The organism is Nonomuraea sp. LPB2021202275-12-8 (assembly GCF_037044575.1).
Taxonomy (GTDB): Bacteria; Actinomycetota; Actinomycetes; order Streptosporangiales; family Streptosporangiaceae; genus Nonomuraea.
Genome location: NZ_JBAHWD010000005.1, coordinates 167171 through 281796 on the forward strand (window position 1 = coordinate 167171; position 114626 = coordinate 281796).

The window sequence follows — 114626 nt, forward strand, 5'->3', positions numbered from 1 at the left end:
GCCGGCGCTGCTGGACCTGCTGCTCCTCTACATCCTGCGCACCTGGTTCGAGGAACGGCCGGGCGAGGCCGACGGCTGGGCGGCGGCGCTGAAGGATCCCGCCGTCGCCGCCGCCCTGCGCGCCATCCACGAGGACCCGGCCAGGCAGTGGAGCGTGGAGTCGCTGGGCAGGCAGGGCGGCCTGTCACGCGCGGCGTTCGCCAGGCGGTTCGCGACGATGGTCGGCCGCCCGCCGCTCGCCTACCTCACCTGGTGGCGGCTCACCACGGCGGCCCGGCTGCTGCGTGACTCCGACGCGCCGCTCAGCGCCATCGCCAAGCAGGTCGGCTACGGCTCCGAACACGCGCTGGCGCACGCCTTCAAGCGGGAGTACGGTCTCGCGCCCGGCGCCTACCGCCGCGACTAGAAGGTCAGCACGCGCCGCGCGGCGGCTGCGGCGCCGTCGGTGCGCACGGTGGCGGCGACGGATCGGGCACGGGCCGCCACGTCCGGCCGGAGGGCGTGGGCGAGAGCCGTGGCCAGCGAGCCCGTGGCCGGTGCGGCGGGCGGGTGCGCGGTTCCGATGCCGAGGTCGTGGACTCGGCCCGCCCAGTAGTGCTGGTCGAAGATCTGCGGCAGGACCACCTGGGGCGCGCCGGCCCGCGCGGCCGCGGTCGTGGTGCCGGCGCCGCCGTGGGTGGACGACGGCGGCGACCCGCTCGAAGAGCGCCTGCTGGTTGACCTCGCCGATGGAGACGCAGCCGGGTGCGTCGTCCGGCAGCGACAGGTCCGTCCATCCGCGGGACACGATCGCGCGGCGCCCGAGCGCGCGGGCCGCCTCGATCATCGCCTTGCCGAGGTCGCCTGGAGCGCGGATGCTGCCGAAGCCGAAATAGACGGGTGGTTCGCCCGCGTCCAGGAACGTCTCCACCTCGGCCGGCAACGGACGCCGATCCGGCAGGATCCACGCGCCCGTCTGCGCGACGTCCCGGTCAGCGGGGTCGGGCCAGGGCGCCAGCGCCGCGTCCGCGGCCAGCCAGGGCAGGTCGGTGAAGACGTGGCCGCGCACGTCCTCGACGGGGGCCAGGCCCGCCGACGCCCGATGGGCGTTGAGGGCGGCGCGCCAGGTGTCGTTCCAGTGCCGCGCGCCCTCTGCCCAGAGGGTCCGGTTGTCTGCCGCCCCGTGCGCCCGTCCCCGCGGTGACATCGGTGGTGGGGCGTGGCGGGCAGACGGCAGCGTGACCGGGCAGTAGCTCGCGTGGACGTACCCGATCCCCATCTCCTCGGCCATCGAGCGGGCGGCGATCAGCAGGTAACCGCCCGCCACGAGGACGTCGCAGCCCCTGGCGGCCGCCGGCAGCGTGGCGAACTGGGTGGCGACCGTGGCCTGCGCCAGCTGGTGCAGCTGCTCGGGTGTGGGCGGGGTCCGCGTGACTGACGCGGTCCTGCGCAGCTCGGGCCCTATGGGCGTGAAGGGGATCGCCAAGGAGTCGATCCAGGCGCGGAAGTCGGGTGGCGCGCACAGATGGACCTCCTGACCGAGAGCCCTCAACTCCAACGCCAGCGCCACCAGCGGCTGGACGTCGCCACGGGATCCGATGGTGGACAGCAGCACGCGCATCCGAACTCCCCCTGCGACAGGCTCGGCCACGGTCGGTCGACCGCGCCTCCGCCGGCACCTGGCCGGTCCGGCTCACGGCCCCAGATTCTGGGCCACGACCGGGGCCTTGCCGCAAGTCCCCCACCCGGCTATACGTTGAAGTGGGAACGAGGCCGCCGGCCCGGAGGCGGCTCGGGAGCGGCCACGTCACGGGCGCGGGCCGGCTCCGAAGGCGTCGACGCCGGTGAGCTCGGCCGAGAGCTCCCACAGGCGCGCGGCCTGCTCGGGATCCGTCGCATGCGCCTGCACACCGCCCGGCTCACCCTCCACCACGGCGGGCTCGGCGACGTCGCAGTCCTCCAGGTAGACGCCGCCCATGCCGTCGAGCCGCGGAGAGGTCGCCGCCCACACCTGCGTGGCCGCACCCTGCTCGGTGGTCTTGAAGCCGGTGGCCGTCAGGTTGCCCTCCTCGTCGATCCAGCCGGCCTCCACCATCTCCGCCTTCGGCAGGTGCCGCTGCAGCGGCGTCAGGATGCTGCCCGGATGCAGCGAGAACGCCCGCACTCCCGCGTCCCTGCCGAGCTCGTCGAGCCGTACGGCGAACAGCACGTTGGCCGTCTTGGCCTGCCCGTACGCGTCCCACTTGTCGTAGCCGCGGGTGAAGTGCACGTCGTCCCAGCGGATGCCCGAGCGGCGGTGGGCGGCCGAGGACACCGACACCACCCGGCCCCCGCCGCGCGCGATCGCCGGCCACAGCCGGTTGACCAGCGTGTAGTGGCCCAGGTGGTTGGTGGCGAACTGCGCCTCCCATCCGGGGCCGATGCGCGTCTCCGGGCAGGCCATGATGCCGGCGCTGCCGATGAGGATGTCGATGTCGCGGCCCGAGGCGAGAAACCCCTCGGCGAACCCGCGGACGCTGCCGAGGTCGGCCAGGTCGAGCTCGCCGACCTCCACGCCGTCGATGCCCGCGACCGCTTCCTCGGCCAGCTTGGGCCGGCGGGACGGGACCACGACGCGGGCGCCCGCGCCGGCCAGTGCCCGCGTCGTCTCCAGGCCGATGCCCGAATAGCCTCCGGTGACGACGGCCAGCCGTCCGGAGAGGTCGATCCCGCGCAGTACGTCGCGTGCGGTGCTCCAGGCGCCGAAGCCGGATCCGATCTTGTGTTGAGACGTCGTCATGCGGCCGATGCTACGAACTGGAGCGCACTCCAGGTCAAAGCGAGGGCCCGCGCCCGCAGGGCGGCTGCCGCCTCAGGGCAGGCGGCCGACGAAGGCGAGAGCCTGCTTGAGCAGGACGCCCTGCCCGCCGGTCATCTCCTGCTGCACCATCGGCGAGGCGGCCTCGTCCGGCGTGAACCACTCCAGGTCGAGCGCGTCCTGGCGAGGACGGCAGTCACCGCGGACCGGCACGATGTAGGCCAGCGAGACGGCGTGCTGGCGGGGATCGTGGTAGGGCGTGACGCCGGGCGTCGGGAAGTATTCGGCCACGGTGAACGGCACCGGCGAGGCGGGCAGGCTGGGCAGCGCCACCGGGCCGAGATCCTTCTCCAGGTGGCGCAGGAGCGCGTCGCGGATCCGCTCGTGATAGAGCACGCGCCCCGAGACCAGAGCACGGCTCACGCCCCCGTCCTGCGCGATGCGCAGCAGGAGGCCGACGCGGGTCACGACGCCTGTGTCGTCGACCCGCACCGGCACGGCGTCCACGTAGAGGATCGGCATCCGGCCCCGGACCGACTCCAGCTCCTCGGGAGCGAGCCAGCCGGGCGCGGTCTCGGTTATTTCGGTCATCCGTTGATCGTACTTGCCGCCGGCCCGCGAGTTGCGTCCGGTACGCGGCCCGGCAGCGGTCGGCGGTTCCGGCGGAAGATGTCGGAGGGGGTTGGTAGAACGGCCTTGGGAGGGACGCCAAGGACGGAGAAGACGATGGATCGCCCCCGTGTCATCACGCACAACAGTGCCGCGGTGGACGGCCGCCTCGAGCTGTCGCCCGGCACGCCGATCATGTTCGACGAGCGCTGGCCGTCGTCGGGGCAGGACGGTTACGCCGACATCATGCGCCGCCACCGGCCGCGGGTCCTGCTGGAGGGCAGCGGGTCGTTCGTCGGCGCCGGCCAGGAGCCGTCACCCCTGCCGCCCGCCGACCAGCCGGCCGGGGCCCTGCTGGAGGACTTCGTGCCCGACGAGATCGTGGCACGGGCCACCAAGGGATGGATGACCGTCCCGGACAGCAGAGGCCGGGTGCGGTGGACGTACAAGGAGTATCCCGACGAGGCGTGGGCGGGCTGGCACCTCCTCGTGCTCGTCGCCGCCGGCACGCCGCTCGACTACCTGGCATACCTGCGCCGTGAGGGCGTCCCTTACCTGGTGGTGGGGGAGGAGCGGGTCGATCTGGGCGGGGCGCTCGCGGCCCTGCGGGCCCGCTTCGGCGTGGAGACCGTGGTCGCCACGGGCGGCGGCAGGCTGGGCGGCGCGCTCCTGCGGGCGGGGCTGGTCGACGAGATCGAGGTGGAGGTGCTGCCGATGGCGGTGGGCGGGACCACCGCGACCGCCCTCTTCACCGCCCCCGACCTGGACCGGTCGGCCCGGCCGGCCGGGCTCCGGCTGCTCGGGGTGGAGGAGAGGCCGGAGGGGCGGGTGCTGCTGCGATACGAGGTCCAGAGGTAATTGATCTACTTTGTAAAGGAGGCGGCGCAGCACAGAAACCCCATCAGCGACCAGCTCCAAGACCGGACAGCGACCGTCAACCCCGCCGTTCGGCCAGGTATGAGGTGGACTTTCGGGGGAGGCGCCTGGTTTCCGCCGTTCCTAACGTCGTGGGGCATGGAAACTCTTTCTTGGCGTGATGCGGGCCGTCGCCTGCTCGGCTCGGCCGCCCTGCTGGGTGCGGGGGCCGGAGGTGGGGCCTGGCTGGCCCCCGGCGGGCTGGGTGCGGCGGCTCCGGTGCGGGCGGTGGACGGCGTGTCGGCGTCCGCCTACCGGTGGGTGGCCGACGCGGTCGCGGGCGCGCCGCGGGCGGTCTTCGAGCTGGCCTCGGAGGGCACGCTGGTGGTCCTCGGGTTGCTCCTCGTCGCGGTGGGATGGGCGGCCGTGCGCCGCCGGGACGCGCGCGGCGTCGCAGGGACCGTCCTGATCGGCGCGGGCACGATGGCCGCCTACCTGATCAGCGAGAGGCGAGGTAGCGCAGCTCGGCTGGATCGCGCCGGGTGGCGGGTTGCAGGCTCAGCACCTGGCCGCGTAACCAGTTGCTCCAGCCTCGGTGGAAGAAGTGGCCCTCGGGGAACAGTCGCTGCGCCTGGTCAGCGGCTCCGTCGTCCAGCGCCGCACGGAGGAAGGCGAGCTGCCGGCGCACTCCGGCAGGTTCGCCGATGCCGGGCGCGATGAGGCGGACCGCGCCGGTCAGTGCGCAAGCGGTGGTCACGACGGCGATCAGCCGGCGTGACCAGCGCAGCGCCCGGCGTGCTCGTGAGGGCATCCGGTGATCTTAGTGGGCGCGGGTCCAGAAGTCGGCGCCCTCTCGCACGGACACACCTGGCGGTGGCGCGAAATTCATCGCATTGCGAGAAGTGGCCGCATTTTGACTGTTATACGGCCCTGTTGTGGACCGGTTGGGGGAACGTCCGGAACGAGGCATTGATCACCGGGAATCCGCGAGGAGGGGGCGACGATGACATACCAGAGTCGGCACGTGACGGGCTGGGTGGGCTGGGTGTGGTTCGCCGGTATGCTCATGATCATCGCGGGGGTCTTCAACATCGTCAGCGGCCTGTACGCGGTCGTCAACGACGACGTCTATGTCCGCACGCCGCTGCGGTTGCTGTTCTTCGACGTGTCGGCATGGGGCTGGATCCACCTGGTGTTCGGCATCGTGCTCCTGGCCGCCGGGGTCGCGGTGAGCGTCGGTCAGACCTGGGCCCGCGTCGTCGCGGTGATCCTGGTCATGCTCAACGCCATGACCCAGCTCACCTGGATCGGCGTCAACCCGTGGTGGTCGCTGGCCGTCATCGCGGTCGACGTGCTGGTGCTGTACGCGCTCATCGTGCATGGCGGGGAAGCCCGGGACCTGGCCCGCTGACCGCCGCGGGCAGCTGTCCCGGGTCGTGGTCGTAGAGCCAGCCCGTGGCCTTCTCGTAGAAGCGCTCGAAGAAGAACGGCATGAAGGCGTCCCGGAACCAGGCCGGCACCGGGCCGGCGGTCTTGGCGTCCCGGTTGGCGGCGGCGGTCTTGGCCAGCTTGCCGGTGCGGTCATGGCGTACCCGGTCGAAGGCGGTCAGGGCCGCGGGGATCTCACCGGCTGAGGCCAGCTCGCGGGCGAGGGCGACGGCGTCCTCGATCGCCATGGAGGCTCCCTGCCCGGCGCCGACGGGATGGGCCGCGTCGCCGACCAGCACGGTGCGGTCGTCGTGACGGCGGGTGACCGGTGCGAGCACGTGCAGGAGGGTCCCGGTGCGCACGCTCGACGGGGCGCCCAGCAGGGAGAGCACGGCGGGCTCGGTGCGGAACAGCGCGGCCAGGCCGTCGATGCCGATGGCGGCCGGGTCGGCGGGTTGCTCGGCGGAGGCCACCTGCGCGGACCACCACACCGTGCCGTCGGGCGCGGGGATGTGGACGAAGGCGCCGCGGCGGGCGAAGACCATGTTGAAGCTCGGTCGCTCCGCGTCTGTGCGGGTGCTGGTGCCGGAGACGGAGTAGAGGCCCGCGTAGACGGGCTCGGGGACTGTGGGGTCCAGGGCGCGGCGGGTGGCGGACCAGATGCCGTCCGCCCCCACGACGAGGTCGGCGCCGGTGGCGGCCGGGTCGTGCGGGCCGGTCAGCCGCCGGTCGGTGAGGATGCGCGCACCGGATCGCACCGCCTCGTCCCGCAGCGTCCTGACCAGGTCGGCGCGCATCAGCGTGACGCTGTGGAGCGGGTCGCCGGAGCGCCGCCCACGGGGCACGTCGCCCAGCGGTTTGCCCCGGCCCGACCACATGCGCTGACGCTCCACCCCGAAGCCGGCCTCCTGGACGGCGGGCAGGCAGCCGAGGGCGTCCAGTGCCCGCAGCCCGTTGACGGACAGGCTGACGAACGAGCCGACAGGGCCCGCCGGATCGTTGTAGGCCTCGTACACCGTGACCGCGGCCCCGATGCGCGCCAGCGCGATCGCGCTCGCCGCTCCGGCCACTCCGCCGCCTATCACCGCTGCTCGCATCATCCGCTCCCCGAATCGCTATTCACCGAATGTCTATTCGGTGAAATCGCGTTCAGTATGATGGGACTGCGAGATCGTCGTCAAGCGGAGGACCGGATGGGTGTGCGCAAGGCCAGGGCGGCCGAGACCGAGGCGGCGCTGAAGGAGGCCGCACGGCGCCAGTTCGTCGAGCGCGGTTATCTGAATACCAAGATCACCGACATCACGGCTGCGGCCGGCCGTGCCACCGGTTCCTTCTACGACCACTTCACCGGCAAGGAGGACCTGCTGCAGGCCCTGCTCAGCGACATGCGAGGCCAGGCCCACGAGCTCGCCGGACCCGAGCACCCGCCGCACGACCTGACCGACCGCGACCAGCTGCGCCATCACCTGGCCGTGGCCTGGCACCTGTTGCGTGACAACCGGTCCGTCATGGTCGCGCTGTTCGAGTCGACGGTCGCCGCCGGCCCCGGCAGCGGCGAGGCCTGGCGGCGGCTCGCCGACGACACCCGGATCCTCGGCGACCACCTGGAGCACCTGCGACAGCGCGAGCGCCCGCTGCCCGGCGATCCGACGCTGGTCGCCGCGGCGATGGGCGGGATGCTGTCGATGCTCGCCTACGCGCTGCTCACCGACGACCCGGGGCGGCCCCGGTACACCGACGACGAGGTCCTGGACACCCTCACCGACCTCCTCCTGCACGGGCTGGCGGGCCAGAAGCCGGTCTGAGCGCCTGCTCCTTACGCGTGCGGGGCCTCCTTGGGGAAGGCGAGCTGGTGGTGCGGGAGCCCTGCCACGGAGGCCTCGCCGCAGTTCAGCCTGGGGCAGGCGAAGAAATCAGGCTGCGAGGATGCGTTCACGGAGACCTGGGGTGCAACGGCGTGCCGAACGTCGGCGAGGTGCGCGGGGGCCGCCGCGATCCCGAACCCGCCCCGGCTGAAGGAGGCCGTGGCCGTGCGCACTGTGCCGGGCCTGCGGGGCGGACGCGACGAGCTGCTCAACGCGATCGTCTATGCTCCATACTCCACGTGCTGCGGGGCGCCGGGCACGACGACGAACGGGCTGCGGGCGCTGCCCGGAGAGCTGGTGGCGGCATGAGTGGCATCGGGAGATGGAGCCTCGGCATCGGCGTCGGGCTCCTGGTCGGAGCCGTGCTGTGCGCAGTGCTGAACCTGGTCCCGGTCGCAGTGATCACCGGCCTCCTGGGCCTGGTCGCGCTCGGCGTCGCGGGGTACGACGCGATCTACAACTGGCTGGACCGGGCCGACTCGCGCCGTCGGGAAGCCAGGGCCCGCCGGGAACGTGAAGGCCTCCAGGGCCGCTGAACGGAAAGCCGGTGCTCACGCAGCATGCGCTTGTGTTGGTAGTTGCCGGCGAATGACGTCCGATACGTGATGCGTACGGTCGCGACCACGTTGGCCGCGGCCGTACGCGAATATCGATCGAGCTATCCTCCGCTGGACGTAGCGGCGACCAGCGGCAGAGTTGACCGGACCGCACGGCGTCGCGTACGCGATCGCCGCAGGCGGGCAGGCACAGCGGGGGCGGGCGGCCGTACGCGTCCTCATCCGTCACTGGCGGGCGGTCACACGTCCCAGGTGATCGGGAGGCTCTTGACCCCGTAGATGTCCGCGGTCTCCGGGCGCAGGGCGACCTCTTCGGCAGGTACGGCCAGGCGCAGCGTGGGGAAGCGGTTGAGCAGCGCGGGGAGGGCGACCCGCATCTCGACGCGGGCCAGCTGCTGGCCCAGGCACTGGTGGATGCCGTGGCTGAAGGCCAGGTGCCCGCCGTCCTGCCTGCGCAGGTCGAGCACGTGGGGGTCGGTGAAGCGTTCGGGGTCGCGGTTGGCGGTGTTGAGAGACAGGATGACCGTCGAGCCGGCCTTGACGCTCTGGCCGCCCAGCTCGACGTCCTCCAGCGCGACCCTCGCGAACTGCTTGGCGACGCTCAGATACCGCAGCAGCTCCTCCACGGCCTGGTCGGTGAGCGCGGGCTCGGCGCGCAGCGCCGCCAGCTGCTCCGGGTTCTGCAGCAGCGCGAAGGTGCTCCGTCGACACGGCCTAGGAGATCTTGCGGCGGTAGGTGTTCATGGCGAAGGCGTAGGCGACGATGAGGATGCCGGCACACCAGGCCAGGGCGATCCAGATGTCAGTGCCGACCGGCTGCTGGGTGAACAGGTCGCGGATGGCGTTGACGATGGAGGTCACCGGCTGATATTCGGCGAAGACGCGCACCGGGCCGGGCATGGTGTCGGTGGGCACGAACGCTGAGCTGAGGAACGGCAGGAAGATGAGCGGGTAGGAGAACGCGCTCGCGCCTTCCATGGTCTTGGCAGACAGGCCGGGGATGACGGCGATCCACGTCAACGCCAGGGTGAACAGGATCAGGATTCCGGCGACCGCGAGCCATGCGGGCGCTCCCGCCGCCGAGCGGAAGCCCATGAGCAGGGCGACGCCCACGACGACCACGAGCGAGATCACATTGGCGACCAGCGAAGTCAAGACGTGCGCCCACAGGACGGACGACCGTGCGATCGGCATGGACTGGAATCGCTCGAAGATGCCGCCCTTCATGTCCATGAACAACCGGAACGCGGTGTAGGCGATGCCCGAGGCGACCGTGATGAGCAGGATGCCGGGCAGCATGTAGTTCACATACGAATCCGACCCTGTTCGGATCGCGCCGCCGAACACGTAGACGAACATCAGCATCATGGCGATCGGCATGATCGCGGTCGTGATGATGGTGTCCGGGCTGCAGCGCGGAGAAGTCCGCCATCAGGGCGGCCGCCAGGTCGTTCCAGGCGATCACCTCGTAGGTCGCGGACAGCACCATCGCGGCGGCCTGCGGCAGCCGGTCCAGCAGGTCCAGCAGGTCCAGGATGCCGCGGTGCACCTCGCGGCACGGGCCCGGCGGGGCGCCGGCCAGGTGGTGCAGGTGGTCGCGTTCGGCGTCCGAAAGGCGCAGTGCCCGGCCAGCACCTCGCGGGACGGGCGCGGGGCGCGGGCCTGTTCGGGGCGGGTGTAGTACTCGGTCGAGACGTACGCGAGCTGGGCCACCTCCTCGCGGCGCAGCCCAGGGGTGCGGCGGCGCCGCGGGAGCCGGGGAGACTACAGCGGCGCGTCAGCGTGGCGCCGCGGTCAGGGCTCAGTCTGACACGTCGGCGTCCGAGCGCAGCCGGGCGTAGAGGAGCTGGTCGTGCCAGCGCCCGCCGCGCCACTGCGCCTGGCGCAGGACGCCTTCGCGCTCGAACCCGGCCTTCTCCAGTGCGCGCTGCTCGGCGTGGTTCTGCGCGTCGGTGTAGGCCTGGATGCGGTGGGCCCTGGTGTGGTCGAAGAGGTAGGTGGCGAGCTGCCGCTGCGCCTCGGTGCCGATGCCGCGTCCCCGGTGGTCCGGCACAAGCATGATGGCGATCGTCCAGCACCAGGAGGTGGCGGGCGGGGCCCAGCCGCCGGCCTTGAACCATTGGATGCGCCCGGCCACCTGGTCGCCGGCGCACACTGTCAGCGTGCCGCCGTCGTCGCTCAGCAGGCCGTTCTCGGCGAATCCCTGCCACTCCTCCTTACGGCTGCGGTAGCCGAACCATTGGAGGGCGCCAGTGGCTTCCGGAGAGTGGAACACCTCGTCGAAGATCGTCAGGTCGCTCTCGAGGACTGGACGCAGCGTTATGGGCAGCAATGGTTCTCCCGACCGAAAAGGTGTACAGGATCGGACACCATATCGCGAGCGCCCATCTGGCGCGGGGTTAGCATCGGGGCTCATGAGGGTGATCGTGGCCCGAGATCCGCTGGTGGATGCCGGATGACCGTGCTGTCCTGGGTGACCGTGGCGGTCTTTCTGGCCGCTTACACGCTGATCGCCACCGAGAAGGTGCACCGGGTCGCCGCCGCTCTGGGCGGGGCGGGGATCATGCTGCTGATCCATGCCACCGGCGCCGAGGCGGCGTTCTTCTCCGGGCACTCGGGGATCGACTGGAACGTCGTCTTCCTGCTGCTCGGCATGATGATCATCGTCGGGGTGCTGAAGGAGACGGGGGTCTTCGAGTATCTGGCGATCTGGGCGGCCAAGCGGGCGCGCGGGCGGCCGTTCCGCCTGATGGCGCTGCTGGTGATCATCACGGGGAGCGCCTCGGCCCTGCTGGACAATGTCACCACGGTGCTGCTGATCGCGCCGGTGACGTTCCTGGTGTGCGAGCGGCTGGCGGTGCCCGCCGCGCCTTTCCTGATCGCCGAGGCGATGGCGTCCAACATCGGCGGCACGGCCACGCTGGTGGGCGATCCGCCGAACATCATCATCGCCAGCCGGGGCGGGCTGAGCTTCAACGACTTCCTGATCCACATGGCGCCGATGGTGATCGTGCTGATGGCGGTGTTCGTCGGGCTGTGCTGGCTGATGTTCGGGCGCGGGTTCCGCTACGACCCCGCGCGGGCGGCGGAGGTCATGGCGCTGAACGAGCGGGAGGCGATCTCCGACCGGCGGCTGCTGTGGCAGTCGCTGGTCGTGCTCGCGCTGGTGGTGGTCGCGTTCGTGCTGCATCCGGTGCTGCACTACGAGCCGTCGGTGGTGGCGCTGCTGGGCGCGGGCGTCCTGGTGGCCGCGACCAAGGTGACCACCGAGCAGGCCATCGCCGAGGTGGAGTGGCCGACGCTGGTGTTCTTCGCCGGGCTGTTCGTCATGGTGGGCGCACTGGTCGAGACCGGCGTCATCGGGCAGCTGTCCCAGGCCGCCGTGGAGGCCACCGGCGGGCGGCTGGAGGTGGCCACGATGGGGCTGCTGGGCGTCTCCACCGTGCTGTCGGCCATCGTGGACAACATCCCGTACGTGGCGACGATGAGCCCGATCGTCGCGGAGCTCGTGCGGGCGAGCGAGGGCGACGGACAGGTGCTCTGGTGGGCGCTGGCCTTCGGTGCGGACCTCGGCGGCAACGCCACCGCGGTCGGCGCCGCCGCCAACGTCGTCGTGGTGGGCATCGCCGCCCGCAACGGCGTGCCGATCACCTTCTGGCAGTTCACCAAGTACGGCCTGATCGTCACGGCGGTGACCGTCGGCCTGGTCGCGCCGTACCTGTGGCTGCGTTACCTCATGTGACCGGCCGGCGCCGGGAGGAGATCGCCACCCCCGCCAGGCACAGCGCGCCTCCCACGAACGTGAGCCAGCCAGGTACCTCGCCCAGCAGCGCCCACGACATCAGCACCACCAGCGCGGGCACCGCGTAGGTGGTGGCGCCCATGTTCCCCGCCGTGGTCCTGGCCAGGGCGTAGGCCCAGGTGGTGAAGGCCAGCGCGGTGGGGAAGACGCCGAGGAAGACCAGGTTCAGCGTCGCGGACAGGGGCGCTGCCGCGGCCTCGGTCACCAGTTGCCCGGCGAAGGGCAGGCAGGCGAGCGCGCCGACCGCGCAGCCGAAGGTGGTGACCTGCAGGGCGGAGGCGTGCCGGAGCGCGGGCTTCTGCACCAGGATGGCGACCGCCCAGGAGGCGGCGGCCACGAGGCAGAGCACCACGCCCAGGACGGAGGAGGCGCCCCCGGCGGACAGGGAGATCCCTACGATCACCGCGCCGGCGAAGGAGACGCCCATGCCGGCCAGCAGGCGGCGCGGAAAGCCCTCCTTGAGCACCCAGCCGGCCAGCAGCGCGATCAGCACCGGCCCGACGTTGATGACCATCGCCGCGGTGCCGGCGTCCACGAGCTGCTCGCCCCAGTTGAGCGCGACCATGTAGACGCCGAACCACAGCACGCCGGAGACGGCGATCCCCGGCCAGGCCTTACGGCCGGGCAGGCCCTCACCGCGTACGAGGAGGATGACGCCGAGCGTCAGCACGCCGGCCAGCAGACGGCCCAGCGCCAGCGCGCCGGGCGAGTAGTGCTGGCCTGCCACGCGGATGGCCACGAACGCCGACGCCCACAGCACGACCGTGACGCCCGCGGCGAGAAGGGCGCGGCTGTCCATCCGGGATTCAGTGATTTGCTGCATATGTCGGGACGTTAGCGCGCGGATGTTTCAGTATTCGACCAAATATGCTGGTCAACCGCCGCCCGGATGATGCGCAGGGCCTCGTGCACGTGGGAGGCGCGGGTGCGGACGCTCAGGACGCACAGGCGCAGGTAGAACCGGCCGCCGACGGAGGTGCTGGACAGGTAGATCCGCCGGGTGGCGTTGATCCTCGCCAGCAGGTCCCGGTTGGCCTCGTCGCCGCCGCGCACCCGGAACACCACGACGGACAGGTCCGGCTCCCACGGCAGTTCCACGCGCGGGTCCCGGCCCAGCTCGCGGTGTACGAGCGCGGCCAGGTCCAGCTTCTCCTCCAGCGCTTCGGCGAACGCGCGCACGCCGTGCAGGTGCAGTGGCAGCCACAGCCGCAGGCCACGGAACTCCCGGGTCAGCTCCGCGCCCAGGTGCCCGAAGTCCGGCAGGTCCGCCACGCGGTCGAGGTCCTGCAGGTACTGGCCGTCCGCGGCGTGGGCGGCGTGCAGGACGGCCGGGTCGCGCACCAGCAGCACGCCGGTCCCGTACGGCATGAACAGGCTCTTGTGCGGGTCGAACGCGATCGAGTCGGCCTGCTCGATCCCGGCGAGCCTGGCCCTGCCGCGCGCGGTGAGCTGGAAGCCGCCCCCGTAGGCGGCGTCGACGTGGAACCAGAGCCCTTCGGTACGCGCCAGACGGGCGAGCTCGGGCAGCGGGTCGACGGTCCCCGTGCTGGTGGTGCCCGCGGTGCCGGCCAGCAGGAAGGGGCGCAGCCCCGCGGCCCGGTCGGCCGCGATCAGCTCGGCGGCGGCGCCGGCGTCCATGCGCAGGCCGGCGGTGGCCGGCACGACGCGCACCCGGTCGGCCGGCAGGCCGGCGATCCTGGCGGCCTTGGCGACGCTGAGATGGGTGTGCTCGGTCACGTACAGGGTGCCGTCGCGGGCATCGTCGCCCAGCCGGTCGTGCCGGGCCGCGACCAGCGCCGACAGGGTGGCCAGCGAGGCGCCGGTCGTCACCACTCCGCCCGCGCCGGCCGGCAGGCCGAACAGCTCGCACGACCAGGCCAGCACACTCTGCTCCATGGCGACCAGCGCGGGGGCCGTCTGTGCCACGCCGGTGAACCGGTTGGCCGCCTGCGCGAGCATCTCGGCCAGCACCGAGGAGACCAGGCCCCCTGCCGGGAAGTAGGCGAGGTAGCCGGGGCCGGCCGTGTTCACCCCCTGGCCGGCCGCCTGACGGAAGGTCTCCAGGAGCTCGCGGAAGTCACCGGGGTCGTCTCCCGGAGGCCGCAGCAGCAGTGCGGCCAGCTGCTCGGCCTGCCGGTAGTCGCTGGCCGGGGCCGATTCCAGCTCGCCGATCCGATCGGCCATGAAGTCCACCGCGTGGCGGCCGAGCTCGGCGATCGTGTCCCGGTCGAGGTCAAGGGGGAGGCCGGGGCGGGCCTGGTTGTTCGTCATCCGGACACGGTAGGAAACGTGCCGCTCGCGGGGATTGGACGTTATTGCACCGCGCGCTGGTAGGCGCCCGGGGTGGCGCCGACGATGCGGCGGAAGTGGCGCGACAGGTGGGACTGGTCGCAGAAGCCGACGGACACGGCGGCCGCGGCCGCGGGCACGCCGCGCTCCAGCAGCTCGCGGGCGTGCCGGACCCGCAGTTGGGTGAGGTAGGCGTGCGGTGGCAGGCCGTAGGCGCGCTGGAAGGACCGCAGCAGCGCGAACGGGGTCGCGCCCGCCGCGGCGGCCAGCTCCTTCAGGCTCGGCGCGGCGGGCGGCGGGCGGCGCCCGTCGCCGGGAGATCCGAGCGAGGCGTGCAGGAACTCCCGCGCCCTGGCGGCGACGTCCTGCCCGGCCTCCCGCTCGCACCGGACCGGGCGTTGCCTGCCGTAGGCGGCCAGGAGCCGGGCCAGCAGCAGGTGCAGGCAGGTGTCGGCGGCGAGCGGGTCGCCCGTCTCGGCCGCTCGGTGCGCGGCCACGACCCGGCCGGCCATCCGCCCGTCCGCGACCACCCGCCGCGAGAACGACGGCTGCCCGGCCGGCGCGCCGATCTCCGCGCCGATGGCGGCCAGCTGCTCGACACTCGGATAGAGGACCCGGTACGTCCAGCCGCCGGGGCTGTGGGCCCGGCCGGTGTGGACGACGCCCGGGTCGATCAGCACGACCTCGTCGACCCCGGTGTACTCGACGCCGTCGGCGAACCGGATCTCCTCCGTCCCCGACTCCACCACGCCGATCGCGAACGTCTCGTGGCTGTGCCGGCTGAAACGGTGGCCGACGAACCGCGCCCGCATCAGGTCGAGGCCGCCCATTCCCTGATGCCGCCAGTAGCGCACCGACTCCCCGGAGCTCATGCGCCTCACCGTACCGGTGGACCTGTTGGGGCGGCTCGGCGCGTGCCGGAACGGCGGGCGCGTCCGGCCTCAGGCGACGGTGAGCCGGTTCGACAATATTCTTCACACAAAGTTATTGGGCCTCCCCTTTCGCATTCTTTTTCTTTACGATCACATCGGCCAATCAAGATCCACGGAGGCATCGCGGATGACGATCGAGATCAAGAAGGTCGAAGAAGTCGAGACAACCGGTAACAGCAACAGTTGCTGACCGTTGTGGGGCCTCCATTCCGGAGGCCCCACGCTCGCCGACGGCCCCGACGACTACGTGATCGGCAACGGTGAGACGTTCGTCAACGTGCCGGGCGTGGGGGCGGCCGTCGTCGCCGCGCTCGACGGCACCAGGACCGCGGCGCAGGCCCGCGAGCGGGTGCTGGCCGAACGCGGCGTGGACGTGGACGTGACCGAATTCGTCAGCGGCCTGGACGGCGCCGGGCTGCTCCGCCGGCCCGAACGCCCGACCAATCCGTGGGACCGGATCAGGCCCGGCCACGTGGCCTGGTTCTTCTCCCGGCCCGCCGACGCCGCGCTGCTGCTCCTGACCGCCTGCGCGGTCGCGGCCGCCGTCGCCGAGCCGGGCGTCCTGCCGGATCTGTACTCCCTGGTGTGGTCCAACAGCCTCACCTTCACCCTCACCTTCACCCTCGCCTTCGCGGCCGGCTCGTGGCTCCTCGTGCTTGCGCACGAGCTCGGCCACATCGCCGCCGCCAGGTCGCTGGGGGTGCGGGCCGAACTGTCGCTGGGCACCCGCCTGCAGTTCCTCGTCGTGCAGACCCGGATCACCGGGATCTGGGCCGTGCCGAGGAAGGCGCGCTACCGCGCCCATCTGGCCGGCATGCGGGTCGACTGGCTGCTCATCTGCGCCGCCGCGTGCACGCTCTACGTCGCCGACCTCGCCCTGGTCCGGCTGGTCATGGTCATCTGCCTGTCGCAGGTCGCCTGGCAGCTGCTGTTCTTCATGCGCACCGACGTCTACTACGCCTTCGCCAACGCCAGCGGCAACAAGAACCTCATGGCCGACGCGCAGGCCTACCTGCGCACCCGGCGGGGCGCGGCGCGGCGCGGCGTGCGGGCGTACGCGTGGTTCCTCGTCGTGGGCAGGGTGCTCGGGGTGGCCTTCTTCGCCGCCTACACGGTGCCCGTCACCGTCGCGGTGTGCCGGCAGTCGCTGGCGGAGCTCGCCGGGACGGGAAGCGCGTGGCAGCCGATCGCCACCCTGGCCGTGGTCGCCGCGGGCTGGCTGCTTTATCTGGGCGTGCTGGGCCGGCGCCTGCTTCGCACGGCACGCAGTCCCCGCGGGTGAATTACACCGGGCATTTGTGTGTCCGGCTATTTGGGATTTCCACTTCGTCGTCCCGCGAATGGTAAAAGTGGAAGAAAGTCCCAAAGGCGTAGCTGAGTAGACGGCGGTGAAGGCTGCTGTTACTGAGAGGGTGATGTCGGAAGCACCCGAGACGGCTCCGCGGTCGAGCAGGGATTCCCGGCATCCTGAACCAACGGCCGAACGGACCGAAACCGCGGGACCAAAGACCCTTAACCGGATGCGTGTCCCCGCAGGAGCCTGAGGAGTGCGCCCGCCAGGCATCGAACGTGGAGGTAGACAGGCCATGCCAGCCGTTCCGCCCGCCGTGGCGGGCACGACCACGGCCAACCGCATCAGAGCGCTGATCCTGGCGACGGTGGCCTTCGCGGTCAACTTCTGGGCCTGGGCGCTGCTCAGCCCGCTCGGCCCGGTGTACAAGGAGCTGCTCGGGCTGAGCGCCTTCGCCGTCTCGGTCCTGGTGGCCGTGCCGGTGATCGTCGGATCGCTCGGCCGCACGGTCCTGGGCGGGCTCACCGACCGCTACGGCGGCCGGATCGTCTTCTCGATCACGACCCTGCTCGGCGTGGTCCCCGTGCTCTTCCTGGCCTACGTCGACAGCTACCCCGCCCTGCTGGCGGGCGGGCTGCTGCTCGGCATGACCGGGGCCACGTTCGCCATCGGCGTGCCCTTCGTCAACGCCTGGTTCCCGCCCGAGCGGCGCGGCCTGGCGCTGGGCGTGTTCGGCATGGGCAACATCGGCACCGCCATCTCGGGGTTCGCCACGCCATGGCTGGCGCAGGAGTTCGGCCGCCGCGCGCCGTTCTACACGGTCGCGGTGGCGCTGGCCGTGGTGGGGCTGCTCATGCTGGCACTCGGCCGGGACGCGCCGGGCACGAAGCCCGCCACCGAGCCGTTCCTCACCAGGTTCACCGCCGCCGCCCGGCTGCGCGTCACCAAGGAAATGGCCGGGATCTACGCGCTGACCTTCGGCGGTCTCGTCGCCTTCGGCGTCTACCTGCCGCTGTACCTGCAGAGTGTCTACGGACTGACAGTGCCCGACGCCGCGGCCCGCTCCGCCGGGTTCGTGGTGCTGGCCACGCTGACCCGCCCGGTGGGCGGCTGGACGGCGGACCGGTTCGGCGGCGAGACGGTGCTCAGCTGGGCGCTGGTCGTCGTGTTCGCCTGCGCGGTCATCGTCTCGTTCGCGCCGGCGATGCCGCTGGCCACGGTCGGATTCCTGGTCATGGCCGCCGCGCTCGGCCTGGGCAACGGCGCCGTCTTCGCCGTCCTGGGCCGGGCGGTGCCCGCCTCGATGGTGGGCAGCGCCACCGGCGTGGTGGGAGCCGCCGGCGGGCTGGGCGGGTTCCTGCCGCCGATCATCATGGGCCTGATCTACCAGGCCACCGGCGCCTACGCCATCGGGCTCATGCTGCTGGCGGCGATGGCCTTCGGCGCCTTCGTCTACTGCTGGTTCATCCTGCGCCCCAACGCGCGGACCTGACCGAGAGGATCCACATGACGGGCATGGACGGTCCCATCAGCGACGCCCTGCTCAGGCTGGGTCGCTACCTGCGCCCCGGGAAGACCTCCGCCGACCTGCGGACGCTGCACCAGATCGGCGGCCGTCAGGGTGACGTGTTCTACCGGGACCGCTGGAGCCACGACAAGGTGGTCCGCTCCACCCACGGGGTGAACTGCACCGGATCGTGCTCCTGGAAGGTGTACGTCAAGGACGGCGTCATCACCTGGGAGGCGCAGGAGACGGACTACCCGAGCGTCGGCGGCGACCGGCCCGAGTACGAGCCGCGCGGCTGCCCCCGCGGCGCGGCCTTCTCCTGGTACACCTACTCGCCGACCCGGGTGCGTTTCCCGTACGCGCGCGGCGTGCTGGTGAGCATGTACCGGGAGGCCAAGGCCAGGCTCGGAGAGCCGGTCGCCGCCTGGGCGGAGATCACCGCGGACGCCGGCAAGCGCCGCCGCTACCAGTCGGCCCGCGGCAAGGGCGGGCTGGTCCGGGTCACGTGGGAGGAGGCCACCGAGATCATCGCGGCGGCGCACGTGCACACCATCAAGACCTACGGCCCCGACCGGGTGGCGGGCTTCTCCCCGATCCCCGCGATGTCCATGGCCTCGCACGCGGCCGGCGCCCGCTTCGTGTCGCTCATCGGCGGGGCGATGCTGTCGTTCTACGACTGGTACGCCGACCTGCCGGTGGCCTCCCCGCAGGTGTTCGGGGACCAGACCGACGTGCCGGAGTCCGCGGACTGGTGGGACGCCTCCTACCTGATGCTGTGGGGCTCCAACGTGCCCGTCACCCGCACCCCGGACGCGCACTACATGGCCGAGGCCCGCTACCGGGGCCAGAAGGTGATCGTGCTCTCGCCCGACTACAGCGACGCCGCCAAGTTCGCCGACGAGTGGCTCGCGCCGCACCCTGGCACCGACGGCGCCCTGGCGATGGCGATGGGTCACGTGATCCTCAAGGAGTTCTTCGTCGACTCCACCACGCCCTACTTCGCCGACTACGTCCGGCGCTTCACCGACCTGCCGTTCCTGGTGCTGCTGCGCGAGCGCGAGCCGGGCCGCTACCTGCCCGGCAAGTTCCTCACCGCCGCCGACCTCGGCGGGGAGGGAGAGGAAGCGGCGTTCACCACGGCCGTCTGGGACGCGCGCACCGGTGAGCCGGCGCTGCCGAACGGCTCGCTCGGCTTTCGCTTCCCCAGGGGCGGCGAGCAGGCCGAGGGCCGCTGGAACCTCGAACTGGGCGACCTCGACCCCGAGCTCACGATGCTCACCCAGCCCGGCGGCGAGAGCGTGACCGTCGCGCTGCCCCGCTTCGACGGCGAGGGCGGCGTGCTGGAGCGCGGCGTCCCGGTGCGCCGGATCGGCGAGCACCTGGTCACGACGGTGTACGACCTGATGCTCGCCCATTACGGCGTGCGGCGCGAGGGGCTGCCGGGACGCTGGCCGTCCGGCTACGACGACGCGGACGAGCCGTACACCCCGGCCTGGCAGGAGCCCCTCACCTCCGTCCCGGCGGCCAAGGCGCTGCGGATCGCCCGCGAGTTCGCCCGGAACGCCGTCGACTCGCACGGCCGATCCATGATCATCATGGGTGCCGGGACGAACCACTGGTTCCACTCCGACACGATCTACCGCTCGTTCCTGGCCCTGGTCACGCTCACCGGCTGCCAGGGCGTCAACGGCGGCGGCTGGGCCCACTACGTCGGCCAGGAGAAGTGCCGGCCGATCACCGGCTGGGCGACCCTCGCCTCCGGACTGGACTGGTCGCGCCCGCCGCGGCAGATGATCGGCACCGCCTACTGGTACCTGCACACCGACCAGTGGCGCTACGACACCTTCGGCGCCGACGTGGTCTCCTCACCGCTCGGTGACGGCGCCTTCGCCGGCAAGACCACCGCCGACCTGCTGGCGCAGTCCGCGCGGCTCGGCTGGATGCCCTCCTACCCGACCTTCGACCGCAATCCGCTCGACCTGGCCGACGAGGCGGCGGCCGCGGGGCGCGAGGCCGCGCCGTACGTCGTCGAAGAGGTCACCTCGGGCAGGCTCGGCTTCGCCTGCGAGGACCCCGACGCGCCCGCGAACTGGCCGCGGGTGCTGACCGTGTGGCGGGCCAACCTGCTCGGCTCGTCGGCCAAGGGTGACGAGTACTTCCTGCGCCACCTGCTCGGCACCGACGCCTCCCTGCGGGCCGAGGAGGCCGGGCCCGGCCAGCGGCCCGAGAGCGTCACCTGGCGGCAGGAGGCCCCCGAAGGCAAGCTCGACCTGCTGCTGTCGCTGGACTTCCGGATGACCTCGACCACGCTGTTCTCCGACATCGTGCTGCCCGCCGCCACCTGGTACGAGAAGCACGACCTGTCCTCCACCGACATGCACCCCTTCGTGCACGCCTTCACCCCGGCGATCGACCCGCCCTGGCAGACCCGTACCGACTTCGCCGCCTTCCACGCCATCGCCGCGGCCTTCAGCGAGCTGGCCCGCGAGCATCTCGGCACCCGCACGGACCTGGTCGCGGTGCCGCTGCTGCACGACACCCCCGACGAGCTGGCCTGCCCGCGCGGAGTCGTGCGCGACTGGCGGCAGACGGGACGGCCGCCCACGCCGGGACGCGACTTCCCCAAGGTGGTCGCGGTCGAGCGGGACTACGGTGCGATCGCCGCCAAGATGGCCGCGCTCGGGCCGCTGATCGACCGGCTGGGAGCCACCACCAAGGGCATCACCTACGACGTCACGGCGGAGATCGACCTTCTGCGCCGCACCAACGGGACGACCTCCGGCGGGCGGCCGTCCCTCGCCACCGACATCGACCTGTGCGAGGCCATCCTCGCCCTGTCAGGCACCACCAACGGCCGCCTGGCCGCCCAGGGATTCGCCACCCTCGCCCGCCGCACCGGCACCTCCTTCGACGGCCTGGCCGACGAGCACCGGCACATCACCTTCGCCGACACCCAGGCCCGCCCGGTGCCCGTGATCACCTCGCCCGAGTGGTCCGGCAGCGAGGCCGACGGTCGGCGCTACTCCGCCTTCACCATCAACGTCGAGCACCGCAAACCCTGGCACACCCTCACCGGGCGCCAGCACTTCTACCTCGACCACGACTGGATGCACGAGGCGGGCGAGGCGCTGCCGGTCTACCGGCCGCCGCTGAACATGACCGCGATGTTCGGCGAGCCCGGCATAGGCGAGTCCGGCCCGGACGGCATCACCGTGCGCTACCTCACCCCGCACTCCAAGTGGTCCATCCACTCCGAGTATCAGGACAACCTGCTCATGCTCACCCTGTCGCGCGGCGGGCCGAACATCTGGATGAGCCCCGCCGACGCGGCCAAGGCGAAGATCCGCGACAACGACTGGATCGAGGCGGTCAACCGCAACGGCGTCGTCGTCGCCCGCGCGGTCGTCTCCCACCGCATGCCCGAAGGGACCGTGTACATGTACCACGCCCAGGAACGCGTCGTGGACGTGCCCAGGAGCGAGACGTCCGGGCGGCGCGGCGGCATCCACAACTCGCTCACCCGCCTGCTGGTCAAGCCCACCCACCTGATCGGCGGCTACGCCCAGCTGTCGTTCGCCTTCAACTATCTCGGGCCCACCGGCAACCAGCGCGACGAGATCACCGTGATCCGCCGCCGCTCCCAGGAGGTGGACTACTGATGAAGGTCATGGGCCAGCTGGCCATGGTGATGAACCTGGACAAGTGCATCGGCTGCCACACCTGCTCGGTCACCTGCAAGCAGGCCTGGACCAACCGGGCCGGGGTCGAGTACGTCTGGTTCAACAACGTCGAGACCCGCCCCGGACAGGGCTACCCCCGCACCTACCAGGACCAGGAGAAGTGGCGGGGCGGCTGGGAGCTGAACCGGCGCGGCCGGCTCAAGCTCCGGGCGGGCGGGCGGCTGCGCAAGCTGCTCACCATCTTCGCCAACCCGCTCATGCCGTCCATCGGCGACTACTACGAGCCCTGGACCTACGACTACGACCGCCTCTTCTCCGCCCCCGAAACCGAGGACACCCCCGTCGCCCGCCCCAGGTCGCTCATCACCGGCGAACCCACCAAGATCTCCTGGAGTGCGAACTGGGACGACGACCTCGGCGGCGCCCCCGAGCTCACCGCCGCCGACCCGGTGCTGCGCAAGCTGTCGGACCAGGTGAAGCTGGAGTTCGAGCAGGCCTTCATGTTCTACCTGCCGCGCATCTGCGAGCACTGCCTCAACCCGTCGTGCGTGGCCTCCTGCCCGTCCGGCGCCCTGTACAAGCGCTCCGAGGACGGCATCGTCCTGGTCGACCAGGACCGCTGCCGCGGCTGGCGGATGTGCGTGACCGGCTGCCCGTACAAGAAGGTGTACTTCAACCACCGCACCGGCAAGGCGGAGAAGTGCACGTTCTGCTACCCCCGCGTCGAGGTCGGCATCCCCACCGTCTGCTCCGAGACCTGCGTGGGACGGCTGCGCTACATCGGTCTCGTCCTGTACGACGCCGACCGGGTCGCCGAAGCCGCCTGCGTGCCCGACGAGAAGGATCTGTACGAGGCGCAGAAGAGTGTGCTGCTGGACCCGCACGACCCCGAGGTGATCTCCGCCGCGCGCGCCTCCGGCATCCCCGAGGACTGGCTGGACGCCGCGCGCAGCTCACCCATCCACAAGCTGATCTTCGAGTACGGCCTCGCGCTGCCGCTGCATCCGGAGTACCGGACGATGCCCATGGTCTGGTACATCCCGCCGCTGTCACCCGTGGTCGACGTGCTCGCCGGGACCGGCCACGACGGCGAGGACGCCGGCAACCTCTTCGGCGCCATCGACGCGCTGCGCATCCCCGTGGCCTACCTCGCCGAGCTGTTCACCGCGGGAGACCCCGAGCCGGTGCGGGACGTGCTGCGGCGCCTGGCCGCCATGCGCTCCTACATGCGCCGCCTCAACCTCGGCCAGAGTCCCGACGAGAGCATCGCCGCCGCGGCCGGCCTGACCGGCGAGCAGGTCGAGAGCATGCACCGGCTGCTGGCCCTGGCCCCCTACGCCGAGCGCTACGTGATCCCCAAGGCCCACGCCGAGCAGGCGGGCCAGCTGGAGGAGCTGGCGAGCGGCTGCAGCCTGGACTACGAGGGCGGCCCGGGGATGACCGGCCCGTTCGGCGAGGCGTCCGGGACGCCGGCGCCGGTCGCGGTGGAGAACTTCCACGCGCTCAAGCACCGCCAGTCCACCGGCGCCCTCGTCGATCCCGCCGACCGTGCCGAGCGGGTCAACCTACTCAACTGGGACGGCAAGGGGCTGCCCGACGGCCTGTTCCCCAAGCACAAGGAGGACTCGTGATCGAGCGGGCCGTGCACCTGACCGCCTCGGTGCTGCTCAGCTATCCGGACGACCGGCTGGCCGAGGCTCTGCCCCTGCTGAACATGACCGTGCGCGGCATGCCGGCGGGCGAGCCCGCCAAGCGCCTGGGGGCGTTCCTGGACCACGTCTCCGTCACCCCGCTGCCCGACCTCGCCGAGCACTACGTGGCCGTCTTCGACTTCAGGCGCCGCTGCTGCCCGTATCTGACGTACTACACCTACGGCGACACGCGGAAGCGCGGGATGGCGCTGCTGAGGTTCAAGCACGCTTTCAGGGAGGCGGGCTTCGAGCCCGCCGACGGCGAGTTGCCCGACCACCTGGCCGTCGTCTGCGAGCTGTCGGCCCGGGGCGCCACCGAACAGGCCAGGCGGCTGCTGCGCGAGCACCGCGCGGGCCTGGACCTGCTGCTGAAGGCGCTGGAGGCGGAGGGCTCGCCGTACGCCGACGTCGTCGCCGCGGTGCTCGCCACCCTGCCGCCGTCCACCGCCCGCGAGCGTGCCGCCGCCGCCCGGCTGGCCGCGGAGGGACCACCCGCCGAGGAGGTCGGCCTGCCCGCCTACCCGACGCCCGGAGCGACCCGGTGAACGCGCTCGACCTGCTCCTGTGGGTGGTCGCGCCGTACGTGGCGCTCACCGTGTTCGTGCTCGGCCACGTCTGGCGCTACCGCTACGACAAGTTCGGCTGGACGACCCGCTCCTCCCAGCTGTACGAGTCCCGGCTGCTGCGGATCGGCAGCCCGCTGTTCCACTTCGGCATCCTCGTCGTGATCCTCGGCCACGTCGGCGGCCTGGTGATCCCCAAGTCGTGGACGGAGGCCGTGGGCGTCACCGAGGACGCCTACCACGTGGTCGCCGTGGCGCTGGGCACCATCGCCGGCGCGTGCACGGTCGCTGGCCTGGCCATCCTCGTCTACCGCCGCCGCACCGTGGGGCCGGTCTTCTCCGCCACCACCCGCAACGACAAGCTCATGTACGCCGTCCTCAGCGTGGTCATCCTGCTGGGGCTGGCCGCGACGGTCGCCGCCAACATCCTCGGCGGCGGCTACGACTACCGCTCCACCGTCTCGCCCTGGTTCCGCTCCATCTTCATGTTCCAGCCCCGGGGCGAGCTCATGGCCGGCGCGCCCCTGCTGTTCCGGCTACACGCCTTCAGCGCGCTGGTGCTGTTCGCCCTGTGGCCCTTCACCCGCCTGGTGCACATGCTGACCGCGCCCGTCGGCTACCTCACCCGGCCCTACATCGTCTACCGCAGCCGCGAGGCCAGGACCGGACCTCCCACCTGGATGCCCGGCGGCCGCCGCTGAAGGCCGGGACCAACGGCATCCACATCAGGACCTTCGGCCCGGGCACGGACGGGGCCGGCTCGCGAAACTGGAGGTGAGCGAGCGGACAGGCGCAGGAGGCGCGGGATGGCTCGGCAGATCGTGGTAGGCGTGGACGGATCGGCGCCCGCGACCGCGGCGGTGGAATGGGCCGCGGCCGACGCCCGCCGCAGAGGACTCGACCTGCGGGTCGTGCACGTCTGTGAGGATTGGCCCGCCGGCAGCGGGGGCTACGAATGCCGTGCGGGCGCCCTGGAGGCCGCCGGCGACCACGCCCGCCAGCTGTGCGGCGGAGTCCGGGTGACCACCGAACTCCTGCCGGGGAACGTGGCCAGGGCCCTGATCGGCGAGTCCGAGACGGCGGACAGCCTGGTCCTGGGCAGCAGGGGGCTCGGCGGGTTCGCCGGGATGGTGGTCGGTTCGATCGGCATGGCCGTGGCCGGGCACGCCACCGGACCGGTCGTCATCGTGCGCGCCCCGTCCGTGACGCAGCACGGCCGGATCGTGGTCGGCTACGACGGCTCCGGGCACTCCGAGGCGGCCATGCGGTACGCCGTCGAGCAGGCCCGGGCGCGCTACACCGAGCTGCACGTCGTCTACGGCTGGCAGATGCCGGGCTTCTCGCCGTACGCGGTCGCCTACGGCGGCGTGATCGAGCAGATCATGGAGGAGCAGGTCCGCGCGGCGAGCGAGCGCGTGATCCCGTGGCGCGAGCGGAACCCCGACCTGCTGATCACCGACGAGCAGGTGTGCGAACACCCGGTCTCCGCGCTGGTCAAGGCGTCGGCGACCGCCGACCTCGTCGTGGTGGGCTCGCGCGGCCTGGGCGGCTTCGCCTCGGCGGTGCTCGGCTCCGTCGGGCACGGCGTGCTGCACCACGTGACCTGCCCGGTCGCGGTGGTACGGCCACGCGGAGCCGACCGCGGGCGCGATCACCCGGGGGGGTTGTGATGACCGGGTTCGTCGTCGTGGGAGTGGACGGTTCGGAGCCTTCGGGAGCGGCGCTCGACTGGGCCGCGGACGACGCCGCCCGCCGCGGGCTCGGCCTGCGCCTGGTGCATGTGCGCGCGCCGTGGGCCGCGGAGCACCCGCTCACCGGCGACCACGAATCCCGCACCGAGCAGTGCGAGCGGCTGCTCGCGGCCGCTTCGGCGCGGGCCCGGGACCGCTCGCCCGGCCTGGTGGCGATGACCGCGCTGGTCACCGGCGCGGTGGTGGAGCGGCTGAGGAGCGAGTCGGAGACCGCCGACACGGTGGTGGTCGGCAGCAGGGGGCTGGGCGGGTTCGCCGGGCTGGTGCTGGGCTCGGTGGGGCTCGGCCTGGCCGGGCACGCACACTGCCCGCTCGTCGTGGTCCGGGGCCCGGCACGGTCTCCGCAGGGCGAGGTCGTCGTCGGTTTCGACGGTTCGAGCGACGCCGAGGCGGCCGTCGAATACGCCCTGCGGCAGGCGGGCGCGAGGGGAGCGCGGCTGCGCGCCGTCCACGCCCGGCCGTACCCGGTGCTCGCGGCCCATCCGACGGGATACGGGCCGCTGCCGCCCGAGGATCACGGCGCCGAGCTGCGGCAGCGGCTGCTCTCCTTGGGGGCCCGGCATCCGGACGTGGAGGTGGTCGAGTCCGTCGTGCGCGGGCATCCCGTGCCCGCTCTGGCGGACGCCTCCCGCGAGGCCGACCTGGTCGTGCTCGGATCGCGCGGGCTCGGCGGGTTCGCCTCGGCCGTGCTGGGGTCGGTGAGCCACGCGGTCCTGCACCGCGCCCACTGCCCGGTCGCCGTCGTACCGGCGCGCAGGAGCCCGTCATGACCGGCATCCGCCCACAGCCGGCGAGCCGCCGCGCGAGGCCTACAGGCCGCGGATGCGGCGGCCGGTGATCTGTGAAGGGATGATGCGGACGTAGAGCTGGCGCTCGCCGCCGGCCCACGGGCTGACGTCGGAGCCGGTCAGCTGGACCGTCTCCTCCTGCGGCACGTGGTGGACGGGCCCCTGGACGAGGACGCTCCACCCTTCGCGCCGCGCCTCGTCGATCCGGTCCACCTCGAAGCCGACCTTGATCTCCACGCCTTGCACGCCGGTGCGCAGGTCCTTGTCCATGGGGCCGCCCTGGGCGGTGCGGAACAGGACGGCGCCGTCGTGGACCTTGTAGTTGACGGGCAGCACCGTGGGACCGTGCGAGCCGTTGAACGCCACCCGGCCGATGCCGCCCGGCGCGATCAGCCGCAGGCACTCCTCCTGGTCCAGCTTCTCCAGCGCCGGAGCCGCCGCCGCGGCGCCGCGGCCGGGAGGCCGGTCGAAAGCGCCGCCGAGCAGGTCGTCAACGGTGGTCTGCAAGGCGTCGGCCAGGCGTGCGACGGCGTCGGTGCTGGGACTGCCGGTGTTCTCCTCCAGGTATTCGACATAGCCGGGTGAGACGGCGGCGCGCTCCGCGACCTGGTCGCGGGTGAGGCCGAGGCGCGCGCGGTGATGGGCGATGCGGCGTCCTAGGTCCCCGGTGCGGGTCATGTTCGTTCCCCTTTGATCGATGGTGTCAGCGGGCCATGATTGAGGTGTTCATCGCCGTCCCACGGGGACGCGGCCGGTGACGGACAGCTCGGCCAGGTCGGTGACGACGGCGTCCGCCCCGGCGCGGCTCATCGCCGCCGCCTGCGTCCTCGAACGGTCCACCGCCAGGACGAACCCGAAGCCGCCCCGGTGGCCGGCCTCCACACCTGGGAGCGCGTCATCGACGATCGCCACCTCGGGCGCGGGCAGCCCCAGGCGGCGCGCGACCTCCGCGAACAGGGCCGGATCGGGCTTGCCCGGCAGGCCGAGCCGGGCGGCGTCGTTTCCGTCTACCAGCACGTCGAACAGGTGCATCAAACCCGAGGAGGAGATGACGGCATGGCAGTGGCGGCTCGGCGACACCACGGCGGTGCGGCAGCCGCGGTGCCGCAACTCGTGCAGCAGCGCGACGGTCGAGGGGAAGGCGGCCACGCCGTGCTCGGCGATCTGCCGCACGAAGAGCGCGTCCTTGGCCATGCCCAGGCCGTGCACCGTCGGCGCGCCCGGCTCGTCGTCGGGCCCGCCCTCCGGCAGGGAGATGCCGCGGGCGGCCAGGAACGTGCGCACCCCGTCCAGGCGTGGCCGCCCGTCGACGGAGCGCAGATAGTCGGCGCGGATGTCGAAGGGTGCGGAACGGCCGCGCAGGAAGCCGTCGAACACGTGCTTCCATGCGGCCGCGTGCACCCGCGCCGTGTCGGTGACCACGCCGTCGGTGTCGAGGACCACGGCGCGCAGGCTGGTGAGGTCGATGGCGGCCATGGAAGGGAAGCTACCCATGAGTTCCCAGGCCATCCATGGTCGTTGGACTCGTCTTGACGGGACTTCCGGCCCTGCCCGGACCTGCCGGAGGTGCGGTCCGATGGAAATGGACAAAGGAGGACATCATGATCATCGTGGGTGTCGACGGCTCCGTGACCTCCAGGGCCGCCGTGGAGTGGGCCGCCAACGACGCGTTCAGGGCGCACGTGCCGCTCCGCATCGTGCACGCCGTGGACCGGGACCCGTACCAGATCTCGAAGTATCCCGCCGGCGTGTCGCAGGAGGCGTTGCGGGACGCGGGCCGCAAGGCCCTGACAGAGGCGGTGGCCCTGGTGCGCGAGCGCCGGCCCGGGATCGAGGTGACGGCGGAGCTCGTCGAAGGCGCGGCGGCGACCGTGCTGCGCGAGCTGGACGAGGAGGCCACCGAGCTCGTCGTCGGCAGCCGTGGCCTGGGCGGGTTCGCGGGTGCGCTGCTCGGCTCGGTCGGCATGCACGTGGCCGGGCACGCGCGCTGTCCCGTCGTGGTCGTGCGCGGCGGGCGGCAGCCCGTGCCCGGGGAGGTCGTCGTCGGCGTCGACGACGCGCCCGAGTGCGAGCCCGCACTGGCCTACGCCTTCGAGCAGGCCGAGCTGCGGGACGCCACGCTTCGCGCCGTGCACGCCTGGCAGCTGCCGGTGCACGCCTTCGCGCCCGAGGTCCTGTACGACATGGACGAGGTCCGTACGGCCCAGCACAAGGTGGTCACCGGGCGGCTGGAGGCGCTCGAGAAGGAGTATCCGGAGGTGAAGGTGGTCGAGGACGTGCGGTCGGCGCATCCGGTCGACGCGCTCACGGAGGCGTCGGACGGCGCCGACCTGCTGGTGGTGGGCTCGCACGGACGCGGCGCCGTGAGGTCGGCACTGCTCGGCTCGGTCAGCCGCGGCGTGCTGCACCACGCCAGGTGCGCCGTGGCGGTCGTGCGGTCCCGCTGAACACCGTGATGACCGGTGCTCCGCCTCCGCTCTGGAGGCCGCGCAGGGTGGTGGTGCGCAGCTTCGGGTCGGCGAGGTGGGGTGAGGGGCCGTCCGGTCACTCGGGGCGGGGGCGGGTTTCTTCGACGAGGAGGCCGGCGGGCCCGACCCGCACAGCCGGGCCCTAGGCCCTGGCGAAGGCAGGACCTTCGGCCCTCGCGGAGCACCGGCCGGCGTGATGCGCTGGATTCATCGTCTCGCTGGAGGTGGGGGAAATGGCCGTCCATACGGCAAAGCAGGCCCTGGACGCGGCCGTGGAGGCCGCCCGCTGGGCGCCCTCCGTGCACAACACGCAGCCCTGGACCTTCGTCATGTCGGAGGGGGAGATCGGCCTGCGCGCCGACGTGGACAGGAAGCTGCGGGTGAGCGACGCGAGCGGCCGGGAGATGCTGATCAGCTGCGGAGCCGCGCTGTTCACGATGCGGACGGCGCTGCGCGGGGCCGGGGTCGAGCCCGTGGTGCGGATCCTGCCCGATCCGGACCGGCCGGCGCTGCTGGCCACCGTGCGGCCGGGGGCGGAGAGCGAGCCCGACGAGCGCACCCGGGCCCTCTGCGGCGAGATCGAGCGGCGGCGCACCCACCGGGCCGGGTTCACCGACCTGCCGGTGCCGCGGCGGCTGGTCGAGGCGCTGGTGAAGGACGCTTCCCAAGAGGGTGCCAGGCTCACCCCGATCGGGTCGCCGCAGGCGGTGGAGGTGGTCGCGGCGCTCACCAGGGCCGCGCAGGGGGTGCAGTCCGGGGACCGGCGGTTCAGCCTGGAAGTGATCCGCTGGGGTCTGCCTCCCGGCAGCGCGCGCAAGGACGGAGTGCCCGCGGCGGGCTACCCGCGCGAGCCCGTGCGCACCGACCCGCACTTCGCGCAGCGCGACTACTCCTGGCGCCACGACTGGGGCAGCGAGGCGGGCCAGGCCACGCAGGCGGCGACCGGGGTCGTGGCCCTGCTCACCACCCCTGGCGACAGCCGGGAAGAGTGGATCGCCGCCGGGCAGGCGCTGCAGCGCGTCCTGCTGCACGCCTCCGCCTACGGCGTCAGCGCCGCCTTCCACACCCAGGCACTGGAGGCGCACCACCTGCGCGAGTTCCTGCGGGAGGAGCTGTGCTCCGGCGAACAGCCCCAGATGATCATGCGGCTGGGCATCACCTTCGAGGACAAGGACTCGGTCCGGCGTCCCCTGTCCGACCTGGTGGACTGAGGACCAAGCTCCGCCCGGGGGACAGGCTGATGCCAGACTGAGCCCTATGACGGAAAGCGAGCACAGGCCGTTGATGCCCCAGATGCGGCTGGACGATCTGCTGGCCGAGCTGCAGGTCCGGCTGAACGCCGTGCTGGCGACCCGCGACCGCGTGCACGCCCTGCTCGAAGCCGTCGTCTCGGTCGGCAGCGACCTCGACCTGGAGACCGTGCTCGGCCGCATCGTGGAGACCGCCACCAAGCTCGTGGACGCCACCTATGGGGCGCTGGGCGTGGTCGGGCAGGAGAGCACGCTCGTGCAGTTCATCCCGGTCGGGCTGAGCGAGGAGGAGATCGCCAAGATCGAGCACTGGCCGCACGGGCTCGGCCTGCTCGGCCTGCTGATCAAGGACGCCCGCCCGCTGCGGATGGGCCGGATCTCCGACCACCCCGAGTCCTACGGCTTCCCGCCCGGGCACCCGCCGATGGGCACCTTCCTCGGCGTGCCCATCCGGGTGCGCGACGAGGTCTTCGGCAATCTCTACCTGACGGAGAAGCGCGGCGGAGGAGAGTTCGACGGGGAGGACGAGGCCATCGTCATCGCGCTGGCCACCGCCGCCGGTGTGGCCGTCGAGAACGCCCGCCTCTACGAGGAGACCCGCCGGCGCGAGAAATGGCTGCAGGCCTCCACCGAGATCACCACCAGCCTGCTGTCCGGCGCCTCGCCGCACCAGGTGCTCACCATGATGGCGAACCGCGCCCAGCAGATGACCGACGCCGACCTCGTGCTGGTGCTGCTGCCGGACGAGAGCGGCGAGCGGCTGCGGGTGGACTTCGCCGAGGGAGTGGCCGACGACGGGACGGCCGGGCTCACCTTCGACCTGCGGCAGACGGCGGCCGGCCGGGTGTTCGCCGGCGGTCGGGCCGCCTCGGCGGACGAGGTGCACGACGCCGACTGCCCCCTGCGGGACCTCGGCTACGGTCCCGAGCTGCTGATCCCGCTCGGCTCCGGGAGCACCGTGCGCGGCGTGCTGGCCCTCGCCAAGCGGTCGGGGCGGCTGCCCTTCAGCGGCGGCGACCTGCGCATGCTGGAGGCGTTCGCCGGTCAGGCCGCCATCGCGCTGGAGCTGGCCGAGACACGCCGCGACGCCGAACGGCTCGGCCTGCTCGAAGACCGCGACCGCATCGCCAAGGACCTGCACGACGTCGTCATCCAGCGCCTGTTCGCCATCGCCATGACCCTCATGAGCGCGGTCCGGCTGGTGGACCGGCCCGAGGCCTCCAACCGGCTGCAGCACGCCATCAACGAGCTCGACGAGACCATCCGCCAGATCCGCTCGACCATCTTCGCCCTGCAGAGCACCTCCGGGCCGGCCGGGCCGAGCCTGCGCGCGCAGATCGTCGACCTGGTCGAGTCCGCCCGCGGCCACCTGGGCTTCATGCCCGGCCTGCGGATGGAGGGCCAGCTGGACAACCGGGTGCCGGACGAGTTCGCCGAGCAGCTGCTCGCCGTCCTGCGCGAGGCGCTGTCCAACGTGGTGCGTCACGCCAAGGCCGCCAAGGCGAACGTGTCGGTGGAGGTGACGGGCGACGAGCTCACGCTGACCGTCCAGGACGACGGCGTGGGGTTGCCCCGCGAGGGCAGGCGCAGCGGCTTGCGCAATCTCGAGGATCGGGCGGCCGGCCTGGGCGGCTCCTTCGAGGTCGTCTCTCCCGAGGCGGGAGGCACGATGCTCAGCTGGACGGTTCCCCTGTGATCCTGCGTCCGCTGATCTGCTCAGGCTCCACCACGATGTAGTGGTCCCTGCTGCCCGGCGCCCACGGGGTCAGGGGCAGGGCGGCCAGCCGCTCGATCTCCTCGGGCCGGTGCGCGGCACGCGCCTGCCCCACGGCGGTCACGGACCAGCCGGTGCGCAGGTCCGGGTCGAACTCGTCGACCTCGAAGGCCACGACGGCGTGCCGGGTGGCGGCGGCCAGCTTGGAGCCGGGGCCGGTGCGGATCACGATGCTCTCGCCGTCGAGGTGGAACGTGACGGGCTGCACCGCGGGCAGGGCGCGATCGGTGAAGACGATCCGCCCGATCGGCGTGGACGACAGCAAGCGCAGGCACTCCTCACGTGAGAGCACCTGCAGTCCGGCCGAATCGAGTTGCATGCGTTCAGGATCGCGATTCCCGATCGTCCCTCATCAGAGGCGAAAGTCCCATTATTCGCGCCGATCAGCCCGCAGGCGGGCCGAGAGCGCCGCTGCCTGGGTACGGCGCTGCATGTTCAGCTTGGACAGCAGGTTGGAGACGTAGTTCTTCACCGTCTTCTCGGCCAGGAACATCCGCTCGCCGATCTGCCGGTTCGTCATCCCCTCGCCGATCAGGTCGAGGATGTGCCGCTCCTGCTCCGACAGTGCGGCCAGCGGGTCCTGCCTGGCCGCCCGGTCCCGCAGCCGCCGCAGCATCGAGGCGGTGGTCTGCGGGTCGAGCAGCGACTGGCCGGAGGCCACCGTGCGCACCGCGCCGACCAGGTCCGAGCCGTGGATCTGCTTGAGCACGTAGCCGGCCGCGCCGGCCATGACCGCGTTGAACAGCGCCTCGTCGTCGGTGTAGGAGGTCAGCATCAGGCACGCCAGGCCCGGCACCTTGGAGCGGACCTCCCGGCACACGTCCACCCCGTTGCCGTCGGGCAGCCGCACGTCGAGCACCGCCACGTCCGGCGTGAGCGCGGGGATGCGGGCGATCGCGGACTCCGCGGTCCCGGCCTCGCCGATGACCTCTATGTCGTCTTCCGACTCCAGGAGGGCGGCGACGCCCCGGCGGACCACCTCGTGATCGTCGACGAGGAACACGCGAATCATGTTCTCGACCGTAGCCACTCGCCTCACCCCGCGGAAGAGACCAAAGTCCTTCGCGGCTCAGGCCACACGACTCTGACGGAGGCCGTTGACATCCCGGGATAGGCTCGTGAACACCGAAGAAGGGGGCGGGGCGCATGATCGTAGCCGGAGTCGACGGCTCGCGCGCGGGGCTGGAGGCCGTGGCGTGGGCCGCCGGGGAGGCGGCGCTGCGCGAGGTGCCGTTGAAGATCGTGCACGCCATCACGCGCTGGGCCTGCGAGACCGACAGCGGCCGCTACGCCGAGGTGGCCAGGTGGATGCGCCAGGGTGGCCAGTCCGTGCTCGCGGCGGCCGAGGACCGCGCCCGGCACGAGCAGCCGAAGATCGCCGTCGAGACGGCCCTGCTCCCCGGCGACCCGCGTGCCGCGCTGATCGCCGCGGCCGACAGCGCGGAGCTGCTGGTCATCGGCACCCACGGGCTCGGCGGCGTGCGCGGGATGCTGGTCGGCTCGGTCGCCTACGGCGTGGCCGGGCACGCCACCTGCGACGTCGTGGTGGTGAGCGAGCCGCCGCCGGCGCCTCGCGGCGAGGTCGTGGCGGGAGTCGACGGGTCCCAGGCCTCGCAGGACGTGCTGGAGTTCGCCTTCACCGAGGCGGAGCTGCGCGGCGTCGGCGTGCGGGTCGTGCACGCCTGGTCCTGGCCGGGGCCGGAGCCTGTCGAGGAGGGCGACGAGCGCCTCGTGGTGCGCGAGGCCCTCGCCGGGCACCGGGAGCGCCACCCCCGCGTGAGCGTGGTCGAGGAGGTCGTGCAGGGCCACCCCGTGGACGTGCTGAGGGAGGCCGCGACGGGCGCCGGCCTGCTCGTGGTGGGGTCGCGCGGGCGCGGCACGTTCGCCGGCCTGGTGCTCGGCTCGGTCAGCCAGGCTCTGCTCCAGCGCCCGCCGTGCCCGCTAGCGGTGATCAGAGGCCACCGCGGGGACTGAAGTCCCATGAGCTGAGGACCGCCCGTCCCGCGCGGGCGGGACGGGCGCTCCTGAGGCGCGGCACGGCGCCCGCGGACAGGGCGGACGGAGGGCCGCCCGCACGGGCTCACACCGCGTCGTCGATCCTCTCGATCTGGATGGTCCACTCCGCGGCCAGCGCCGCCAGGGCGCTGACGGCGGTGACGACCGGCGCGAGGATGAACGCGCCTACGCCCACCGTGACCGGCACCTCCAACACGGTGCGCCCGTGGGAGTCCTTGACGATGATCCGGCGGACGTTCCCCTCGTGGATCAGCTTCTTGATCCTCTCGGCGAGCTCCGTTCCGTGGACCTTGGTCTCTTCTCTGGTGACGGTCATGTCCGCCACTCCCTTCCTCGGTGTACGGCGGGCGCCTCGGGGTGAGGCTTCCCTCCGGCCAGGGCCCTGATCGTGCCCGGCGGTTCCTGGTCGTGAAGAAGTCGCCCGAATCCGACAGCAGCAGGTAGATCAGCCCGGGCGGGCCCTGCCGGCGGCACGGCCTGTTCGGTGAAGTCCGTCGCACCGCTTGTCCTCATATCTTCATCGCTCCACGCGGCCGGCGGCGCGGCACAGGGGCGGAAGTTCTGTCGTGGCGGCCTCCGTACGCCGGAGCATGTTAATAATCCTTGACATCGTGTCTGCTCCGCTTTACCTTCGGTATGTCTGGTTTGTTTTACATAGGAGTAGGCATGTCGTTCGAAGAGAAACGCGTGTGGATCTACGCCGCGATCGCGGCAGGCGTGCCCGTGGTCTACCTCGCGATCGTCCTCCCGCAGGTGGCGCAGACGCCGATCAGCGAGATCGCCTACGTACGTCCCCTGCTCACGATCATCGGCGTCGCCATGGCCGCGAACATCGTCGCCAACATCGTCGCCGGCATGCTCTGGCCCAGGGACGCGAACAAGAAGGACGAGCGCGACACCGACATCCACCGGTACGGCCAGCGCACCGAGTACTACGTCCTGGCCATCGGCGCTCTGGGGGTGTTCGTCCTGACCCTGGCGGAGTTCGAGCACTTCTGGATCGCCAACGCGCTCTACCTGTCATTCGTCCTGTCGGCGCTCTCGTCCTCGATCGTGAAGATCGTCGCGTACCGGCGGGGCTTCTGACCATGGTCAAGCCCACCAGGGTCACCAACACCATCCGATCTCTCCGGTTCACCCACGGGGAGATGACACAGGCCGAGCTGGCCGACCGGATCGGCGTGACCCGCCAGACCGTCATCGCCATCGAGCAGGGCCGCTACTCGCCCTCGCTCGAGATGGCCTTCCGGATCGCCAGCGTGTTCGGCGTCCCGCTCGACGAAGTCTTCCAATACCCGGACACCGAGGCGTAGCCGCGGTGCCCGACGACACAGAGAGAGTGATGACCATGAAGGCGATCGTGCTGAACGCCTACTGCTCACCTGACCAGCTGGAGCTCGGCGACCTCGACCAGCCCGTCCCCGGTGACGGCGAGGTGCTGTTACGGGTCCACGCGGCGGGCCTCGACCAAGGCGTCTGGCACGTAGTGACCGGGCTGCCGCATCTCGTCCGCCTCGCGGGCGTGGGGGTGCGCAGGCCGAAGGCCGGCGTCCCGGGCATGGACGTCGCGGGGCGGGTGGAGGCGGTCGGCGCGAACGTGACCCGGTTCCGGCCGGGCGACGAGGTCTTCGGCACGTGCGACGGCTCCTACGCCGAGTACGTGTGCGCCAAGGAGGACGGCCTCGCGCACAAACCGGCCGGCATCACCTTCGAGCAGGCGGCGGCGGTTCCCGTCTCCGGCTTCGCGGCTTTGCAGGGGGTCCGCGACAAGGGGCGGATCCGGGCAGGGCAGAAGGTTCTGGTCATCGGCGCGGGCGGCGGCGTCGGGACGTACGCGGTGCAGCTGGCCAGGACGTTCGGAGCGGACGTCACCGGCGTGTGCAGCGGGGCGAAGGCGGACCTGGTCCGATCGATCGGCGCCGGCGACGTCATCGACTACACGCGCGAGGACTTCGCGGACGGCACGCGGAGGTACGACCTCATCCTCGACACCGCCGGCAACCGTTCGCTGTCACACCTGCGGCGCGCCCTCGCCCCGAGGGGAACCCTCGTCATCGTCGGCGCCGAAGTGGGCGGACGCCGGCTGGGGGGCGTGGATCGTCAGATCCGGGCGATGTTCCTGTCTCCCTTCGTGCCGCAGAAACTGGCCGTCCTGCTGTCCTCGCCGGGCCCGGCGGACCTGCGGACGCTGGCGGAGCTCATCGAGGCCGGCAAGGTCACCCCGGTCGTCGATCGGACCTACCCGCTGGCCGAGGTCCCCGAGGCCATCCGCTACCTGAGAGCCGGCCACCCGGCCGGCAAGGTCGTCATCAAGGTCCGAGACGAACGATGACCGCGGCACCGGACAGCCGGCGGAATGGTTCTGCGGCCGGAGCGGCACCGCCCACCGTGGCCGCGAGACAGCCGTCCGGCTGTGCCGAGCCGCGCCAACGCCCGGCTCACGGAAATCCACATGCGGGCCGCCCGCCCGTGTTGCTAACCTGCGCGGCATGCGCACCGCTCCGATCGAATAGCGCCCGGCACGAGGCATCCAGTCCCCTTGTGTCCGTAAGCGCTAACGGAGCGTCATCGCATGGTTCCCCTCCGACGGGACAGAAACTTCGCCCTGCTTCTTTCCGGCCAGGTCGTCTCCTACGCCGGCGACCAGATCCAGGACTTCGCCTTCCTGCTGCTCGTGCTGGCGATGACCGGCTCGTCCGGGCAGAGCGGCTTCGTCCTCGGCCTCAACACCGTCTCCTACCTGCTGTTCGGCCTGGTCGCCGGCGCCCTCGCGGACCGCTGGGACCGCAGGCGCACCATGATCTGGTGCGAGCTCGGCCGCGCGGCGCTCGCCGGCAGCGTCGCCCTCGCGCTGTGGCTGGAACGGCTCACGCTGCCGCACCTGTACGCGGTCGCCGCCCTGGCCGGCGTCCTGACCACCCTCTTCCAGGCCGCCAACAGCGCGGCCCTGCCGAGCATCGTCGGTCCCGACCGGCTCACCCGCGCGCTCGGCGTCACGCAGGGTGTGCTCAACACGCTGCGCGTAGGCGGCGCCTCGCTCGCCGCCCTCGTCCACGGGCTCGGCCGGACGGCGCCGTTCGTGGTCAACGCCCTGTCGTTCCTCGCCTCGGCGGCGACCCTCCGCCTCATGCGCGCGCCCTTCCAGGACGCGCGACCCCCGGCGGCCCCGGCGGGCCGCGTCACCGCCGAGGTCCGCGAAGGCCTGGGCCGGCTGTGGCGGCAGCCGGTGATCCGCCTGCTCACCCTCGTCCAGACCGGCGACAACCTCAGATACGGCGCCGGGTACCTCGTCATCGTCACCCTCGCCCAGGGGGTCGGAGCGAGCCCCACGCAGATCGGGCTGATCTTCAGCGGCGCGGCGGTGGGCGCCCTGGCGGGGTCCCTCATGGCCGACCGGGCCTCCCGCCGCTTCCCCCTCGGCAAGATCGCGGTGGTCATGCTGTGGGTGGAGGCCCTGATGTTCCCCTTGTACGCCGCCGCGCCCAGCCCGCTGCTTCTCGGCCTGGTCGCCGCCGCCGAATCGGTGATCGCACCGATCTATTCGGTGGCCATCACCACCCACCGGCTCGCGGCCACCCCCGACCCTCTGCGCGGCCGCACCTCGGCCGCCGTGCAGACACTCACCATGGGCGCGCTGTCGATCGGCACCATGCTGGGCGGGGTCATGATCGCGACCATGGGTCCCCGCACCACCACGCTCGTCCTGAGCGGCTGGCTCATCCTGCTGGCCGTCCTGGCCACCGCGAACCGCCACATCCGCACCGCGCGAACCGTCGTCCCGCCCCAGTGAGCCGTTCGGGGAAGCGGTCACGCCTGCCCGATCCGGTGAACGTCGACGGGGTGGCCCGCGTGGAGCGGTCACGCCTGCCCGGGCGGGCGCGGGGAGAGGGGGCGGCACGACCACGCGGGCCGTGCCGCCGGCCTGGTCAGGTGATGTCGCGCCGCAGCGTCAGCACCCGCGCGGCCAGCACGATGACGGCGATGTAGGCGGCGAACACCAGCCCGCCGAGCCAGGCAGGCAGCAGCATCCCCTGGTCCAGCCGCATCCCGCCGAGCGCCCTGGCGGCCCCGGTCGGGAGCCAGCGGAAGACGTCGGGCGCCAGCCAGGCCAGCAGCCCGTCGCCGTACATCCAGAGGAGGACCGCCACGATGATCGCCCCCACCTGACTGCCGATCAGGACGGCCAGCCCCACGCCCAGCATGGCGTACATGGTGACGCTGAGCACCGCGCCGAGCAGCACCAGGGGCACGTCGCCGGTCAGGGCCGGATAGCCGTTCGCGAGCAGCAGCACGAGTCCCGCGACCAGCGTCACCAGCGCCGACAGCACCGCGACGACCAGCCCGACGAGCCCGTAGGCCGCGAGCTTCCCCATCAGCACGGGATCCCTGCGCGGGCTGATCAGGAAGCTCCAGGTGATCGTCTGATGCCGGAACTCGCCCGCCATGCCGAGAATGCCGAGAACCATGGTGAACACGTACGCCTGCTGGGCTGAGTTGTAGACGTTGGCCACCCGGATGGCGTCGGACGGGGCGGGAACGAGCACCTGCAGGATCACCCAGAGCGCGCACATCACGGGCGCGACGACGACGAGGGCCCTGGTGGTGCGGCTCGCGCGGGCTCTGATCAGCTCGGCGTGGATCAGGGCGTTCATCCGGCCACCTCCAGGTAGAGCTCTTCGAGGCTGGACCCGCCGGCCGGCGACCCGCTCCACCGCAACCGGCCGTCGGAGATGATGACCACGTGGTCGGCGACCTGCTCGACCTCGGCGAGGACGTGGGTCGAGATCAGCACCGTGTTGCCGTCGAGGGCGTACGCCCGCAGGAACCCGCGCAGCCACCGCATCCCCAGGGGATCCAGACCGTTGGCGGGCTCGTCCAGGATCAGCACCTCGGGCTCGCCGAGCAGGGCGGTGGCCAGAGCGAGCCGCTGGCGCATGCCGAGGGAGAACCCGCCGACCCTCCTGTGAGCGGCGCTCTCGAGGTCGACCTGCTGGAGCACCTGGCCGACGCGGGCGCCGCCGAGCCCGGCCGCGACCCGTACGGCCTCGAGGTGGGTGAAGGCGGTCAACCCCGGATGGAAGGCGGTCGCTTCCAGGACCGCGCCCACCCGCTCGAGAGGCCGGTCGAGGTCGCGATAGGGCACCCCGGCGATGGTGGCCTCGCCCGCCGTCGGCGTGACCAGGCCGAGGAGCATCCGCAGCGTGGTGGTCTTCCCGGCCCCGTTGGGGCCGAGAAAGGCGGTGACGGTGCCCGACGGCACCTCGAAGGACAGGTCGTCGACGGCGAGGACCTTTCCGAACGACTTGCGTAAGTGGCTGACTCGGATCGATGTCATGCTCAGGAGCTTGCTGGACCGGTGCCTCGCGGCGCATGGGAGCACGGGTGGAGATCCGAACTCCAACCGTGGGTTGATGCCGCGCTCACCGAGCCCGGCTACGGTGAGGGAGTGGCTTTCCTTCGCCGGCCGGCGGTCCGCGTCACGCTGACCACCTTGCTCGTGGCCTACCTCGCCTGGGGGCCGTTCGAGCTGGTCCGCACCCGGGCGAGCCTCCTGGACGCCGCGCTCGTGCTTCCGATCGGGGTGACCGCGCTCGGTTGCGCTCTGTGGGTGCTCGCCGCCCGCGAGATGCCCGCCCGCAATGCCTGGCTGCTTCTGGTCAGCGTGTCCGGCGGTCTGGTGATGCACGTGATCGAGCCCTTCACGGGCGTGGTCTTCGTCTACTTCGCCATCCTCATCGCGCCCCGTCGTGCCGGGATCCGGCCCGCCCTGGCGCTGACCGCGCTCACCTTGCTGGCCGTGCCGCTGCTGTCCTACCTGACCGGCCAGCACATGGCCACCGCCATGGGGTTGACGACCGGGATGGCCTATTCCGCGGTCATCGCGTTCATGTTCTGGCACGTGTCCGGCATCAGGCGCCAGGCGGCCGAGGTCGCCGAGGCGCGGGCGGGCGAGGCGGTGCTGTCGGAGCGGGCGCGGCTGGCCCGCGAGGTGCACGACATCCTCGCCCACTCCCAGTCCGCGCAGATCGTGCACCTCGAAAGCGCCAGGGTCCTGCTCAAGAGCGGCGCCGACCCGGCTGCCGCGCTCGACCGGGTCGAGCGCGCCGTACGCCTGGCCAGGGCGGGCCTGGAGGAGACCCGCAGGGCGCTCGACGCGCTGCGGGGCAACGACCTGCCGCTGGTGGCGCGGCTGGAGCGGCTCGCGGCGGAGTTCCGCGCGGCCACGGGCGCGTCCTGCGCCCTGTCCATCGACGTCGAGGCCGGCGTGCTGGCGGCGGAGGCGAAGCTGGCGGTGGCCCGCACCGCCCAGGAAGCGCTCACCAACGTCCGCAAGCACGCCCCCGGCTCCTCCGTCTCGGTGGCGCTGCGCCGCGTCGGCACCTGGTGCGAGCTGGAGGTACGCAACGACTGCGGGATCGAAGCGCCGGCCGGGGGCGGCGGCGTGACGGCAGGAAGCAGTGGTGACGGCGTGGCGATCGGCGTAGTCAGCCGCGGCTCGGCGGCCGGTGGAGGCGACCAGTTCTCGGCGACCTTGGAAAGTGTCCCGAGATCGACGGCCGTCGAAGGTGTTCACGGGCCGGCGCCCCTAAGCACGGTGAGCGCCAAGGATGACTGGAGCGTGCCCACGGGTGACGGCTACGGGCTGATCGGGATGAGGGAGCGGGCGGAGCTCATCGGCGGCTCACTCAGCGCCGGGTTCGACGGGGGAGGATTCGCCGTGTTGTTGCGGGTGCCGGCATGACGGTGCGGGTCCTGGTCGCCGACGACCAGACCGTGGTGCGCGAAGGGCTCGTCCTGCTTCTCGGCCTGCTGCCTGGCACCGAGGTGGTCGGAGCAGCGGCGGACGGGGAGGAAGCGGTCAGGATGGTCGCCGAGCTCGCTCCGGACATCGTGCTGATGGACCTTCGGATGCCGAGACTCGACGGGGTCGGGGCCACCAGGGCGATCCGCGCGGCGCATCCCGGCACCCAGATCGTGGTGCTGTCCACCTACTCCGACGACGAGGCGGTGTTCGCCGCACTCCGGGCGGGCGCTCGCGGCTACCTGACGAAGGACACCGACGCCGAGTCCCTGGCGAAGGCCATCGCGGTCGTAGCCGGCGGCGAGGCGCACTTCGCTCCACCGGTCCAGCGCCGCCTGGCCGAGACCGTGGCCGACCGCCCCAGCGACGTCCCGCGCGGTCGTCCCGGCGATGCGACGCCCGGTCGCCTTGGCGACGTCCTGGACGGTCGTCCCGACGGGGTGTCGAGCAGTCGTCCCGACGGGTTGACGCAGCGTGAGGTCGAGGTCCTCACGCTGATCGCGCAGGGCAGGTCCAACGCCGAGATCGCCACCCAGCTCTACATCTCCGAGGCCACCGTGAAGAGCCACATCAACAACCTGTTCGCCAAGACCAGAGTGCGGGACCGCGCCCAGGCCGTCACCTACGCCTTCCGGCACGGTCTGATCCCGTCGTGAGCAGGTGCCCATGTTGATCGCGGTCAGGCGTTGGCGGCGGTGGGTCCTGGGGTGCCCGCGGTAGGCAGTGGGTTGGCTGCGTCCGTCGGCGCGGTCTGGTCCCCTCGTAGGCAGGTGCTCGTGCCAGTCGCGGACAGGAGTTGACCGCGATGGATCCTAGTAGTACTTTGTTAGTTTGGAATTTGGTGTGAGATGATCTTTGGGTGACTCCGGCTGAGCTGGCTGATGTTCGAGGCCGTCTTGAGGACTTCGCGGGTGAGGTGTTCACTTCCTTCGCGCGTCGGGAGCAGCGGTCCAATGGTGGGTTGTACCTGCGTGGGCTGATGCTGGACGGGCGGCGTAAGTCGATGGTGGCGATGGCGGAGCGGCTGGGGGTGGATCATCAGCGGCTGCAGCAGTTCATCACCTCCTCGACCTGGGATCATGTGGCGGTGCGGCGGCGTTTGGCGCAGCGCGCGGTCAGTGTGGTGGCGCCTCGGGCGTGGGTGCTGGACGACACCGGGCACCTCAAGGACGGTGATGCCTCGCCCGGGGTGGCCCGGCAGTACACCGGGACCGCGGGGAAGGTGACCAACTGCCAGATCGCGGTCAGCGTGCACGCGGTCACCGACACCTGCTCGGCTGCGCTGAACTGGCGGTTGTTCCTGCCTGAACGATGGGACGATGTGCTGGCCGAAGATAAAGCCGAGGCCGCAGTGATCGCTGAGCGGCGGCGGCGCTGTGGCGTCCCCGACGATCAGCGGCACCGCCCCAAGTGGCAGCAGGCACTGGACATGCTCGATGAGCTGGCCGCCTGGGGGCAGGTCCCGCCGCTGGTGGTGGCCGATGCCGGCTACGGCGATGTGACCGCGCTACGGCTCGGCCTGAGCGCACGCGGCCTGCCGTATGTGGTCGGCCTCAAGGGCACTACCAGCGCCTATGGCGCCGATGTCGTCCCCGAGACGGTGCCCTACTCCGGCAACGGCCGCCGTCCGGTGGCCAAGTACCGCAGCGCGCCCTCCAGCCTGCGCGAGCTGGCCCTGGCCGCCGGACGAAGCAGTCTGCGCCGGATAGCCTGGCGGCAGGGCACCAAGAAGAGCAAGGGCAACCCGACCGCCACGATGCGCTCACGCTTCATCGTGCTGCGGGTGCGGCCCGCCAACCGCGACATCGCCCGAGACCGTGACGGGCATCTGCCCGAATGCTGGCTCCTGGCCGAATGGCCGCCCGGCGAGCCGGAGCCCACCGACTACTGGCTGTCCACCCTTCCAGCCGACATCCGGCTGCGGGACCTGGTCCGCCTGGCCAAGATCCGCTGGCGGATCGAGCACGACTACCGCGAACTCAAGACCGGCCTGGGCCTGACCCACTTCGAGGGGCGTTCCTTCACCGGCTGGCATCGCCACGTCACCTTGGCTTCGGCCGCCCATCTGTTCCTCACTGAACTGCGCTTGACCAGCCCAAAAGCGGCTGGGGCGGCCTGACCTTCTACAAGATCTTGCACATGCTCCAGGTGCTGTTAGCCACCTGGGCAGGCCAATGCCCCACCTGCCATCAACGACCACCATGACGAACTAACAAAGTACTACTAGGCTGCCCGCGACAATGACATACCGGGGAGGAACCATGCGACGGTCGTTCACGCACGTGACGGGGCGGGAGGCGCGGGCTTTGGCGGGGAGCGAGATCCGCGGTCGCACCGTGCGCGGAGTCCGCTCGACCGCCGCGGGCGAAGTCGGCGGTCGCGTCGCTCGCGCGGGTCGCGCCCACGCCTTGGAAGCCTGTTGATCGCGACTCTCGACCGTCGCCGGCTCAACCGGGCGACGCTGGCCCGGCAGTTCCTGCTGCGGAGGGTGGGGACGCCCGCGGTCGAGGTGATCGAGCATCTGACCGGTCTGCAGGCCCAGGACCCGGACCCGCCGTACGTCGGCCTGTGGACCAGGATCGACGGGTTCCGCATCGACGACCTCACCCGGCTGCTGCAGGAGCGCGAGGTGGTGCGGGCGACCTTGTTCAGCGTGATCTGGCGTGGAACCCCGGGCGTTCACGCCCGGGAGGAAACGACAGCGCGGGAGGGCCGTCAAGGCCTGAGCGGTGTGGTGACCGGTTGGCCGTCGAGCGGCTCAGCCCGGGCGTTTCTGGTTGTCGATGTACTCCTTGATGATCGATAGGGGTGCACCGCCGCAGGAGGCGGCGAAGTACGACGGCGACCAGAAATGCCCGCCCCACAGATACTTACGGATATGTGCCGGATAGTCCTTGCGCAGTAGCCGGGCGGACACGCCCTTGAGGCTGTTCACCAGCGTCGAGAGGGCGACTTTGGGTGGGTAGTGCACGAGCAGGTGCACATGATCTTCCTCGCCGTTGAACTCAACCAGCTCCGCTCCGAAACTGTCGCACACCTCGATCATGATGCCTTCGCAGCGACGCAGAATCTCGTCGGTGAACACACCGCGCCGATACTTCGGAACGAAGACCAAATGCGCGTGAAGCGCGTAGACAACGCTTCGGCCCCTTCGACGGCCGCAGCCTGCGGTCGGTGATCACCGCCGGAGGGGGAGGCATGGTGTTCTCCCGCGCGTTCACGCCGTTCGACGGGCGCTGCGACGCGAGCTCCCACGTGAACTTCGACACCGACGTCGCCACGATGACGTCGGTGCTGCTACGCATCCTGGGGCTGGCCCAGTCGAGCGGGCCGGAGAACTTCTACCAGAGGTTCTCCGCGTAGGACGCGCGGCCCCGAGGCTCTTCGGCGGTCGGGCGGTCGGGCGGTCGGGCGGTCGGGCGGTCGGGCGGTCGGGCGGTCGGGCGGTCGGGCGGTCGGGTGGGCATCGGCCTGGCCGAATCCTCGCCGGACGCGAGGACGGGTACCCCGTCGCGCCCGCGGTCGCAGTCGGACGAGCCCTCCGGGCCCTCGTCGTGCGGGACCGAGGGCATCCGGGCGCGCTGGTTCGGTGAACAGCCGGCCGGGAGGTGATACCACGTCGAGCCTCGCGTGTGAAGATCAGGAAGTCTGGGCGAAACGAGGCTGAGCGGCCCGCGAGCCGGGCTGCCCCCCGCAATCGCCGCACGCCGTATTCGGCCGCCATTTCCCGGAGCCGGCGGCGTGCCGGCGATTTAACTCGCTTATTCACGCGCTGTGAGAAAGGCCGGGAAAACTCCGGCCATGGAGCTGTCGTGAATAGGATCTGCGTCAACTCGCACAGTCGACTCCCTATCGCCTTTCTGTTAGAGCCACTCCGCCCGACCGGGGTTTCGGTACGGCGCCAGCTGGAATTACGGTGCCGGTGGGCTGGGCGTATGTCCGGCATGGCCGATATGTGAAAGTTTCACCAGTCCTTGACAAGCTCGATCTTTCCAGGGTCGAGTGGTGGGTCGATGGCGCGCCGCCCACTGGAGCCCGCCGGATGATCGTTGTCCAAGGTGACTTAGGTCGCACAGGAAGACGCCGCTCGCTCGGAAATGTCCGCCGCACTGTACGCAAACCCTTTCCCGCCGGGGCTGTGCGAGCCTGCGAAGGGACACCCTTCTCGGAGTGTCGTTACCTCTCCGTGATACTCAATGACCCAAAATCGCACCATACCTCCCAAAACAGACATACGGCAGGGCAAATCGGGCGGGATGGCGGTTTGGGGTGTCCGAATTGCAGTTTTGGACAGATTGGATAAGCGGCTCCGTCTATCATCGCCGGCCGCACAGATCAAGGGCCCGTCAAGGTTTGATTCGCGTTGCGGGGTGTCGTGAGGGCCGTTCGGAATCGCGCCGTTGACTCCATCCCGCAACATCGATATAAGAGTCTTTGTCGCGCTGCGACGTAACATCACACGAAATATCGTGACCCTTCGTAACAAATCATTTTCGATGTTGTTTTGAGGCATTTGTCGAGGAGCGCCGTAACATGGCGATTGACTACCTCTGTATTCAGCGACGAATCCATCTGCCGACGCCAGAGGCGGTTGGGCAGCCCGCAGTGACGTCCACCCGAGGAGGTGCTGGGCGATCACAGGCCAGCTGACCGCGGCGCCGCATGGTCTCCACCCCTCGGACCAACGCTCCGCCCGCACGATGTTCTGCCTGCCGTACGCCGGAGGAGGCGCCAGCGCCTACACCGGCCTCCTCCACCAGCTCACCGATCTCACGGTGATCCCCATCCAGCTCCCCGGCCGGGAGAACCGCATAGCCGAACCTCCCACCTTCACGATCGGCGAGATCGCCGACGAGATAGCGCCCGCCACGGACGCGCCGTACATCCTGTACGGCCACAGCATGGGCGCGCGGTTGGCCTTCGAGGTGGCCCGCGAGCTGCGCAGGCGCGGCCTGCCCGCACCTCTGAGGCTGTACGTCGGCGGCGCCCACCCCCCGCATCGCAAGGTGCCGCTGGCCGCCACCGCCGACCTGCCCGACGACGCCTTCATCGACCAGCTCGTCCGCCGCGCCGGCGCGCTCCCCGAGCTCAAGCACGTGCCCGAGCTGCGCGAGCTGATGCTGCCCGTGCTCCGGGCCGACTTCGCCTGGATCAAGCACTACCGGTACGCGCCCGAGCCCCCGATCGACGTCCCCGTCGTGGCCTTCACCGGCGCGGACGACGGCGAGGTCGGAGCCGCCGAGATGCTCGGCTGGGCCAGGCACACCACCGCCGGATTCCGCCTGCGCACGCTGCGCGGCGGCCACCTGTTCGTCAAGGACCGGCCCGCCGAGCTGGCCGCCCTCATCACCGCCGACCTGGACGGCCGGTACCCCCCTCCCGAGCCGGACGAGGTCCACATCTGGATGGACCAGCGGCCCGGCCACGCGAGCCACGAACGGGTGCTGCGCCACTACGACGGCCGCACCGCCGTCAGCACCGGCGATGCGGACGGCCTGGCCCTGGTGGCCGTGGCCCAGGAGCGCGAGGGCCAGGCCGTCGGCATCGCCGTCACGCGGTCCGGCCCCAGCGCGGCGGAGTCGGCGGAGTTGAGCGCCGCCGAGCGCGAGCAGATCGAGGACGCCGCGGAAGAGGACAGGCAGTGGCTGGCGTCGCGGGCCGTCACCGCGAAACGGGCGCTGATGGCGGCCGACGGCGAGGGATTCGATCCCGCGCTGGCCGGCTTTCCCGACCTCGCCGACCCCGGCCCCTGGCGCGCCCAGGGCGGCCCGGGGCTGGACCGCCTCGCCCGGTGGCAGGTCGTACACCTACCTCTGCACACCTCACGGGGGGAAGCGTTGGGAGCAGTCGCTGTGCCGTACGACAGGGTGCGGCTGAGATTCGACATGCCGGCCGAACAGGCCGGGTGACGACGTGACCAGGGTGACCATCGGGCCGCTGTTGCATGACCTCGTCCTGGCCCAGGCCGCGCGCACGCCGGACGCGCCGGCGGTGCGGCAGTGGGACCGGACTCTGACCTACCACGAGCTGACCTCGGCCGCCTCGGCGCTCGCCCGCCGGTTGCGCGAGTGCGGGGCGGGGCCCGAGATCCGGATCGGCGTCTGCGGACGCCGCACTCCCGAGCTGCTGATCTCCGTGCTGGGCGTGCTCATGTCCGGTGGCGCGTACGTGCCGCTGGACCCCTCGCACCCGCGCAGACGGCTCAGCGCGATCATCCAGGACGCCGGGATCACCACGGTCGTCGCCGACGGGACCGGCGGCGAGCTGCTGTCCGGACTCCCCGTCCGGCTGATCGCACCGGACCGGGACGGGACGCCCGGCACCGGTGCGCTGACGCCCGCCGCGCCGCTCCCGCCCGCCGCCGCGGCCTACGTGCTCTACACCTCCGGCTCGACGGGACGGCCCAAGGGCGTCGTGGTGAGCCACGCCTCGGCGGTGTCCTTCGTCACGATGGCCGGGCAGGTGTTCGGGCTCGACGCCGGCTGCCGCTCCATCGGGTTCGCCGCGCTCGGCTTCGACGTGTCGGTCCTCGACGTGTTCGCGCCGCTCGCCCGTGGCGGATCGGTCATGTTCATCCCGGACGGCGATCGGGTGGACCCCATACGGCTTCAGCGCTTCCTGGAACGGCACCGGGTGACCTGGGGGACCATCCCGCCCGCGCTGCTGCCGCTGCTCGACCCCGACCGGCTGCCCCACCTCCGCGACCTGCTGACCGCGGGGGAGCCGGCCGGGCCGGAGCAGGTGGCGCGCTGGGCGGAGCCGGGAGTACGACGCTTCCACAACTGGTACGGGCCCACCGAGACGACCGTGTGCGTGGTCGGCACCGAGCTCGACCGCACGTGGGACAGGCCGCTGCCCATCGGCCACGCGCTGCCCGGCTGCACGGCGTACATCCTCGACGACCGGCTCCAGCCCTGCCCGCCGGGCACGCCCGGCGAGCTGTGCATCGGCGGGCCGCAGCTGGCCCGCGGCTACATGCACCGGCCGGACCTGACCGCCGAACGGTTCGCCCCGGATCCCTACGGCGAGCCGGGCGGGCGCCTCTACCGCACCGGAGACCAGGTCGTGCTGGAGAGCGACGGCCGCATCGGCTTCATCGGGCGGCTGGACCGGCAGGTGAAGGTCCAGGGGCAGCGCGTGGAGATCGGCGAGATCGAGGCGGTGCTGCGCGCGCATCCGGGAATCCAGCATGCGGTGGTCAACGTGGACACCGGCACGGCCGGGCTGAAGGAGGTGACCGCCTACCTGGCGCCCGAGGACGCGCCCGATGCCGACGGCGTGCGCGCGCACTGCCTGGAGAGCATGCCTTCGTACATGGTCCCCACCCGGGTGGTGCGGCTGCCGGTGCTGCCGCTGACGATGGCCGGCAAGATCGACATGGCCGCGCTCCGCGCTCTCCGTCCCGCGGCGTCTCGCCCGGAAACGACGCCGGGTATTCCAGCGGAGGCCGGATCCGGGACCGAGGCCGAGCGGGGAGTCGCCGCCGCCTGGGCCGAGGCGTTCGGGACCGGCGAGCCGGGCCCCGGCGAGCCGGGCCCCGGCGAGGACTTCTTCGCCTCCGGCGGCCACTCCCTGCTCGCCATGCGGCTCACCGCGCTGCTGAGGGCCCGGCTGGGCAAGGACCTCGCGGTCGAGGACGTGCTGAGCGGCCGGACCGTGGCCGGCATCGCCCGCCGGGCCGAGCTCGCCCCGCCCGTGCGGGACGAGCCGCCGGCCCGGGCGCCCGCCGCTCTGTCGGCGATCCAGCGGCGGATGTGGTTCGTGGAGCGGCTGGCCCCCGGCACGCCCGCGCACAACATCGCGATGGCGCAGCGCCTGTCCGGCCCGCTCGACGTGGCGGCGCTGCAGGCCGCCCTGGCGGTGGTGGCCAAGCGGCATGAGGTGCTCCGCTGGCGGGTGCCGCAGTCCGGCGGGGTGCCCACCGTCGCCGTCACGCCACCAGGACCGGTGCCGCTGCCCGTGGACGAGGTGAGCGAGCCCGAGGTGGCGGAGCGCCTGCAGGCCGAGGCCCGGCTCCCCTTCGACCTCGACACCGGCCCGCTGTGGCGGGCCCGGCTGCTGCGCCTCGCCGACGACGAGCACGTCCTGGCCGTCACCGCACACCACCTGGTGTTCGACGGGTGGTCGCAGAAGGTGCTGTACGAGGACATCGGCCGCGCCTACCGCCGCGAGGCGCTCGACCCGCTGCGCGCGTCCTACGGCGGATACGTGGCCTGGCTCGCCCGGCGCGAAGGGGAGGCGGACCTCGAGTGGTGGAGCGCGCGGCTGGACGGCGCCCCCACCGTGCTCGACCTGCCCCGCGACCATCCGCGCCCGGCCGTGCAGACCTTCGAGGGGGCCGGCGCCTCCGCCGAGGCGGACGCCGCGGTCAGCGCCGGGGTCAGGCGGCTGGCAGCGCGGCTGGGCAGCACACCGTACGCCGTGATGCTGGCCGCGTACGCGCAGGTGCTGCGGCGGCTCACCGGGCAGCGCGACCTGATCGTCGGCACCCCCGTCGCCGACCGCCGCGACCCGGTGCTCGACCCGCTGACCGGGTGCCTGGTGCATGTCCTGCCGGTGCGGATGCGGGTGGACGACGACGCGGCGTTCGCGGCGCACGTGACGACCTGCCAGGAGGCGCTGTCCGGCGCGCTCGCGCATCTGGACGTGCGGCTGGAGCGGCTGGTCGACCGGCTCGGCCCCGGCCGCGACCTGTCACGCAACCCGCTCGTCCAGGTCCTCTTCAACATGTACGACTTCACCGAGCCGCGCCTGGACCTGCCGGGCGTCACCGCCCGGCCGCTGCCGCCCGGACTGCCCGGGGCGCTGTTCGACCTCACCCTCTACGTCGGGGAACGGGACGGGCGTTACGTGCTGCAGGCCGTGTACAACCCCCGCCTGTTCCGCCGGGAGCGCGTCGAGGCGCTGCTCGGCGGCTACCTCCGGCTCCTCGGCGACCTGGTGGTCACCCCAGACCAGCCGGTACGGCGCGCGTCCGCCCGCCTCCGGCCCGACGCCGCCCTGCCGGACGGCACCGGGGTGCTGCCCGCCTGGGACGGCGCCGGGCTCGTCGAGAGCGTTCTCAAGCGGGTCGCCGATGATCCCGGCAGGGTGGCGGTCACCGGCGAGGGCCTGGAGCTGACGTACGCCGAGCTGGCCGACCTCGTCACGGCGACCGGCGCGGCGGTGACCACGGCGGCCACGGCGGCGCCGGCCGGCGAGCCGGTGGCGGTCGGAGCGACGGTGGCGATCCTGGCGGCGCGCACGGGCGAGCTGCCCGCGCTGCTGCTGGGCGTCCTGGCGGCCGGAGCCCGCTGGGCCGTGCTCGACTCCGCGCTCCCGCCCTCCCGCCTGGCCGCCCAGGCCCGCTCGGCGGGGGCCCGCGCGCTGATCGCCTGCCCCGGCGTGACCGTGCCGCCAGAGCTGGCCTGGCTGCCGCGAGCCGACAGCACCGGACCGCCCGGCGGGTTCGCGGTGGCGAACGTGCCGCTCGAGCGGCGCGGCTACCTCTCGCTCACCTCCGGCACCACGGGAGAGCCCAAACCGGTGCGCACCGGTGAGCGCCCGCTGGCCCGGTTCCTGTCCTGGTACACGGCCGAGTTCGGGCTGACCGCGCACGACAGGTTCGCGCTGCTGGCCGGGCTGGCGCACGACCCGCTGCTGCGGGACGCCTTCACCCCGCTGGTGCTGGGCGCGCGGCTGTACGTGCCCGGCCAGGACCGGGTCCGCGACCCCGCCCGCCTGGCCGCCTGGCTGCGCGAGTGCGGCATCACGGTCGCCCACCTCACCCCGCAGCTCGCCACCCTGATCGCCGCCGCCGGGGTGGAGCTGCCCGACCTGCGGCTGGTGCTGTTCGGCGGGGACCGCCTGACCTACGCGGACGTGGCCCGCTTCCGGGCCGTCGCGCCGGCAGCCCGCCTGGTCAACACCTACGGCACCACCGAGACACCCCAGGCCCAGTCCGTGTACGAGATCACCGGCCCGATCCCGGCGACGGGCGACCCGGTTCCGGTCGGCCTGGGCGTCGACGGCGCCGAGCTGCTCGTGCTGGACGCCGGCGGCGCCCCGGCCGCCGTCGGCGAGCTGGGGGAGGTCGTGGTCAGGAGCCGCCGCCTGGCGGAGGCGTACCTGGACGAAGAGCTCACCCGGGAGCGTTTCAGCCGCGAGCCGGACGGCGAGACGGCCCGCTACCGCACCGGCGACCTGGGCCGCTACGACCCCGAAGGCCGCGTCGTGCCGGCCGGTCGGGCCGACGGGCAGGTGAAGATCCGCGGCTACCGGGTCGAGCTCGGCGAGGTCGAGGCCGCGCTCCTGGCCCACCCCGGGGTCCGGGCCGCCGCGGCGAGGGTGGCCGAGCAGCCGGGGGGAGCGGTGCTGCACGCCTACGCGGTGCCGGAGAGCGCGGCCGTCCAGGCGGGCGAGCTGCGACGGCACCTGGCCGCCGGCCTCCCGGACTACGCGGTGCCGAACGAGCTGGTGCTCCTGCCGGCGCTCCCGCTCACGCCGAACGGCAAGGTGGACCGGGCCCGGCTGCCCGCCCCGCCCCAGCGGCCCGCCGCCGGGCAGGGCCAGGAGCCCGCCACGGGGACCGAACGCCTCGTCGCCGGGGTCTGGCGGGAGGTGCTCGGCCTGCCGAGGATCTCCGCCGGGGCCAACTTCTTCGAGATCGGCGGGCACTCGCTCGCCACGGCTCAGGTCCAGGCCCGGCTGGCCGCCTCGCTCGGGCGCGAGGTGCCGATCGTGGACCTGTTCCGCTTCCCGACCGTAAGGGCGCTCGCCGCACACCTCGACGGCGAGCGCCGCCCGGCCGGATCGGAGCGCGCCGCCCGGCGAGTCGCGGCGCGCCGGGCACGACCCTCAACTCACCGGCCTCACCAGGCCAGACGGGAGAGCAGCGAATGACGAACCACGACGAGGAGCCTGGGGTCGAGCCGATCGCGGTCGTCGGGCTGGCTTGCCGGCTGCCCGGAGCCGAGGACGTGCCCACGTTCTGGCGCAACCTGGTGGACGGTGTCGAATCCATCACCTTCTACACGCGTGAGGAGCAGGAGGCCCTCGGCATCCCGGACTACCTGCTCGACGACCCGGCCTTCGTGCCCGCCGCCTCCGTCGCGGCGGACTACGGCGCCCTCGACGCGGCGTTCTTCGGCATGTCGCCCCGGGAGGCGGAGCTGCGCGACCCGCAGCAGCGGATGTTCCTCGAGCTCGCCAACACGGCACTGGAGGACGCCGGGTACGATCCCGCCCGCTACCACGGCGAGATCGGCGTGTACGGCGCGATCGGGTCGGACGAGTACCAGTGGCTGTACATCCGGCCGAACAAGAAGGTGTTCGCCTCCGTCGGCAACCTCGCCATCTACACCGGCAACCACCCCGACTACCTGGCCACGCTGGTGTCGTACAAGCTCGACCTGCGCGGTCCCAGCGTGACCATGCACACCGCCTGCTCCTCCTCGCTCGTCGCCCTGCACGTGGCGTGCGAGTCGCTGCGCACGGGCGAGTGCGACATGGCGCTGACCGGCGGCGCCTCCCTGGAGATGCCCGCCGAATGGGGATACCTGTACCACCAGGACGGCATCTACGCCCCCGACGGGCACTGCCGCGCCTTCGACGCCTCCGCGGCCGGCACCATCTGGGGCGGAGGCGGCGGCATGGCCGTGCTCAAGCGCCTGTCCGACGCCATCGCCGACGGCGACCACATCCGCGCCGTGGTGATCGGCAACGCCATCAACAACGACGGCGCCACCAAGGTCGGCTTCTCCGCGCCGAGCACCGAAGGTCAGGCGGCCGCGGTCTCCCAGGCGCTGGGCGTCGCCCAGATCGACCCGCGCACCATCACCTACGTCGAGGCGCACGGGACCGGCACCTCGATCGGCGACCCGATCGAGGTGGCCGCCCTGTCCAGCGTGCTCGGCGCGGACACCGACGAGGCGGGCTGGTGCGGCATCGGCTCGGTCAAGACCAACATCGGCCACCTGGGGCCCGCCGCCGGCATCGCGGGCTTCATCAAGACCGTGCTCTCCCTGGAGCACGGCCTGCTCCCGCCGACGCTCAACTTCGACAAGCCGAACCCGCGCATCGAGTTCGGCACGAACCCCTTCCACGTCGCGTCCACCCTCACCAAGTGGGAGACGAACGGCTTCCCGCGCCGCGCGGGCGTCAGCTCCTTCGGCATCGGCGGCACCAACGCGCACGTGATCGTCGAGCAGGCGCCGCCCGCGCCGCTGCCCACCGCGCAGCCGCGCCCCGTCCACCTGCTGCGGCTGTCCGCGCGCACGCCCGCCGCGCTGGAGGCCGCCGTGGCCAGGCTGGCCGGCCACCTGACCGACAGGGAGATCGACCTCGCCGACGTGGCCTACACCCTGCGCGCCGGGCGCCGCCAGTTCGCGCACCGCGCCGCCGTGGTGGCCGCCGACGCCGCCGACGCGGTCGCGGCGCTGTCCGACTCCAGGCGCCTGGTCAAGGGCAAGGCCGGCACGCCGCGGGTGGCGTGGCTGTTCTCCGGCCAGGGCGCGCAGTACGCGGGCATGGGCGCCGAGCTCTACCGCACCGAGCGCGTCTTCGCCGCGGCGGTGGACGAGTGCGCCGAGATCCTGCGCGACGAACTCGGCCTCGACCTGCGTACCCTGCTCTTCCCCGCCGAGGACGAGCGCGAGGCCGCCGACGAGCGGCTGCGCCAGACGGCGCTCACCCAGCCCGCCCTGTTCACCGTGGAGTGGGCGCTGGCCCGCCTGTGGCGCTCGTGGGGGGTGGAGCCCGCCGCGATGATCGGGCACAGCATCGGCGAGTACGTGGCCGCCACCGTCGCGGGCGTCTTCCCGCTGCCCGACGCGCTGCGCCTGGTCGCCACCCGCGGCAGGCTCATGCAGAGCATGCCGCCCGGTTCGATGCTCGCCATCCGCCAGGACCACGACGAGGTGCGCCGCACCCTGCCGGAAGGGCTGTCGATCGCCACCGTCAACGGCCCCGGCACGTGCGTCGTGGCCGGCCCCGGCGAGCTGATCGCCCAGTACGCCGCGCAACTGGACGAGGCCGACGTCCAGCACACCGCGCTACGCACCTCGCACGCCTTCCACTCCGCGATGATGGACCCGATTCTCGGCGACTTCCACGAGGCCGCCGCGCGGGCCGCCCGGCACGCGCCCAGCCTGCCGTTCCTGTCGAACGTCACCGGTACCTGGATCACCGCCGAGGACGCCACCGACCCCGCCTACTGGACGCGTCACCTGCGCGAGGCGGTCAGGTTCGGCGACTGCGTGGCCACGCTCGCCGCCGAGGGCGAGTGGCGGCTGGTGGAGTGCGGGCCCGGACGCCAGCTCACCGGCCTGGCCAGGGCCCAGCTGGGCCGCAGCGCCCCCACGCCGCTGGCCAGCCTGCCCGGCCCCGCCGACGCCAAGTCCGACCTGGAGATCATCTACGCGACGGCCGGCGCCCTGTGGACGGCGGGCGTCCCGCTCGACGCCGACGCCCTGGCCGAGCCCGCCCGCCGCGTCCCGCTGCCCGCCTACCCGTACGAGCGCGCCCAGCACTGGGTGAACACCCCGATCGACACCGAGCTCATCTACCCGCGGCCGCAGCACACGGGCGCGCTGCCGCTGGAGGAGTGGTTCTCGGCGCCGGCCTGGCGTCAGGCTCCCGTCACCCCCACCCCGGCATCCGCGCTCGCCGGGACGCGCTGCCTGGTCTTCGCCGGGCCGGCGGCGCATCCCCTGATGGAGGGGTTGCGCGCCGCGGGCGCCGAAGCCGTCCTGGTGGTCCCGGGCGGCGAGTACGGCACCGCGCCCGACGGCACGATCACCGTCCGCCCGTCGGAACGCGAGGACTACGAGGCGCTCGTCGCCCAGGCGGGCGTCCCGCAGCGGATCATCCACGCCTGGGCGCTGGACGGCGACCCGGCGGTCGACGCCCAGCAGACGCGAGCCGCCCAGGACCTGGGCTTCTTCAGCCTCCTCGCCCTGGTGCAGGCGCTGGCGTCGGCCGAGCGCGAAGCCGGGGTGCAGCTCGACGTGCTCACCGCGGGCACGCAGGGCGTCACCGGTCAGGACGTCCGGCGGCCCGAGCACGCCACCGTCGCCGGCATCACCGGCGTCGTCCCGCTGGAGGCCCGCTGGCTCTCCGTCCGCCACCTCGACCTGGAGGCGGGCCCGTACGACCCCGCCGCCGTCCTGGCCGAACTGGCGGCCGGCCACGCCGAGCCCGACCAGGGCGTGCCGCCGTCCCCGATCGCGCTGCGCGCGGGACGCCGCTGGGTGCGCGGCTTCGAGCCGGTGCCGCTCCCGCCGCAGGACGACCCGCTGCGCCGCCACGGCGTCTACGTCATCACCGGCGGTCTCGGCGGCATCGGCCTGACCCTGGCCGAGGACCTGGCCCAGCGCGTCCAGGCCAGGCTCGTGCTGCTCGGCCGCTCCGGGCTGCCGCCCCGCGACGACTGGGACGCCCTCGACGGGGCGCCCGAGCGCGTCCGCCGAGCCGTCGCCGCCGTCCGCAGGATGGAGGAGGCCGGCGCCGAGGTGGTCGTGCTGGCCGCCGACGTGACCGACCCCGCCTCGCTGCGCCGGGCCAGGACCGAGGCGCTCGACCGGTTCGGCCGGATCGACGGCCTCGTGCACGCCGCCGGAGTCCCCGGCGGCGGCATGGCCGAGGTCAAGGAGCGGGAGACGGCCGAGAGCGTCATGGCCCCCAAGATCGACGGCACGCTGGCGCTGCGCGAGGTGTTCGGCGAGCTGCCGCTCGACTTCGTCATGCTCTGCTCCTCGGTGACCGCCGTCGCGGGCGGCTTCGGCCAGGTCGACTACTGCGCCGCCAACAACTTCCTCGACGCCTACGCCCACACCTGGCCCGGCCACGTCGTGTCGGTGAACTGGGGGGCCTGGCTGGAGGTCGGCATGGCGGCCGAGGTCGCCGCCCCGGTGGCGTTCCGCGCGCTGCAGCGAGGCGACCGGGTGACCCGCCTGGAGCATCCCGTGCTCAGCCACCGGCACGAGAGCGCCGGGCGCCAGCCCTGGTACGCCGCCACCCTGTCCGCCGAGACCCACTGGGTCCTGGACGAGCACCGGGTCGCCGGAGTGCCCGTGATGCCCGGCACCGGATACCTGGAGACGGCCCGCGCCGCCTTCGCGGCCGCTGTGCCGGCCCCCGGGCCCGGTCACGTGATCGAGCTGCGCGACGTCGCCTTCGTCGCGCCGCTGCCGGTCGCCGACGGCGCCACCGCCGAGCTGCGGGTGCTGCTCACCCCCGCCGGCGACGGCGTGGACTTCGAAGTGGTCAGCGTGACAGGAGGCGAGTCCACGCAGCACGCCAGAGGCTCCGCGGCGTGGGTGGCCGCCGAGGAACACGCCTCCGACCTGACCGACGTGCGAGCCCGCTGCACCTACGGCTCCGGAGAGGCGAACCCGTTCGCCTCGGCGTCCGGGCTGGTCACGTTCGGGCCGCGCTGGCGCAGCCTGCGCTCCGTCCAGCTCGGGCAGAACGAGCAGCTCGCCCGTCTGGAAGCCGGGCCGGACGTCACCGCCGACCTGGACCTGCTGCCCCTGCACCCGGCGCTGCTGGACGAGGCGACCGCCTACATCGCCGTCTCCGGCGAGCACAGCTACCTGCCGCTCGGCTACGGCCGCATCACCGTGCACGCCCCGCTCCCGGCCAGGGTGTGGAGCCACGCCAGGCACCGCGACACCGGCGGCGGAGAGGTGCTCGCTGCCGACCTCACCCTGTACGACGACGCCGGCCAGCGCGTCGTGACCATCTCCGACTTCGTGCTGCGGCGCATCGACAAGGAGGCCGTCACCCGGACCGTCGGCGAAGGAGCCCGGCACGGCGCCGCCGACGCGGCCGTCAACGAGGAGTCCGCGACCGCCGGTGTCGCCCTCGACCTCGACGGAGCCAAGCGCGGCATCCCGCCGGCGGACGGCGCCGAGGCCTTCCGGCGGCTGCTGGCCGCCCGCCTGGGCTCTCAGGTGGTCGTCAACGCCACCGCGCTCCCGGAGTTCGTGGCGGGCGTCCGCGAGCTCACCCAGGACACCGTGGCCGACGAGCTGGACGCCGCCTCCGCCGCCGGCGGCGCGGACGCGCTGCCGTCCGATCACGTCGCACCGCGCAACGACCTGGAGACCACCATCGCCGGGCTGTGGAGCGAGGTGCTCGGCGCCCGGCAGGTCAGCGTCGAGCAGGACTTCTTCGAACTGGGCGGCAACTCGCTCGTCGCGGTCCAGCTCATCGCCCTCATCAGGAAGAAGATCGGCGTCCGGTTGCCGATGCGCAGCCTCTTCCAGGTGCCGACCGTGGCCGGCATGGCCGCGCTCGTGGAGGAGCTGCGCGGACAGAACGCCCCCAAGCAGGCAACGACGATCACCAGGCTCCCCCGAACGGAAAGGTCCTGACATGCGGGACGGCCAGTACAAGGTCGTGGTCAACGACGAAGAGCAGTACTCCATCTGGTTCGCTGATCGGCCCCTGCCGCAAGGCTGGCGGGAAGCCGGTTTCGAAGGGGACAAGCAGAGCTGCCTCGACCACGTCGAGCAGGTCTGGACCGACATGCGCCCGCGCAGCCTGCGCGAGGCCATGGGGCAGTAGGAGGAGCGGCCTGTGACCGGCACGTACGTCCTGCCCGCGTCGTTCGCGCAGGAACGCCTGTGGTTCCTCGCCCGGCTCGACCCTGACGCGCCCGCGAACCACGTCAACGTCCTGATCGAACTGCCCGGGCAGGCCGATCCCGACCGGTGCGCGCAGGCACTTCAGGAGCTGGCCGGGCGGCACGAGACGCTGCGTACCGCCCTGGCGATCGAGGACGGCGAGCTCGTCCAGGTCGTCCAGGTCGAGCTACCGGTCACCCTGCCCCGGACCGACCTGCGCGGCCTGCCGCCCGAGCGCGCCGAGCACGAGTTCCAGGCGCTGGCCGTCGCCGAGGCCAGGCGGCCGTTCGCGCTCGACCGGGCGCCGCTGTGGCGGGCCCACATGGTGGCGATGCCCGGCGACGAGCAGCGGCTCGTGTTCGTCGTGCACCACGCCGTGTTCGACGCCCGTTCGGGCAGCAACCTCGCCGGCGAGCTGCGTGAGATCCACGCGGCTCTCGGCGAGGACCGCCCGCCCAGGCTGCCGGACCTGCCGATCCAGTACGCCGACTATGCCGCCTGGCAGCGCGAGCACCTCGCCCAAGGGGTGCTCGCCGACCAGCTCGGCTACTGGCGGGCACGGCTCGCCGGACTGCCGCGCGACGCCGGGCTGCCCACCGACCGGCCCCGGCCCGCCACGCGCGGCCACGACGGGGCCGAACTCCACCTGCCGCTGCCCGCCGACCTGGTCGACGGCCTCGAGGCGCTGGCCAGGCAGCGCGGCGCCACCCTGTTCATGGTGCTGCTGGCCGGGCTGAAGGCACTGCTCGCCAGGCATTCGAGCCAGTACGACGTCGCGGTCGGCACCCCGGTGGCCGGGCGTGACCTGCCCGAGTTCGAGCCGCTGATCGGCATGTTCATCAACACCCTGGTGCTCCGCACCGACCTGGGCGGGGACCCGCCGTTCGAGGAGCTGCTCGGCCGGGTGCGGGCCACCGTGCTGGACGCGCTGGACCACGCGGAGGTGCCCTTCGACCAGCTCGTGCAGGCGCTCCAGCCGGAACGCGACCCCAGCCGCACGCCGCTGCACCAGGTCGGCTTCAACCTGCTGCCGATGGAGACGCGCGGGCAGTTCGCCAACGGCACCGCCCAGCTCGACCTCAGCGTCGACGTCGTCAGGACGGCCGCGGGCGCGGACGTCTACCTCGAATACAGCATCGACCTGTTCGACCGGGACACCATCGCCCGCCTGGCCGAGAGCTACCGGATCATCCTCGACGCCGCCGTCGCCGATCCCCGGACCCGGCTGTCGGAGCTGCCGCTGATGAGCCGGGAACAGCTGTGCGAGATGCTGACCGGCTGGAACGACACCGCCGCGCCGTACCCTGACCTGCCGCTGCACGAGCTCGTCGCCGAGCAGGCGGCACGCACCCCGGACGCGGTCGCGATCCGCGGCGCGGACGGCGTCGAGCTCACCTACGCCGAGCTCGACGCCCGGGTGGTCGAGCTGGCCGGCAGGATCGTGGCACGCGGCGCGGGCGCCGAGTCGTGCGTGGCGCTCTGCCTGCCGCGCAGCCCCGGCCTCGTCGTCGCCCTGCTCGCGGTACTGCGGGCGGGCGCCTGCTATCTGCCGCTCGACGTGGCCTACCCGCAGGACCGGCTCGCCTACATCCTGGCCGACTCCGGGGCCACGCTGCTGCTCACCGACTCCGGCCACCGCGACCGCCTGCCCGCCGAGCGCCCTCCCGAGCTGCTGCTCGACGTGCCGCCCGACCGGCCCGCCGAGCCCGTGCCGGACGGCCCGCCGGCCCCCGTGGGCCAGGACCGGCTGGCCTACGTCATCTACACCTCCGGCTCCACCGGCCGGCCGAAAGGCGTGCAGGTGCCGCACCGCGGCGTGGTCAACCTGGTCACCGACGTGATCCGCAGGCTGGGCGGCGGCAGCGACACGTTGCTGATGACCTCGCTGTCCTTCGACATCGCCGCCCTGGAGATCTTCACGCCGCTGCTGTCGGGAGGCACCCTCGTGGTCGCGCCCGACGACGCCGCCCGGAGCCCCAAGGAGATCCGCCGCGCCGCCGAGCAGGCCGACCTCGTCCAGCTCACCCCCTCGGTCGCCGGGCTGGCGGCCGAGCACCTGCCCCAGGGGCTTCCCCGCGCCATCCTCGGCGGCGAACCGCTGCCCCTCGACCTGGCCGCCCGGATGCTCGAGATCACCGACGAGCTCTGGAACTTCTACGGCCCCACGGAGACGACGATCTGGTCGACCGCCTACCGGGTGCCGCACGGCGCGACCACCATGCTCATCGGGGCGCCGGTGGCGAACACGGCGGCGTATGTGGTGGATGGGGATCTGCGTCCGGTGCCGGTGGGGGTGGCGGGGGAGTTGTTGCTGGGTGGTGTGGGGGTGACGCGGGGTTATCAGGGGCGTGCGGGGTTGACGGCTGAGCGTTTTGTGCCGGATCCGTTTGGTGGGGTGGGGGGTCGGTTGTATCGGACGGGGGATTTGGTGCGGTGGTGTGGGGATGGGGTGTTGGAGTATTTGGGGCGGCTTGATGATCAGGTGAAGGTTCGGGGGGTGCGGATCGAGCTTGATGAGGTCGCCGCTGTGCTGGGTGAGCATGCGTTGGTGGGGCGTGCGGTGGTGGCGGTGCGGGAGGACGCTCCGGGCGGCCGCGGCCTGGTCGCCTACGTCAGGCCCGCCCAGGCCGGCGACCTCGCCGAGACCGCGCTACGCGCCCACCTGCGGGCGCGGCTGCCCGAGGCGATGATCCCGGCCGCCTTCGTCCTGGTCGAGGACTTCCCGGTGCTGCCGAGCGGCAAGCTCGACCGCGCCGCGCTCCCGCCTCCCGAGCCGGCACCCGCCGCGGAGTTCGTCCCGCCGCGCACCCCGATGGAGGAGACCCTGGCCGCCATCTGGGCCGACCTGCTCGGCCGGGACCGCGTCGGGGCGACCGACGACTTCTTCGCCCTCGGCGGGCACTCCCTGCTCGTCGTCCGCCTCATCGGCCGCATCACCGACGAGTTCGGTGTGGAACTGCCGCTGCGCCGCTGCTTCGACGCCACCACCGTCGAGGAGCAGGCGCTGGCCGTGCTCGAACAGAGCCTGACAGATGCCGACCTGCTGGAACTCCTGGAGGAGGAGCAGTGAGCGACGTGGACGGGGTCCGCGAGCGGCTGGCCCGGCTCAGCCCGCAACAGCGCGCCGCACTCGAGGCCCGCCTCGCCCGCCCCAGGACGTCCCGCCCGCCGGCTGGGGGCCCGCCGCCCATCCCGCGCCGCCCCGGCCCCGACGCGCCGCTGTCCGACGCCCAGCGGCGCCTGTGGGTCGTCGACCAGCTCGACCCGGGCAACCCCGCCTACACGCTGTCGTGGGCGTACCGGATCGACGGCGACGTGGACGCCGCCGCGCTCGCGGACGCCTTCGACACCCTCGTGGAGCGGCACCCGATCCTCGGGTACGTGGTCACCGCCGACGGCGGTGAGCCGCGGCAGCTCCCCGGCCCGGTCCGGCCCGCGCTCCAGGTGGACACGCTGCCGCCGGCCGAGGCCGACGCCGCCGCGCTCGCCGAGGCGCGCTTCCGCTTCGACCTGAGCACCGGCCCGCTGACCAGGGCCCGCCTGATCCGCGTGCTCCCCGGAGAGGGGCCGCCGGAGCACCGGCTGGTCCTGACCCTCCACCACATCCTGGCCGACCGGTGGTCCGTCGCCACCCTCCTCGACGACCTGCTGCGCCTCTACTCCGGCGACCCGCTCCCGGCGGCGCCCGTCGCCTACGCCGACTACGTGAGCTGGCAGGCCGGGGCCGCGCAGGGGCCGCGCTCGCGAGACCTCGACTACTGGAGGCAGGCCCTGCACGGCCTGCCGGACGTCCTCGACCTGCCCGCCGACCGGCCGCGGCCCCCCATGCGGACGAACGAGGGCCGGCGGCTGCTGTTCGACCTCGACAAGCGGCTCGCGGACGGCCTGCGCGAGCTCGCCGCCACCCAGCGGGCCACCCCCTTCATGGTGCTCGTCGCCGGCGTCCAGGCGCTGCTCGCCCGCTACACCGGCCAGCCCGACATCCCGCTCGGCACCCCCATGTCCGCCAGGCCGCACCCCGGCCTGGACCGGACCGTCGGCCTCTTCCTCAACACGGTCGTGCTCCGCGGCGACCTGTCGGGCGACCCGCCCTTCACCGAGCTGGTCCGGCGCACCAGGGAGCGCGTGCTGAGCGCGTTCGACCACGCCGGCCTGCCGTTCGAGACGCTGGTCGACGATCTGGGCACCGGCAGGGACCTGTCCCGCAACCCGCTCTTCCAGGTCATGATCGCCTACCAGAACACCCCCGCCCTGCCCGGCGCCTCCGGCGGCCTGCGCCTCGAACGCCTGGACGTGCGCCCCGGCACCGCCATGTTCGACCTGGACCTCATCGTGGAGGAACGCGCAGACGGCGGCCTGCTGTGCGCCCTCGACTACGCCACCGACCTGTTCGACGACGACCGGGCCGAACGCCTGGCGGCCCACCTGCGCACCCTGCTCGCCGGCGCCGTCGCCGACCCCGCGCTGCCGCTGTCGCGCCTGCCGCTCATGGAGGCGGCCGAACTCCAGCGCACGCTGCGCACCTGGAACGACACCGCGGCCGCCCGCCCCGACCGCGGCATCCACGAACTCGTCGCCGACCAGGCCGCCCGCACCCCGTCGGCGGTGGCCGTCGAAGGCCCCGGCGGCGCCACCCTGACCTACTCCCAGCTGGCGTCCCGCGCCACCGAGCTGGCCGGCCGGCTCCGGCGGCTCGGCGTCGGCCCGGAGACCCGGGTCGGAGTCTGCCTGCCGCGCGACCCCGGCCTGCTGGCGGCGCTGCTCGCCGTGCTCGAGGCCGGCGGGTGCTACGTGCCCCTGGACCCCGGCTACCCGCCGGACCGCCTGGACCAGATCCTCACCGACTCCGCCGCCACCCTGGTGATCACCGTCGGCGCCCTCCGTGACCGGCTCCCCGGTGAAACCCCGCTGCTCCTCCTCGACCAGTCGGCCGGGGACGACGGGGACGAGCCGCGCGAGACCCTCCCCGTCGCGCCCGGCTTCCACCCGGACCAGGCCGCCTACCTCATCTACACCTCCGGCTCCACCGGCCGGGCCAAGGGCGTGGTGGTGCCGCACCGCGGTCTGGTCAGCCTCCTGTGGGACGTACGGACCCGTCCCGGCCTCGCGCCCGGCGACCGCTACCTGTTCCTCACCTCCGTGTCGTTCGACATCGCCATGATCGAGATGTTCGGCCCGCTGGTCACCGGCGGGACGGTCGTCATCGCCTCCACCGCGGACATCGAACGGGCCCACGACCTCATCAGGAACGGCGACCTGCACACCGTCCAGGCCACCCCATCCGTCCTGGAGGGCCTGCTCCCCGCGCTCGCCCGCGGCGTCCCCAGGATCATCAGCACCGGCGAGGCCCTGCCCGGCCCGCTGGCCGCCCGCCTCCTCAAGGTCACCGGCGAACTGTGGGATCTGTACGGCCCGACGGAGACCACCGTCTGGTCCACCAGGCTCAGGGTCACCAGCGGCGCCGGAGGCTCCATCGGGGCGCCGGTGGCGAATACGGCGGCGTATGTGGTGGATGGGGATCTGCGTCCGGTGCCGGTGGGGGTGGCGGGGGAGTTGTTGCTGGGTGGTGTGGGGGTGACGCGGGGTTATCAGGGGCGTGCGGGGTTGACGGCTGAGCGTTTTGTGCCGGATCCGTTTGGTGGGGTGGGGGGTCGGTTGTATCGGACGGGGGATTTGGTGCGGTGGTGTGGGGATGGGGTGTTGGAGTATTTGGGGCGGCTTGATGATCAGGTGAAGGTTCGGGGGGTGCGGATCGAGCTTGATGAGGTCGCCGCTGTGCTGGGTGAGCATGCGTTGGTGGGGCGTGCGGTGGTGGCGGTGCGGGAGGACGCTCCGGGCGGCCGCGGCCTGGTCGCCTACGTGAACGTCACCCGGTCGCGCGACGGCCGCGCGGACGATCCGGACGGCGGCGCCGACGCGGTGGCCGGAGTGTTGCGCGCCCATCTGCGGGCGCGGCTGCCCGAGGCGATGATCCCGGCCGCCTTCGTCCTGGTCGAGGACTTCCCGGTGCTGCCGAGCGGCAAGCTCGACCGCGCCGCCCTCCCGCCGCCTCCCAAGCCCGCCACGGCGGGAGCCCGCCGGCACCCACCGCGGACCCCGGCCGAACGAGCGCTGCACGCCATCTGGGCCGAGCTGCTCGAACGCGACGACATCGGGGTCGAGGACGACTTCTTCGTCCTGGGCGGCCACTCCCTGCTCGCCATGAGACTCGTGGTCAGGCTCAGGGAGACCTTCGGCGCCGAGGTGACGCTGCGCCGCTGCTTCGAGACCCCGACGATCGCCGGGCTGGCCCCGATCATCGCCGACGGCGCGGGTCCGACGGCTCCCCGGCTGCGAGAGGCCGGGCTCTCGGCCGCCGGGCAGGCCGCCATCGCGAGAGCGCCCCGCGGGCAGGTGCCGCCCTCGCACGCGCAGACGCGCCTGTGGTTCCTCGACCAGCTCGACCCGGGCAATCCCGCCTACAACGTGGCGTGGGCGGAGCACCTGACCGGTCCGCTCGACGTGGACGCCCTGGTCGCCGCGTTCGACACGCTGGTGGATCGGCACGAGGCCCTGCGCCTCGTAATCCCGGCCCACGACGGCGAGCCCTCGCTGCGGGAGGGCGCGCGCCGGCCCCGGCTGGCCGTACGTGACCTGCCCGGCGCCTCCCAGGCCGGGGACCCGGCCGGCGCCTTAGCGGCACGGCGGGACGCGGGGATCGAGTCGCGCGTCGCCGAGCTTGGCCGGCAGGAGGCCCGGCACCGGTTCGACCTGGCCGAAGGGCCGCTGGTGCGGGCGCTGCTGGTGCGGCGGGAGGCGGGCGAGCACGATCTGTTCCTCACGCTGCACCATGTGATCGCCGACCGGTGGACCCTGTCGATCCTGCTGCGCGACCTGATGGAGCTCTACCGGGCCCGCGTCACCGGCACGCCCCCGCGGCTGCCGCGGCTGCCCGCCGACTACCGGGACTTCGCCGTCTGGCACCGGGAAAGGGTGTCAGGGCGGGCGGCGGATCTGGCGTACTGGAAGGATGCGCTCGCCGGATCGCCCGCGACGCTGGATCTGCCCGCCGACCGGCACCGGCAGGGGCTGGCGAGCCTGGCGGGGCGGCGGCTGACGTTCGAGATCGACGCCGGGACCGTGGCCGCCGTGCGAGCCTTCGCGCTGGAGCGGCAGGTGACGCCGTTCATGGTGCTGCTCGCGGCCTTCCAGGCGGTGCTCGCCCGCTACACCGGCCGCACCGACGTTCCGGTCGGCACCCCGGTCTCCGGGCGCGCCCATCCGGACGTGGAGGAGATGGCCGGGCTCTTCCTGAACACGCTCGTCCTGCGCGGCGACCTGTCCGGCGAGCCGGGCTTCGCCGAGCTGCTGCGCCGCACCCGCGACCGGGTGCTGGACGCCCAGGACCACGCCGAGCTGCCCTTCGAGGTGCTGGTGCAGGAGCTGGCGGAGGAGCGTGACCTGGCTCGCAACCCGCTGTTCCAGGTGATGCTCGCCTACCAGAACGTGCCGCCGTCGCCGCCGGACGTGGCGGGGATCGCGCTGCGCACGCTGGACGTCGATCCCGGGGTGACCCAGGCGGATCTGCACCTGGTGATCGAGGAGGCCGGCGAACGCCTCGCCGGGGTGCTGCACTACGCGACCGACCTGTTCGACCACGATCGGATGGAGCGTTTCGCCGGCCACTTCCGCGCGTTCCTGTCCTCGGCGGTGGCGGAGCCCGAGCGGCCCGTGTCCGACCTGCCCATCCTCACCCCGGCCGAGCTGGGCACCATCCTCCGCGCGAACGACACGGCCACCGGCCCGGGCTTCCCCCTGCTCGCCCCCGCGAGGGACGCGGGCGCCGGCCAGTTGCCCGCCCTGGCCAGTGGCCCGGCCGCCGGCGGCCGGGCGCTCGGCACGTTGCCCGCGCTGGTGGCCGAGCAGGCGCTGCGGACGCCGTACGCGCCCGCGCTCGGATTCGAGACCCCGCACGGGCGGCACGCCTGGCTCACCTACGAGGAGTTCACCGCCCGGGTGAACCGCCTGGCCAGGCGGTTGCGCGCGCTCGGGGCCGGACCGGACCAGGTGGTGGGAGTGTGCCTGGAACGCGGCGCGGAGCTGGTCGTCGCGGTGCACGCGGTGGTCGCCGCCGGTGCCGCCTACCTGCCGCTGGAACCGGATCACCCGGCCGACCGGCTGGCGGGCATGATGGCCGACGCCGGCGCCCGCCTGGCTATCTCGGACGAGCGGCACGCCGCGCGGCTCACCGGGCCGGGCGAGGTCACCGCCGTGCTGCTCGATCGTGACGCCGACGCCATCGCCGCCGAGGACCCCGGCCCGCCCGCCGTCCTCATCCACCCGGACTCGCTCGCGTACGTGATCTTCACCTCGGGTTCCACCGGGAGGCCCAAGGGGGTGGGCGTCTCGCACCGCGCGATCGTCAACCGGCTGCGCTGGATGCAGGACCTGTTCCGGCTGGGTGACGGAGACCGCGTCCTGCACAAGACGCCCTTCTCCTTCGACGTGTCGGTGTGGGAGCTGTTCTGGCCGCCGATGACGGGGGCCGGCCTGGTCGTCGCCAAGCCCGGCGGCCAGGCCGATCCCGCCTACCTGGCAGATCTCCTCGACAGCGAGGCGGTCACCACGGTGCACTTCGTGCCCTCCATGCTGGACGCCTTCCTGGAGGAGCCCGGCCTGGGCAAGCGGCTCGGCGGGCTCCGTACCGTGGTCTGCTCGGGGGAGGCGCTCGGCGCGGACCTGGCGGAGCGGTTCGCCGCCGCGCTGCCCGGCGCGGGCCTGCACAACCTGTACGGTCCGACGGAGGCGGCGGTCGACGTCTCCTGGCACGCGTGCCGGCCGGCGGAGGCCGCGATCCCGATCGGGCGGCCGGTGGCGAACACCCGCCTGGAGATCCTCGACGGCCGGATGAACCGCGTCCCCGTCGGGGTGCCCGGCGATCTGTGGATCGGCGGGGTGCAGCTCGCCCGGGGATACGCGGGCCGGCCCGGGCTGACCGCCGAACGGTTCGTCCCCGATCCGCACGGGCCGCCCGGCGGACGCCTGTACGACACCGGTGACCTGGCCCGGTGGCGGCCCGACGGCGAGATCGAGTATCTCGGCCGCTCCGACCACCAGGTGAAGATCCGCGGCATGCGGGTCGAGCTCGGCGAGATCGAGGCGGCCCTGTCGTCGCTGCCGGGCGTGCGCGCCGCCGCGGTGCGCGCCGTGCGGGACGGCGCGGGGCTGCGCCTGGCCGGATACGTGGTCCCCGAGGAGGACGCCGATCGCGACTGGGAGGGGCTGCTGCGGGAACGGCTGCCCGACCACATGATCCCCAGGGCGTGGGCCCTGCTCGACGCCCTGCCGCTCAACCGCAGCGGCAAGCTGGACCGCAACGCGCTGCCGGCTCCCCAGGCCCCCGGAAGAGCCGGCGCGGCGGCGGACGACGAGCCGGAGGGCGCGGCCGAGCTGGCCGTCGCCGCCGCCTGGCGCGGCGTGCTGGGGCTGGACCGGGTCTGCGCACACGACAACTTCTTCGCCGTCGGCGGCGACTCCATCCGCAGCCTCAAGGTCGTCGCCCGCCTGCGCGAGGCCGGCTACGCCGTGCGGCTGGAGCAGCTCTTCCTTCACCAGACCGTCAGGGAGCTCGCCGGACAGCTCCTGCCCGCCCACGCAGCCGAGCCCCCCGAGGCGCCGCCCGCGGCGTTCGGCCTGCTCAATCCCGAGGACCTGGCACGCATGCTGGAAGGCGAGACTAGATGACAGTGACGACGGGGGCCGCGCGCGGCCTGGAGGACGCCTATCCTCTGGCCGCGCTGCAGGCAGGGATGCTCTACCACAGCGCCTACGAGCCGGACGCGACCACCTACCACGACCTGACCACGATCACGTTGCGCGGCCGGTTCGAGCGGGAGGCGTTCGAGGCGGCCCTCGCGGAGGTGACCGCCAGGCACCCGATGCTGCGCACGTCCATGGATCTGACCGGGTTCAGCGAGCCGCTGCAGTTCGTGCACCGGTCGGCGGTCCTGCCGCTGGAGGTCACGGACCTGTCGGGCGATCCGGCGGCGCGCGAGCGCATCGCGGAGTGGTCGGAGGGGGAGAAGCGGCGGCCGTTCGACTGGGCGACGCCGCCGCTGGCCCGCGCGCACGTGCATCTGCTGCCGGGGGAGCTGTTCGCGTTCAGCTTGAGCTTCCACCACGCGATCCTCGACGGGTGGAGCGTGGCGGCCCTGGTCACGGAGCTCTTCCGCCGCTATCACGGGCAGCTGACGGGCGAGCCGGTGCCCGTGCTGCGGCCCGGCGCCGCGTTCCGGGATCTGGTCGCGAAGGAGCGCGCCACGGTCGCCTCGGCCGAGTCGCGCGACTTCTGGGAGGCCCAGGTCGACGGCGCCCCCGACACCCGCCTGCCGCGCCTGCCAGGCCACCAGGGGGACGGGGGCGTGGAGGTGCTGCGCCTGCCGGTCGACGCGGGCCTGCTCCACCGGGTGGAGGAGGCGGCCAGGGAGCTGAAGGTGCCGCTGCGCACCGTGCTGCTGGCCGTCCACCTGCGCGTGCTCGCGCTGCTCACCGGTGAGAGCGAGGTGATGACCGGCCTGGTCACCCACAGCCGCCCGGAGAGCGAGGCCGGTGAGGAGGTGCTCGGGCTGTTCCTCAACACCGTCCCGATGCGGATCGACGTGGCGGTCCCGACCTGGGCGGAGCTGGTGCGCAGGGTCTTCGACGCGGAGGTGGCGCTGCTGCCGCACCGGCAGTATCCGCTGTTCGAGATCCAGCGGGCCGCCGGCCGCTCACCGCTGCTGGACGTGCTGTTCGACTTCCGCGACTTCCACGTCTACCGGGGCATGCCCGGCATCGAGATCGTCGAGCAGGACTTCTTCGAGCAGACGGACCTGCCGTTCGCCGCCGGGTTCACCCGCTCGCGCGAGCACGGCGGCTTCGACCTGACCATCACCTACGACCGCGGCCAGTTCGGCGCCGAGCAGATCGCCCGCGCCGGCGAGCTCTACCTGACCGCGCTCGGCCGGGTGGCCGACGGTACCGGCGCCGACCCCCGCGACAGCGCCCCCTACCTGGCCGGTGACGCCGCGGCCATCGAACGCTGGAACGCCACCGACCGGCCAGGACCGGCCACGGTCCTGCACGACCTGATCGCCGAGCAGGCCGCGCGCACCCCCACCGCGCCCGCCGTCTGCTACGACGGCACCTGGATCACCTACCGCGAGCTGACCGCGCGCGCCCGGACGGTCACCTCCCGGCTGCTGGCCCAGGGGACCGCGCCCGGCGACGTCGTCGGCGTCTGCCTGGACCGCGGCCCCGACCTGCTGCCCACGCTGCTGGGCGTGCTCGGCGCGGGCGCCGCCTACCTGCCGCTGGAGCCGGACCTGCCGCCGGAGCGGCTCGCGTACATGATCGAGGAGGCGGGGGCGCGCACCGTCCTCGCGGACGGCGCCGGCGCGGCGGCGCTGCCGCAAGCGCTGCCCGTCACCGGCGCGGCGCCCGAAACCGCCGGCGCGGCGCCGCGCGTCCATCCGGACTCGCTCGCGTACGTGATCTTCACGTCGGGGTCCACGGGCAGGCCGAAGGGCGTCGGCGTCTCCCACCGGGCGATCGTCAACAGGCTGCTGTGGATGCAGGACACCTTCGCGCTGACCACCGGCGACCGCGTCATGCAGAAGACGCCGCTGTCCTTCGACGTGTCGGTGTGGGAGCTGTTCTGGCCGCTGATGACCGGGGCCGGCCTGGTCGTCGCCGAGCCCGGCGCGCACCGCGACAGTGCCCGCCTGGCCGCCCTGGCCACCGCCCAGCGCGTCACCACCCTGCACTTCGTCCCCTCCATGCTCGAGCTCTTCCTCGACGAGCCCGCCCTGCCCGAGCCGGCCCGCGTCATCTGCTCCGGCGAGGCACTCAGCGCCGAGCTCGCCGCCCGCTTCGGCGACCGGCTCCCGCACACCGAGCTGCACAACCTGTACGGCCCGACGGAGGCGGCGGTCGACGTCACCTGGCACGCGTGCGCGCCCGGCGAGCCGGTCGTGCCCATCGGCGGGCCGGTCGCCAACACCCGCCTGGAGATCCTCGACGCCGACGGCCGCCGGGTCCCCGTCGGGACGCCGGGCGAGCTGTGCCTCGGCGGCGTCCAGCTCGCCCGCGGCTACGTCAACCGGCCCGGCCTGACCGCCGAGCGGTTCGTCCCCGACCCGTACGGCCCGCCCGGCTCCCGCCTCTACCGCACCGGCGACGTGGCCCGCTGGCTGCCCGGCGGCGAGGTGCAGTATCTGGGCAGGACCGACTTCCAGGTGAAGATCCGCGGCCAGCGGGTGGAGCTCGGCGAGATCGAGTCGCTGCTCGCCGCCCATCCCGGAGTCCGCGCCGCCGTCGTCGTGCTGCGTGGCGAGCGCCTGGTCGGCTACGTGGTCACCGAGGACGAGGAACTGCCCGACCTGGCCGGGGCGCTGCGCAGGCAGCTGCCCGACCACATGGTCCCGGCCACCTGGGTGCGGCTCGACGCGTTGCCCGTCACCGCCAACGGCAAGCTCGACCGTGCCGCGCTGCCCGAGCCGGGGGACGCCGGCCGGGCCCCCTACCTGCCGCCGCGCGACCCGTTCGAGGCCAAGCTGGCCACGCTGTGGGAGGACACGCTCGTCGTGGACGCCGTCGGCGTGCACGACGACTTCTTCGCCCTCGGCGGGCACTCCCTGCTCGCCCTGCGCCTGACCATGCGGCTGCGCAAGGAGCTGGGCCGTGACGTGCCGCTGTCGACCGTGCTCACCGCGCCGACGGTCGCCCAGCTCGCCGCCGAGCTGCGCCGCCCCCAGGACAACGACGGCGCCCCCCAGCGCATCGTGCCGCTGCGCGCCACCGGTGAGCGCGATCCGGTCTTCCTGTTCCACGCGCTCGGCGGCCAGGTCTTCCGCTACCTGCCGCTGACCCGCCACCTCGGCCCCGACCAGCCGGTCTACGCCGTCCAGGCGGCGGGCCTGGTCCCCGGCGAGCGGCCGCACACGAGCCTGGAGGAGATGGTCGACGACTACACGGCCCACCTGCTCCAAGCCCGCCCGCACGGCCCGTACGTGCTCGGCGGCTACTGCATCGGCGGCAACATCGCCCTGGAGACCGCCCGCCGCCTGCGCGCGATGGGCGAGCAGGTGCCGCTCGTGGTGCTGTTCTACTCCGACGCCGCCGAGCCGGTCATCCGCGCCTCGCTGGAGGACGACGCCGTCCTGCTCATGCACGCCCTGGCCGGCGGCCAGGTCCAGGTCGACCTGGACGACCTGCACAAGATGGACCCGGACGAGCGGCTGCTCACCGTGATCGACGCCGCCGCCCGCGCCGACACGCTGCAGCCCGACACCGCCGACCTGCAGCAGGCGCGCCGCTTCGTGGAGGTGTTCCGCGCCAACGCGCACGCCGTCGGCCACTACCGGCACGCGCCGTACGACGGCGACGTCCTGCTGTTCTCGCCCACCGCCGAAGGGGTCGAACCCGACGACATGGGCTGGAGCGACGTCGTCACCGGACGGCTGCGCATCTCGCCCATCCACGGCGAACGTTTCACCGTCATGTACGAACCCCGGGTCGCCCTCGCGGCCGCCGAACTGAGGAGCAGCGTCGATCATGGCCTCACCCCCCACCACTGAACCCGCCACGCTCTGGAAGAATCCGGACTTCCTGAAGCTGTGGAGCGGCGAGAGCCTGTCCCTGGTCGGCTCCCAGGTGACCGTGCTGGCCATGCCGATCGTCGCCTTCCTGTGGCTGAACGCCTCCGTCGCGGAGATGGGCGTGCTCGGCGCGCTCGCCAGGCTTCCGATGGTGCTGTTCTTCGTCGTGGGCGTCTGGGTGGACCGGATGCGCCGCCGGCCGGTGCTTATCTGGAGCGACGTGTTCCGGGCGTTCATGCTGGCCACCGTGCCGCTGCTGTTCGTCATGGACATGCTGACGCTGTGGTGGCTGTACGTGGTCGTGTTCGCGATGGGCGTGGCGGGGGTCCTGTTCGAGATCGCCTACCGCTCCTACCTGCCTGCGCTGGTCGCCCCCGAGCACCTCGGCGACGGCAACAGCAAGCTGCAGCTCAGCGACTCGGTCTCCAAGGCGGTCGGCCCCAGCCTGGCCGGATTCCTCATCGCCACCCGCTCCGCGCCCCTGGTCATCCTGGTGGACGCCGTCAGTTACGTGCTGTCGGCGCTCTGCCTGATCTCCATCCGCAAGCGGGAGGACCCGCCGCCGCCCGACAGCGGCGGCAGCATGATCGCGGCGATCCGCGCGGGCTTCGGCTGGGTGATGACCCAACCGCTGATCCGCCCGCTGGCCATCGCCAGCGCCGTCTACTCCTTCTTCGACATCGGCATCCTGCAGACCCTCTACATCCCGTACGTCATCGACAGCGTCGGGGTGCCGGCCGCATGGGTCGGGGGTGTGCTCGCCGTCGGCGGCGTGGGCGCGATCGTGGGCGCGTGGCTGTCGGTGCGCCTGATGAAAGGGGTGGGGCCGGGGCCGACCATGTTCTGGTCCACGGTCATCGGCAACAGCGCGCTGATTCTGGTGCCGCTGGCCGGGGGCCCGCTCTGGCTGGCGATCGGCGTGCTGGCCGTGTCCCAGCTGCTCGTCGGGCTGTGCACGCAGATCTTCGTGGTCAACAACATCACCGTGCTGCAGTCGGCCACGCCGCGCGAGCTCGTCGGCCGGGTCATCGCGACCATCTGGGCGATGGGGCTGGTGCCCGCGCCGCTGGGGGCGCTGGTGGCCGGTCTGCTCGGCCAGGCGCTGGGCATGTGGCCGGTGGTGCTGGTCGCGGCGGTGATCGGTGCGGTCGTGCCGATGATCGTGCTCGCCAGGTCGCCGATCCCGAAGATGCGCGAGCTGCCCACGGCGCCGGTCACGAGCTGAGCTCGGCCAGCCACCCCAGCTGCTCGGCGCGGTCGTCCACGGTGGGCGCGTTGAGCCCGACGATCAGCCTGGTCGCGCCCGCCTTGCGGTAGGCCTCGAGCCGCTCGCGCACCCGCTCGGGGGTGCCGCACAGGGACAGGGCGTCGACCAGGTCGTCGGGCAGTTCCTCCACCGCCTCGCCCAGGTCGCCGTCGAAGTAGGCGTCCTGCACGCGGGTGGCCGCCGCGCCGAACCCGAGGCGGTGGGCGAGCCGGTTGTAGAAGTTCACGCCCCGGCTGCCCATGCCGCCGAGGTAGAGCGCCAGCATGGGCCGGATGAGGTCGCGGGCGTAGTCGGCGTCGTCGTCCACCATGGCCATCACCATGGGCGACACCTCCACCCGAGCCACGTCCCGGCCGGCGCGGGCCGCCCCGGCGCGCAGGTGCTCCATCGTCTCGGCCAGGTGCTCGGGCGGGAAGTGGATCGGCAGCCACCCGTCGGCGATCTCGCCGGCCAGCTCGACCGCCTTCGGCCCCATGGCCGCCAGGTGGATGGGCAGCGGCTCGCGCACCGGCGAGACCGTCATGCTCAGCGCCTTTCCGCGGCTGTCTGGCAGCGGCAGCACGATCTCGGGCCCGTCGTGCTCGACCGGCCGCCCCGCCAGCGCGGTCCGCACCACGGCCACGTAGTCGCGCAGGTGGGCCAGCGGCCGCTCGTACCGGTGCCCGTGCCAGCCCTCGGCCACCTGCGGCCCGGACGCGCCGAGGCCGAGCAGGAACCGGCCGCCGGACAGCCGGTCGATCGTCGCCGCGGCCATCGCGGCGGAGATCGCGGTGCGGCCCGACACCTGCATCACGCCGGTGCCCAGGTTGATGCGCTCGGTGCCCGCGGCCAGCCACGCCATCGTGGTGGCCGGATCCACCCCGTAGCCCTCGGAGGCCCACACCGAGTCGTAGCCCAGCCGCTCGGCTTCGCGCACGAGCCTCAGCTGGGCGTCATGGGTGGCCGCCACCGGTCCTAAGGTGCCGATGCTGAATCCGAGCCGCACTGCCGCCTCCTCAACGCGTGGATCTTGTCCTACTTTCTCGTAGAACGTGCGCCGAAGCCAGAGGGCGGGAACGGCAGGGTGCCCAAACCGTGACTTGACCGGATACCCGGAATCCCTACATTATTATTCCTACTTGTACAGTAGGAATGATAGGAAAGGGGAGGTCGTGCGAGCGCTCATCCTGCTCGGGCTGGTCGGCTTCGCGGCCCAGCTCGTCGACGGCAGCCTAGGCATGGCTTATGGCGTCACCTCGACCACGCTGCTGCTCGCCATCGGCACCAACGCCGCGGCGGCCTCGGCCACTGTTCATCTCGCCGAGATCGGCACCACGCTCGCCTCGGGCATCTCCCACTGGCGGTTCGGCAACATCGACTGGAAGGTCGTCGCCAGGATCGGCGTCCCCGGCGCGGTCGGCGCCTTCGCCGGCGCGACGTTCCTGTCGAGCCTGTCGACCGAGGTCGCGGCCCCGGTCATGTCGATCATCCTGCTGTCCCTGGGCGCCTACATCCTCGTCCGCTTCACCGCCTTCGGCCTGCCGCGCGGCAACCTGGGCAAGCCGCTGCGCAGGCGCTTCCTCGCCCCGCTCGGCGTGGTGGCCGGATTCGTCGACGCCACCGGCGGCGGCGGCTGGGGTCCCGTCGGCACCCCCGCCATCCTGGCCAGCGGCCGCCTGGCGCCGCGCAAGGTGATCGGCTCGATCGACGCCAGCGAGTTCCTGGTCGCGATCGCCGCCAGCATCGGATTCTTCGTCGGCATCGGCTCGGAGAACATCAACTTCGCCTGGGTCGCCGTCCTGCTGCTCGGCGGCGTCATCGCCGCGCCGATCGCCGCCTGGCTGGTGCGCCACATCCCGCCGCGCATCCTCGGCTCGGCCGTGGGTGGCGTCATCATCCTCACCAACGTGCGCACCCTGCTGCGCAGCGACTGGATCGACGCCTCCGGCGGCGTCCAGACGGTCGCCTACATCGTCATCGCCGTGATCTGGGCGGCCGCCATCGCCTACTCGGTGCGCGAGTACCGCCGCGACAAGGCCAACGAGTCCGTCGAAGCGGTGGAGGCGGTGGAGTCTCGCACCACCGACAAGGAGCCGACCGCCTCCGCCTGACGGCGAGGCCCGCGCCCGCTCCCGGTCGGGGAGCGGGCGCTTCTCCATGAGGGCAGGCCCCGGTCCACGGTGTGGGTGGACCGGACGACACCGGCCGAACACCTCGGTGGCGCGGTGGGTGAGCGCGATGTCGCCGTCGAGCGAGAGTGTCATTTGAGGGGCCATAGGCGGACTGTGTAGGCACCGCAAGCCGCGCCCCTGTCAGTGGACGAAGAAGCCGCCGTCCACGAACAGCATCTGGCCGGTGACGAACCCGCAGGCGTCGCCGGCCAGGAAGACGGCGGCTCCGGCGAAGTCGGCGGGCACGCCGTTGCGGCCGACCATGTGGCGGGCGGCGAGTTGCTCGACGCGGCCGGGGATGGCCTGCGCGGGCTCGGTGAGCGGGGTGAGCACGAAACCGGGGATGATCGTGTTGACGCACACCCCGCGCGGCGACCAGGCCTCGGCCTGCGAGCGGGTCAGTCCGCCGATGGCGGCCTTGGCCGCGCCGTAGACGCCGCTGTCGCCGAAGGCGCTGACGGTCTGCTGCGAGCCGATGTTGATGATGCGCCCCCAGCCGCGCTCGGCCATGCGTGGCCCGAAGTGCTGGCCGAGCAGGTAGGGGGCGGTGAGGTTGACGGCGATGGTCTGCTCGTAGTCGTCCTCGGTGAGCTCGGCCATGGGCTTGCGGATGTTGTTGGCGGCGTCGTTGACCAGGATGTCGATCCGGCCGGCCGCCTCGCAGACCCGCTTGACGGCCTCGCGGTCGCCCAGGTCGGCGCTGATGCTGGAGGCGTGTACACCGTGCCCGGCGAGCCGGTCCACGGCTCTGTCGAGCTCGCCCTTCCTGCGCGCCACGATCACCACCTCGGCCCCGGCTCGCCCGAGGGCCTCGGCGATGGCGTATCCGATGCCGGAGCTGCCCCCGGTCACGAGGGCGCGACGGCCGTCGAGGGAGAAGAGTTCGCGAAGGAAGTCAGCCACGACCGGCCAAATTAGCACGCGTCAGCGCGGCGGTTTCACGGAGGTGGGCACGCGCGGGCTTGCCCGGCACGCGTGCGGGGAGGTACGCTCGACTGCTTGTCGATTTACAGCTTTTCGACAGCCCTCCCGTTAGGAGTATACCACTCAATGGCTAATCGTCAAGATGTTCTTGCTGAAGCCCTTGACACCGAGCAGGGTGTCGTCTCGGCGCTGTACGGCCGGCTCGACGCGGCCAGGCAGCGCGCGGAGACGGCGCTGCGCGACATCCACGGGCGCGGCGGCGTCCAGGGCTCCCGCCAGGCCATGGTGGAGCGCGAGGTGATGGCCTCGGAGCAGTCCAGGCGGCTGGCGCAGTTGCACGGCGTCGAGCGCGGGCTGTGCTTCGGAAGGATCGACGACGGTTCCGGCCGGACCACCTACGTCGGCCGGATCGGGCTGCGCGACGACGAGCACGAGTCGGTGCTGATCGACTGGCGGGCCCCGGCGGCGCGCCCGTTCTACGTCGCCACGGCCACCGACCCCGGCGGTGTGCTGCGCCGCCGCCACCTGCACACCAAGGACCGCACGGTGGTGGGGCTCGACGACGAGGTGTTCGACCTGGAGCGGATGAGCGACGGCGACCGCCGCACGCTGGTGGGCGAGGCGGCGCTGCTGGCGGCGCTGCGCCGGGGCAGGACGGGCCGGATGGGCGACGTGGTCGCCACCATCCAGACCGAGCAGGACCGGGTGATCCGCGCCTCGATGCAGGGCGCCCTGGTGGTGCAGGGCGGCCCGGGCACGGGCAAGACGGTCGCGGCCCTGCACCGCGCCGCCTATCTGCTCTACACCCACCGCGCCACGCTGGAGCGGCGCGGTGTGCTGGTGGTGGGGCCGAACTCGATGTTCCTGCGTTACATCAGCCAGGTGCTGCCCGCGCTGGGCGAGACCCAGGTGGTGATGGCGACGCTCGGCGAGCTGTTCCCGGGGGTGCGGGCCACGGCCGCCGACGGGCCGCGGGCCGCGGTCGTCAAGGGCGACGCCCGGATGGCCGAGGTGGTGGCCGGGGCGGTCAAGGAGCGCCAGCGGGTGCCCGACGGGGATTTGGAGGTGGTGGCCGACGGGCTGACGATGCGAGTGCCGCGAGAGGTGTGCGAGCGGCTGCGCGCGCGGGCGCGGGCGGTGCGGCTGCCGCACAACATGGCACGCAAGCTGTACGTCCTGGAGATGCTGAAGGAGCTGGCCCTGGCCGAGTCGCGGGCGCTGGAGTCCGCGCTGCGGCTGGACGAGATGGAGCTGGAGGACCCCGAGCTGGCCGGGCCGCTGCACCTGGAGAGCGAGCTGGACGAGGTCGACCTGGATCTGGCCGCCCAGCGGCTGTGGGCGGAGCCGGAGGTGCGCCGGGCGGTCGACGGGCTGTGGCCGGAGCTGACGCCGCAGCGGCTGATCTCGGAGTTGCTGTCCTCGCCGGAGACGCTGCGGGCGGTGGCGCCGCCGGGGCTGGACTGGCGTGCGCTGGTGCGCCCGGCGGGCGCCGGCTGGAGCGTGGGCGACGTGCCACTGCTCGACGAGGCCGCCGAACTGGTGGGCGAGGACGACTCGGCCGCGCGGGTGGCGGGCCGCCGGTCGCGGGAGGACTGGCTGGAGCAGGAGCTGTACGCGTCGGAGGTGCTGCAGGTGACGGGTGTGGCGGAGGAGGGCATCTTCCAGCGGGCGGACGTGCTGGCCGAGCGGCACGCCGGCGACGGTGGCGAGCTGAGCACCGCCGATCGGGCCGCGCGTGACCGTACGTGGGCGTACGGGCATGTGATCGTGGACGAGGCGCAGGAGCTGTCGGCGATGGCCTGGCGGCTGATCATGCGCAGGGTGCCGGCCAAGTCGCTGACGGTGGTGGGCGACATCGCGCAGACGGGTTCGGCGGCGGGCGCGCGCTCGTGGGGCCAGGTGCTCGACCCGTACCTGGAGGGCCGCTGGCGGGAGGAGCGGCTGGAGGTGAACTACCGGACGCCGGCCGAGATCATGCGTGTGGCGGCGGACGTCCTGCACGCGATCGACCCCGCTCTGCGCCTGCCGGAGTCGGTACGGGAGGGAGAGGCCGTCCCGCGCGCGGTCCGTTCCGGTGTGACGGGTTTGCCGGTGCTCGTGGCGCGGGAGATGGCGCTGATCGGTGAGGGCCGGGTGGGCGTGCTGACGCCGGATGCCCGGCACGGGGAGGTGGCGGCGCTGTTCGCGGGTGGCGGTCTGGACGAGCCGGTGGCGGTGCTGACGGTGACGCAGGCCAAGGGGCTGGAGTTCGACGCGGTGGTGGTGGTGGACCCGGCGGGGGTGCTGGCCCAGTCGCCGATGGGGACGCGGGACCTGTACGTCGCGATCACCAGGGCGACCAGGCGCCTGACGGTGGTGCACGAGGGCGATCTGCCGCCGCTGCTGGCCCGGCTCGCCGACGAATCTACTTTGTAAAGGCGCCCGGCCGGGCGCCTGCGGACATCACTTTCCGTACAGCTCCTCGGCGACTTCGCGCACCCGGCTGGTGACCACGTCCAGGCAGCGGAGCGTGTCGGTGTCGAGGTGGTCCATGATCTGCCGGTAGTGCTGCAGGCCGGCGTCGTTGATCTCCTCCATGAGCTTGGCGCCGGTCTCGGTGAGCTCGACCCGCCGCACGCGGCGGTCGTGGGGGTCCTCGTGGCGGCTGACGAAGCCGTGGGCGACGAGGCGGTCGACGATGCCGGTGACCGTGCCGAGGGCGACGCCGAGGTTGTGGGCGAGGTCCTGGCCGGTGGCCGAGCCGTTGATCGCCACCACCATAATGACTTTGAGCTGGCGCATCGTGAGGTTAGAGGTGAAAAGGGGGGATTGATGCTGGGCGAAGGCCTTGCCGAGGCCACGCTGGGTTTCGGTGATCCGGCGGATCAGGTCTTCGCGTTCGTCGCTCACGCTCACCTCTCGCTTCCTGAGAAGGTTATCAGGAAAGTCAGATCAGCCTAAATATTCGTATGAGGCGAAGTGTTAGTCTCGGGGTGAACTTCCTGAAGGGACCTTGATGACCGCGTTCGCCCGGTTGAGCCTCGCCAACCGAAGCCTTGTGATTCTGGTCGCGCTCGTGCTCAGCGCCTTCGGCGCGTTCACGATTCCGCAGCTGAAGCAGCAGTTGCTGCCGTCCTTGTCGTTCCCGGGCGCGTTCGTGGTGGCGCCGTTCCCCGGTGCCTCGCCTGACATCGTCGAAGAGCAGGTGACCAAGCCGCTGGAGGACTCTTTCCAGGGCCTGGAGGGCATGGAGTCGATGACCTCGACGTCGAAGGAGGGCCTGGCGCAGATCCAGGTGGCCTTCGCGTTCGGCACCGACATCGAGGCGTCGCTGAACAAGATGCAGCAGGCGGTGTCCCGCATCCAGTCCCAGCTGCCCGCCAACGTCGAGCCGCAGGTGGTGGCCGGCAACACCGACGACATCCCGGTGCTGGTGCTGGCCGTGGGCGACGGCGGCGATCCGCGCGCGATGGCCGACAAGCTGCGCACCATCATGCTGCCGGAGCTGCAGGGCATCGAGGGGGTGCGGGAGGCGCAGGTCACCGGCACCCGCGACGAGGTCGTGACGATCACCCCTGATGTCAAGAAGATGGCGCTGGCCGGGGTTTCGCCGGCGCAGATCCCCGAGGTGCTGAAGGCCAACGGCACGCCGATCCCGGCGGGCACTTTGATCGAGGGCGGCAAGTCGCTCACGGTGCAGGTGGGTGCGCGGGTCGACTCGCTCACCGATCTGCGGAACCTCTACCTGACGCCCGCCCAGCCGCAGGCCCAGATCCCGCAGCAGCAGGCACGCCCCGGCCAGCCCCAGGGCCAGCCGCAGGGCCAGCCGCAGGCGCAGGGGCAGCCGCAGCAGGCCAGGGTGGCGCAGGGCCAGCCGCAGGTGGTCCAGCCCAGGGTGCTCAAGCCGGTGAAACTGGGGGACGTGGCGACGGTCGAGCGCGACCTGGCCGACGCCACGACGATCACCCGTACCGACGGCAAGACGAGCCTCGGCGTGTCGGTGACGATGTCGCCCGACGGCAACGCGGTGACGATCTCGCACGAGGTGCGCGAGAAGCTGCCGGAGCTGGGCCGGGCGCTGGGCGACAGCTCCGACACGGCCGTCGAGGTCGTGTTCGACCAGGCGCCGTACGTGGAGGAGTCGATCGAGAACCTGACCACCGAGGGCCTGCTGGGCCTGGCGTTCGCGGTGCTGGTCATCCTGGTGTTCCTGCTGTCGGTGCGCTCGACGATCGTGACGGCGGTGTCGATCCCGCTGTCGGTGGTGATCGCGCTGCTCGTGCTGTGGGCGGGGGACTACTCGCTGAACATGCTGACGCTGGGCGCTCTGACGATCGCGGTCGGGCGGGTGGTGGACGACTCGATCGTGGTGCTGGAGAACATCAAGCGCCACCTCGGCTACGGCGAGGCGAAGCTGTCGGCGATCCTGTCCGGCGTGCGGGAGGTGGCGGGCGCCGTGACGGCGTCCACGCTGACGACCGTGGCGGTGTTCGCGCCGATCGCCATCGTGGGCGGGATGGTGGGCGAGCTGTTCAGCCCGTTCGCGATCACGGTCGCGGTGGCGCTGATGGCCTCGCTGGTCGTGTCGCTGACGGTGGTTCCGGTGCTGGCGTACTGGTTCCTGAAGGCGCCCGAGCTGACGCCGGAGCAGGCTCGCGCGCAGCGTGACGAGGCCGAGGCCAAGGAACTGCGCAGCCCGCTGCAGCGCGCCTACCTGCCGGTGCTGCGGTTCGCGACCCGGTTCAAGCTGGTGACGGTGCTGATCGGGGTGGCGGTGTTCGTCGGCACCATCGGGCTGGCGGGCGGTCTGCGGACCAACTTCCTCGACTCCTCCGGGCAGGACACCGTCTCGCTCAGCCAGCGGATGCCCGTCGGCACCGACCTGGAGGCCACGGACAAGGCCGCGGCCAAGGTCGAGGACGTGCTGTCGGAGCTGGACGCGGTCGAGTCGTACCAGGTGAACGTGGGCGGCGGCAATGCGATGATGGGCGGCACCGGCGGCGGCGCGGACCGGGCGTCGTACTCGGTGACGGTCAAGGACGGCACCGACACTCCTCAGCTGGAGCAGCAGCTCCGCGACAAGCTCGCGGGCCTGTCGGGCATCGGCGAGGTCACCGTGGGCGGCGCCGGAGGCGGCGGGTTCTCCTCCGACTCCGTCGACGTGATCGTGCAGGCGCCCGACAGCGAGGCGCTGCGCTCGGCCGCGGACGCGGTCACCGCGGCGATGGGCGAGGTGTCCGGGCTGCGCGACGTGTCGTCGAACCTGGAGACCAGCGCACCCCGGATCGAGGTGCGGGTCGACCGCGAGGAGGCGGCCGAGCGCGGGCTGTCGGAGGCGCAGATCGGGCAGGCGGTGGCGCAGGCGTTCCGCGGCGCCCCGCTGGGCCAGCTCACGTTGGACGGCCGGGCCAGCGACCTGGTGCTGCGCGGGGGTGACGCGCCGGAGGACGTCAAGGCCGTCGAGGACCTGAAGCTGGCCACGGCCGCCGGCATGGTGAAGCTGTCGACCGTGGCCGAGGTCGAGCAGGTGGCGGGGCCGACGCAGATCAGCCGGATCGACGGCGAGCGCTCGGCGACGGTGTCGGGCAAGGTGGACGCCGCCGACCTGGGCAGAGTCACCCAGGACCTGACCGCCAAGCTGGACGGGCTGGGCCTGTCGGCGGGCGCGTCGTACGAGATCGGCGGCGCTTCGGCGGACCAGGAGGAGGCGTTCGCGGACCTGGGGCTGGCGATGCTGGCGGCCATCGCGATCGTGTTCATGATCATGGTGGCGACGTTCCGCAGCTTCGTGCAGCCGCTCATCCTGCTGGTGTCGATCCCGTTCGCGGCGACCGGCGCGGTGGGCCTGCTGGTGGCGACCGACACGGCGCTGGGCGTGCCCGCGCTGATCGGCATGCTCATGCTGATCGGGATCGTGGTGACGAACGCGATCGTGCTGATCGACCTGATCAACCAGTACCGGGACCAGGGGATGGGGATCGTGGAGGCGGTGATCGAAGGCGGCCGTCGCAGGCTGCGGCCGATCCTGATGACCGCGATCGCGACCATCTGCGCCCTGACGCCGATGGCGCTGGGGGTGACCGGCTCGGGCGGGTTCATCTCCCAGCCGCTGGCGATCGTGGTGATCGGCGGCCTGATCACCTCGACGCTGCTGACGCTGGTGCTGGTGCCGACCCTCTACACGATGGTGGAGCGGGCCAAGGAGCGGCTGCGCCGCACTCCGGCCGAGCCGAAGGCGGAGGAGAAGGTGCTGACGCCGGCCCAGTGACACCCGCAACGGGTGACCCCGCCGCGTCCGGAAGGCGCGGCGGGGCTACCGGGACTCACTTGATCTCGTAGGCCCTGATCACGGTCTCGGCGAAAGCATTGCCGCCGGTGTCTGCGGCTTTGACGCGCAGCGACGCGAACCTGCCGCGCGCGCTGACCGGATGCCAGGTCTCGGCGGACCAGCCGCTCTTGCCCGAGCGATGCACCAGCGTGGGCAGCCAGGTGCGGCCGTCGTCGTAGGAGATCTCCATGGTGAGCTCGGTGATCTTCAGGTCAGGTGAACCGTCCTGGCGCGCGCCGGAGGCGTTCCAGCACGCCGGAGCGCTCGACGAGCTGGACAGCGTGCTGAACTCGGGCGAGGAGGCGCGGGTCCTGGCCGGGCTGCCGTTCAAGATGGCGCTCATCGACAGGCGGCAGGCGATCATGCCGCTGCACCTGGATCCGCCGCTGACCCGGAGCGTGCTGATCAGGGGGTCCACCATGGTGGTGGCCCTGGTCGAGCTGTTCGAGCGCCTGTGGCAGGAGGCGGTTCCGATGTACCCGCAGCCCGCGTCCGGCGAGGGCGCGCCGGAGCCGGCCGACGGATCCGACCAGGACGAGGAACAGCAGTGGGCCGAACTCGGCCTGGAGCACCGCAGGCTCCTGGCGCTCCTCTCGGCCGGGCTCAAGGACGACGCCATCGCCCGCCAGCTCGGCCTCAGCCCGCGCAGCCTCCGCCGCCGCCTGCGCCCCCTCATGGACGCGCTGAAGGCCGAGACCCGCTTCCAGGCGGGCGCCGAGGCCCACCGCCGTGGCCTGGTGTGACCCCCTCGCGGGACGGTGACACCCGGATCGCTCCACGCCCTGGGTGCCGAGCCTGCGGCTGGCCAGGTCGATGAGGGCACTGGGATTCCCCGAGCCGAACGTCAAGCCCGCACCAACGGCGTCAACGCCACGACAAACGGCGAGCATTGCCGGCCAAAGGGCTTTCTTCAAAGGGTTCGGCGATTATGCAAGATAGGCGAACCGGCCGTTTCGGCCGGCGCGACGCCGGCCGGCGGCTTTTGAATGATTTCGATTCCGGTCTTGACGATTCCCCCTCGACGCGGGTCACGATGAAAGAAGAAGCTCACATAGTGGGGATGGTCTCATGCTTAAAGAGGCATTCGCTGCCGGTGCGCTGGTAGCCGCTGCTTTCGTCCCTTCGGCGGCCCCACAGGCCCAAACTGACAACAACCGCGCGGCCGGCACGCCGGCCGCGTCGGCCTCGCTCACCAGCTGCGCCTCCGTGCAGGCCGCGAAATGCTACTGGCTGGAGAAAAAGAAAAAGAGATGCTTGCTGTGCAAGAACAAGAAGGGGCAATGGAAGCAGAAACACTGTGAGGCCAAGTCCGCTCCGGCAAAGCCGCCGCCGGCGAACCCCAAGCCGGACAAGCCCAAGGAGGAGGAAGAGGGAGTCCTCTGTAAGCCGCATTACGAGGAGGGCGGCGAAGGCGAAGGCAAGACCTGCCAGACGTGCAAGAACCTGAAGACCGGGAAGGTGGTCTCGACCACCTGCAAGCCGGTCGTGAAGCCGGGCTAGTCCCGGCCTCCGCGGGCGGGCACGGCTCGCCACGGGCGACGCCTGTGGTCGCGGCGCTCACCCCGCAGGCCCGCGCCTTTACAAATCTACTTTGTAAAGGCGTGGGCCTGGTTCACCTCAAGGGGACAACCCGGACAAGCGTCAAACCGGCGATGAGTCGATCACTCGGCCTGCTGAGCCGCCTCGTCCAAGTCCAGATCGGCGCCTCGGTTGAACGCGGCCGCGAAGTCCGCGTCGCCCAGGGCCGCTCGGACGACGGTGGTGACGCGGTCGACGTCGCCGCGCTCGGCCGGCGGCAGCGGCGCCCCCACCGACGCGCGGGCCGCGGCGGCGGCGCCCAGCGACTGGGCGGCCTGTTCGTGGCGGCCGGCCAGCGCCCGGGCGCCGGCGAGTCCCTCCAGGGCCAGGGCGACAGCACGCGGATCGCCTGTGTCACGGGCGGTGCTCAACCCTTCCAGGTGCAGAGTCAGCGCGGCGTCGGCGTCCCCGCGCAGCTCGGCGACGAAGCCTAGCTCGGCCAGGATCAACGCGGCGCCGTACTCGGCGTCGAACAGCCGGTTCCACTCCAGCCACCTGCGCAGATACGCCTCGGCCGCGTCGAGTCGTCCCTGCCGCCGCGCGATGAGGGCCAGACCGACCTCGGCGAACTCCTCGGCCGGCTTGTCGCCCTGCTCGACGGCCAGCCGCCGGCCCCGCTGGTGGAACTCCTCCGCCTGGACGTGGTCACCGGTGAGCAGCGCGATTCTGCCCAGCTCCGACCATCGCCTGGAGGCGTCGGTCCACAGTCCCAGCCCTTCGGCGATGCGCAGCCCGTCCCGGTGCCATCGGCGCGCCTGTGCGTGGTCCCCTGCTATCTCCGCGAGCCTGCCGAGCACCGCCATCGCCTGCGACTGCCCCCATCGGTCACCCAGCGCGCGGAAGAGCGCGAGGCTCTCCTCGCCCTGGCGCAGGGATGACCCGAAGTCACCGCAGGTGTAGTTCTGCGTGCTCCGGGTGACGAGGGCCGCGGCGATACCCCAGTGATCGTCGATGGCATGGGACCTGGCCAGTATCCGATCGGTCAGCTCCTCACCCACCGCCAGGTCGCCGAAAAGGGTGACGGCGAAGCCGAGCAACCAGCCGGCCCGTGCCTGCTCGTGCGGCTCGCGGATGTCCTCGTACAGCTTGGACACGGACCCGCTGTCCCATTCCGGGCCGCTTCGGTCCCCGGAGAGCATGCTCACGCCCGCCCGCCAGGCCATGGTCAGTGAGCGGTCGGCGTCTTCGCTGTCCTCATTCAGGGCCAGGGCGACGGCGAGGGAGCGCTTGGCCTCGGTGAGCCGGCCGCGCAGGAACCAGTACCAGACCATCGCGTGCGCGAGCCGCCGGGCGAGCCGCGCGTCACCGTCGGCGGCGGCACCGTCGAGCGCGCTGCGGAGATTGGCCGTCTCGGTGTCGAGACGCTTCAGCCACGCCTGCTGATGTTCGCCACGCAGGTAGGAGTCGGCCTGCTCCGCGAACGAGGTGTAGTAGAGGGCGTGGGCACGCCGTACCGGCTCATGATCGCCGGCGTGCAGGCGCTCCAGGCAGTACGCCGCCACCGACTCCGGCAGCCGGTACCTGGGGCCGTCGGCCTCGTGGGCGACGAGTACCAGGGAGCGATCCACGAGCCGGGCCAGCAGGTCGACGACCTGAGCGCGTTTCACGCCGTCCCCGGCGCAGACCGTCTCGGCTGCGTCCAGAGTGCAGCCGTCGGAATGGATCGCCAGACGGCGCAGCACGATCTGCTCGGCCGCCGTCAGGAGTTCCCAGCTCCAGTCGATCATCGCTCGTAGGGTTCGCTGCCGCGCCGGCGCGCCGCGGCGCCCGCCGATGAGGAGCCGGAACCGGTCGTCCAGACGCTCGGACAGTTCTCGTACGCCCAGGACGCGTACCCGGCTGGCCGCCAGTTCGAGGGCGAGCGGGATCCCGTCCAACCGCCGGCAGATCGCGGCCACCGCCCGGGCGTTGTCCTCGGTGAGGCCGAACCCGGGCGACGCGGCCGCGGCCCTGGCCACGAACAGCCGGACCGCCCCCGACTGCGCCTGCCGCACTGTCACGGCGTCGGCGGCCGGCAGGTCCAGAGGGAGCACCGGCCACAGTTGTTCGCCGGTGATGCCGAGCGGTTCCTGGCTGGTCGCCAGGATTCGTATCCCCGGCGCGAACCGGAGCAGCTCCTCGGCCAGCATCGCCGCGGGTTCGACGACGTGCTCGCAGTTGTCCAGTACCAGCAGCAGTCTCTTGCCGTGCAGAGCCTCGGCCAGCCGTCCGGTCAGGGTGTGGGGCCGCCCTGCGGGGAACGGCCCAGGGGCGGTGTCGTCCCGGATGCCCAGGGTCGCGGCCACCACCTCCGCCAGTTCGTCCGTCGTGTCGGCCGTGCGCGGATGCGCGGCGAGTTCCACCAGCCAGGTGCCGTCGGGGAAGGATTGCGCGAGCCTGGTCGCGGTCTCCACGGCCAGCCGGGTCTTGCCGACTCCGCCTGGGCCGGTCAAGGTGACCAACGGGCCCGTAATCAGCAGTGAGCCGACCTCGGCCACGGACTGCGACCGTCCGATGAGCTCGGTGAGCGGAGTCGGCAGGTTGGTACGGGGGCGGGGCTCGGCGGTCGCCGGCTCGGCCTGAAGGCGCGGATCCTGGCGGAGGATCTCCTGGTACAGCGCGACCAGTTCGGCGCCCGGCTCCGAGCCGACTTCCTCGGCCAGGCGGTGGCGTAGTTCGTGGTAGCGGTCCAGGGCTTCGCTCGGGCGTCCCGCACCGTAGAGGGCGCGCATGTGCGCCGCGCGCAGTCGCTCCCGCAGCGGATGACGCTCCGTCACGTCGGTGAGCTCGCCGGCCAGCAGGCTGTGTTCGCCCAGGTCGAGACGGGCCTCGGCCTGGTCCTCGATGGCCAGCAGACGCTGTTCCTCCAGCCGCGCGATCGCCACGCGAGTGAACGGCTCGTCGGCGAAGTCGGCGAAGGCGGGACCACGCCACAGCGCCAGTGCCGATGTCAGCAAGGAGGCGCGCTCCCGGGGACCGACGGCCTTGCGGGCCTGGGCGGTCAGTGCCGCGAACCGGCCGGCGTCCACCGCGTCGTCCGCCACCTGCAGCAGGTATCCCGGCGGGCGGTGCACCACCAGTTCCGTGCCCTGCGCAAGGGCCCGGCGCAGCCGCGAGACGAGCGTCTGCAGTGCGCCCGCGGGCTTGGCCGGCGGTTCGTCTCGCCAAATATCGTCGACCAGCCGGTCCGAGGACACCACCAGCCCGGGGTCCACCAGCAGCTCGGCGAGCAGAGCGCGGACCTTCGCCTCGCGCACCACCACGGGTTCGCCGTCCTCGGCCCAGACAGCCAGCGGACCCAGTACCCCGAAACGCATGGGGCCACGGTATCGCCGCACTCGTCGCAGCCGGATCAGCGGACCTCCAGCGGATCGACAGCCGACCGCCAGCGCCGGCTCGCAAGGTTGGGTTCGCCGGTGGGAGCCGGTGTCACCTACCACCACATACCTGGAGACAGATGATGAGCAGGTTCGCGGGCAAGAAGGCCGTTGTCACGGGCGGGACCCACGGAATGGGTCTCGCCATCGTCAAGGCGCTTCTCGACGGCGGGGCCGAGGTCGTCCTCACGGGCCGTAACGAGAAGAACATCGAACAGGCACGGACCGAGCTCGGAAGCGACACGGCACACGTCGTGCGCTCCGACGCGTCGAGCATGGCCGACATCGCCGACCTCGCCGAGATCACCCGGCAGCGGCTCGGGCGTATCGACTACGTCTTCGTCAACCACGGCATCGCGGAGCTGCAGCCGCTGGAAGAAGTGACGGAGGCGTCCTGGGACCGGCACTTCGACATCAACACCAAGGGGGCGTTCTTCACCGTGCGGAGCCTGTCGCCCCTGATCGCCGACGGCGGCGCGATCGTCTTCACCACGGTCGCCAACGACCTCGTGTTTCCCGGCATGAGCGCCTACTCAGGCTCGAAGGACGCGGTACGCGCGATCGCCCACGTACTCGCCGCGGAACTCCTGCCCCGCAGGATCCGGGTGAACTCCGTCGCGCCCGGCTTCATCAAGACCCCGACCATGGGCGTCGCCGGTCTGACCGAGGCGGAGCGCCGTGACTTCGAGAAGCAGGGCGACGCGACGACCCCGCTGCAGCGCAACGGCACGGTCGAGGAGGTCGCCGCGGCCGCACTGTTCCTGGCCGCCGATGCGACCTTCACCACCAACGTGGAGCTGCCGGTCGACGGCGGATTCGCCCAAGGTCTGCTCCCCGCGCACTGAGCAGGCGCCCGCACCCGACGACACTCGCCGTACGTCTCATCAGCGAGAGAGGAACCGATGTCAGACATGCGCCCCGCGGAAGAAGTGAGCGACAGTCCCGACGCGTCGGTCGCCGAACATGTCCGGCGCTACGTCGCAACCCAGGGGCGCAGCGGTTACCTGGAGGGCGGGGTGACCAATCTGGTCCTCACCTATCAGGGCCGCAAGTCCGGGAAGCTCTACCGCACCGGACTGTTCTTCGGTGAGGACGACGGCCGCTACATCCTCGTGGCCTCCGGCTCCGCCATCACCCACACCCATCCCGGCTGGTACCTCAACGTCGTGGCGAATCCGGAGGTGCAGGTGCAGATTCTCGCGGAGAGGTTCACCGCACGCGCCTACACCGCCACCGGCGGGGAGCGGGCGCGACTCTGGACGTTGATGACCGGCCTGGCTCCCGTCTACGACACGTACGAAGCCAGAACTCGTCGCATCATCCCGGTGGTGGTCCTGGAGCGCATCTGAATCGCAACCGGTGTGAGCGTTCACCCTGCGTACCGCCCATGCGACCTGTGTGCCGTACGCGCTGGGACGTGTGAATACACTTGTCCAACGTGACTTCGAAGCCGCGTATCCCCGATGTCCTGGCCGCCCGCTACGCCTCGCCTGAGCTGGCCCGGCTGTGGTCGCCCGAATACAAGGTGGCAGCGGAGCGGCGGCTGTGGCTGGCGGTGCTGCGGGCGCAGGCGGAGCTGGGTGTGACGGTCCCCGAGGGGGCGATCGGCGACTACGAGAAGGTCGTCGACCAGGTCGACCTGGCGTCGATCGCCGAGCGGGAGCGGGTGACGCGCCACGACGTGAAGGCGCGCATCGAGGAGTTCAACGCGCTGGCCGGTCACGAGCAGGTGCACAAGGGCATGACCTCCCGCGACCTGACCGAGAACGTCGAGCAGTTGCAGGTGCGCGACAGCCTGCTGCTGGTGCGCGACCGCGTGGTGGCGCTGCTGGCCCGGCTCGCGGCGCTGGCCGTGGAGCACGAGGCGACCGTGATGGCCGGCCGTTCGCACAACGTGGCGGCGCAGGCCACCACGCTGGGCAAGCGGTTCGCGTCGGCGGCCGACGAGCTGCTGGTGGCCTACCGGCGGCTGGAGGAGCTGATCGGCCGCTACCCGCTGCGCGGCATCAAGGGACCGGTCGGCACCGCCCAGGACATGCTGGACCTGCTGGGCGGTGACCGCGGCAAGCTCGCCGAGCTGGAGGACCGGGTCGCCGGCCACCTCGGGTTCGCGCACCGCTTCACCAGCGTCGGCCAGGTCTACCCGCGCTCGCTGGACTTCGAGGTGGTGACCGCGCTGGTGCAGCTCGCCGCCTCGCCGTCGTCGCTGGCCAAGACGATCCGGCTGATGGCCGGGCACGAGCTGGTCACCGAGGGGTTCAAGGAGGGGCAGGTCGGCTCCTCGGCGATGCCGCACAAGATGAACACCCGCTCCTGCGAGCGCGTCAACGGCCTGACCGTGGTGCTGCGCGGCTACGCCTCGATGGTGGGCGAGCTGGCCGGCGACCAGTGGAACGAGGGCGACGTGTCGTGCTCGGTGGTGCGCCGGGTGGCGTTGCCGGACGCGTTCTTCGCCTTCGACGGGCTGGTGGAGACGATGCTGACGGTCCTCGACGAGTTCGGCGCGTTCCCGGCGGTCATCTCCGCCGAGCTGGACCGCTACCTGCCGTTCCTGGCCACCACCAAGATGCTGATGGCGGCGGTGCGCGCCGGGGTGGGCCGCGAGCAGGCGCACGAGCTGATCAAGGAACACGCGGTGGGGTCGGCGCTGGCGATGCGGTCGCGTGGCGCCGCCAACGAGCTGCTCGACCGGCTGGCCGGCGACGAGCGCTTCCCGCTGGACCGGCCGGCCCTCGACGCGCTGCTGGCCGATCGGGTGTCGTTCACGGGCGCGGCCTCCGGCCAGGTGGAGGCCGTGGCCGGGCAGGTCGGCGAGGTCGTGGCGGCGCACCCGGAGGCGGCCGGCTACCGGCCCGGCGCGATCCTGTGATCGCCCCGCGCCTGCGGTCCGGCACGGTCCTCCTCATGAGCGGCGCCTGCCGGCCGGGCACGGCCCCGAATCGGAGCGACCGCCTACCGGCCGATCTGGCGATCCGGGGTGTCCACCGGCCCGGCGCGATCCGGTGATCCGCGAGCTGACCTCGCTCGCCGAGGTGCGGGCCGCGTGCGGCGACGACGACCTGCCCGTGTGGGCGGCCCAGGACCTGCGGGGCGGCGCGCGGGCGTGGACGCTGGGTGACGCGGTGGTGACCGCCGCGCCGGAGGTGTCGCGCCACAACCGGCTCGCCGTGTGGGGCGGTACGTCCTGCGCGGTGGAGCTGGTGCGGCACGCGCTGTCGGAGCTCGGCCCGTCCTACCGGCCGTTCGGGGAGCGCGAGCTGATGTCACGGGTCACGGCCGAGCTGGACGGGATCGAGGCGGCGGGGAAGTTCTCGTGGATGAGCCTGGCCGCCGATCACGGCCGGTCCGGCGATCCGGCCGGCGGGGTCGCGGATGACCCGGGCGGCGCCACCTGGTCGGGCGGGGATGCCGGCAGTGGGCGCCTGACCGGTCCGGACGGCGTCGCCTGGCTGGGCGAGGACGCCGACGGCGAGATCGCGACGCTCCTGGCCGGCCACGCGCCCGACTCCTACGCCGCCCCGGGCATGCCCGGGGTGAGCCGGTGGGCCGGGACGCGGATCGGCGGCGTGCTGGCCTCGGTGGCGGCCGACGCCTGGTCGGCGCCCTCGGTGGGGTTGCTCGCCGGGGTGGCCACGCACGACGGTTTCCGGGGGCGGCGGCTGGCGGAGCGGGTGTGCCGATGGGTGTCGCGGGAGCTGGTGGCCAAGCACGGGCGGGCGGCGCTGATGGTGGACGACGACAACGCCCCTGCCATCGGCGTCTACGAGCGCCTGGGTTATCGCCGCCGCCTGGTGATGGCCTCGTACGCCACGACCTGACGGACCACCCGGACGTCTCGTTGACGAGTTGTTGTGCGGCCGCCGACCGCACCCTGCCGGACCGGAAATTAATTCGGATGAGCTTGGAGGGGTGGTCAGGCACAGTGGACGCGTGATGACCGATTTTGTGCCTGGTATCGAACTGTCCCGAGCCTTTTACACCGAAGCGGTGGCGCCGCTGCTGGCCGGGGTGCCACACAGTGCCGCGCTGATCGGGCCCGGCTCCGAGGTGCTGTCCTTCGACACGGGCAGGTCCGCCGACCACGATTGGGGGCCTCGGGTGCTGGTGTTCGTCCCTGACGGGATGGTGGCCGACGTCGAGGCCACGGTCGCCGCCCGGTTGCCCGCCCGTTTCCACGGCTTCGCCACGGTGTTCGACTATCACGGCCGGGTGCGGCCCGGTGTCGTGGTGGCCGAGCTGGGGGAGTGGCTGGCCGGGCAGCTCGGGTTCGACCCGCGGCCGGGCATCTCGCTGCTCGACTGGCTGTCGGTGCCCTGGCAACGGCTGGCGGAGGTGACCCGGGGTGAGGTCTTCCACGACGGGCTGGCTGACGCGGGGGACGGGCTGGAGACCGTACGGCAGGCGTTGCGCTGGTATCCGGAGGATGTGTGGCGTTACGTGCTGGCCTGCCAGTGGCGGCGGATCGCGCAGGAGGAGCCGTTTCCGGCCCGCTGCGGCGAGGTGGGCGACGAGCTCGGCTCGGCGGTGGAGGGGGCGCGGCTGGCCCGGGATGTCATGCGCCTGGCGCTGCTGTTGCGCCGCCGCTATCCGCCGTATGCCAAGTGGCTCGGCAGCGCGCTGGCCCGGATGCCCGGATCCGCCGAGCTCGGAGAGTCCCTCGGGGCCGCGATGGCGGCCCGGTCATGGCGGGATCGGCAGGAAGGTCTGTCGGCGGCGTACTCGCGGCTGGCGGCGCTGCAGAACCGGGTGGGGCTCGCCGGGCGGCTGGACGAGCGGGTGCGCGGCTTCTACGACCGGCCGTTCCAGGTGATCGGCGGTGACCGGTTCGCCGACGCGCTGATGGAGGAGGTGTCGGATCCGGTGATCAGGCGGTTGCCGGTGGTGGGATGCGTCGACCAGCTGTCGGATTCGGTGGACCTGCTGGTGCGGCCGCTCAGCGCTAGAGCGGTGACCGCCGCCGCCCTCGGCCTCGGCGCCTGAACGCCCCCTCCGCCGCGGCCCGTACATGAAGAAGCCTCGCAAATCACCCTCTGAGACGGAAATGTGTCCGTCCGCGACGGAGTCTGGCGCTCCTGTGAGTGTGGAATCTTCTACGGAATGTCATGGGGCGATTTCCAAGTGGCCGTGACGTCTCTAGGGTGACAGTGGGCCTCCTACCAGCCGGTTTCACAGGTCGTGCCGGTAGGAGGCCCAGCCATCCCTAGATGAGGTGGCGGGGGTCGAGCAGCATCCAGACGATCCACAGCACGAACCTGACCACGGCCAGGACCGTGCAGACCGTGTGGCGGCGCTCTTCCCTCTTGCCACTCCCAGACATCTGCCGGATCTCCTCTCCCACCGGGCCATCCGGTGGGCAGCCCTGAAGGACCGGCACGGAGAGGCGCGCAGCGCGGAACCGGCTGTGCACTGGTGTCGCGTGCCCACGATGGCTCACCACGGCTGACATCGCAACGAGACCACCATGCTGCGGGGGAGTCACCCTGTCACTCGTGGGCTGTAAGAAACAGTCCGCCGGAGGACGATCCTTATTCGGGCCCGTCAGGAGGGCAGCAGGGCGGCGGCCAGTTCCTCGACGCGGGCACGCCAGGCGGGCAGCGAGGCGGGATCCCCTGTGTGGGTGAGGATGAGGCGGGCGCCATGACCGGTGCCCTCGGCCAGTTCCCAGCGGACCGTGCCGGATGCTGTGGCGTACTCGAGGAGCTTGCCGGGCTCGGCGCGGCCGACCGCGCCTGCCGGCACGCCGGCGACGGTGAACGGCGCGGGCGGGGGCGCGCCCACCTGGGCCCGGGCGCCGTCCAGGTGCTGCCAGACCGCGTCGGCCGGGCGGGTGAGCTGGCGCTCCAGTCGCACGATGCCGTCGTCGGTCTCGCCGGAGGTCAGCCCCAGGATCGCGACGTAGTCCTCGTGCAGCCGGGCGGTGTCCGGCGCGGTGCCCGGCGCGGTGGGCCGGCGGCCGTCGAGCAGGGCCAGCAGGGCGGCAACGCAGGTGTGCCAGCCGGCGGCGAAGCTGGCCGCGCCGAAGCGGTCGCCGAACGTGTGCGTGAGCACCAGCACGCTGCCGTCGCCGTCGGGCCGCACCTGCCAGCGCAGTTCGTCGTCGCCCCAGGTGTAGGCGAACACGCGGGGCGGGGCCAGCTCGGTCACCGTGCCGTCGGGGCCGAACCCGAAGGAGACACGGTCGCCGGTGATCGTCACCTCGGCGGGGAACCAGTGCTTGAGGTGCTCCGGCTCGGTGATGGCCCGCCACACCTTGTCCGGCGGGTGGGGCAGGCGGCGTTCCAGGTGCAGGACGGTGCGGCCGTCGGGGCGGATGGTGAGGTGCTCGTTCACTGCTCCTCCATCGTGTCGAGGTGTCGTTCGAGCCGGTCGAGGCTGCCGGCCCACAGCCGCCGGTAGGGGGCGAGCCAGGCGTCGATCTCGGCGAGCGGCTGCGGTCTGATCTCGTACCAGCGCCGCTGGGCGTCCTTGCGCACGGCCACCAGTCCGGCCTCGCGCAGGACGCGCAGGTGTTTGGAGGTGCCGGGTTGGGTCAGCCCGAGCCGCTCGGTGAGCTCACCGACCAGGCGGGGCCGTTCGAGCAGCAGGTCGAGGATCTGCCGCCGCGCGGGTTCTGCCAGCACGTCGAAGCGCATGCCTCCGAACATACCGGGCAAGTTATATGCTCGCAAGCGTATGTAATGGGCTCGGCATATGATCTACTTTGTAAAGGGCCTGGCTCGTTGGAACAACACTCTGCCTGCCAAACACCCCTAACTCGCACCGGAAGACATCAGCTCGCCCACCAGGTCGGCTCCGTCCAGCTCGTCGATCTGCCAGGTGCGGGAGCGTAACGTCCCCCGATGCCGGTACTCGCGCATGATCTCAACGTGCGCAGGCAGTCGTACGAACCCTTGAAGATCGTCCTCGTCGCGCCACACCGACAGTGAGCCGACCCGGCGGCCGACCATGTCCGCCCACAGCCACATGCCCACCGCGCCGGGCAGTGCCGCCTCCGCGGGGCCTTCGGCGACCGGAAGAGTGTCGCCGGCAGGCGGCAGCGGGACCAGGCCGCCCCGGAGATCCCCGGCGCGACCCGCCGATAGTGCGCGAAAAGCCTTACACCTCGCTGGTACGTCCCTTCCGCTCGATTTCGCGGCTGTGCGAGCCGCGCGGCCGTCGATCGTCTCGTGTCATGCGTGCCACACTATATTAACGACCGGTTGTTCATGTAGTTGGTCACCGCCGGTGATCAGCGCGGTCGTGTCGGTGAGACGTGTCATGTGAGTTCTCCGGAAAGCCAGTCGGCGGCCGTCGCCAGCCAGTCGGGGCGGGCGTTGCCGAGCAGGTGGTCGCCGTGCGGGATGCGCAGGTAGTGTCCGTGCGGTGCCAGGCGTGCCAGCGACTCGCCGTTGGTCACGCCGGGAATGACGTCCAGGCCGCCGTCCACTGCCAGCAGTGGACAGGTGGTCCGCGGGGCGAGGGTGGACAGGTCCACCTGGCCGGCGAAGCGGCGCGCCGCTTCTTCGCCGCCGGCGCGCTGGATGAGGAGGTCCTGTACGGGGGCCGGCAGGACGTCCCAGTGCAGCCGGAAGGGACCGCTGACGGTGACGGCGGCCGCGACGCGGGACTCCCGAGCGGCGCTTTCTGTGACGTAGTAGCCGCCGAGGCTGAGCCCGACGAGTCCCACGCTCTGCGTGCCGAGTGCGTCGATGACCTGGCCTATCACGTGGTGGTAGTCGGCGCGGACGGTGCTGGTTGCCGCGAGTACGCCCTGTCCCGGCCCGTCCATGGCGAACACGGCCATGCCCCGGCGCAGCAGGGCGGCGATGACGTCGTGGAATTCCTCCTTGCTGGAGTCCAGCCCGGGAACCACCACGGCCGTGGCCGCGGCATCGGCCGGGCCGCGCAACCAGCCGGTGAAGCCCGGCCCTTCGAGTCGGCGTGCCTCCGGCTCCAGCAGGTCCAGTGCACGTTCCATGGCGGTGTCAGCCTCGGCGGCCGCGAGCGCGCTCTCACGGTTGGGCCCCAGGGTGGCGACGTGGAACCAGCGCGCCGCCACCTGGAAGTGCTCGCCTGCCGAGACCGTCGTGGCCGCCTGCCCGGCGCGCGCCAGATGCCCATGCGCGGTACGCATGAAGGCCTCGCCCCATTGGTCCAGGTCGGCCAGCTCGCCGGTGACGCGCAGATACTCGTGCGGGTCCAGCCCGGCTCCGGTTGCGCGCGACAGGTTGGCGGCAGCGAACTCCGTGGCGCTCATCGTGGTGCTCCGATCGTCAGGACGGCCTTGCCGCGGAGCCGGCGTTCCCGAAGGCCGACCAGCACGTCGGCGGTCCGGCTCCAGTCAGCGGTGCGGCCGATCTCCGGGTGCAGCCGCCCGCCGGCCGCCAGACGTACCAGGGTGGCCAGGTCAGGACCGTACGGCGCGCCCGCGTAGTGGAAGTGCCGGATCACGGCGTTCTCCGGCCCGGCGAGCAGGTCGAAGAAGTTCACCGTCGCCGGGGTACGGCTGGCCTGGCCGAACCACACCAGCATGCCGTCCGGGACCAGCCTGGCCAGCGCGGCCGCCAGCGCACTGCCGCCGGTGGACTCCAGCACCACGTCGAACGGGCCGTCCGCCTCGTCCAGGTCGTGCACGATCGCCGTGGCGCCCAGCTCACGCAGGCGCGCGCCGCGCTCCGCCGTGGCGGTCACCGCGGTCACCTCCGCGCCGGCCGCCGCGGCGAGCTCGGTGAGGTAGTGCCCCACCCCGCCGGAGGCGCCGGTCAGCAGCACCCGCCTGCCCGTCACGGCGCCGACCGCGCGGAGCAGCCGGAGCGCGGTGATCCCGGCCAGTGGCAGGGCGGCCGCCTGGACGGTGGTGAGCTCGTCGGGCAGGGCGGCGATCGAGTGGGTGGGCACGGCCGCGTACTCGGCCCAGCCGCCCATGGGCGGATGGCCCACCACTCGGGTGCCGGCCGGCGGTCCCGAGCCGTCGGCGGCGGCCTGCACGACCAGGCCGGCGACGTCCTTTCCCGGCATCAGGCCGGGTTTCGGCGCTTCCAGCAGGAACGTCTCCCCGCGATTCGGGGAGAACGCCTCAACCTTGATCAGCATCTCGTCCGGGGCGGGCGCGGGCTGAGTGTCCTGGGCGAACTCCACCGGCCGTGAGGCATCTCCCGTAGGGATCAATCTACGCATGCGGCCATGAAACCGGCATCCGTGTCGCGTGATCCAACAACGGACGCGGCAGGCCGACAACCATCGGTTGTCGCCTAAGGTGACAGGCGTGGACCTCGACCTGGCGCAGGTGCGCGCGTTCGTGTTGACGGCTGAAGAGCTGCACTTCGGCCACGCGGCCGAGGAACTGTCGATCTCCCAGCAGGCGCTCTCCAAGCGGATCGCCCGCCTGGAATCCACCGTCGGCAGGCGCCTGCTCGACCGCGGCGGCCAGGGGGTGCGCCTCACCGAGGCCGGACAGCGTTTCCTGGAGCCCGCCCGTCAGGCGCTGGCCGCCGCCGACCTGGCCGTGGCGGCGGCGCTGGACGCGCACCGCCCGCTGCGGATCGACGTGTGGGGCCACCTGTACGCGCCCATGCGCACGCTGGCGCGGGTGGCGACCGGCGAGCCGCGGATGGAACTGGGACACGGCCGTGACCTGCCCTCGGTGACCGCCGCACTGCTGCACGGCGACATCGACGCCGCCTTCGGCCGCGTCCACGCGCCGCTGCCCGCCGGGCTGACGCATCGCCTGGTACGACTGGAACCGGTGGACGTGATCCTCAGCGTCGATCACCCGCTGGCGCACGCGCCGGCGATCCAGCCGGCGCGGTTGCGCGACAGCGTGCTGTGGACCCCGGGAGCGCTCCACCGGCTGGACTTCCTGCACCGGTTCGCCGAGTCCTTCGGCATCCACCACCGCGCCGAGGGAACGAACCTGGGACTGGACCACTTCCTGGCCGATCTGGCGGCCGATACGCGCCGCTTCGGCCTGCTGCCGGCAGACCTGCCCCTCCCGCCCCGCCCGGCGATCCGCTCGGTCCCGCTGGTCGGCCCCACGCCGCTGTACGCCTGGTCACTGCTCTGGCGCGGCAACGGCGGTCATCCGCTGCTGGACGTCCTGGTGAGCGGCTTCGTGGCGGAGGCTGAGCGCAACCGGTGGCTGGAGTACGATCCCGTCCGCGATTGGCTACCCGAGCGTCACACCGCCGGCGCATCGGCTACATCTTGAATGGGCCAGAGGTCGCGTATCAGCCTGGCCGCTTCTTGCGGCGACCGGTTGTCGGTGTCGATCCGCACGTCGCCCGCCCCGGCGCGATCGAGGGCTTCGGCCTCATCCGTGGCACGGGTGGCGATGCCGGCCACGGCGCGGGGGTCCAGCCCCTTCAGCTCGTCTCCGGGCAGCGCCGGCCCGTCTCCCCGGCCTCGCCTGGCGACGCGCTCGGCCAGCACGGCGGGGGAGACGTGCAACCGGCACACCGTGAACGCCGTGCCGGGCAGCAGGCCGGCGTAGCGGCGGACGGTGTCGTCGGACGAGGGCCCGCACAGCCACGGCACGGGCGACGCGACGCTGCTCACCAGCCAGACGCTAGCGGCCCGCGACCCGTTTTCCATCGATTGATCTACATTGTAAAGGGCGTGGGTGGATACAAGATCAACTACCCCTACGACAAGCATTCGCAGCAATGGCGAAGCGCAGATATGCCGCCAGGCCGGGGGCCTGCGCGTCGTAGACGGCGGTGAAGCGGGGATCGGAGACGTACAACTCTCCCAGCCCGCGGTGGATCTCGTACGTGCAGGTGTAGAACCAGCGGGTGATGTGGCCGCGATGCCGCTCGGCCAGGTCCATCGCCTGCTCGCCGTCGGGTGGCAGACCCGCCTTGTACGCCGCCACCAGGTCCTCGGTCACGGCCGCCGCCTCGGCCCGAAGGCGCAGCCAGTCGTCCTTGGTGTAGGTGGCGACGCGTCTGCGGCTCTCCTGGTACGCCTCGCCGGCGCCCCAGCGGCGTTCCACCTCCGCCTCGTGGTCTTCGGGGCGGAAGTCGCCGAAGAGCTCCAGGCGCTCCTCCGGGGTGAGGTTGATGCCGACGGAGCGTGCCTGCATGGCCCGCTCCACGGCGGCGATCACCTGGCGGAGGCGTTCGGATTTGCGGGTGAGGAGTTCGTGCTGGCGGCGGAGCTGGGTGAGCTCGTCCACCTGGGGATTGTCGAGGATGACGGCGATCTCGTCGAGAGGGAAGCCGAGCTCGCGGTAGAGGAGGATCTGCTGCAGCCGGATGAGGTCGTCGTCGGTGTAGCGGCGGTATCCGGCGCCGGTGCGTTCGCCGGGGCTGAGGAGCCCGATCTCGTCGTAGTGGTGCAGGGTGCGCACGGTGATTCCGGCAAGTCTGGACACCTGGCCGACAGACAGACTCATGCTTCCAGGATGGGGCCTCACGTTACGTGAGGTTCAAGGGGATGGACTCTCCCATGAGGGGAGGGCTCATGCTTGTGGGTGTGGAGGATGATCTGCTGCCGATCGGGCAGTTCGCCGCGCTGGGCCGGTTGAGTGTCAAGCAGTTGCGGCACTACGACGAGTTGGGGTTGCTGGAGCCGGCGTATGTGGATCCTGATTCGGGTTATCGCTATTACCGGGCGTCGCAGGCTCGGGTGGCGTTGTCGATCGGGTTGCTGCGTTCGCTGGACGTGCCGCTGGTGGTGATCGGCCGGGTGCTGTCTGGGGAGGCTGGGGCGCTGGGTTCGGTACGGGATTCGCTGGAAGAGGAGCTTGTCAGGCGGCGTCGTACGTTGGCGTCGCTGGAGCGGGTGATGGCGGAGGGGTTGCCGGCGGCGCGGGTGCGGGTGGTCAGTGAGCCGGCGCGCCGGGTGGCGGTGGCCGGTGAGGTGGCGGACGGGCCGGAGGGGGTGGGGCGGGCCACGTCGGCGGCGGTGGCGCGGGTGTTGTCGGTGGCGGCCGGGCTGTCGGAGGTTCGTCTGGTGGGGCTGTTCCCGGTTGATCTGGGCGAGGTGGTCGAGGTTGAGGTGGCGCTCTTGCTGGAGCCGGGGGTGTGGGAGCCGGGCGGTGGTGTGCGGGCGGAGGTGTTGCCCGGTGGTGTCTTCGCGTCGGCGACGCATGTGGGGCCGTACGACCAGATCGTGCTGACCGCGCATGCGGTGCTGGCGTGGTGTGCGGAGCGGCGGCTGCGGGTGCGGGGGCCGATTCGGGAGGTGTACGTGTCGGATCCGGGGGTGACGCCGGCTGATGAGCTGGTGACTGAGGTGATGGTCTGTCTGGAGGAGGAGCGGTGAGTAAGCCTGAGCTGGTCTCGTACGGTGTGGTGACGTGCTTGAACGTCACGGGGTTGGGGGAGCCGGGGGGTGCGGAGCATGTGGGCGCGGTCCGGGCTCTGTATGCGGTCGCGGCCGGGATGGGGGGTTCTGCGGGGGCGTTGGAGGGTTTGTGGTGGGTGGAGGATGAGCGGCCGGCGCTGGAGGTGCCGCGGGAGTTGTGGCGGTGGCATCTGCTGCTGCCGTTGCCGGGGGTGCCGGAGCCGGGCGGGCTGGAGCGGGCTCGGGAGGGGGCGCGTGCGTCCACGGCATTGCCGAGCCAGGCATCGCCGGCGAACAGCAGGTGGCGTTGGGTCTCGACCAACGACCACTCGCCGTTGACCTGCTCGTGCAGCTTGGCCTCGGGCAACAGCCTGGCGCGGTCGAGTGTCGCCGCCCACCTTGTTCGGCCGGTAGCTGGGTCCATCCATCCTGATCGAGCCCTACGGGAGTGGCTCAATAGCCTGCTCAGCCAAGCCTCAATCTGGCTCAATGACCTGATCGCTGACATTCAGGGGAGGGTGAGGATGAGGGGGCCGTCGTCGGTGATGGCGATGGTGTGTTCGGAGTGGGCGGCGCGGCTGCCGTCGCGGCTGTGGAGGGTCCAGCCGTCGGGGGCGGTGCGGTAGTGGTCGTCGCCGCCGGCGATGAACATGGGTTCGATGGCGAGGGTGAGTCCGGGGCGGAGGGTGAGGCCGCGTCCGGGGCGGCCGCGGTTGGGGACGTGGGGGTCTTCGTGCATGCGGCGGCCGATGCCGTGGCCGCCGAAGTCGGTGGGGACGCCGTAGCCGCCGGCGGTGGCGATGGTGGCGATGGCGTGGCCGATGTCGCCGATGCGGTTGCCTGGGGTCGCGGCGGCGATGCCTGCGGCGAGGGCTTGTTCGGTGGCGTGGATGAGTGCTTGGTCGTGGGGGTCGGGGGTGCCGATGGTGAAGCTGATGGCGCTGTCGCCTGCCCAGCCGTCGAGGTAGGCGCCGCAGTCGACGCTGACGAGGTCGCCGTCGCGGATGCGGTGGCGGCCGGGGATGCCGTGGACGATGGCGTCGTTGATGGAGACGCAGATGACGGCGGGGTAGGGGGTGGGGGCGAAGGGTGGGTGGTAGTCGAGGAAGGCGGGGGTGGCTCCGGCTTCGGCGATGACGGTGGCGGCGATGTCGTCGAGTTCGGTGACGGGGGTGCCGGTGGTGGCGTGTTTGGCGACGTGGGTGAGTGCTTGGGCGACGATGCGGCCGGCTTCGCGCATCGCCTGGATTTCGCCGGGTGTTTTGATCTCGACCATGGCGATAACTATACCGGTATTTCTATTGGCGCTATAGACTCGGCTTCATGGTGCGACCTCCGCTGACTCCGCAAGAACGCCTCCGCGGCGAGCACCTCGGCATGCTCCTGCGTCGAGCCAGAGGCGAGCGCAGCATCGTCGAGGTCGCCGCTGCCGCCGGGATGTCCGCCGAGACCCTCCGCAAGATCGAGACGGGCCGGATCGCGACTCCCGCCTTCTTCACCATCGCCGCCCTGGCCGACGTTCTCGGAGTCCCTCTCGACCACCTCGCGGCGCGGGCCGCGCCCGCCGTCCCCACCTGAGCGGCGCTCACCCGGATTTCGGCTCCCGCAGCAGCGGATGCGCCCGCATCGCCACCTCCAGCTCACCCGGCAACTCGTCACGGTAGCGCCCCAGCGTCGACAGGTCGCTGTGCCCCAGCACCCGCCGCACCGCGTCCATGTCCACCGCGTCCGCCAGCAGATGCGTCGCCGTCGTGTGCCGCAGTCCGTGTGGCGTCACCGATCTCCGCTGCGCCGGATCCACCTCGCGCAGCACCCGGTCGATCACCGCCTGCACGTCGCCGCGCGCCAGCCTGCGCCCCCGCCACGACAGCAGCAGCGCCTTGTCCTGTGTCGCCGGCCTGCCCTCGTCCAGGTAGGCCGTCAGGACCGTGGCCACGTCCCGGGGCAGCGGCACGTCCCGTGTCCTGCCGCCCTTGCCGAAGATCCGCCAGTAGCGCACCCCGTCATTGGTGTAGAAGTCCTCGACGTTGGCCCGCACCAGCTCCGACACGCGTGGCCCCACCGCCGCGAGCAGCAGCACGATGAGCGCGTCACGCAGCTGGGTCCGCTGGTCTCGCCGCCGGCCCGGCCGTTGCGGCTCCTCGCTCAGCGACCGGGCCGCGCCGACGAGCCCCTGCGCCTGCTCGCGGGTCAGCGCCCGCCGCTCGGGCCGCAGCCCGCCCCGCTCCTTGGCCGTCACCGTCGCCAGCGCCATCGGATTGAGCTGCACCCACCCGGTCAGTGCCGCGTGCTTGAACAGCGCCGAGATCGACCGCCGGAACCGTGCCTGAGAGGAGGCCGACTGCCGTGCCCCGCCACCGGCGTCAGCGGTCCGGCGGCCGTCGGGCTTGCGTGCGAACGCCAGCAGGATCGCGTCCACGTCTTCGCCGGTCAGGTCGTCCAGCACCGTCTGCTCGCCGGCCAGGGCCACCAGGGTCGCCACATCCCGCGCGTAGACCTCGGCCGTGGCCGGGGACAGCGCCCCCGTCAGCGTCTTTGCCCGCACCAGCTCCACATAGCGATCAGCCGCCTGTCCCACCGTCAACCGGTCGAGCTCCGCAGGCCGCACCCGTCCCCCTCACCTCGTGGAAGATCCACCAGGAGACGGTAGCGGCCCGCACCGACAGAATGTTCAGATGTCGCGGAAGGTCTCTATCCGCGCTCCCAGCGCGTTCAGCCGCTCCGCCAGGTCCTCGTAGCCTCGGTTGATCACGTACACGTTCCGCAGCACCGACGTGCCCTCGGCCGCCATCATCGCCAGCAGCACCACGACCGCCGGTCGCAGCGCCGGCGGGCACATCATCTCCGCCGACCGCCACCGCGTCGGCCCCTCCACCAGCACCCGATGCGGATCCAGCAGCTTCACCGAAGCCCCGAGCCGCGTGAGCTCCGTGAGGTAGATCGCCCGGTTGTCGTACACCCAGTCATGGATCAGCGTCGAGCCCTGCGCCGAGGCGGCGATCGCCGCGAAGAACGGCACGTTGTCGATGTTCAGCCCGGGGAACGGCATCGGATGGATCTTGTCGATGGGGGAGGTGAGCTTCGACGGCCGCACCGTCAGATCCACCAGCCGGGTCCGCCCGTTGGCCGCCGGATACTCGGCGCTGCGATCGTGGTCGAGGCCCATCTCCTCCAGCACCGCGAGCTCGATCTCCAGGAACTCCACCGGCACGCGGCAGATCGTCAGCTCCGACGACGTCACCACCGCGGCCGCCAGCAGGCTCATCGCCTCGACCGGGTCCTCGGAGGGGGAGTAGTCGACGTCCCGGTCGATCGACGGCACCCCGTGCACCGTCAGCGTCGTCGTGCCGATCCCCTCCACCCGCACGCCGAGCTGCTCCAGGAAGAAGCACAGGTCCTGCACCATGTAGTTGGACGAGGCGTTGCGGATCACCGTCACCCCGTCATGCCGCGCCGCCGCCAGCAGCGCGTTCTCCGTCACCGTGTCGCCGCGTTCGGTCAGCACGATCGGCCGCGACGGCGCCGCCTGCCTGTCGACCCGCGCGTGGTAAAAGCCGCCGGTCGCGGTGATGTCCAGCCCGAAGTGCTTCAGCGCCGACATGTGCGGCTGCACGGTGCGCGTCCCCAGGTCGCACCCGCCCGCGTACGGGATCCTGAACTGCTCCGTACGGTGCATCAACGGCCCGAGGAACATGATGACGCTGCGGGTGCGGCGCGCGGCCTCGGTGTCCATCGCCTCCAGCTCCAGCCGGGACGGAGGCACGATCTCCAGGTCGCTGCCCTCGTTGATCCACCGGGCCCGCACTCCGATCGACGCGAGCACCTCCAGGATCCGGTAGACCTCCTCGATCCGCGCGACCTTGCGCAGGATCGTCCGCCCGGACGTGAGCAGCGACGCGCACAGCAATGCGACACACGCGTTCTTCGAGGTCTTGACCTCGATGCTGCCCGACAGGCGGCGGCCGCCTACCACCCGCAGGTGCATCGGCCCCGCGTAGCCGAGCGAGACGATCTCGCTGTCGAGCGCCTCACCGATCCGGGCGATCATCTCAAGACTGATGTTCTGGTTGCCGCGCTCGATCCGGTTGACCGCGCTCTGACTCGTCGCCAGGGCGTCGGCCAGCTGAAGCTGCGTCCATCCACGATGCTGGCGCGCATCCCGGATGAGACGGCCGATCCGCACAAGATAGTCATCTGCCACAACACGACAACCTATCTCACATATGAGATGCACCCGCGCGCGACACGGACAACTCTCGATGAACCGCCAAATGCTCAGGGGTCGCCTCCGCCTTCCGCTTCAGCACGAAAGCCTCCCGTGCCTCCCGGAAGCCGCACCGGTCGTCGAACATGTCCCGGCTCATCTCCGCCAGCTCCTCCACCCGGTAACCGTCCAGCGGCTTGCGCCGCTCATCGGCCTCCCGTCCCGCACGCTTGGCCGCCAGCAGCCGCTCATACCCCGGATCGGCCGCCAGCTTCTCCGCGTACTCCAGAACCGCCCGCTCGAACTCCGGCCGAGTCCCCGCCACGACCTTGTCCGCCAGCCCCGACTCCACCGCGTCCACTGCCCCGATCGGCAACGCCTCCCGCGTCAGCCGCACCGCTTGCTCCTCACCCACCCGGCGCGGCAGCACGTACGTCCAGAACTCGCTCCCGAACAGCCCCATCGTCCGGTAATGCGGATTGAGCACCACCCCCGCACGCACGATCACCCGATCGCCGCCCAGCCCCATCATCACTCCGCCCGCACCCGCGTTGCCGCCCACCGACGTCACCACCAGCTGCCCGGTACACCAGATCACCTCGCGGCACACCTGGTTGATCGCGTTGATGTTCATCCACGCCTCCATCTCCGGATGGCGCGCCGACTCGATCACGTTCAGATGGATCCCGTTGGAGAACACCTCACCACCACGCACCACCAGCACCCGCGTGTCCTGAGCCGCCGCGTACCGCAGTGCCGCCGCCAGCCGGCGGCACTGCTCCGTCGACATCGCCCCGTTGTAGAAGTCGAAACTCACCACCCCCACACTGTCGCTCCGGTCGTAGGTGATCTCGCTGTAGCCCGCCACCTCTCCCGCGTCCGCGACCAGATCACCCAGCACCGCCGTGGCCGGCAACTTCACCGCGCCCGGCTCGTCGAGCCGCAGATGGCCCACCCACACCGTCCCGTCACCGGTGTGCACCAGCACCGCGCCCTCACGCCGCCCCGCCACCGTCCCCGGCACCGGCACTGCTCCCGGCTCCCCGGCCGGCACCGGCCCCGGGTACACGTCGAACACCCGCACGTCGAGCCCGCACAGCCGCGCCCGCCCGCCCGGCGTCCCGTCAGCCGCCCGCACCCGCCGCAGCACCGCCTGCGTCGGCTCCGACCAGGAGATCTCCCGGTCGGCGTGCCGCATCGCCGGCCGCAACCGCCCGACCACCTCCGGCCGCCGGTAGTCCAGCGGCACCGGCACGAACCCCGGGTCCGCCGCCCTGGCCGCCACCTCCAGCACCAGCTCCACCGCCGCATCCGCCACCGGCCCGTTGTACAGCGCCGACTTGCGCGGCGGCTCGGCCGGCATCGGGAACATGCGATACCCCCAGATCGGGCCCGCGTCCATCTCCTCCACGGCCTGCAACGCCGTCACCCCCCACTCGGGCTCGTCGTCGGCGATCGCCCAATCCAGCGACGACGGCCCCCGGTCGCCAGGAGGCCCGGGATGGATGATGATCGTCCGCTGGCTCTGCCACAGCCGCGCCGGCACCTTCTCCTTCAGGAACGGGCAGATCACCAGATCCGGCTTTGCCAGCTCGGCGGCCTCGATCATCACCTGCTCCGACAGTGCCAGTTCCACACTGACGTCGTGACCGGCCCGGCGCAGCTCCAGCCAGGCGCGCTGGGTCAGGCCGTTGAACGAGGAGCAGAGAAGCAGGATGCGCAAGGGGAGATTCCTTCTGAGGCGATCGGACAGCGGACCGGCTACAGGCCGGGCCGGGGGAGCGGGCACGTCAGCGGACGCCGCCCGGCCGCGGGTGATCCCAGCGGCCCCAGGCGTTTAAGGCAGTCCCATATGACCCGTTCATGCATCGATGCTTACACGACTCAGCAAGCTTTGATGACATATCACGACAAAAAGCAGGGACTCCTGGCACCAATCGTCCGGATTTGTCGTGATTCTTTCTGGTGGTGCGAGCACAAACACCCCACCCACACCTCACCACCCCACGACCGAAAACCCCCACCCTCCGTACGACACCCGCCCGCGAACCGTCACCACCCACACCGACAGGGGAGAGAACGGCACCTCCAAGTACGGCCCGCCGGCGGGCCCCGGACCGTGCGCCCCAGCACCCGTGACAAGACAGGCCTACGGGCCCGATCGGGCCCGATCCTCCACCAGGGCGGCGAAACCATCGAGATGAAGCTCCGGCTCGCCGAAGACCTCGTCGGTCATCTGCGTCACCAACTCGTCCTTGCTCGCAACATGCCGATACAGCGACATCGGACCGACGCCGAACTCGGCCGCGAGCCGCCGCATGGACACGGCGTCGAGCCCCTCGGCGTCGAGCCCCTCGGTGTCGGCGATCGCGATGGCGGCGCGGAGAGCATGCCTCCGGCTCAGCGCCTGCCTGGGGACGCTCGCCCGCCGTGGCCGCAGGGGAGTGGCCACGCCGACCGGCTGCTTCCGACCCATGAGAGCGCTGACCACCGCGCCGGCGCCGACCTTCGTTTCGACCAGCCCGTCGTCGCGGAGCCTGCTCCACCAGGTGACCGCGGCCATGGTCGCCGATCCGGCGGCCCTGGGGGTGAGCCGGCTCAACTGGCGCTCGGCCGACCCGGCGGTGTTCCAAGGCGTCAAGGACGCCCTTGCCGGCGACTTCACCGACGAAGGGGTGGGCCGGCTGCTCGCCATGCTGGAGCCGGACGAGACCGCCGCCATCCCCATGGCCGAAGCCCGGGGCGAAGCACACACCTGGGGCCGCATTCCCGGACCTAGGTGAGCCTCACCCTCGACCGGCTGATCCCGCCGGCGCTGCAGGACCGATTCATCGACGAGGCCGACCGCCTCACTCCGGACAACCCCACGGACGTACGAAGCGTCGCGGCACCCCATGTCGGCCCGTTCGACCGGCCTGAACTGGTGGAGATCTTCTCGGAGCTCGCCGACCGCTGACCCGGGCCGAGCAGGGGAGGGGAGACGCCGTGTCCGTACTTCCCTGACCAAGTGCCATGCCTGGCATTCGCGACGTGCGACTCCCGCGCGCTGGGGGTGTACGAAGGCTCCGGATGAGCAGACAGAAGCGCGCGGAGGGGATCGCGGAGCGGGCGTCTTTCCTCGCCAGGACATGGCTGTGATCGCGTCGGAACAGCCGGTTCTATACCGGACAGAAGCTGGATTCTGTCCGGTATAGGTAGTTCTGTGGTGAATTGACGTGATTAGAGACGGTTGACGAAGCGGGTGGCGGCGCGGTGGCTCATGCCGGTCTCGCCGCGCACCAGGAAGACGGCCTCCTGGATCTGGCCCATCGCCTTCATCTCCCGTGCCTGGTCGACCATGTCGGCACTGGGGGCGGGGCGGTTGCGGGGGCGTTGGGTGAGGCGTACCGCCAGAACGATCAGATAGATGATCGCCGCTGTGACGACGGCGGTGAGGGCGATGAGACCGCCGGTGGAGATCGCCAGGCTGGGCATGACCCGATCGTATCGCCGTTCCGGCGTGAGGATCAGTAGCAGTTTCGCGGACGCCCGGCGGGCGAGAAGGCCCGCGCGCGTCGGCGTTGCCGTGCGGGTCCTGGCGTGGGGGGAGATGGCCTGCTTTGGGCCGTTTTCGTGGCTGTCTTCGTGGTGGGGGCGGGGTCAGAGGCTGTTGACGAACAGGGTGGCGCTGGCCTCGTCCATGCCGGTTTCGCCGCGTACGAGGAAGATGGCCTGTTCGGTGCGGCCTGTTTCCTTGAGCTGGCGGACTCTTGTGGCCAGGTCGGAGTGCGCGGTGGCGGGTGGGGTGGTGGCGGGTGGGGTGGGGCGCTGGCCGAGGGAGGGCGGGTAGGTGATGGGGTGGCCGACGGCGAGGCCGTCCACGGCTTGCTTGGCTTCCTTGAGGCCCATGCCGGTGTGGTCGCGCAGGAGTTTGATCGCCTGGATCTTCCTGTTCTGCTGGATCAGGGTCTGCAGGGCGTGGTCGAGTTCTTGTGGTGTCGGCCGTGGTCTGGGCATCATCGCTGGGCGCTGGTTCGGGGTGCCGATGCGGCGGTTCACGATGACGGCGCCGGTGACGATGATCACGACGATTACGGCCAGGATCAGGAGCTCTGCCATCGAGATCATGGCGCGATCGTATCGTGCGTTGTCGGCGTTTTACGGGACGGATCGGCGGATTGCTGGTTGCTTGATAATGAACATTATGTCAAGTAAGCATTTTCGGGAAGGGGTTCGGCTCCCCTCGGGTCCGGTGTTCGGGGCGGGCTCGGGGCCTGGATGTCCCGCGACGCTGTCCTGGCTCGCGTGAACACCCCCGTCTTCGACGCGGCCGGCTGCCTCGAGGCCGTCGGGTCGGCCATCGGCCTCGGGTGATCAGGGCGTCGGCGATGAGGATGAGGTTGTCGCACAGGCCGGCGACGACGCCGACGCGCGGCCCATCCAGGCGACCGTGCTGCAGGTGTGCCAGGCGGCCGTGGCCGCGCTCCGTCGCACCCCTTGTCGGCGACGGGAAGGTGGCCGTGGAGCGGATGGAGATCGTTGGCGGTCGGCTTCGCGGGGTGCCTCTCCCCCGGTTCTTCGGTGATCTTCGGGTTCTCTCCCCCGCCGGGCGGTCGCTGTTTGGGGTGTTGTGTGGTCCTGTGTCCGGTGTGTGGGAGGTCCGGTTGTGATGGTTGGTGGCTGGAGTGGTCGGCTTCGGGGGAAAGTTGGTCAGATATGCCCGTTTTGGGCTTTCCGGATTTGGTTCATGTGAGATGCGTTACGTAACTATGCGTGAGCGACCCTGTGGGGTCTGTGGTTTCGGGTGTGGCGCGGTTCGGTTTGTGTGAGTGTTGGTGTGTGGCGTTTCCGGCGGCGTCGGTGCTGGTGGAGGCGGGTTTGGCCGGGGCCGGTCGCGGGCTGTGGGGTGGCGGTCGGGGCCTCTCCCCCGGTTCGGGTGTTCGCGGGGTTGGATGCGCTGCGTGGTTGACAGTTGCTCTGACTTGTCGTTGATTCACTGTCTTTGGCTGGGTGTGGCCTTTAGGGTGGTCTTCTGCTATCGCGCCGCGAGAGGAGCAGCACGTGGGGAACGAGTCCGTGTTATGTCCGGTGTGCCAGGGGGTTCTCCCTGCATCGGGCCGGGAGGCGTACACGCCGCTGCGGGGGCGGCTGATCTTGACGAATGGGTACTGCGGAGGTGGTTGCGCCGAGCGGCGTAGCCGGGTGGCTGAGCAGGACCGTCGGGTGCAGCAGCAGGTGCGTCCGGTTGCGCCGGCGCCTGGGGCTGGGCCGGCGCGTGGGCAGCAGGCTCCGGTGGGTCCTGGGGTGCGGGTTTCGCGCTGACGGTGTTGCCTTCGTAGAGCGTTGGTTACGGGTTTTTACTGGTGGCCTTGGTTGGTGTGCCAGTAGTCGCGGGTCTGTACGGCCAGGCCGTCACGGTTGAAGCGGGCGAAGACGCAGCCCGCGATGGTGACGGGCTGGTCGTTTTCTGTTGTGTGGACCCGGAATTCGATGGCGGCCTGGTCGCCGTCGACGAGGGGGGTGGTGAAGGTGACGTGGGGTGTGCTTTCGCCGCTGAAGGACCAGTGGATGTAGTCGGCGATGGCTTGTTTGCCCTGGTGTGGGGGTCTGAAGGGCATGGAGGTGTGGACGGCGTCGTCGCTGTAGAGGGTGGTGATGGCGTCGACGTCGTGGTGGGTCCAGCCGTGCTGCCAGGTGTCGGCGAAGCGCTGGGCGGCGGTGCGGGTGTCCATGGAAGGTATCTTCGCGGCTCGGGGTGTGGGGCGGCCGCTGTGGGGGGCGTGGCTATTCGGTGATGACGGCGTCGCGGGGGCCTCCGTAGACGGGGTTGCTGTCGTAGCGTTTGTCGGTGACGAGCAGGCGGATCACGCCCTTGGTGTTCTCTTCCGCCTCCCAGACGATCCAGTGGTCGTCGACGGGGTCTTGCTGTGTGCGTTCCTCGGCGAAGCCGCCGGGGTTGCCGGGTGGGATGGACATGATGAGGAAGATGACCTTTTTGTCGCGTTTCCTCAGTTCGGGCAGGATCTGGCCGACGGTTTTCTCGTCCACGCGGAATCCTTCGAGGGAGCGGCCCTTGACGGTGGCCGTGCGGAATTCCGGCTTGCGTGGCCTCGGTGTGGGCGCGGGGACGGGGTCGCAGGGGGCGACCGGGCCTTGCATGAGGTAGGTGGAGGTGCTGCTGCCGTCGCCGTCCGGGGGCGCGCTGATGGTCCAGACGAAGGTCTGGCCGGGTCTGAAGAGCTTGGTGTCGATGCGCATCTGCCAGCCCTTCGATTCGCCGGGGATGCTCTGCGGGACGCTGTAGAGGCCTGGGGGGATGTTCTTGACGTGGGTGCCGCGTGGTTCGCGGCATCTTTGGCCGTAGGGGACGTTGTCGACGATGGCGGGGACGGCGAGGTCCTTGAGGCGCTTTTCCAGTCCTGCGGCGTCGTGGAAGTCCCGGACCTGGATGGTGACCATGCCGTCGGCGGTTTTGGTGACGGCGTAGGAGGCGGGTACGCCGGCGCCGTTCTCGAGCAGGATCGGGGCTGTGACCGCGATGGTGGCGAGGACGGCGACGGCTGCCAGTCCCAGGGCGGGCCGCCGGAGGGCGTGTCGGCGGGCTTTCGGCGGTGTGGCCGGTTCCTGTGAGGTGATGGCGGCCAGCAGTGCCCGTGCTCCCGGGGCGGCGGGGTCGCCTGCGTGTGTGCCAGGTTCGATCCTGGCGAGTGGCTTGATCGCGTCGATGTCGTGGATGTCGATGTCGTGGGTGTTGTTCACAGCGGCCTCTCCGCCGGGGCGAACCGGCTCTCTGGCGTGAGGTGGATTCCCGCTTCGGCGAGGGCTCGGGAGAGTCGGCGGCGGGCGCGGTGGAGTCTGATGCGTACGGCGTTGCGTGAGACGCCGAGTGCGGTGGCGATCTCCGCGCGGTCGAGGCCTTCCCAGGCGAGGAGTGAGAGCAGTTCGCGGTCTTCGTCGGGGAGGGTCTGGAAGGCTTGGCCGATGGCGGCGAGTTCCACCCGGCTGTCCGGGGAGTGTCCGTAGAGGTCGGCCATCTCGGCGTCGAGTTCGGCGGTGTGTGCCCTGCGGCGGTTGTCGCCTCGGTGGTGGTTGGCGAGTACCTTGCGTGCCACGCCGTACAGCCAGGGGGTGGCCTGCTCCCCCGCGGGCAGTTCGTCGAGGCGGCGCCAGGCGATCGTGTAGGTTTCCGCGACGACGTCGGCCGCGTCCTGGGGTGAGTGGCAGCGGCGGGCGGCGTATGCGGTGATCCGGCTGTAGGTGCGGTTGTAGATGGCCTCGAATCTGGCCGGCCGCTCGTCACTCACGGGCGGTTCCCATTGCAGGTCTCCTCATCGGCTTACTGGGCGGACATCCCTGCTTATGTGCGGGGTTGGCCGATCATTTCCGGTGTGGTGAGGAAACGTCGTCTGCTGGTGTGGGTGTGTTCTGCCCCCTCGGGGTGGCGAGGGGGCGGCGGGATGGTCAGCGGGTGTAGGGGCGGGCCGAGGTGACGGCGGTGACGGGGAGGGGTCCGTACAGGTGGGGGAAACCGCCTTCTACGCGGATGTCGAGGCCGGTGGGGTCGATGTCGAGGATGAGCAGGGGTTCGGTGACGTGGGTGTAGAAGGCGGTGTGGACGTCGTGGAGCTGGTCGAGGTCGCGGCTGCAGTGGATGAAGCCCTCTTGTTCGAGGGTGCGGCCGAGGGTGGAGATGAGGTACTCCCCCGTGTGCTGGGCGTGGGTCCAGTCGGTGTGGAGGGCGAGATGGTGGATGGTCACGGGGTCCATTCGGTTTCGAGCATGGCGTAGATCATTTCGGAGGCCCATTCGCCTTTGACGATTTCGTTGTCGACGAGGTGGGCTTCGCGGCGCATGCCGAGCTTTTCCAGGACGCGGGCGGAGGCGGTGTTGCGGCCGTCGAGGCGGCCGACCATGCGGTGCAGGCCGAGGTCTTCGAAGCCGAGGCGGAGGAGTTCGCGGGCGGCTTCGGGGGCGTAGCCGTGGCCGTGGTGGTCGGGGTGGAGGATGTAGCCGATCTCGCCTTGGCGGAGCTGCTGGCTGGTCCAGATGAGGACGCAGTTGCCGATGACGTCGCCGGTGTCGAGGCGGGTGATGGCGAGGTCGAGGGCGTCGCCTTCGTCGAGGAGCGCGGTGCGGGTGATCTTCTTGTCGAGGAAGGTGCGGACGGCGTCGAGGTCGCGTGCTTCCCAGTGCAGGTAGCGGGCGACGTCGGGGCGGGATTCGTAGGAGTGCAGGGCGTCGAGGTCGCCGGGGGTGAAGGGGCGCAGCAGGAGGCGGTCGGTGGTGATCGGGTAGTGGGGTTTCAGCACGCAGGCAGTGTAGGGGGCTGTTATGCGAGGTGCGAGGCGTTTTCGAGGGCGGTGGTGAGCAGGGCGCGGGTGTCGTGGAGGGGGCGCTGTTCGACGATGTGTTCCAGCCAGAGGGTGGAGATGGTGGTGTAGAGGAGGCGGGCTCGGGGGTCGGTCGCGGGGAGGTCGAGGGCGTCGGCGACGATGCGGACGCAGCCGTCGGTCCAGCGGCGGGCGATCTGCTGGAGTGCGGGGTCGCGGCCGGCGTGGACGTACAGCTCCCATAGGCCGAGTTGGCGGTTGCGGTCGGCGGTAGCGAGCTGGTCGGCGAGGCCGGTGAGGCCGTGGCGGGTGGTCCAGTGGCGGGTGGTGGCGAGTTCGGTCTCGACGAGCTGGGCGAAGGCTTCGGCGAGGAGCTGGTCGCGTGAGGTGAAGTAGTAGGTGGTGGCGGCGAGGGGCAGGCCGGCGCGCTGTGCGACGGCGCGGTGGGTGACGGCGGCGAAGCCGCCTTCGGTGAGCAGGTCGACGGCGGCGGTCAGGAGGTGGGCGCGGCGTCGGCGGCCGCGTTCCTGGGTGGGGGTGTCCTGGGGGTTGCCGGTCAATGGGCACCTGCGAGGTTGAGGACGATGACGCCGCCGATGATGAGCAGGATGCCACCGATTTTGATGGGGGTGAGGGTTTCTCCCATGAAGAGGGCGCCGATGAGGGCGATGGCGGCGGTGCCCGCGCCGGCCCAGACGGCGTAGGCGGTGCCCATGTCGAGGTGGAGTTTGAGTACTTGGGCGAGCAGGGCGAAGGAGGCGATGTAGCCGAGGGCGGTGGCGGTGGTCCAGCCGGGGTGGGTGAAGCCGTTGCTGAGTTTGAGTGCTGAGGTGGCGGTGACCTCGCAGGCGATGGCGAGGGCGAGCAGGAGCCAGGCCATGGAACCTCCCAGAAGTGGTACGGGTGTCCCAGTTTATTCGGGGGATGCGACGGGGCCTGGTGGCGGGATGGTGGGGGCCGGGCTCCCCCACCGGTCGAAGCGGATGTCGACGGTCATGGACAGCTGTTTCGATGCCAGGGCCGGTCACGAACGGGTGGCGGATCGTTCACGCTCCCGCTTCACCCGGGCGGCGGGCACTCCCCCGTGGATAGGGGGGATCCGCTTGAAAGGGAGTCGAAAGCGTGTTCCACTTGGCGGGTGTCTTGGGATGTGCTGCCTCTGGTGGACGCCACCGACGATCGGCCGCTGATCGAGCGGCGTGCGGTGCTGCGTGGTGGTTTCTACGAGATACAGGCCCGCACGATGATCGAGCGGGTGCCGCAGTCCGCGGGCATCGCGCAGCGGTGGGCGGTGTCCCCCTACCGTGGGTGCGCCCATGCCTGCCGCGGCTGCGGCGCCCGCGCCGGGCATCGCAGGCTCGGGCTGGACGCGGGGCGTGACTTCGACACCCGGATCGTGGTGAAGCCGAACGCGGTGGCGCGGCTGCGCGTGGAGCTGGGCCGGTGGGGTGGCGAGCCGGTGGCGGTGGGGGTGAGTGGTGACTGCTATCAGGAGGCGGAGCGCACCTACCGGTTGATGCCGGGGATCGTGGCGGCGCTGGCGCAGGCGGGGGTGCCGTTCACCGTTTACACCAAGAGCCCGCTGGTGTTGCGTGACGCGGGGGTGCTGGCGCGGGCGGGGGCGCAGGTGGCGGTCTCGATCGCGTTCGTGGACGAGCGGATCCGGCGGGTGGTGGAGCCGGGCGCGGTCGGTGCGCAGGCGCGGCTGGAGCTGGTGTCGTCGCTGGTGGAGGCGGGGGTGGACTGCCGTGTGCTGATGGCGCCGGTGCTGCCGTTGCTGAGTGACGCGGCCGACCAGCTGGAGGCGACGGTGCGGCGGATCGCGGCGGCGGGTGCGACGGCGGTGGAGCCGGTGGTGCTGCGGCTGCCGTCGGGGACGCGGGCCTGGTACGGGGAGTGGCTGGCGCGGGCGCATCCGCATCTGGTGGAGCGTTACGAGGAGCTGTACGACCGGGCGGGGCTGCCCTCGGCCGGCTACGAGCAGCGGATCATCGGGCAGATCGGGCAGCTGTGCCGGCGTTACGGGATGCGGGCGGGGCCGGTCGCGCCGGAGCCGCGGGAGCCGGGCTTCCCCCAGCTCACGGTGGTGTGAAGCGGGCGATACCATACCCCGTCATGGAGATCGTCCTGGTGTTGGCGGAGCCGCTCGATGACTGAGGTGAGCGGCCTGGTGGTGCGCGTGGGCGGGCCGGGTGATGTGGCGGCGGTGCTGGCCATGTTCGACAGTGCGGTGGCGTGGCTGGTGGAGCAGGGCCGTCCCGGGCAGTGGGGCAGTCTGCCGTTCACCGGCGATCCCCGGCGTACCGAGCAGGTCGAGGGGTGGGCGGCCGGCGGTGGGATGCGCATCGCGGAGTGGGGTGGTGAGCCGGCCGGATGCCTGGTGGTCGGGCCGCCGCACGCGTATGTGCCGGCGGCGCCGGAGCCGGAGCTGTATGTGCAGGTGCTGGTGATCGATCGGCGGTTCGCGGGCCGGAGGGTGGGCGGGGCGCTGCTGGACTGGGCGCTGGAGGAGGCGGGCCGGCGCGGGGTGGGCCTGTTGCGGGTCGACTGCTATGCGGGTGACGATGGCCGGTTGGTGGCGTACTACGAGCGGTGGGGGTTCACCCGGGCCGAGCCGTTCTCGGTCGGCGAGTGGCCGGGGATGATCCTGGAGCGCCGGCTGTAACCCCTGCCGCACCGGGTGTCCGGACTGGCGTGGTTTGTAACCTGTCGTGGCGCGGTAGAGCACTACTTAGAGTCACGTTTCGGGCGCCGAAGGTGATCGGTGTCTCGGGGGGTGCCAGGCCGACAGGGGGCTAGAGGCCATGAGTACAGCCGCGCCGCGTACGGCGGTGGAGGAGGTTCACATTCTGTGGACGTCCGAGGGGATGAGCTGTGACGGGGACACCGTCTCGGTGACCGCCGCGTCGCTGCCGAGTATCGAGGACGTCCTGCTCGGGCTGGTGCCGGGGCTGCCGAAGGTGCATCTGCACAACAAGGTGCTGGCTCCGCAGGTGGGCGCCGACTTCATGGCGGCCTTCCATCGGGCTGCCGAGGGTGAGCTGGGGCCGTACATCTTCGTGGTGGAGGGGTCGATCCCCAACGAGAACATCAACGGGGAGGGGTTCTGGACGTCGATGGGCAACGACCCGGTGACCGGGCAGCCCATCACGGTGAACGAGTGGATCGACAGGCTCGCGCCCGGGGCGTGGGCGGTGGTGGCGATCGGTACCTGCGCCGCCTACGGCGGTATCCATGCCATGGCGGGCAACCCGACGGGATCGATGGGGCTGGCCGACTATCTCGGTGAGGGTTTCCGTTCGGCCGGGGGGTTGCCGATCGTGAACGTGCCGGGCTGCCCGGTGCAGCCG

At 71.7% G+C, this 114626-nt stretch carries 101 protein-coding genes and 4 pseudogenes (2 of these 105 running past the window's edge); 55 read left to right on the top strand and 50 right to left on the bottom strand.

Features of this window, described 5'->3' with window-relative positions; genetic code table 11:
• Positions 1 to 406 carry the 3' end of an AraC family transcriptional regulator gene (locus V5E28_RS11685; RefSeq protein ID WP_336206716.1) on the top strand. Its footprint begins 467 nt before the window's first position, so 406 of the gene's 873 nt are visible here — the last part of the coding sequence; its start codon lies off the left edge, out of view; the stop codon is at positions 404 to 406.
• On the opposite strand, the gene V5E28_RS11690 is transcribed toward V5E28_RS11685, so the two are convergent.
• The 4 genes and pseudogenes from V5E28_RS11690 to V5E28_RS11705 all read right to left on the bottom strand — a co-directional run bounded on the left by V5E28_RS11690 (position 403) and on the right by V5E28_RS11705 (position 3367).
• Entirely contained in the window at positions 403 to 624 is a 222-nt protein-coding gene (locus V5E28_RS11690; RefSeq protein ID WP_336207121.1) for a hypothetical protein, read from the bottom strand. The two genes, V5E28_RS11685 and V5E28_RS11690, sit on opposite strands and share 4 nt — an antisense overlap.
• Positions 625 to 1387: 763 nt before the next feature.
• Positions 1388 to 1600: pseudogene (locus V5E28_RS11695) on the bottom strand (glycosyltransferase); the annotation flags it as partial.
• A 186-nt stretch (positions 1601 to 1786) separates the two neighbouring features.
• Positions 1787 to 2758, bottom strand: a complete 972-nt coding sequence (locus tag V5E28_RS11700) for an SDR family NAD(P)-dependent oxidoreductase (protein ID WP_336206718.1) — start codon at positions 2756 to 2758, stop codon at positions 1787 to 1789.
• A gap of 72 nt (positions 2759 to 2830) precedes the next feature.
• A complete protein-coding gene (locus tag V5E28_RS11705; RefSeq protein ID WP_336206720.1) occupies positions 2831 to 3367 on the bottom strand; it encodes an NUDIX hydrolase family protein in 537 nt (178 codons plus the stop codon).
• Between the two features lie 135 nt (positions 3368 to 3502).
• Between V5E28_RS11705 and V5E28_RS11710 the strand changes: the two genes are divergently transcribed.
• Positions 3503 to 4243 (top strand): dihydrofolate reductase family protein, encoded by a 741-nt coding sequence (locus tag V5E28_RS11710; RefSeq protein WP_336206722.1) that lies wholly within the window; start codon positions 3503 to 3505, stop codon positions 4241 to 4243.
• 496 nt (positions 4244 to 4739) lie between these two features.
• Here the strand turns inward: V5E28_RS11710 and V5E28_RS11715 are convergent, their stop codons facing one another.
• The gene (locus V5E28_RS11715; protein WP_336206724.1) at positions 4740 to 5051 is read right to left on the bottom strand and encodes a hypothetical protein; all 312 of its coding nucleotides are present in this window, start codon (positions 5049 to 5051) and stop codon (positions 4740 to 4742) included.
• Positions 5052 to 5243: 192 nt separating this feature from the next.
• On the opposite strand from V5E28_RS11715, the gene V5E28_RS11720 reads away from it, so the two are divergent.
• The gene (locus tag V5E28_RS11720) at positions 5244 to 5651 is read left to right on the top strand and encodes a DUF7144 family membrane protein (protein WP_336206726.1); all 408 of its coding nucleotides are present in this window, start codon (positions 5244 to 5246) and stop codon (positions 5649 to 5651) included.
• Here the strand turns inward: V5E28_RS11720 and V5E28_RS11725 are convergent.
• Positions 5611 to 6765: an FAD-dependent oxidoreductase gene (locus V5E28_RS11725; protein ID WP_336206728.1), complete on the bottom strand. Its 1155-nt coding sequence runs from the start codon at positions 6763 to 6765 to the stop codon at positions 5611 to 5613. The two genes, V5E28_RS11720 and V5E28_RS11725, sit on opposite strands and share 41 nt — an antisense overlap.
• A gap of 96 nt (positions 6766 to 6861) precedes the next feature.
• On the opposite strand from V5E28_RS11725, the gene V5E28_RS11730 reads away from it, so the two are divergent.
• On the top strand, positions 6862 to 7473 hold the full coding sequence (locus tag V5E28_RS11730) for a TetR/AcrR family transcriptional regulator (protein ID WP_336206730.1): 612 nt from the start codon (positions 6862 to 6864) through the stop codon (positions 7471 to 7473).
• An 11-nt stretch (positions 7474 to 7484) separates the two neighbouring features.
• Here V5E28_RS11730 and V5E28_RS11735 read toward each other — a convergent pair whose 3' ends face one another.
• The gene (locus tag V5E28_RS11735; RefSeq protein WP_336206732.1) at positions 7485 to 7706 is read right to left on the bottom strand and encodes a hypothetical protein; all 222 of its coding nucleotides are present in this window, start codon (positions 7704 to 7706) and stop codon (positions 7485 to 7487) included.
• Here V5E28_RS11735 and V5E28_RS11740 point away from each other — a divergent pair.
• Positions 7699 to 7842, top strand: a complete 144-nt coding sequence (locus V5E28_RS11740) for a hypothetical protein (RefSeq protein WP_336206734.1) — start codon at positions 7699 to 7701, stop codon at positions 7840 to 7842. The two genes, V5E28_RS11735 and V5E28_RS11740, sit on opposite strands and share 8 nt — an antisense overlap.
• The gene (locus V5E28_RS11745; protein WP_336206735.1) at positions 7839 to 8069 is read left to right on the top strand and encodes a hypothetical protein; all 231 of its coding nucleotides are present in this window, start codon (positions 7839 to 7841) and stop codon (positions 8067 to 8069) included. The genes V5E28_RS11740 and V5E28_RS11745 overlap by 4 nt, the downstream gene beginning before the upstream one ends.
• A 260-nt stretch (positions 8070 to 8329) precedes the next feature.
• On the opposite strand, the pseudogene V5E28_RS11750 reads toward V5E28_RS11745, so the two are convergent.
• The 5 genes and pseudogenes from V5E28_RS11750 to V5E28_RS11765 all read right to left on the bottom strand — a co-directional run.
• Positions 8330 to 8788 (bottom strand): annotated as a pseudogene (locus tag V5E28_RS11750) (cytochrome P450); the annotation flags it as partial.
• A gap of 16 nt (positions 8789 to 8804) precedes the next feature.
• Complete coding sequence (locus V5E28_RS11755; RefSeq protein ID WP_336206737.1) at positions 8805 to 9470, bottom strand: ABC transporter permease; 666 nt, start codon at positions 9468 to 9470, stop codon at positions 8805 to 8807.
• Positions 9436 to 9579 (bottom strand): annotated as a pseudogene (locus V5E28_RS49495) (hypothetical protein); the annotation flags it as partial. The pseudogene V5E28_RS49495 and the gene V5E28_RS11755, both read right to left, overlap by 35 nt.
• Positions 9552 to 9803, bottom strand: a complete 252-nt coding sequence (locus V5E28_RS11760; RefSeq protein WP_442945797.1) for a hypothetical protein — start codon at positions 9801 to 9803, stop codon at positions 9552 to 9554. The pseudogene V5E28_RS49495 and the gene V5E28_RS11760, both read right to left, overlap by 28 nt.
• 88 nt (positions 9804 to 9891) lie before the next feature.
• On the bottom strand, positions 9892 to 10422 hold the full coding sequence (locus V5E28_RS11765; RefSeq protein ID WP_336206739.1) for a GNAT family N-acetyltransferase: 531 nt from the start codon (positions 10420 to 10422) through the stop codon (positions 9892 to 9894).
• A gap of 123 nt (positions 10423 to 10545) precedes the next feature.
• Between V5E28_RS11765 and V5E28_RS11770 the strand changes: the two genes are divergently transcribed.
• Entirely contained in the window at positions 10546 to 11832 is a 1287-nt protein-coding gene (locus V5E28_RS11770) for an ArsB/NhaD family transporter (protein WP_336206741.1), read from the top strand.
• On the opposite strand, the gene V5E28_RS11775 is transcribed toward V5E28_RS11770, so the two are convergent.
• The 3 genes from V5E28_RS11775 to V5E28_RS11785 are packed head-to-tail and all read right to left on the bottom strand — an operon-like array spanning position 11825 to position 15053.
• Positions 11825 to 12715, bottom strand: a complete 891-nt coding sequence (locus V5E28_RS11775; protein WP_336206742.1) for a DMT family transporter — start codon at positions 12713 to 12715, stop codon at positions 11825 to 11827. The two genes, V5E28_RS11770 and V5E28_RS11775, sit on opposite strands and share 8 nt — an antisense overlap.
• 11 nt (positions 12716 to 12726) lie before the next feature.
• Positions 12727 to 14163, bottom strand: coding sequence for a pyridoxal phosphate-dependent decarboxylase family protein (locus V5E28_RS11780; protein ID WP_336206744.1), 1437 nt, complete (start codon positions 14161 to 14163; stop codon positions 12727 to 12729).
• A 41-nt stretch (positions 14164 to 14204) separates the two neighbouring features.
• Positions 14205 to 15053: an AraC family transcriptional regulator gene (locus V5E28_RS11785; RefSeq protein WP_336206747.1), complete on the bottom strand. Its 849-nt coding sequence runs from the start codon at positions 15051 to 15053 to the stop codon at positions 14205 to 14207.
• Between V5E28_RS11785 and V5E28_RS11790 the strand changes: the two genes are divergently transcribed.
• The 9 genes from V5E28_RS11790 to V5E28_RS11830 all read left to right on the top strand — a co-directional run bounded on the left by V5E28_RS11790 (position 15052) and on the right by V5E28_RS11830 (position 26366).
• Entirely contained in the window at positions 15052 to 15303 is a 252-nt protein-coding gene (locus V5E28_RS11790) for a hypothetical protein (RefSeq protein ID WP_336206749.1), read from the top strand. The genes V5E28_RS11785 and V5E28_RS11790 overlap by 2 nt on opposite strands.
• A gap of 3 nt (positions 15304 to 15306) precedes the next feature.
• Positions 15307 to 16395, top strand: coding sequence for a hypothetical protein (locus V5E28_RS11795; protein ID WP_336206751.1), 1089 nt, complete (start codon positions 15307 to 15309; stop codon positions 16393 to 16395).
• A 304-nt stretch (positions 16396 to 16699) separates the two neighbouring features.
• Positions 16700 to 17896, top strand: a complete 1197-nt coding sequence (locus tag V5E28_RS11800; protein WP_336206753.1) for an MFS transporter — start codon at positions 16700 to 16702, stop codon at positions 17894 to 17896.
• Positions 17897 to 17910: 14 nt separating this feature from the next.
• The gene (locus tag V5E28_RS11805) at positions 17911 to 21570 is read left to right on the top strand and encodes a nitrate reductase subunit alpha (protein WP_336206755.1); all 3660 of its coding nucleotides are present in this window, start codon (positions 17911 to 17913) and stop codon (positions 21568 to 21570) included.
• A complete protein-coding gene (gene narH, locus V5E28_RS11810; protein ID WP_336206757.1) occupies positions 21570 to 23222 on the top strand; it encodes a nitrate reductase subunit beta in 1653 nt (550 codons plus the stop codon). Before V5E28_RS11805 ends, narH begins: the two co-directional genes overlap by 1 nt.
• Entirely contained in the window at positions 23219 to 23827 is a 609-nt protein-coding gene (gene narJ / locus V5E28_RS11815; RefSeq protein WP_336206759.1) for a nitrate reductase molybdenum cofactor assembly chaperone, read from the top strand. The genes narH and narJ overlap by 4 nt, the downstream gene beginning before the upstream one ends.
• Complete coding sequence (gene narI, locus V5E28_RS11820; RefSeq protein WP_336206761.1) at positions 23824 to 24546, top strand: respiratory nitrate reductase subunit gamma; 723 nt, start codon at positions 23824 to 23826, stop codon at positions 24544 to 24546. Before narJ ends, narI begins: the two co-directional genes overlap by 4 nt.
• Positions 24547 to 24651: 105 nt before the next feature.
• The gene (locus V5E28_RS11825) at positions 24652 to 25515 is read left to right on the top strand and encodes a universal stress protein (protein WP_336206763.1); all 864 of its coding nucleotides are present in this window, start codon (positions 24652 to 24654) and stop codon (positions 25513 to 25515) included.
• Positions 25515 to 26366 carry a universal stress protein gene (locus V5E28_RS11830; protein WP_336206765.1) on the top strand — a complete coding sequence of 284 codons (852 nt, stop codon included), beginning with the start codon at positions 25515 to 25517 and terminating at the stop codon, positions 26364 to 26366. The genes V5E28_RS11825 and V5E28_RS11830 overlap by 1 nt, the downstream gene beginning before the upstream one ends.
• 39 nt (positions 26367 to 26405) lie before the next feature.
• On the opposite strand, the gene V5E28_RS11835 is transcribed toward V5E28_RS11830, so the two are convergent.
• Both V5E28_RS11835 and V5E28_RS11840 read right to left on the bottom strand, forming a co-directional pair.
• The gene (locus tag V5E28_RS11835; RefSeq protein ID WP_336206767.1) at positions 26406 to 27062 is read right to left on the bottom strand and encodes a helix-turn-helix domain-containing protein; all 657 of its coding nucleotides are present in this window, start codon (positions 27060 to 27062) and stop codon (positions 26406 to 26408) included.
• Positions 27063 to 27110: 48 nt separating this feature from the next.
• On the bottom strand, positions 27111 to 27860 hold the full coding sequence (locus tag V5E28_RS11840; RefSeq protein ID WP_336206769.1) for an HAD family hydrolase: 750 nt from the start codon (positions 27858 to 27860) through the stop codon (positions 27111 to 27113).
• 125 nt (positions 27861 to 27985) lie between these two features.
• On the opposite strand from V5E28_RS11840, the gene V5E28_RS11845 reads away from it, so the two are divergent.
• From V5E28_RS11845 to V5E28_RS11855, 3 genes are all read left to right on the top strand, one after another.
• Complete coding sequence (locus V5E28_RS11845; RefSeq protein ID WP_336206771.1) at positions 27986 to 28831, top strand: universal stress protein; 846 nt, start codon at positions 27986 to 27988, stop codon at positions 28829 to 28831.
• Positions 28832 to 29085: 254 nt separating this feature from the next.
• Positions 29086 to 30063: an Acg family FMN-binding oxidoreductase gene (locus V5E28_RS11850; protein WP_336206773.1), complete on the top strand. Its 978-nt coding sequence runs from the start codon at positions 29086 to 29088 to the stop codon at positions 30061 to 30063.
• 46 nt (positions 30064 to 30109) lie between these two features.
• Positions 30110 to 31798 (top strand): sensor histidine kinase, encoded by a 1689-nt coding sequence (locus V5E28_RS11855; RefSeq protein WP_336206775.1) that lies wholly within the window; start codon positions 30110 to 30112, stop codon positions 31796 to 31798.
• Here V5E28_RS11855 and V5E28_RS11860 read toward each other — a convergent pair.
• The gene (locus V5E28_RS11860; protein ID WP_336206777.1) at positions 31776 to 32195 is read right to left on the bottom strand and encodes a pyridoxamine 5'-phosphate oxidase family protein; all 420 of its coding nucleotides are present in this window, start codon (positions 32193 to 32195) and stop codon (positions 31776 to 31778) included. The genes V5E28_RS11855 and V5E28_RS11860 overlap by 23 nt on opposite strands.
• 51 nt (positions 32196 to 32246) lie before the next feature.
• Complete coding sequence (locus tag V5E28_RS11865; RefSeq protein WP_336206779.1) at positions 32247 to 32888, bottom strand: response regulator transcription factor; 642 nt, start codon at positions 32886 to 32888, stop codon at positions 32247 to 32249.
• A gap of 134 nt (positions 32889 to 33022) precedes the next feature.
• On the opposite strand from V5E28_RS11865, the gene V5E28_RS11870 reads away from it, so the two are divergent.
• Entirely contained in the window at positions 33023 to 33850 is an 828-nt protein-coding gene (locus V5E28_RS11870; protein ID WP_336206781.1) for a universal stress protein, read from the top strand.
• A 106-nt stretch (positions 33851 to 33956) separates the two neighbouring features.
• Here V5E28_RS11870 and V5E28_RS11875 read toward each other — a convergent pair whose 3' ends face one another.
• Positions 33957 to 34208, bottom strand: a complete 252-nt coding sequence (locus V5E28_RS11875; protein ID WP_336206782.1) for a DUF4342 domain-containing protein — start codon at positions 34206 to 34208, stop codon at positions 33957 to 33959.
• Positions 34209 to 34558: 350 nt separating this feature from the next.
• On the opposite strand from V5E28_RS11875, the gene V5E28_RS11880 reads away from it, so the two are divergent.
• The 4 genes from V5E28_RS11880 (at position 34559) to V5E28_RS11895 (ending at position 37682) form a co-directional block, all read left to right on the top strand.
• Positions 34559 to 34978, top strand: a complete 420-nt coding sequence (locus V5E28_RS11880) for a hypothetical protein (protein ID WP_336206784.1) — start codon at positions 34559 to 34561, stop codon at positions 34976 to 34978.
• Between the two features lie 2 nt (positions 34979 to 34980).
• Complete coding sequence (locus V5E28_RS11885) at positions 34981 to 35205, top strand: helix-turn-helix transcriptional regulator (RefSeq protein ID WP_336206787.1); 225 nt, start codon at positions 34981 to 34983, stop codon at positions 35203 to 35205.
• A gap of 35 nt (positions 35206 to 35240) precedes the next feature.
• A complete protein-coding gene (locus V5E28_RS11890; RefSeq protein ID WP_336206789.1) occupies positions 35241 to 36224 on the top strand; it encodes an NAD(P)-dependent alcohol dehydrogenase in 984 nt (327 codons plus the stop codon).
• Positions 36225 to 36464: 240 nt separating this feature from the next.
• Positions 36465 to 37682: an MFS transporter gene (locus V5E28_RS11895; RefSeq protein WP_336206792.1), complete on the top strand. Its 1218-nt coding sequence runs from the start codon at positions 36465 to 36467 to the stop codon at positions 37680 to 37682.
• 136 nt (positions 37683 to 37818) lie between these two features.
• On the opposite strand, the gene V5E28_RS11900 is transcribed toward V5E28_RS11895, so the two are convergent.
• Positions 37819 to 38544, bottom strand: a complete 726-nt coding sequence (locus V5E28_RS11900) for a hypothetical protein (protein WP_336206794.1) — start codon at positions 38542 to 38544, stop codon at positions 37819 to 37821.
• On the bottom strand, positions 38541 to 39227 hold the full coding sequence (locus V5E28_RS11905) for an ABC transporter ATP-binding protein (RefSeq protein WP_336206796.1): 687 nt from the start codon (positions 39225 to 39227) through the stop codon (positions 38541 to 38543). The genes V5E28_RS11900 and V5E28_RS11905 overlap by 4 nt, the downstream gene beginning before the upstream one ends.
• A 111-nt stretch (positions 39228 to 39338) precedes the next feature.
• On the opposite strand from V5E28_RS11905, the gene V5E28_RS11910 reads away from it, so the two are divergent.
• From V5E28_RS11910 to V5E28_RS11925, 4 genes are all read left to right on the top strand, one after another.
• A complete protein-coding gene (locus tag V5E28_RS11910; protein WP_336206798.1) occupies positions 39339 to 40634 on the top strand; it encodes a sensor histidine kinase in 1296 nt (431 codons plus the stop codon).
• A complete protein-coding gene (locus V5E28_RS11915) occupies positions 40631 to 41350 on the top strand; it encodes a response regulator transcription factor (RefSeq protein ID WP_336206800.1) in 720 nt (239 codons plus the stop codon). Before V5E28_RS11910 ends, V5E28_RS11915 begins: the two co-directional genes overlap by 4 nt.
• 203 nt (positions 41351 to 41553) lie before the next feature.
• The gene (locus V5E28_RS11920) at positions 41554 to 42813 is read left to right on the top strand and encodes an IS701 family transposase (protein ID WP_336206802.1); all 1260 of its coding nucleotides are present in this window, start codon (positions 41554 to 41556) and stop codon (positions 42811 to 42813) included.
• 300 nt (positions 42814 to 43113) lie between these two features.
• Positions 43114 to 43500 carry a DNA glycosylase AlkZ-like family protein gene (locus V5E28_RS11925; protein ID WP_336206804.1) on the top strand — a complete coding sequence of 129 codons (387 nt, stop codon included), beginning with the start codon at positions 43114 to 43116 and terminating at the stop codon, positions 43498 to 43500.
• Here V5E28_RS11925 and tnpA read toward each other — a convergent pair.
• The gene (gene tnpA / locus V5E28_RS11930; protein WP_336206806.1) at positions 43453 to 43809 is read right to left on the bottom strand and encodes an IS200/IS605 family transposase; all 357 of its coding nucleotides are present in this window, start codon (positions 43807 to 43809) and stop codon (positions 43453 to 43455) included. The two genes, V5E28_RS11925 and tnpA, sit on opposite strands and share 48 nt — an antisense overlap.
• A gap of 59 nt (positions 43810 to 43868) precedes the next feature.
• Here tnpA and V5E28_RS11935 point away from each other — a divergent pair, with 59 nt between their 5' ends.
• The 9 genes from V5E28_RS11935 (at position 43869) to V5E28_RS11975 (ending at position 72142) form a co-directional block, all read left to right on the top strand.
• Positions 43869 to 44057 (top strand): hypothetical protein, encoded by a 189-nt coding sequence (locus tag V5E28_RS11935; protein ID WP_336206808.1) that lies wholly within the window; start codon positions 43869 to 43871, stop codon positions 44055 to 44057.
• 1337 nt (positions 44058 to 45394) lie between these two features.
• The gene (locus V5E28_RS11940; protein WP_336206809.1) at positions 45395 to 46603 is read left to right on the top strand and encodes a thioesterase II family protein; all 1209 of its coding nucleotides are present in this window, start codon (positions 45395 to 45397) and stop codon (positions 46601 to 46603) included.
• Between the two features lie 4 nt (positions 46604 to 46607).
• Entirely contained in the window at positions 46608 to 51575 is a 4968-nt protein-coding gene (locus V5E28_RS11945; protein WP_336206811.1) for an amino acid adenylation domain-containing protein, read from the top strand.
• Positions 51572 to 57049, top strand: coding sequence for a type I polyketide synthase (locus tag V5E28_RS11950; protein ID WP_336206813.1), 5478 nt, complete (start codon positions 51572 to 51574; stop codon positions 57047 to 57049). The genes V5E28_RS11945 and V5E28_RS11950 overlap by 4 nt, the downstream gene beginning before the upstream one ends.
• 1 nt (position 57050) lies before the next feature.
• Positions 57051 to 57242 carry an MbtH family protein gene (locus V5E28_RS11955; RefSeq protein WP_336206815.1) on the top strand — a complete coding sequence of 64 codons (192 nt, stop codon included), beginning with the start codon at positions 57051 to 57053 and terminating at the stop codon, positions 57240 to 57242.
• 12 nt (positions 57243 to 57254) lie between these two features.
• Positions 57255 to 60371: a non-ribosomal peptide synthetase gene (locus V5E28_RS11960; RefSeq protein ID WP_336206817.1), complete on the top strand. Its 3117-nt coding sequence runs from the start codon at positions 57255 to 57257 to the stop codon at positions 60369 to 60371.
• Complete coding sequence (locus V5E28_RS11965) at positions 60368 to 67024, top strand: amino acid adenylation domain-containing protein (protein WP_336206819.1); 6657 nt, start codon at positions 60368 to 60370, stop codon at positions 67022 to 67024. Before V5E28_RS11960 ends, V5E28_RS11965 begins: the two co-directional genes overlap by 4 nt.
• Positions 67021 to 70896, top strand: a complete 3876-nt coding sequence (locus V5E28_RS11970) for an amino acid adenylation domain-containing protein (protein WP_336206821.1) — start codon at positions 67021 to 67023, stop codon at positions 70894 to 70896. The genes V5E28_RS11965 and V5E28_RS11970 overlap by 4 nt, the downstream gene beginning before the upstream one ends.
• Positions 70874 to 72142, top strand: coding sequence for an MFS transporter (locus V5E28_RS11975; protein WP_336206823.1), 1269 nt, complete (start codon positions 70874 to 70876; stop codon positions 72140 to 72142). The genes V5E28_RS11970 and V5E28_RS11975 overlap by 23 nt, the downstream gene beginning before the upstream one ends.
• Here the strand turns inward: V5E28_RS11975 and V5E28_RS11980 are convergent.
• Positions 72132 to 73169, bottom strand: coding sequence for an LLM class F420-dependent oxidoreductase (locus tag V5E28_RS11980; protein WP_336206825.1), 1038 nt, complete (start codon positions 73167 to 73169; stop codon positions 72132 to 72134). The two genes, V5E28_RS11975 and V5E28_RS11980, sit on opposite strands and share 11 nt — an antisense overlap.
• A 166-nt stretch (positions 73170 to 73335) precedes the next feature.
• Here V5E28_RS11980 and V5E28_RS11985 point away from each other — a divergent pair, with 166 nt between their 5' ends.
• Positions 73336 to 74274, top strand: coding sequence for a sulfite exporter TauE/SafE family protein (locus V5E28_RS11985; protein ID WP_336206827.1), 939 nt, complete (start codon positions 73336 to 73338; stop codon positions 74272 to 74274).
• A gap of 201 nt (positions 74275 to 74475) precedes the next feature.
• Here the strand turns inward: V5E28_RS11985 and V5E28_RS11990 are convergent, their stop codons facing one another.
• Complete coding sequence (locus tag V5E28_RS11990; RefSeq protein WP_336206829.1) at positions 74476 to 75237, bottom strand: SDR family NAD(P)-dependent oxidoreductase; 762 nt, start codon at positions 75235 to 75237, stop codon at positions 74476 to 74478.
• Between the two features lie 147 nt (positions 75238 to 75384).
• On the opposite strand from V5E28_RS11990, the gene V5E28_RS11995 reads away from it, so the two are divergent.
• Entirely contained in the window at positions 75385 to 77673 is a 2289-nt protein-coding gene (locus V5E28_RS11995) for a HelD family protein (RefSeq protein WP_336206831.1), read from the top strand.
• 27 nt (positions 77674 to 77700) lie between these two features.
• Here V5E28_RS11995 and V5E28_RS12000 read toward each other — a convergent pair whose 3' ends face one another.
• On the bottom strand, positions 77701 to 78147 hold the full coding sequence (locus tag V5E28_RS12000; protein WP_336206833.1) for a MarR family winged helix-turn-helix transcriptional regulator: 447 nt from the start codon (positions 78145 to 78147) through the stop codon (positions 77701 to 77703).
• A 106-nt stretch (positions 78148 to 78253) separates the two neighbouring features.
• Between V5E28_RS12000 and V5E28_RS12005 the strand changes: the two genes are divergently transcribed.
• Entirely contained in the window at positions 78254 to 81505 is a 3252-nt protein-coding gene (locus tag V5E28_RS12005; protein ID WP_336206835.1) for an efflux RND transporter permease subunit, read from the top strand.
• 55 nt (positions 81506 to 81560) lie between these two features.
• Here the strand turns inward: V5E28_RS12005 and V5E28_RS12010 are convergent, their stop codons facing one another.
• Complete coding sequence (locus tag V5E28_RS12010) at positions 81561 to 81755, bottom strand: hypothetical protein (protein WP_336206837.1); 195 nt, start codon at positions 81753 to 81755, stop codon at positions 81561 to 81563.
• On the opposite strand from V5E28_RS12010, the gene V5E28_RS12015 reads away from it, so the two are divergent.
• Together V5E28_RS12015 and V5E28_RS12020 are read left to right on the top strand one after the other, a co-directional pair.
• Positions 81754 to 82308, top strand: a complete 555-nt coding sequence (locus V5E28_RS12015) for a hypothetical protein (protein WP_336206839.1) — start codon at positions 81754 to 81756, stop codon at positions 82306 to 82308. The two genes, V5E28_RS12010 and V5E28_RS12015, sit on opposite strands and share 2 nt — an antisense overlap.
• 325 nt (positions 82309 to 82633) lie before the next feature.
• Entirely contained in the window at positions 82634 to 83065 is a 432-nt protein-coding gene (locus V5E28_RS12020; protein ID WP_336206841.1) for a hypothetical protein, read from the top strand.
• Positions 83066 to 83226: 161 nt separating this feature from the next.
• On the opposite strand, the gene V5E28_RS12025 is transcribed toward V5E28_RS12020, so the two are convergent.
• Positions 83227 to 86439, bottom strand: a complete 3213-nt coding sequence (locus V5E28_RS12025; protein WP_336206843.1) for a BTAD domain-containing putative transcriptional regulator — start codon at positions 86437 to 86439, stop codon at positions 83227 to 83229.
• Positions 86440 to 86582: 143 nt separating this feature from the next.
• Here V5E28_RS12025 and V5E28_RS12030 point away from each other — a divergent pair, with 143 nt between their 5' ends.
• The 5 genes from V5E28_RS12030 to V5E28_RS12050 all read left to right on the top strand — a co-directional run bounded on the left by V5E28_RS12030 (position 86583) and on the right by V5E28_RS12050 (position 91479).
• Positions 86583 to 87344: an SDR family oxidoreductase gene (locus V5E28_RS12030; protein WP_336206845.1), complete on the top strand. Its 762-nt coding sequence runs from the start codon at positions 86583 to 86585 to the stop codon at positions 87342 to 87344.
• 57 nt (positions 87345 to 87401) lie between these two features.
• Positions 87402 to 87848, top strand: coding sequence for a nitroreductase family deazaflavin-dependent oxidoreductase (locus tag V5E28_RS12035; RefSeq protein WP_336206847.1), 447 nt, complete (start codon positions 87402 to 87404; stop codon positions 87846 to 87848).
• An 89-nt stretch (positions 87849 to 87937) separates the two neighbouring features.
• Positions 87938 to 89368, top strand: coding sequence for an adenylosuccinate lyase (purB, locus tag V5E28_RS12040; RefSeq protein WP_336206849.1), 1431 nt, complete (start codon positions 87938 to 87940; stop codon positions 89366 to 89368).
• A 133-nt stretch (positions 89369 to 89501) separates the two neighbouring features.
• Positions 89502 to 90317, top strand: a complete 816-nt coding sequence (locus V5E28_RS12045; protein ID WP_336206851.1) for a GNAT family N-acetyltransferase — start codon at positions 89502 to 89504, stop codon at positions 90315 to 90317.
• Between the two features lie 115 nt (positions 90318 to 90432).
• The gene (locus V5E28_RS12050) at positions 90433 to 91479 is read left to right on the top strand and encodes a DUF4037 domain-containing protein (RefSeq protein ID WP_336206853.1); all 1047 of its coding nucleotides are present in this window, start codon (positions 90433 to 90435) and stop codon (positions 91477 to 91479) included.
• Positions 91480 to 92037: 558 nt separating this feature from the next.
• Here the strand turns inward: V5E28_RS12050 and V5E28_RS12055 are convergent.
• The 5 genes from V5E28_RS12055 to V5E28_RS12075 all read right to left on the bottom strand — a co-directional run bounded on the left by V5E28_RS12055 (position 92038) and on the right by V5E28_RS12075 (position 95655).
• Positions 92038 to 92829 (bottom strand): SRPBCC family protein, encoded by a 792-nt coding sequence (locus tag V5E28_RS12055; RefSeq protein WP_336206855.1) that lies wholly within the window; start codon positions 92827 to 92829, stop codon positions 92038 to 92040.
• Complete coding sequence (locus V5E28_RS12060) at positions 92826 to 93131, bottom strand: ArsR/SmtB family transcription factor (protein WP_336206857.1); 306 nt, start codon at positions 93129 to 93131, stop codon at positions 92826 to 92828. The genes V5E28_RS12055 and V5E28_RS12060 overlap by 4 nt, the downstream gene beginning before the upstream one ends.
• A gap of 117 nt (positions 93132 to 93248) precedes the next feature.
• Complete coding sequence (locus tag V5E28_RS12065) at positions 93249 to 93464, bottom strand: hypothetical protein (protein ID WP_336206859.1); 216 nt, start codon at positions 93462 to 93464, stop codon at positions 93249 to 93251.
• A gap of 290 nt (positions 93465 to 93754) precedes the next feature.
• A complete protein-coding gene (locus V5E28_RS12070; protein ID WP_336206861.1) occupies positions 93755 to 94735 on the bottom strand; it encodes an alpha/beta hydrolase family protein in 981 nt (326 codons plus the stop codon).
• Positions 94732 to 95655, bottom strand: coding sequence for a zinc-binding dehydrogenase (locus V5E28_RS12075; RefSeq protein ID WP_336206863.1), 924 nt, complete (start codon positions 95653 to 95655; stop codon positions 94732 to 94734). The genes V5E28_RS12070 and V5E28_RS12075 overlap by 4 nt, the downstream gene beginning before the upstream one ends.
• 88 nt (positions 95656 to 95743) lie before the next feature.
• Between V5E28_RS12075 and V5E28_RS12080 the strand changes: the two genes are divergently transcribed.
• Entirely contained in the window at positions 95744 to 96685 is a 942-nt protein-coding gene (locus V5E28_RS12080; protein WP_336206865.1) for a LysR family transcriptional regulator, read from the top strand.
• Here the strand turns inward: V5E28_RS12080 and V5E28_RS12085 are convergent.
• Positions 96655 to 97032: a hypothetical protein gene (locus V5E28_RS12085; RefSeq protein WP_336206867.1), complete on the bottom strand. Its 378-nt coding sequence runs from the start codon at positions 97030 to 97032 to the stop codon at positions 96655 to 96657. The two genes, V5E28_RS12080 and V5E28_RS12085, sit on opposite strands and share 31 nt — an antisense overlap.
• Positions 97033 to 97108: 76 nt before the next feature.
• Positions 97109 to 97870, bottom strand: a complete 762-nt coding sequence (locus tag V5E28_RS12090) for a MerR family transcriptional regulator (RefSeq protein ID WP_336206869.1) — start codon at positions 97868 to 97870, stop codon at positions 97109 to 97111.
• A 68-nt stretch (positions 97871 to 97938) separates the two neighbouring features.
• Here V5E28_RS12090 and V5E28_RS12095 point away from each other — a divergent pair, with 68 nt between their 5' ends.
• Complete coding sequence (locus V5E28_RS12095) at positions 97939 to 98742, top strand: MerR family transcriptional regulator (protein ID WP_336206871.1); 804 nt, start codon at positions 97939 to 97941, stop codon at positions 98740 to 98742.
• 148 nt (positions 98743 to 98890) lie between these two features.
• Here V5E28_RS12095 and V5E28_RS12100 read toward each other — a convergent pair.
• Together V5E28_RS12100 and map are read right to left on the bottom strand one after the other, a co-directional pair.
• Positions 98891 to 99271, bottom strand: a pseudogene (locus tag V5E28_RS12100) (DinB family protein); the annotation flags it as partial.
• Positions 99272 to 100039, bottom strand: a complete 768-nt coding sequence (map, locus tag V5E28_RS12105; RefSeq protein ID WP_336206873.1) for a type I methionyl aminopeptidase — start codon at positions 100037 to 100039, stop codon at positions 99272 to 99274.
• Positions 100040 to 100086: 47 nt separating this feature from the next.
• Here map and V5E28_RS12110 point away from each other — a divergent pair, with 47 nt between their 5' ends.
• Positions 100087 to 100341 carry a helix-turn-helix domain-containing protein gene (locus V5E28_RS12110; RefSeq protein ID WP_336206875.1) on the top strand — a complete coding sequence of 85 codons (255 nt, stop codon included), beginning with the start codon at positions 100087 to 100089 and terminating at the stop codon, positions 100339 to 100341.
• A 7-nt stretch (positions 100342 to 100348) separates the two neighbouring features.
• Here the strand turns inward: V5E28_RS12110 and V5E28_RS12115 are convergent, their stop codons facing one another.
• The 4 genes from V5E28_RS12115 to V5E28_RS12130 all read right to left on the bottom strand — a co-directional run bounded on the left by V5E28_RS12115 (position 100349) and on the right by V5E28_RS12130 (position 105530).
• Complete coding sequence (locus tag V5E28_RS12115; protein ID WP_336206877.1) at positions 100349 to 101371, bottom strand: tyrosine-type recombinase/integrase; 1023 nt, start codon at positions 101369 to 101371, stop codon at positions 100349 to 100351.
• 63 nt (positions 101372 to 101434) lie between these two features.
• Positions 101435 to 102964, bottom strand: a complete 1530-nt coding sequence (locus tag V5E28_RS12120) for a helix-turn-helix domain-containing protein (protein ID WP_336206879.1) — start codon at positions 102962 to 102964, stop codon at positions 101435 to 101437.
• A gap of 16 nt (positions 102965 to 102980) precedes the next feature.
• On the bottom strand, positions 102981 to 104690 hold the full coding sequence (locus V5E28_RS12125) for an enoyl-CoA hydratase-related protein (RefSeq protein WP_336206882.1): 1710 nt from the start codon (positions 104688 to 104690) through the stop codon (positions 102981 to 102983).
• A 426-nt stretch (positions 104691 to 105116) separates the two neighbouring features.
• Positions 105117 to 105530, bottom strand: coding sequence for a TetR/AcrR family transcriptional regulator (locus V5E28_RS12130; protein ID WP_336206883.1), 414 nt, complete (start codon positions 105528 to 105530; stop codon positions 105117 to 105119).
• Here V5E28_RS12130 and V5E28_RS12135 point away from each other — a divergent pair.
• Positions 105517 to 105750, top strand: a complete 234-nt coding sequence (locus tag V5E28_RS12135) for a hypothetical protein (protein WP_336206885.1) — start codon at positions 105517 to 105519, stop codon at positions 105748 to 105750. The genes V5E28_RS12130 and V5E28_RS12135 overlap by 14 nt on opposite strands.
• The gene (locus V5E28_RS12140; protein ID WP_336206887.1) at positions 105747 to 105923 is read left to right on the top strand and encodes a hypothetical protein; all 177 of its coding nucleotides are present in this window, start codon (positions 105747 to 105749) and stop codon (positions 105921 to 105923) included. The genes V5E28_RS12135 and V5E28_RS12140 overlap by 4 nt, the downstream gene beginning before the upstream one ends.
• 263 nt (positions 105924 to 106186) lie before the next feature.
• Here the strand turns inward: V5E28_RS12140 and V5E28_RS12145 are convergent, their stop codons facing one another.
• From V5E28_RS12145 to V5E28_RS12185, 9 genes are all read right to left on the bottom strand, one after another.
• Positions 106187 to 106441, bottom strand: a complete 255-nt coding sequence (locus V5E28_RS12145) for a hypothetical protein (RefSeq protein WP_336206889.1) — start codon at positions 106439 to 106441, stop codon at positions 106187 to 106189.
• 165 nt (positions 106442 to 106606) lie between these two features.
• Complete coding sequence (locus V5E28_RS12150; protein ID WP_336206891.1) at positions 106607 to 107074, bottom strand: ribosomal protein L7/L12; 468 nt, start codon at positions 107072 to 107074, stop codon at positions 106607 to 106609.
• Between the two features lie 1229 nt (positions 107075 to 108303).
• The gene (locus tag V5E28_RS12155; RefSeq protein WP_336206893.1) at positions 108304 to 108678 is read right to left on the bottom strand and encodes a nuclear transport factor 2 family protein; all 375 of its coding nucleotides are present in this window, start codon (positions 108676 to 108678) and stop codon (positions 108304 to 108306) included.
• 52 nt (positions 108679 to 108730) lie between these two features.
• Positions 108731 to 109705: a hypothetical protein gene (locus tag V5E28_RS12160; RefSeq protein WP_336206895.1), complete on the bottom strand. Its 975-nt coding sequence runs from the start codon at positions 109703 to 109705 to the stop codon at positions 108731 to 108733.
• Complete coding sequence (locus tag V5E28_RS12165) at positions 109702 to 110250, bottom strand: RNA polymerase sigma factor (protein ID WP_336206897.1); 549 nt, start codon at positions 110248 to 110250, stop codon at positions 109702 to 109704. The genes V5E28_RS12160 and V5E28_RS12165 overlap by 4 nt, the downstream gene beginning before the upstream one ends.
• A 157-nt stretch (positions 110251 to 110407) precedes the next feature.
• On the bottom strand, positions 110408 to 110704 hold the full coding sequence (locus V5E28_RS12170) for a DUF952 domain-containing protein (RefSeq protein ID WP_336206899.1): 297 nt from the start codon (positions 110702 to 110704) through the stop codon (positions 110408 to 110410).
• Entirely contained in the window at positions 110701 to 111255 is a 555-nt protein-coding gene (locus tag V5E28_RS12175; protein WP_336206901.1) for a GNAT family N-acetyltransferase, read from the bottom strand. Before V5E28_RS12175 ends, V5E28_RS12170 begins: the two co-directional genes overlap by 4 nt.
• Before the next feature lie 20 nt (positions 111256 to 111275).
• Positions 111276 to 111836, bottom strand: coding sequence for a TetR/AcrR family transcriptional regulator (locus tag V5E28_RS12180; RefSeq protein ID WP_336206904.1), 561 nt, complete (start codon positions 111834 to 111836; stop codon positions 111276 to 111278).
• Entirely contained in the window at positions 111833 to 112156 is a 324-nt protein-coding gene (locus tag V5E28_RS12185; protein WP_336206905.1) for a DMT family transporter, read from the bottom strand. The genes V5E28_RS12180 and V5E28_RS12185 overlap by 4 nt, the downstream gene beginning before the upstream one ends.
• A 258-nt stretch (positions 112157 to 112414) precedes the next feature.
• Between V5E28_RS12185 and V5E28_RS12190 the strand changes: the two genes are divergently transcribed.
• From V5E28_RS12190 to V5E28_RS12200, 3 genes are all read left to right on the top strand, one after another.
• Positions 112415 to 113368, top strand: a complete 954-nt coding sequence (locus V5E28_RS12190) for a radical SAM protein (RefSeq protein WP_336206906.1) — start codon at positions 112415 to 112417, stop codon at positions 113366 to 113368.
• A 57-nt stretch (positions 113369 to 113425) separates the two neighbouring features.
• Positions 113426 to 113941, top strand: coding sequence for a GNAT family N-acetyltransferase (locus V5E28_RS12195; RefSeq protein WP_336206907.1), 516 nt, complete (start codon positions 113426 to 113428; stop codon positions 113939 to 113941).
• Positions 113942 to 114080: 139 nt separating this feature from the next.
• On the top strand, positions 114081 to 114626 hold the 5' portion of the coding sequence (locus V5E28_RS12200) for a hydrogenase expression protein HypE (RefSeq protein ID WP_336206909.1). The gene runs 498 nt beyond the window's last position; the window shows 546 of its 1044 coding nt (coding positions 1-546); it begins with the start codon at positions 114081 to 114083; its stop codon lies beyond the right edge, outside the window.

Excerpts from the sequence above, each read along its gene's own strand:
- V5E28_RS11700 (WP_336206718.1), bottom strand. The coding sequence starts at position 2,758 with ATGACGACGTCTCAACACAAGATCGGATCCGGCTTCGGCGCCTGGAGC.
- V5E28_RS11705 (WP_336206720.1), bottom strand. The coding sequence starts at position 3,367 with ATGACCGAAATAACCGAGACCGCGCCCGGCTGGCTCGCTCCCGAGGAG.
- V5E28_RS11710 (WP_336206722.1), top strand. The coding sequence starts at position 3,503 with ATGGATCGCCCCCGTGTCATCACGCACAACAGTGCCGCGGTGGACGGC.
- V5E28_RS11715 (WP_336206724.1), bottom strand. The coding sequence starts at position 5,051 with ATGCCCTCACGAGCACGCCGGGCGCTGCGCTGGTCACGCCGGCTGATC.
- V5E28_RS11720 (WP_336206726.1), top strand. The coding sequence starts at position 5,244 with ATGACATACCAGAGTCGGCACGTGACGGGCTGGGTGGGCTGGGTGTGG.
- V5E28_RS11725 (WP_336206728.1), bottom strand. The coding sequence starts at position 6,765 with ATGCGAGCAGCGGTGATAGGCGGCGGAGTGGCCGGAGCGGCGAGCGCG.
- V5E28_RS11730 (WP_336206730.1), top strand. The coding sequence starts at position 6,862 with ATGGGTGTGCGCAAGGCCAGGGCGGCCGAGACCGAGGCGGCGCTGAAG.
- V5E28_RS11745 (WP_336206735.1), top strand. The coding sequence starts at position 7,839 with ATGAGTGGCATCGGGAGATGGAGCCTCGGCATCGGCGTCGGGCTCCTG.
- V5E28_RS11755 (WP_336206737.1), bottom strand. The coding sequence starts at position 9,470 with ATGCCGATCGCCATGATGCTGATGTTCGTCTACGTGTTCGGCGGCGCG.
- V5E28_RS11770 (WP_336206741.1), top strand. The coding sequence starts at position 10,546 with ATGACCGTGCTGTCCTGGGTGACCGTGGCGGTCTTTCTGGCCGCTTAC.
- V5E28_RS11775 (WP_336206742.1), bottom strand. The coding sequence starts at position 12,715 with ATGCAGCAAATCACTGAATCCCGGATGGACAGCCGCGCCCTTCTCGCC.
- V5E28_RS11780 (WP_336206744.1), bottom strand. The coding sequence starts at position 14,163 with ATGACGAACAACCAGGCCCGCCCCGGCCTCCCCCTTGACCTCGACCGG.
- V5E28_RS11790 (WP_336206749.1), top strand. The coding sequence starts at position 15,052 with ATGCGCCTCACCGTACCGGTGGACCTGTTGGGGCGGCTCGGCGCGTGC.
- V5E28_RS11785 (WP_336206747.1), bottom strand. The coding sequence starts at position 15,053 with ATGAGCTCCGGGGAGTCGGTGCGCTACTGGCGGCATCAGGGAATGGGC.
- V5E28_RS11800 (WP_336206753.1), top strand. The coding sequence starts at position 16,700 with ATGCCAGCCGTTCCGCCCGCCGTGGCGGGCACGACCACGGCCAACCGC.
- V5E28_RS11805 (WP_336206755.1), top strand. The coding sequence starts at position 17,911 with ATGACGGGCATGGACGGTCCCATCAGCGACGCCCTGCTCAGGCTGGGT.
- narH (WP_336206757.1), top strand. The coding sequence starts at position 21,570 with ATGAAGGTCATGGGCCAGCTGGCCATGGTGATGAACCTGGACAAGTGC.
- V5E28_RS11825 (WP_336206763.1), top strand. The coding sequence starts at position 24,652 with ATGGCTCGGCAGATCGTGGTAGGCGTGGACGGATCGGCGCCCGCGACC.
- V5E28_RS11830 (WP_336206765.1), top strand. The coding sequence starts at position 25,515 with ATGACCGGGTTCGTCGTCGTGGGAGTGGACGGTTCGGAGCCTTCGGGA.
- V5E28_RS11835 (WP_336206767.1), bottom strand. The coding sequence starts at position 27,062 with ATGACCCGCACCGGGGACCTAGGACGCCGCATCGCCCATCACCGCGCG.
- V5E28_RS11840 (WP_336206769.1), bottom strand. The coding sequence starts at position 27,860 with ATGGCCGCCATCGACCTCACCAGCCTGCGCGCCGTGGTCCTCGACACC.
- V5E28_RS11845 (WP_336206771.1), top strand. The coding sequence starts at position 27,986 with ATGATCATCGTGGGTGTCGACGGCTCCGTGACCTCCAGGGCCGCCGTG.
- V5E28_RS11850 (WP_336206773.1), top strand. The coding sequence starts at position 29,086 with ATGGCCGTCCATACGGCAAAGCAGGCCCTGGACGCGGCCGTGGAGGCC.
- V5E28_RS11855 (WP_336206775.1), top strand. The coding sequence starts at position 30,110 with ATGACGGAAAGCGAGCACAGGCCGTTGATGCCCCAGATGCGGCTGGAC.
- V5E28_RS11860 (WP_336206777.1), bottom strand. The coding sequence starts at position 32,195 with ATGCAACTCGATTCGGCCGGACTGCAGGTGCTCTCACGTGAGGAGTGC.
- V5E28_RS11865 (WP_336206779.1), bottom strand. The coding sequence starts at position 32,888 with ATGATTCGCGTGTTCCTCGTCGACGATCACGAGGTGGTCCGCCGGGGC.
- V5E28_RS11870 (WP_336206781.1), top strand. The coding sequence starts at position 33,023 with ATGATCGTAGCCGGAGTCGACGGCTCGCGCGCGGGGCTGGAGGCCGTG.
- V5E28_RS11875 (WP_336206782.1), bottom strand. The coding sequence starts at position 34,208 with ATGACCGTCACCAGAGAAGAGACCAAGGTCCACGGAACGGAGCTCGCC.
- V5E28_RS11880 (WP_336206784.1), top strand. The coding sequence starts at position 34,559 with ATGTCGTTCGAAGAGAAACGCGTGTGGATCTACGCCGCGATCGCGGCA.
- V5E28_RS11885 (WP_336206787.1), top strand. The coding sequence starts at position 34,981 with ATGGTCAAGCCCACCAGGGTCACCAACACCATCCGATCTCTCCGGTTC.
- V5E28_RS11890 (WP_336206789.1), top strand. The coding sequence starts at position 35,241 with ATGAAGGCGATCGTGCTGAACGCCTACTGCTCACCTGACCAGCTGGAG.
- V5E28_RS11895 (WP_336206792.1), top strand. The coding sequence starts at position 36,465 with ATGGTTCCCCTCCGACGGGACAGAAACTTCGCCCTGCTTCTTTCCGGC.
- V5E28_RS11900 (WP_336206794.1), bottom strand. The coding sequence starts at position 38,544 with ATGAACGCCCTGATCCACGCCGAGCTGATCAGAGCCCGCGCGAGCCGC.
- V5E28_RS11905 (WP_336206796.1), bottom strand. The coding sequence starts at position 39,227 with ATGACATCGATCCGAGTCAGCCACTTACGCAAGTCGTTCGGAAAGGTC.
- V5E28_RS11915 (WP_336206800.1), top strand. The coding sequence starts at position 40,631 with ATGACGGTGCGGGTCCTGGTCGCCGACGACCAGACCGTGGTGCGCGAA.
- V5E28_RS11940 (WP_336206809.1), top strand. The coding sequence starts at position 45,395 with ATGTTCTGCCTGCCGTACGCCGGAGGAGGCGCCAGCGCCTACACCGGC.
- V5E28_RS11950 (WP_336206813.1), top strand. The coding sequence starts at position 51,572 with ATGACGAACCACGACGAGGAGCCTGGGGTCGAGCCGATCGCGGTCGTC.
- V5E28_RS11955 (WP_336206815.1), top strand. The coding sequence starts at position 57,051 with ATGCGGGACGGCCAGTACAAGGTCGTGGTCAACGACGAAGAGCAGTAC.
- V5E28_RS11970 (WP_336206821.1), top strand. The coding sequence starts at position 67,021 with ATGACAGTGACGACGGGGGCCGCGCGCGGCCTGGAGGACGCCTATCCT.
- V5E28_RS11975 (WP_336206823.1), top strand. The coding sequence starts at position 70,874 with ATGGCCTCACCCCCCACCACTGAACCCGCCACGCTCTGGAAGAATCCG.
- V5E28_RS11995 (WP_336206831.1), top strand. The coding sequence starts at position 75,385 with ATGGCTAATCGTCAAGATGTTCTTGCTGAAGCCCTTGACACCGAGCAG.
- V5E28_RS12005 (WP_336206835.1), top strand. The coding sequence starts at position 78,254 with ATGACCGCGTTCGCCCGGTTGAGCCTCGCCAACCGAAGCCTTGTGATT.
- V5E28_RS12015 (WP_336206839.1), top strand. The coding sequence starts at position 81,754 with ATGGTGAGCTCGGTGATCTTCAGGTCAGGTGAACCGTCCTGGCGCGCG.
- V5E28_RS12010 (WP_336206837.1), bottom strand. The coding sequence starts at position 81,755 with ATGGAGATCTCCTACGACGACGGCCGCACCTGGCTGCCCACGCTGGTG.
- V5E28_RS12020 (WP_336206841.1), top strand. The coding sequence starts at position 82,634 with ATGCTTAAAGAGGCATTCGCTGCCGGTGCGCTGGTAGCCGCTGCTTTC.
- V5E28_RS12025 (WP_336206843.1), bottom strand. The coding sequence starts at position 86,439 with ATGCGTTTCGGGGTACTGGGTCCGCTGGCTGTCTGGGCCGAGGACGGC.
- V5E28_RS12030 (WP_336206845.1), top strand. The coding sequence starts at position 86,583 with ATGAGCAGGTTCGCGGGCAAGAAGGCCGTTGTCACGGGCGGGACCCAC.
- V5E28_RS12035 (WP_336206847.1), top strand. The coding sequence starts at position 87,402 with ATGTCAGACATGCGCCCCGCGGAAGAAGTGAGCGACAGTCCCGACGCG.
- V5E28_RS12050 (WP_336206853.1), top strand. The coding sequence starts at position 90,433 with ATGACCGATTTTGTGCCTGGTATCGAACTGTCCCGAGCCTTTTACACC.
- V5E28_RS12060 (WP_336206857.1), bottom strand. The coding sequence starts at position 93,131 with ATGCGCTTCGACGTGCTGGCAGAACCCGCGCGGCGGCAGATCCTCGAC.
- V5E28_RS12065 (WP_336206859.1), bottom strand. The coding sequence starts at position 93,464 with ATGTGGCTGTGGGCGGACATGGTCGGCCGCCGGGTCGGCTCACTGTCG.
- V5E28_RS12070 (WP_336206861.1), bottom strand. The coding sequence starts at position 94,735 with ATGAGCGCCACGGAGTTCGCTGCCGCCAACCTGTCGCGCGCAACCGGA.
- V5E28_RS12075 (WP_336206863.1), bottom strand. The coding sequence starts at position 95,655 with ATGCGTAGATTGATCCCTACGGGAGATGCCTCACGGCCGGTGGAGTTC.
- V5E28_RS12090 (WP_336206869.1), bottom strand. The coding sequence starts at position 97,870 with ATGAGTCTGTCTGTCGGCCAGGTGTCCAGACTTGCCGGAATCACCGTG.
- V5E28_RS12095 (WP_336206871.1), top strand. The coding sequence starts at position 97,939 with ATGCTTGTGGGTGTGGAGGATGATCTGCTGCCGATCGGGCAGTTCGCC.
- map (WP_336206873.1), bottom strand. The coding sequence starts at position 100,039 with ATGGTCGAGATCAAAACACCCGGCGAAATCCAGGCGATGCGCGAAGCC.
- V5E28_RS12110 (WP_336206875.1), top strand. The coding sequence starts at position 100,087 with ATGGTGCGACCTCCGCTGACTCCGCAAGAACGCCTCCGCGGCGAGCAC.
- V5E28_RS12130 (WP_336206883.1), bottom strand. The coding sequence starts at position 105,530 with ATGGCCGCGGTCACCTGGTGGAGCAGGCTCCGCGACGACGGGCTGGTC.
- V5E28_RS12145 (WP_336206889.1), bottom strand. The coding sequence starts at position 106,441 with ATGCCCAGCCTGGCGATCTCCACCGGCGGTCTCATCGCCCTCACCGCC.
- V5E28_RS12150 (WP_336206891.1), bottom strand. The coding sequence starts at position 107,074 with ATGATCTCGATGGCAGAGCTCCTGATCCTGGCCGTAATCGTCGTGATC.
- V5E28_RS12155 (WP_336206893.1), bottom strand. The coding sequence starts at position 108,678 with ATGGACACCCGCACCGCCGCCCAGCGCTTCGCCGACACCTGGCAGCAC.
- V5E28_RS12185 (WP_336206905.1), bottom strand. The coding sequence starts at position 112,156 with ATGGCCTGGCTCCTGCTCGCCCTCGCCATCGCCTGCGAGGTCACCGCC.
- V5E28_RS12195 (WP_336206907.1), top strand. The coding sequence starts at position 113,426 with ATGACTGAGGTGAGCGGCCTGGTGGTGCGCGTGGGCGGGCCGGGTGAT.